Here is an 82,909-nt window from a genome sequence, read left to right as displayed (position 1 = left end):
AAGCGTTCAATTTTTTTTGACATCGTCTCTTCTACCTTCTTTTGCAACGCGATTTTGCGTAGCCATTCTGTGTTTTTTTCTTCCAACTCTTGAGCTTTAACTCTTGCTTGAGAAAGAATGTTATTATTTATATTTAATTCTTCTTGTGTTTGCTGAAGCAGATCTTCATATGATGATATCTGCGCCTTTAATGAAGATTCTTCTCGCTCGAATTCTGCCTTTAGCGCACTGACTTCGCCGTCAATTCTTGACTGAACGTTCTGTAAATGCAGTTTATAAACAGCATCATCTAAGAAGATACTTTCATCGCCTTTGATAATGTCATTCGCCCTATATTCAGGAAGTTTGATAAGTCGACGAACTGAACTCACCACCACATTGCATTCAAATGGGTTTTCATGTTTTTCACGCTCGGATTGAGGCGCTAAAGCAAGCTCGCATGAGATAAAACTCTCATCATCTATACCAAACAACTCTTCGACGCTTTTGAAAGAAATAAAAACACCTTTGACCATGGCCAAACGAACATTGATGGGGTATTCAAGGTGCAGCCCTGTTTGGAGGGATTTTATATCTAGAAGAAGTGTCGGGAGCTTTCGGTCACCAAAGTTTGTTCGATTTTTAATCTTGCCCCAAACAGCTAGTTTTCCGCTATTTGAACCCCAGCTCTCACACAGTCGTCGATAAAGCTCTTCATCAGAGAATCCTTTAACTTCTTCAGTTTCATAGATAACTTTTTCTAAAGCCATGATTGAATCGCCACTGATAACCTAGATATATCTCATTCATTGATGGTATTGGTTTTAATATTCGGTCGGTGACATCTTATCGTTTAAAGCATGCCGACACTTACTGTTACAAAGCATTTTGATGTAATCGAAAAGATCGCAGCGGCCTCCGATAAGTGTCAAGGTAGTTTACACTCCTTAGTTAATTTAAGCTGTCTGTTTTTTCCGCTACGGATTCAAAGTCACAGGACCTTCCGGTTGCCAGTTTCTTGTTCTCCCTGACTCGCATTCAGGATGCACTTTCTGCGCCCGACTATACAGTTCATCACGTTTTTTCAGTAAGTCACAGTCTTACACATGACGCCGCTCTTACCAACCCATAAACTTATCCGCAGGTATCTTCCATCGTTCTGAACCCCCATGACGGCTATCGAGGCACATATTTCAGTGTCCGGAGCAGCGACTCCGCATACTACCAACAGCCATGTTTTAACCGATTCAGTTATGCCTGAACTTAATAAGTGGCAGCAACACTCGCGGGAGAGAGTTTACTCCTCCGTCAGGCTGGATGCGATTCATAGTAAAATCCGCAAAGATGGCCGGTATCAGAGTAAGGTGGCTTTGTAGTGAAAAGGTAACGGGCGTCTGTCGAGACTGCTTTGCAATGTGCTGTCGGTTATGGCGGGGAAGGGCTTACTGGATTACAGCCTGTGGGATGAGCACAAGGCATTTTACTTCAAGGCAATACAGGCTGGTGTATCAGGGGACTACAGCCCGATGATGCAACTGGTGGACGACATCTTGCTAAACTAGCGTGCGAGGCTAACAGCTTTTGCCTGTGCTTGATTTTGTTTGAGTTGCTGCTCAATTTTTTGCACTGAAACACCTGTCTCAATAGCGGTTGAGCTGGCAACAGAACGGTATATCTGTGCTTTGGTAATCTGAGATGGTGCTGTTTCTTGTCTCATTAGCAAGTCCTCGTCATGTTTTCAGGATTTTAGTTGTACTGCAATGTGCTGGCAAGATTGATGAAAGGCTAGATAGTAAAACACGGAGACACCAGCCGCTTATTGGGCTGGTGGCGTGGTTAGCATTTAGCTGTGTTTAAATCGAAGGTTTTCTGGCAACAACAGCCTCAAAATCAGCACCACTCAAATCAGGAGTTGCACACAGCATATCCCTGGCCAATGCACGTCGACGCTGCAATAGGTCATCCAGAGTTTCTTCAAATGTGGTGATTTCAGTATCCCTTACTGTCGGGTAATAAACATAGACATCTTTAGTTTGCCCAATTCGGTAAGCGCGGTCCGTTGCCTGATCTTCTTTGGCAGGATTCCAGCAGCGAGTAAAATGAATAACATGATTGGCTTTCTGGACGTTAACGCCGAACCCGACAGCAACCGTAGAGAGAATAATCACCCCAAACCCAGACTGAGCCTGAAAATCATCAATCAGGCGCTGGCGGCTGTTTTGGCTTTGACTTTTAGTACTGGTATCACCATTGATAATGACAGGGCGGAAACCAAACTTTTGGTGGATAGCATGTTGAAGTTCGCGCTGTAAATCTCGAAGCTCCGTAAAAATAATGACCTTATCCTTCGTGGTGTGTTTTATTTCTGCGAGTATTTTCAGCAGCCAGTTAAGCTTGGGTGAGTTATCACGAAAACGTGGCTCTGGATTAACTACTGCAGGGTGTGCACAGATGAGTTTCAGTCGGTGTAACAAACCTAACATACCGGTTCCGGCCTGCTGCATCCCTTCGCTCAGTGCTTGCTGTTGTTGCCAGTTTGCAACGGATGAAAGATAGAGCTGTTTTTGCACGCCAGACAACGTCAATTGCTTGCAGCTTTCCACTTCAATTTTCTGGGGTAAATCACGCGCAACCTCTTCTTTAGTTCGGCGTAAAGTCTGAGGTTCTATCAGCGCCCGCAGACTTTCCAGCCGTTCCGTATCGCGGCCATCTTCGTTCTCGATGGGACGAACATAGTGTTTACCAAATTCATTTAGTGCCCCTAACAATCCTGGCTGGGCAAAATCAAATAAGCTCCACAGGTCGACAAGTGTGTTTTCGACAGGCGTTCCTGTGCATGCCACTTTAAACCTGGCTTGTACCGCGTTGGCCGCATGTGTGATTAACGCAGCTGGGTTTTTTATTTTTTGTGCCTCGTCGCATACCATAATGGACCACGGCTGGCGTGCCAGAGAAAACTCCTGGTCGCGAAGCGTTTCGTAGGTCGTCAGGATGATTTTCGCCTCACCTTGCCAGCCAGGTTTAAGCAGGTTTTTGATCCCCTGAGATTGCAGATGAGCAGGGATAGCCTGTTTGGGATATTTCACCGCTTTAATGGTCTCGCCATACAATTTCAATACCGGTAGTCTTGAGGTATAGAAGAAATTGTCCAGTTCACGTTCCCAGTTATCTAAAAGAGAGACAGGAGCAACAATGAGACTCGGCGGTTCTTGGGGGAATTTTTCAATGAACCATACCAGGAAGCTCAGAATTTGCAGCGTTTTCCCAAGCCCCATATCATCCGCCAGCAGGCAACCTGCGGTTTCCTCAGGTGAACGAAGAAAGAGTTGCTGGAGCCAGGCTACGCCTTCACGTTGATGGTCTTTGAGCCGGATATACTCTTTAAGGCTCAGAGGAATTTCAGGCTCGGCATGACGCGCATTGAGGAGTGAAGTGCGGCGCTGTTTGATGTAGGCCGTTTCTTCAATATTCTGTTCAATTTTGAGTACGGCTCGGGCCGTTTTATCTGCAACGTTGCCTTGATATTCATTTGCAGTGCTTTGCTGTTTTTCCCAGTTCTTACTGAAGGTTTTAGCAGCATCCAACGGTAATTGGCTGTCATTCCATGGTGCGGTGATATGCGTTTCACCTGCAGCTTCTGCCTGAGTAATTCTCTCCTGCAGTTCATCGAAATGGTGAAGATTTTCAGGTTGCCAGCCAGATAGTGTTTCGGCTGAAAACGCGGATAAATTGATGTCATCAGGAAGCCAGTTTTCACTCTGCGCTTTGGTCAGCCAGGGAGAAGAGATTTTTTCAAATTCACCGATGCCAATCACGCGATCGCCATATTTTGCAATATCCAGCACATCGCTAAATTCTTTTCCTTCAATTTCTTGCTGCCAGCGAGTTAGAAGTGCCTGGCAATCGTGCCACTGCTGTTCAGTGAACTGACTTAATTCTAGCTCGTAACCTTGCCATGAACCGGCAGGCATCTGTGCAGCGACGCTAATACCGAGTTGCTGTATGAATTTTTCCATCTCCCAGGGCGCTGAGAACACAAAAGTGATTTCTGGCTGGGGAACAGGTGAAACAGGCTCAAGTACCAGCGTAACTTCTGCGATGTTACTTTCCGCATTAAGTTGCGGTATCAACCTGAAATGATGAAAGAAAATCCTGGCATCAAACAGTGCCTGTTCATGTTCTTCAGGGGCAATAATACTGGCGGCATCCTCACCCAGGAAGGTATAAGGATTGCGAACAAAGGAAAGCGCTTCGCTTCCGGCCACTCGACGACCTGGGATCGAGTGTATTGAATTCAGGACTTCTTTAACTTCGGGAGGGATGATGACGTGGCTGAGTTCGCCATTCTCGGCAGGGATACGATAGCTATCGTGAACCTGCGAGTTCTTGTCAAAACTGCCCAGCCAATTAGCAGGCTGGTCCTCGAAATGGGGCTCAATTTCGATAACAGCAGTATCGGCAACCGTTGCTTTACGCAGACGTAATGACAATGAAGTTGGTTTGACGACATGCGTTTTTTCTAAATAATCATCAAATTTTGCGGCTGCTTGCTTCGCACATTTGCGGATAGCGGCCCATCCCAACTGGTTAGTGGTTTCACCAGGAGTCTGATTTTGCTGTGCACTGAGTTGTTCTGTTGCCTGTATGAGGGCCCAGTTTTCTCGCGAGAACAGGTATTGCTGATTTTCATGGGTTAAAATGGCCCCGGTACGACTGAAACGGAGCGGCTTACGGGCTGGAAGCGTAGCCCATTCAGCAATCCAGACGCGAAAATCGCTATCGCTTAATGCTCCTCGTGAACTCAGGCTTGCGCGTAAAGGCAGTACGTCGGGTACACCGATAAGAGGCAGGCTGCTGGCATGTTCCTCATCCTCCAGCAGGCGATACAGTGCGTCCCAACTCAACAACCACCGGTCTGTAAGTGATATCAGATAGTCTTCTTCAGCCAGTTGTTCAAGCCAGGATGCCAGTGCCCAAAGCTGCGAATCATCAATCAGTGATAGCGGAAAGCTGAGTCCGTTTTCCTCAATCTGGTACTGATTCTTTAGGTGACGTTCTATCTGCTGACGGTTTCCCGTCAGTTTACTTAACAGACGTTTCAGCATTATTTGATCCAGTAACGATGCGGTTCTTTAGCCACGGGCGCAAAGCCTAGCCGTAACAACTCTCTTTCTATGGTGTCGTCAGAAGGATTGAGTTGTACGGACAGTACGCCACCTTTTTGTCGATTATCGCTGACGATACATGAGCTACCTTCAACCAGGTGCTGTATTGCCGTATCACGCATCGGGTTGATGATTTTGATGTCGGACATAGAGGCGGGAGAGGACGCTTTCTTATCGACAAACTTGACGGGTTCTTCTGCCATCCACCGAATGCCTAACTTGCGTAGCTCATCGTCGTATTTCAACATCCAGCCGGTGACCCGAACTTTGTTATAACCTTCGGCCCGTGGCATGTGTGGGAGCCGAATAATATTACGGTATTTATCTTTCAAATGAATATTAATATCTAACGACTCTGCCTCGGGATTAAATGGAGCCTGGCCCATCCGGTAGGCATACATCGCATTTCCCGTCCCGGAAAACTCAACAAAGATATAATCGTTAATCTGCATAACCATGGCGTTATCAAAGCTACGCCCGCCTCGCAAATGGCTTAACCGCCCTCTATTTTCTTCGCGGAATTTCACAAAGTCGCTGCCACGATCTTGCCAGGCATCAGTTCCCATGACGATACGGGTAAATCCCATCTGATTGGCGAAACGTAGCCAATAGAAGAGTCTGGCGTGGTCAACATCGCCTTTTCCACGTAATAGCTCAAAGAAATGCATCAGATCTTGTTTAGCCAGCCAGCCGCGGACCATCGCAGCCACCGGCTCAGAGACATACTGATGCCATTTATTCTGCTGGCTTTTTAGTTGCGGGTTATCCCAGTACTCCAGCGCGGCCTGCTTCAAAGCTGAATGAGCCTGATCGCGATAGATAGAATGATAATAGCGAGTCAGAATTGCAGTGATGATGTCATCACGAAAACGTACCCACTGCGCAGCCAGACCTAATAACCAACTAATTTTGTCCAGAAACTGGGGGGCGTCGAGCGTGTCCAGTTGCGCTAAAAGCACCGTAAAAATACGTTTCCACAACCAACTGCTATCAGGGATTTGCGCGATTTTTTCTAATGACGAGACTGAATTGCTCTCCCCCGCAAGTAACTGTCTGGAAATCACGCCTCCCGCCTGGGGGGTAAAAATATCGTGATAAAATTCAATGGTTTTCATCCACGATTTTTCTCGTCGTATAGCCGCTTTCACCACCAGGTAACCCTGAGCTATATGACCACGCAGTACGCACCAGTGTGGATTTGTCTCAGGTGATGGGTTCTGGTAAGCAAAATAGCTTGAACAGAGTGCGGCCCAGTCTCGGCGTTTCAGGGTTTTAGTTTCAAGCCGCTTTTTGATTGCATTGTTTACTTCAGGGAAAAACGCATCATCCTCAAGCAGTATTGGCCGATCGGGATATGATGGATCATTATCGGCGAGTCCATAAAACACCATCCGCCACTCTCGCTCTGTGAGTTCTTGTGCAAGGCGAAGACGACGCAGAGCTGCCAGCCGCATTTCTTGCGGCGGTGAGGGGATTCTTTCTGCCTTATCAAACCGCTTTTCCATATCGAGAGCAGCGGAGGCCAGCGCGTGGAAATCATTATGCAGATAATGGTCATCCCCTTGGCTGGTAGAAAGCCTCGCAGCAATGCGTTGAGAAAGAGAATTTAGTGCAGGCGTCATAGTGGCATTACCAGCTGGCAAACTTCTTTATTAACCACCGAAGGGAAATCTAATTCATTGAGTCCGTCACGTTTATCCTTAAGCCCAAAGAACTGCATGCGCAACTCAACACGGCGGCTGGCTTCCTTGCTCTCTTTCGCATTATTAAACGAAACGCCGCCTGCCAGAAAAAGCTTACGAATCTGGATTTGCTGCTCTGTAGAAATGCTGCTTTGCAGAGAACTGCGACTATCAAGCAAACTGCACATAACCCACTCAGAGCGCTGAAGGGAAAGATGTAAGTTGTAAAGATACGAACCATCGGTATCGGTAAACCCTTCAATGACGATCTGCTTAAACCACTTCTTGCCTTCTTCACTATCGGCTGCATCCAGCACCAGGGGGACGACATCCTGCAACGCTTTTTGCCCTTCAGCGTTAAGGAAAAACCGGTTGTGATCGAAACGTCCTGCCTCGCCGAAGCTGATACGGTTATCGTGGCAGTCGACCACGATGGTTTTGTTCACATTTCGGGCATGAAGCTCCAGGCGTTCACACAATCTGGCGATATCTTGTCCCCTGACTTTTTCCCCTTCCTCAGCACGTTGAATACGCTGTGTGACAGAACTCAATGACGCTACCATAACCACCAAAAATAATACCATCATGGCCGTCATCAAATCGGCATAGGAGATCCAGAAGGGTTTCTCAGCTTCATCGCCGCTGCGTTTTTTAACGCCAAATGCATTTCCAAACATCAGCTGTCACCCCTTAGGCACGAACGCGTGACAGAACATCATCAAGCTCGCTGACGCTCTCTCCAATCTGTTCAACAGAACCCGCGAGCAGAGTAGAGGCCTTCGCCATTTCGACGTCCAGTTTGCCCAGCGTTTTATCCAGGCTTCGTAAAACACCTTCGGAGAAGTCTTCGAACCCTTTCCCGAGCACGTCACTGACATTTTCCATAAAAGCCTGTGCTTCACGGTTATAGCCTTGCAGACGCTCACCGTGCAGCTGAAGATCGGCGATGAATTGATTGCGCGTGGTTTGTTCAGACTGCGTATTTGCGGCGAGCAGCTCCAGCATGGCAATGGATTTGCTAACAGCTTCCCGGTTGTTACGATAATCAGCCACGATGGAAGTGAGTTCGCTGGTGGCAAGGGAGAGTGATGAACCGGCCGATTGCGCTTTATTCAGCACGTCAGCGGTAAGGTGGTTTGCTTCCGACACCCGATCACCTGCATGTTCAAAGCGTTCGGCAGCCTGGCGCATTTTGTCCGCGCCGTTTTGCATATCCTGAATCTGTCGGTTGGTTTGTTCTGCAAGCAAGCGAAGTGTTTCTGTCGTTCCTTGATGCTGGCTGGCAACAGTGTCGATCAGTTGTTTAATCTGATCGTCTACCTCACTCATCACACGTTGTGTCTGTTCGTGCAGTGACTGTTGGTTGGCTTGCTGAGTCGCTGAAATCTGTTGCTGACCCTTATCAATCTGAGCAAACATGCTGCCCAGCTGCTCACCGAGTGTCTCGACAGACGTCGCCATTTTTTCCATTGTGGCGCTTTGTCCCAGCTGCACTGAATTTTGAATGGTTTCAATAAAGGCGGTCATATGTTCTGCCTGGGCTTTTTCTCGCGCTTCACTATCGGCAAACATTTTCTCAAGCTGGCGAGCCATTCGCTCACCGGCACCTTCACCTTCCGCGCCAATTCTAGCCACCGAGGCCTGAAGGCTGGTGAGCATGTCATGCATACCAGCCTGCATAGCTTGCTGGCCAGATTTCATCTCTGATAACAGTTGCTCGATAAGCTGCGCGCTGCCCTGGCGGGAATCATCGCTCACCTGACGCATGTCCTGTAATAACGTGGCGAAACCGGTTTGCATTGTTTGAATAGCGCCAACAGTCTGCCCCATCATGTCATTCAGATTTGTAAACTGCTGTCCAAAGGTGGTATCAAGTTTCGCCATAAATGCGGTCAGCACATCCTGTAGCATATTCTGCACCATGCCGCTTTGATCGCCGCTGGCGGTCTGAACTGCACCCGCGATTTTTTCCAGCGGTGACTTTAGACTATTTTCAATTGCACCACTCACCTGGTCGGCAAACTGCGCACCCGATTCGCGATAGGTGTTACTTAATGTATTCGCCAGTCGTTCATTTTCAATTTTCTGGCTTTCGGCCAGACCCAGTAACATATCGCGTAAATCGGTAACCAGACTCTCTTTCAATTGGCGTGCCTGAGTTGCGCTTTCACTACTGGATTTCACCAGCGAGGCAAGGTACTCCTCGCCCACACCGCTGTCATAGAGAGAATCCAGGGCCGCAGTGAATTTTTCCAGATACTTGTAGCATTTAGCGATAGATAGCTTTTCCAGCCAAGTGACCAGAATGGAAGCAAAAATAGCAAATGCCGAACCCAGAAAGGCATATAGCACATCGTGCAGCAGATTATTGACGCTACTAGTGACCTGCTCAGGAGTGGTGGGATCGAAATGGTTGAGCCCAATCATTAGTCCGTAAAAGGTGCCGATAATTCCCACACCTGTCAGAATACCGGGCAGATGTTTAAAGAACTCAGTGTTTAGCGGAATATCAACCAGTTGTTGTTCTGAGAAAAAACTTGCGCTCGGTGCTGTAGCGCGAACTCGAACAATTTTTTCTTCCCCGTTCTCAAGTTCACGCTGTGGGTGCAACGATTCTTCGAACTCGTTCCACGCATGCCTGAGTTCAGGCCGCTGAAACAGGCTTTGCAGATGTGTTATCTGGGCTTCTGGCTCGCTTTTTTCAATGCTGTTGATTACTCGTGTGTATTTTTTCAGGCCACTAACAATTCTGATAGCTCTGACTAAATAAAAGAAAATAAAACATATGACGGCAAAGGTAACGAGGCCGATGACTGTGACAGGTACCTTATGGGGTTCCACAGATGTAAGTGTCACTAAAAGGGAATTAAGCCAGGACATTGTTTTACCCGTTAAAATATTATCCATAATAAGAGTAACTATCAGCAATTAAATCAATAAGTTGTTGATTTATATGCAGTAGTTTTTAGTGTGTCTCTAGGCTAGCCCTGAACAGCTCCCGTCGTTCAAAAGAGGAACGGTATAAGAGGAATAAGCAGGCGAGACGATGAGCTAGTTTCCTATTTTTTACCCTGCAAAAGCAAACTTCTTCATGCTGTGTCGTTTGTAATCGCTCACGTTCCGGGTATCATTTTGCGAACTGCATTCCACATCTGTATTTGTAATAGGGCATGTTTTCGATTTTGCTGCGAGCTGCCTTGAGGATTTTTATGAACAACGCTGAACAACTGTTTCTGTCTGAGCTGGATAACAAATTCTGGAAGGCGGCTGACAAGCTGCGCGCCAACATGGATGCCGCCAACTACAAGCATGTGGTACTGGGGCTCATCTTCCTGAAGTATGTTTCTGATGCCTTTGAGGCCCGCCAGCAAGAGCTGATCACTCTGTTCCGAGATGTCGGCAACCCTGACAACATCTACGCCATGTCGCGCGATGATTACGACTCTGATGAAGAATATGCCCAGGCTATCCGGGACGAGCTGGAAATTGAAGATTACTACACCGAGAAAAATGTTTTCTGGGTACCGAAAGCTGCCCGCTGGGAAACGCTGAAAAACAAAGCCATGCTGCCGACCGGCACGGTGCTGTGGGTGGATGAAACCACCGGGCAGGAGGTCAAGCTGCGTTCTGTTTCCTGGCTGGTGGACAATGCGCTGGATGAAATTGAAAAAACCAACTCGAAATTAAAAGGCATTCTGAACCGCATCAGTCAGTATCAATTGGGTAATGAGGTTTTGACCGGGCTGATTAACACCTTCTCTGATGCTAACTTCAGCAACCCGGAATACAACGGTGAGAAACTCAGCTTAAAAAGCAAAGATATTCTCGGTCATGTTTACGAATATTTTCTCGGGCAGTTTGCGCTGGCGGAAGGCAAACAGGGTGGTCAGTACTACACCCCTAAAAGTCTCGTGACCCTGATTGTGGAAATGCTGCAACCCTATAACGGGCGTGTGTATGACCCGGCGATGGGTTCTGGCGGGTTCTTCGTCTCCAGCGACCGCTTTATTGAAGAGCATGCTGGCGAGAAGCATTACAACGCCGCTGAGCAGAAGCGCAATATTTCCGTTTACGGCCAGGAGTCTAATCCTACCACCTGGAAGCTGGCGGCGATGAATATGGCCATTCGCGGCATTGACTTTAATTTTGGTGGCAAAAACGCTGATACCCTGCTGGACGATCAACACCCGGATCTGCGCGCCGACTTCGTGATGGCCAATCCGCCATTCAACATGAAGGAGTGGTGGAGTGCAAAGCTGGAAAATGACGTGCGCTGGAAATATGGCACTCCACCGCAGGGCAACGCCAACTTCGCCTGGATGCAGCACATGATCCATCACCTTGCGCCAAAAGGCTCAATGGCGCTGCTGCTGGCCAACGGTTCGATGAGTTCTAACACCAACAACGAAGGCGAAATCCGTCGTAACCTTATCGAAGCCGATCTGGTGGAATGTATGGTGGCACTGCCAGGACAGCTGTTTACCAATACTCAAATCCCGGCCTGTATCTGGTTCCTGACCAAAGATAAATCGGGCGGTAACGGTAAGGCACATCGTAAAGGCGAAGTGCTGTTTATCGACGCACGCCAGATTGGTTTTATGAGAGACCGCGTACTGCGTGATTTTACCCGTGAGGATATCGCCAGAATTGCCGATACCTTCCATGCCTGGCAGGCGGATAAGGACTACAAAGACGAAGCAGGCTTCTGCTTCTCTGCAACACTGGAAGATATTCAGAAAAATGACTTTGTATTAACGCCTGGGCGCTATGTTGGTGCAGCCGAGCAGGAAGAAGATGGCGAACCCTTTGCTGAGAAGATGGCCCGACTGACTGCGCAGCTTAAAGAGCAGCTGGAAGAGAGTGCGAAGCTGGAAGCGCAGATTAAAGTGAATCTGAAGGGGCTGGGTTATGAATTCTAAGTTTCGTAAAGTCAAATTAAAGGATATTACATCTTTTAAATATGGGAAAACCATTAGGAAGCAAGATATCCAATCCTACGGTGAATACCCTGTTTTTAGTGGTTATCAAGTAGTGGGGTATCTTCCTGACTATATGTATAAAGAAGAGCAGCTCATAATAGTATGCCGAGGCGCGGGGGGCACTGGTGACATAAAAATGAGCCCCAGCTTTTGCTCCATTACAAACTTGGCAATCATTATAAGCTGTGATGAAACAGTTATCGATAAAGGTTATCTATACTGGAAATTGCTTTTTTCTGATACTTACTCACTAAGAACGGGTTCTGCTCAACCTCAAATAACAATTAATAGCCTAGGATCCTTTGAGATTGAGATTGAAACTGATGTGAGTAGACAACGAAAGATAGCATCAGAATTATTTGATATAAATAATAAAATAAGAAACAATTTTGTTATAAACCAAATTTTGGAACAAATGGCGCAAGCTCTGTTCAAAAGCTGGTTTGTCGATTTTGAACCGGTAAAAGCTAAAATGGCAGTGCTGGAAGCGGGCGGTTCGCAAGAAGACGCGATGCTTGCAGCTATGATGGCGATTTCCGGGAAAGATACTGATGCGCTGGCGGTTTTTGAGCGTGAGCACCCTGAGCAATATGCCGAGTTAAAAGCCACGGCAGAAGATTTTCCATCAGCACTGCAGGATAGTGAGTTAGGGGGAATTCCTGAAGGGTGGAGTGTAGCGTCAATTAGTGAGATGGGAAAAGTTACTTGTGGCAAAACTCCGTCCAAAAAAGAACCAGCGTATTTTGGCGATGATATTCCATTCATAAAGATACCAGATATGCATGGACAACTCTTTGTGCTCAAAACCAATGAATATTTAAGTGCAGCAGGCTCAAGCTCGCAACTAAAAAAACTTGTGCCCGCAAACTCTATCTGTGTTAGTTGTATAGCTACCATTGGTGTCGTTTCTATCACTAATGAACCATCTCATACCAATCAGCAAATAAACTCTGTCTCACCTCACAAGAGTTCATTTCTCTATTACCTTTATTTTTGTATGTTAGGATTAAAAGATTATCTTCATGTTTTAGGTAGCGCAGGTAGTGCAACGTTAAATGTCAATACGTCTACTTTCTCGGGCATTAAAATTGCTAGGCCTGATGATAACATATTGAATTTATTTCATGCTAAATGTACACATTTATTCAATGAGATTAAGTCGCTCAGTGTACAAACTGAGTCACTAACCCAACTCCGTGACACCCTTCTCCCCAAGCTCCTCTCTGGCGAAATCACCCTGCCAGAAGCCGAGCAGGCAATAAGCGAGGTGGAAAATGTATAAAGTTGATACGCCCACTAACAGCCTGCATTCCCTACGGGAAGTCTCCTTCAGCAGCCTGGGTTTTACCGAGCGGGGCAATCTGCAGGAATGGCTTGCGCAAAATCCGCAAGCGTTAACACGCGATAACGATGATGAGCTGCTGATTATACAAAAAGAGTTCGCCGGGTTTGACGACACTAAAGAGCGCCTTGACCTGCTGGCTATCGACAAAAAAGGCAACCTAGTGATCATCGAGAATAAGCTTGATGATTCAGGTCGCGATGTTGTCTGGCAGGCACTTAAATATGCCGGGTATTGTGCCAATCTGCGCAAAGAACAAATTCTGCAGATCTTCCAGCTTTATCTGGATAAATATGAGCCAGAGGAAAACCGCCCGGCGGCAGAGTTGCTTGCTGAATTCCTCGAATATGAAACGCTGGATGAAGTTTTAATCAATCAGAGCCGTACCCAGCGAATAATCATGGTCGCCGCCAGTTTTCGCAAAGAGGTGACCAACACCGCCCTGTGGCTGATGCAGTTTGGTTTACGGGTACAGTGCTTTAAGGTTAAACCCTATAAATTCAACGACGATGTGTTTGTTGATATTCGCCAAGTGATCCCCACGCCGGAAGCTGAATCTTACATGATCGGCATGGCACAAAAAGAGGCGGAAGAACAATCCGTTAGCGGCGGGATAAAACCCGTTCAATTGATGCGAAAAGCCTTCTGGACAAAGATGCTGGAGCGCCTAAAAGCCAGCACCTGTAATTTATATAACAATATCAGTCCATCCACTGACCACTGGCTTAGTGCAGGTTCTGGCATTAGCGCCGTGTCGTATAATCTGATTTTCAGTAAAAAAGAGATTCGGGTTGAGCTGTGGATTGCCAAAGCCTCTGCAGAAAGCAATACCTTTGCTTTTAACTGGCTGCATGAGCGCAAAGAGGCAATTGAAAACGCGTTTGGTCATGCGCTTAAGTGGGAACCTCTGCCAGGTAAAAAATCCTGTCGGATTTCCTATGCCATCCCGGCGGTCAGCCTTGACGAAGCCAATTGGCCTGAGATGCTCGACTGGCTGCTGGTAAACCTGATGGCGTTTGAAAAAGCATTCGCTCCCTTTATTGCTCCACTGAACATGGCGCTCAAAGAGATTTCAAACGCGCCGGAAGAAATGGAAGACACTGAGACAGAGGAAGCCTGATGCTGAATGAAGACGATTTAGAACAGCAAAGCCTGCAATGGTTTGCTGAACTGGGCTGGGAAATACTGCACGGACCAGATATTGCGCCTGATGGCAGTAATCCGTTGCGTGTTTCATTCCACGATGTGTTTTTACGTCCGGTGTTACTGGAGCAATTACAAAAAATTAATCCACATCTTCCGGTTACCGTGCTGGATGAAGTAATACTGCGTATCGCTCATGCGCAAAGTCCGGATCTGGTCGTCAGTAATAAAGCCTTTCACCACTTGCTTCTCGACGGCGTCCCGGTGCAGTTCAAGCAGGATGACAAAGTTATCCACGACAAAGCACTGCTGATGGATTTTAACCAGCCGAAGAATAACCGCTTTACGGTGGTCAATCAGGTTGCTATCCAGGGAACGAAGCAGGTACGTCGCCCGGATGTCATCGGTTATATTAACGGTCTGCCAGTAGCGGTTATCGAACTAAAGAGTCCAGTTGATGCCAATGCCGATATCTGGGCAGCATTTAATCAGCTACAGACTTATAAAAACGAACTTAGCGATTTGTTTATCTGCAATGAGGCGCTGGTGGTCAGCGACGGCTATAACGCCCGTATTGGCTCTCTTACCGCGAACGAAGAGCGCTTCCTGCCGTGGAAAACGTTAACCAATGAAGACGACAAACCGCTGTTTGAATGGCAGCTTGAAACGGTTATTAAAGGGTTCTTTAACCGTGAACTACTGCTCGACTACATTCGTTATTTCATTCTGTTTGAAAGCGACGGCAAACGACTGATTAAAAAGATTGCCGCTTACCACCAGTTCCACGCAGTGCGTGAGGCGGTGGCAGCGACAATTGTGGCCGCTACTGGTAAACACGTGCCGCTACGCAGCAAAATCACGCCAGGCAGTAAAAAAGCGGGCGTAGTCTGGCATACGCAAGGTTCCGGTAAGAGCATTTCGATGTGCTGCTATGCCGGTAAGCTGCTACAACAGGCGGAAATGAACAACCCGACCATCGTGGTGGTGACCGACCGTAACGATCTCGATGGGCAACTTTATGCCACGTTCTGCCAGGCGCAGGATTTGCTAAAGCAGCAACCGCTACAGGCGAACGATCGCGACCAGCTACGCGAGATGCTTAATGCTCGCGAATCTGGCGGAATTATTTTTACCACCGTGCAAAAGTTTGCTCCGCTGGACGGCGAACAAACTCATCCGGCGCTCAATCTACGCAGCAATATCGTCGTCATTTCCGATGAAGCGCACCGCAGCCAGTATGGTCTTAACGCCACACTGAATCGGGAAACAGGCGCTTATAAGTACGGCTACGCTAAACACATGCGCGATGCGTTACCTAATGCATCGTTTATGGGCTTTACCGGAACACCGGTATCTTCCGAAGATAAAGACACCCGCGCAGTGTTTGGTGATTACGTCTCTATTTACGATATTCAGGATGCTGTGGAAGATGGCGCAACCGTGCCTATCTACTATGAATCACGTCTGGCAAAACTTGATCTCAACCATGAAGAGCTGGAAACACTTTCTAATCAGGTGGATGAGCTGGTCGAAGACGAAGAGACCGATCAGAAAGAGAAAACCAAAGGCGACTGGAGCCGCCTGGAAAAACTGGTAGGCTCTGAACCTCGCATAAATCAGGTGGCTGCCGATTTAGTTCAGCATTTTGAGGCCCGTAACGCAACGATGAATGGCAAAGCAATGATTGTTGCCATGAGCCGTGATATCTGCGTGAAGCTGTATGATGCGCTGGTGGATCTACGCCCGGAATGGCACAGCGATGATATTGAGAAGGGTGAAATCAAAATCATCATGACCGGCTCAGCTTCCGACAAAGAACATCTCCAGCCTCACATCTATAATAAGCTGACTAAAAAACGCCTTGAAGCACGGTTTAAAGATCTCAACGATCCGCTAAAGCTGGTGATTGTGCGGGATATGTGGCTTACCGGGTTTGATGCACCATGCTGCCATACCATGTATATCGACAAGCCGATGCGCGGGCATAACCTGATGCAGGCCATTGCACGCGTCAACCGCGTCTTTAAGGATAAACCAGGCGGTTTGGTGGTGGATTATATCGGTATCGCCAATGAACTTAAACAGGCATTGAAAACCTATACTGATTCTAAAGGCAAGGGACAGACGACTGTCGATGCCCGTGAAGCTTTCGCTATTCTGCTGGAAAAGCTGGATGTAATTCATGGGATGTTTGCTAAAACACCAAGCGCTGCCGGGTTTGATTACACCGGTTTTGCAGAGATGCCCCAACGATTTTTACTCAAAGCCGCAGACTACGTGCTGGGTCTCGATGACGGTAAAAAGCGCTATTTTGATGTTGTGCTGGCAATGAACAAAGCATGGTCACTATGCAGCACACTGGATGAAGCTCAATCTCTACAGAAAGAGATAGCATTTTTATCTGCGGTGAAAGTGGCAATAATAAAGCTGACAACAACCGACAAGAAATTCAGTCAGTCAGAGAAAAATACGCTACTCGGTAAAATTCTTGATAACGCTATTGTTGCGAACGGGGTGGATGATGTATTCGCACTGGCAGGTCTGGAAAAGCCAAATATCGGATTGTTGTCAGACGAGTTTCTGGAAGAAGTGCGTGAAATGCCTCAGCGCAATCTGGCAGTGGAACTGTTGGAAAAACTGCTAAATGACGGCATTCATGCCCGTACCAAAAACAACGTGGTGCAGGAGAAGAAATACTCAGATCGCCTGAAAGCCGTGCTGCTCAAATACAATAACCGCGCCATTGAAACTGCCCAAGTCATCGAAGAACTGATCCAGATGGCAAAAGAGTTTCAGGAAGCAATGGCGCGTGATGAGTCGCTGGGGCTAAACCCGGACGAAATCGCCTTCTACGATGCACTGGCGGAAAACGAGAGTGCAGTGAGAGAACTGGGTGATGATGTTCTTAAGAAACTGGCTATCGAGGTCACGTTGAAACTTCGTAAATCAACGACCGTTGACTGGCAGGTTCGGGAAAGCGTACGGGCGAGATTACGGATTCTGGTGCGTCAGACGCTGCGTAAGTACAAGTATCCGCCTGACAAAACACCCTATGCCGTTGAACTGATACTGAAACAGGCTGAAATGGTATCCAACAGTTGGACTGTTTGATGTGCAGTCCTTATATTTTTAGCGGTCACTGTTTTCACAAAAGTTGAAATGTGATTAAATAAAAAATATAGCTTTTACAGTAGATTGCAAATTATTCTCACTATTTAAATTAATTTATTTTAAAAGTGAGCATGTGAAAACATGTTTGCCCACATAAGTCTTATCATTCTAAAAGTCATTGGCGCATATAGGCTACATATGCTGATATTTGGCAGGGTAATTGGGTCGCAGTTCAGTTTAAACTTCACGGCATGGCGTCCTGTGGTTGGTCATTGGGTCAGGCGTGTTCTTCGTCTGCGGTTTGTGCGGCTACTGCTGTGCGAGCTGCTCTGTGGGTTTGTGGGCGCATTTCGCGCTTACGGTTTGTTCTTTAGTTTAAGTGTTCCAGTTCGGTGCGGGCGGCAGTTGCTACGTTGCTTTCGCGCGGTCAGGTATTACCCTATCGGCATAATTTATGCAGTCCATAGGGTTGCTCGCGCTATTGCGTCACGCACTAGCAATCGTACTGGCTGGCGACTTAATGATTACTGGAAATGGTGAAATGTTGGTTCATCGTCAGGACGAAAGGAATCGACAGGTTTTATACCTATCGAGTTGTATTCTTTTATTCGCTCTTTTGCTAGTGTTTTGCGCGTCTAATTAATTCTGGAGGCCATCCAACAACATTCTTGCCTACTTTAAACGGTTGAGGAAATCACCATTCCTAATCCAGCGCTCAAATGTTCAGCGGCTAATTCTAAGGAAATGACATACATCATTTTTGTTATGATAACGACTAAGCGATACTGGCGTTAGATCTACAAGGGTAAGCGTGTTTCTCGGTTATTATCCATTAACGCTGAGTGCACCAAAGTAACAAATCACATAGCAACCATGCGCAACTAGTGTAGCCTATCTTTTTGCGTGGGGGATATTGACAATCTCCTTCCAGATTCCATGCATGAGAGCGGGAGATAGCTGTAATTTCAAGACGTTCACTTTTTCTGACTAAGGGGGTCAGTTTCAATAACGTAAAAAGAAAGGATCTCTTGTTTCTTATAGTTGTTGATGGGCATTTTGAAATGTTCTTGATTATACGGACATGTACCCAAGGGCTGGGTAAAGCTAACCTGCTTGATATTTAACCAGTTCATGCCCTATTTAAATTTTTTACGAATTTCTCGCGTTATCAGTTCTAAAAAAGGCATATGTATTTTTTTATCACGGGCACCGAAAGTGCTTTCGTTGCCATAGGTTTTCTTGTGTTCTCTTACTTCTAAGATGAAATCGTCATGTATCTCATAACCATGTTCATTGAGATCATATTCATTTAATCTCTCGTTCATTAGCTAAAAATAGCGAAAAGAAATTTGGCTTAGGCACAGGAGGTGTCTAAAAAGTAAATGTAACAACATTAAGATGTTACCTGACCCAAATCCAAGCCATAGAAAAAGGAGTCAGACGATTTCTCATCTAACTCCTTGTTTTATTTGGTGGCCCCTGCTGGGTTTGAACCAGCGACCAAGCGATTATGAGTCGCCTGCTCTAACCACTGAGCTAAGGGGCCAGCGGAGCGGGGATTATAATGTATCTGTTTAGAGCGATCCAGCACTCATCCGCCAGATGCTGAAAAATTCTCCAGCGCATGAGTGCTTGATAAAACTGAAAATTTCCAGAAGATGCGGCCCGTTTTTATTCAGCCCTGCGAGCGAGCCAGGCAATCAAACCCGCTGTTACCCACAACCGCACCGGCAAACTGCCATCCTCAACTGCGGTAGCGCGACGCTGGCTGGCTCATCGATAAAAAGGGTACCATCGCGCCGCGCGCCCGATCATAATCCTGCCAAAGCGCGATCTCTTCCAGCGCCGGAATGGTCACCGCTTCGCCCGCCTCCAGGCCCGCCAGCGCGGCATCTACCATATCCTCAACTTCCATAATCATCTGCGGTGGAAGCTCATCGATTGACTTGCCGGAGCGGTCAAAGATCTCGGTACGCGTTGCGCCAGGCAATACCGCCTGCACCTGCACGCCGCTGTTCTCCAGCTCGCGCTGCATAGAACGGGTCAGCGTCAGCACAAAAGATTTGCTGCCGTTATAGGCGCCGTTGAACATCTCATGCATCAGCGAGAGCACCGAGGCGACGTTAATAATCATGCCGCGTCCGCGCGCGCGAAACGCATTGGCCGCCGCATGTGCCAGACGGGTTGGAGCGATAACGTTCAGCATGAGCATGCTCTGAATGCGCTCGATGTCGGCATCAATAAACTCGCCGTCTACGCTCATGCCAGCGTTATTGGCCAGCAGTGTAATCGCCGTGTTGCCTTGCAGCTCCTGCTCGACGCGTTGCAGATCCTCCGCGTTGGTCAGATCGGCGCGCAAAATACGCACCTCAGTCTTATGCTGCTGTCGCAGCGTCTGCGCCAGCGCCTCCAGCCTCGCCTGATCCCGCGCCACCAGTATCAGGTCATAATTGCGCGCCGCCAGACGTCGAGCGTAGGTAGCGCCGATACCGCTTGATGCGCCAGTGATTAAAGCAAAACCGTTTGATGCTGACATAGTAAGCCCCTTGCGTATGATGGTTGTCATATTTGTTGTTAATATGACGACCATCATATCTTCCGTCAAGGTGGAATATGATGGTCACAATAATTACTATGAATGGCAGAACGTATCAGCAGGAAAAGAGTGATGGATAAACTAAGCCATAAAGCGCGGACGCGGCAGCGTATTCTGGATGAAGCGGCGCGGATAATGCGAGAGTGCGGTACTGAGAGCATCGGCGTAGCGTCACTGATGAAGCGCGTCGGGCTGACGCACGGTGGCTTCTATGCGCACTTCGACTCGCGCGAGGCGCTGGTGCAGGCGGTAATCGCCGAGATGTTTACTGACTCAACGCAGCGCATGCAGCCGTTGTGGCAACAGTCCGATCCGGCTGAACGGCTGAACAGGCTTATCGACTACTACCTGTCAGAAACGCATCGCGACTCGCCCGCGGAAGGCTGTCCCATGCCCGCGCTGGTCAGCGAAGTGGGTCATCTGCCGGATGAGGCGAAAGCCATCTTTACCCAGGGCGTAGCGTCAATGCTGCAGCGGCTGAGTGAACTGCTCGCCGAGCTTGGGCAGCGCGACGCTGAGGCGCTGGCCAGTAGTCTGCTGGCAGAAATGGTCGGCGCGCTGGCGCTGGCGCGCGCCTGCCCTGATAAGGCGCTCTCCGCAACAATGCTGGCGCGCAGCCGACAGGCGCTGAAACGTCGTACCGGGCTGGAGCGTGCAGCATGAGCGAGCACAACATAACTGATATTATCGCGCCCGGTCTCGACGTGCTGTTCTGCGGCATCAACCCAGGCCATTCCACGGCGCATACCGGCTATCACTTCGCCCATCCCGGCAACCGGTTCTGGAAAGTGATCTTTCTTGCTGGCTTTACTCGCCAGCAGCTTAAGCCTGAAGAAGAGCAGCGACTGCTGGAGACCGGCTGCGGCATCACTATGCTGGTCGAGCGTCCCACCGTTCAGGCGAATCAGCTGGCTGCTGAGGAGCTGCGTGACGGCGGCGCGCGTCTGACCGATAAGGTACTTAACTACCAGCCGCGCGTGCTGGCTATCCTGGGCAAAGACGCTTTCAGGCGCGCCTTTAACCAGCGCAAGGTGGAGTGGGGCTTACAGGGGATCTTTATGGGCAAGACTCAGGTCTGGGTGCTGCCAAATCCCAGCGGGCTTAACCGCGCCTCGCTGGATGAGATCGTTGAGGCATACCGGCAACTTCATGATGCGTTACATAAAAGTCTCTAATAAAACGTGAGCAGGCTCGGCTTACCGCCGACTGGCAATTGTTCCCCGGCACCATCCTGGCTAAACCAGGTACTGGCTTATATAAGGGGAGTGGAATGAAAAAGTACCTGTTTATGCTGATGGCGCTGCTGTTTGCCGCGCCGGGCTGGAGCGAAACGCTGCGCGTGTTCTGCTCCGGCGGGATGTATCCCGTGGTGGAGAGCCTGAAAGCCGATTACGAAAAGCGCAGCGGCAATCAGCTGACGCTGGAAGCCGCGCCATCAATGGGCGACACGCCGCAGGCGATCCCGAATCGCCTGAAGCGGCACGACGACGCCGACGTGCTGGTCATGGTTGATTACGCCATCAAACCGCTGGCGCAGCAGGTGAAAAGCGACACGCATCAGGTGCTGGCGCACTCCTGGATTGCGATGGCGGTGAAGCAGGGCAGGCCAGCGCCCGATATTAGCAGCGTCGCGAAGTTCAAACAGGTGCTGACCGAAGCCTCAACCATCGCTGTCTCAGACAGCGCCAGCGGGCGCTATATCCGCAGCGAAATGCTGAAAAAGCTGAACCTTGGCGAGCAGACGGCGAAAAAGGTGAAGGTGATCCCCGCGACGCCGGTTGGCGAAGCTGTTGCAGAGGGCAAAGCGCCAATCGGTTTTCAGCAGAACAGCGAGCTAAAGGCGGTGAAGGGCATTACCATCGTCGGTCTTATTCCACCTGCGGTGCAGCAGGATACTCTTTACGGGGCGGTTGTAACTGCCTCCAGCAAACAGCCGCAGGCGGCGGACGACTTTGTACACTATCTGCAAAGCGATCGGGCGAAAGCAGCGATGCGTGACAAGGGGCTGACGCCGTTTTAAAGGCAATAAAAAACCCCGGCGAGCCGGGGTTTTTAACGATGGAGCGATTAGTCGTCCAGGAAGCTGCGCAGCACTTCCGAACGGCTCGGGTGGCGCAGCTTACGCAGCGCTTTCGCTTCAATCTGACGAATACGCTCACGCGTTACGTCGAACTGTTTGCCCACCTCTTCCAGCGTATGGTCGGTGTTCATATCGATGCCGAAACGCATGCGCAGCACTTTGGCTTCACGCGCGGTCAGGCCTGCCAGCACGTCGTGGGTGGCTGAACGCAGGCTCTCAGAGGTAGCAGAGTCAAGCGGCAGCTCCAGCGTGGTGTCTTCGATAAAGTCGCCCAGATGCGAATCTTCGTCGTCGCCGATCGGCGTCTCCATAGAAATCGGCTCTTTGGCGATCTTCAACACTTTGCGGATCTTGTCTTCCGGCATCAGCATACGCTCGGCCAGCTCTTCCGGCGTCGGCTCGCGGCCCATCTCCTGCAGCATCTGGCGCGAAATACGGTTGAGCTTGTTGATGGTCTCAATCATATGCACCGGAATACGGATGGTACGCGCCTGGTCGGCGATAGAGCGGGTGATCGCCTGACGGATCCACCATGTGGCATAGGTAGAGAACTTATAACCACGACGGTATTCAAATTTATCAACCGCTTTCATCAGGCCGATGTTGCCTTCCTGAATCAGGTCGAGGAACTGCAGACCGCGGTTGGTGTATTTTTTCGCAATTGAAATCACCAGACGCAGGTTCGCCTCTACCATCTCTTTCTTCGCACGACGCGCTTTCGCTTCGCCGATAGACATGCGACGGTTGATATCTTTAACCTGCTCGATGGTCAGGCCGGTCTCTTCTTCGATCTGATGCAGTTTCTGCAGGCAGCGCATCACATCTTCTTCTACTTCTTTCAGCTTCTCTGACCAGGGTTTATTCATGGCCAGCGCGGCTTTGAACCAGCTCTCGCTGGTCTCGTTGCCGGTGAACAGCGTGATGAAGTTTTTCTTCGGCATTTTGCACAGTTCAACGCACAGCTTCATGATGATGCGCTCTTGCGTACGCACGCGCTCCATCATCTCGCGCATGTTGTTGACCAGGTAGTCGAACTGCTTCGGCACCAGGCGGAACTGCTTAAAGACGTCAGAAAGGTTTTGAATCTCTTTTACTGCGTCAGCATGACTGCGACCTTTGCTCTTGATGACGGTGCGGGTCGTTTCATACTGCGTGCGCAGCTCGACGAATTTCTCGCGCGCCAGCTCCGGATCGATAGAGTTATCGTCATCGGAATTGTCGTCTTCGCTCTCTTCGTCTTCATCTTCGTCGTCGTCGCGGTCTTCTTCAGACAGCTCGGAGCCGACGTGGGTGGCGGTAGGCGCCAGATCTTCTTCAGCGTTTGGATCCACGAAGCCGGTGATCAGGTCGGAGAGGCGAGACTCGCCCGCTTCGACTTTGTCGTACTGCTCCAGCAGATAGGTAATGGCTTCCGGGTATTCCGCAACCGAACATTGTACCTGGTTGATACCGTCTTCGATGCGCTTGGCGATGTCGATTTCGCCTTCGCGCGTCAGCAGCTCAACGGTACCCATTTCACGCATATACATGCGTACAGGGTCGGTGGTGCGGCCAATTTCAGATTCTACGCTGGATAACACCTGAGCGGCGGCTTCCGCGGCATCTTCGTCAGTATCGGCGCTGTTTTCGTTCAGCATCAGATCGTCGGCGTCAGGGGCTTCTTCCACCACCTGAATACCCATATCGTTAATCATCTGGATGATGTCTTCGATCTGATCGGAGTCGACGATATCTTCCGGCAGATGGTCATTGACCTCAGCATAGGTCAGATAGCCTTGCTCCTTACCACGGGTGACAAGCAGCTTAAGCTGTGACTGCGGGTTTTGCTCCATAAGACGGTATCCACACTTCTGTTAATTAGATTGGTGTCGGTCGGCAGCGAGCCAACTATAACAGTGAAGGCGTTGTGTTATTGCCGCTGCCTTCGTCGCGGCCAGGGCTTTTGCCCATTGTATATCGGCACTTAAGCCGCTTTGAATATGTTCCGGGCCTGGCGTGTTCGCCCTTTCAGCCCTTACAGGTTAACGTCTCCGGCTTGGCTTATCGCGTCACTAAGCCTCGGCTTGCGGCGCTACGCCCCAGAAACGAATGGGTCAGACATGCGCCTTTGACTACGCGCAACAGTCTGACCCACTGTAAATTCTACTTTTTCGCCAGCGCCTGGCTTAACGTCCAGAATTCGCGGCGTTCTTCCGCGCTTAAACCCTGAGTGCGATCGCGGGCAATTAGCTCTTCCAGACGCTGCTCCAGCGCGGCGTCGTAAATGCTCGCCAGCGAGTCATGGAACACCGCTTCAACTTCCTCATCCACTATCATGTGGTTCCATGTGGCTAAGGTTTCAAGCGTCTGACTAAAATTTGTTCCGCGATATAACTCTAGTAGCTGTCCGGTAGTCAATCCAGGATTCTCATTGCAACGGCTGACTAATTCAGCAAACAGCGGTAAACCCGCCATTTTTACCTGGTCCAGTCCGTCAAGCGCCGGTACCAGCGTCGCCAGCTGCGGATTCTGCACCAGCAGCGCTACCAGCACGCGCATTGTAGTGCGCTTCAGCGGCGGTGCCGTTGGCGCAGCGCCGCCGGGTGCCAGCTTCGGCATCAGCTTCTCTAACTGGTTATCGTCAAGAATGCCGAGTTTATTACCCAGTTCCTGACGCATATAGATGCGCAGGGTCTCGCCTGGAATCTGCGTGATCAACGGCAGCGCCAGCGTACTCAGGCGCGCTTTACCGTCGCGCGTGCTCAGGTCCACCTGCGGCAACAGCGAGTCGAACAGGAAAGAGGAGAGCGGCATCGCCTGCTCCATACGCGCTTCAAACGCGTCTTTACCCTCTTTACGTACCAGCGTGTCCGGATCTTCGCCGTCAGGCAAAAACATAAAGCGTAGCTGACGTCCGTCATTCATGTAAGGCAATGCGGTTTCCAGCGCGCGCCACGCGGCTTCCCGACCCGCGCGATCGCCGTCATAACAGCAGATCACGGTATCGGTGCTGCGGAACAGCAGCTGGATATGCTCCGCCGTCGTGGAGGTGCCCAGCGAGGCTACCGCGTAATCAATGCCAAACTGCGCCAGCGCCACCACATCCATATAGCCTTCTACTACAAGCAGGCGAGCAGGCTGCGGATGATTCTTTTGCGCTTCATACAGACCGTAAAGCTGACGGCCCTTGTGAAAAATAGGCGTTTCCGGCGAGTTCAGATACTTCGGCGTATCGTTGCCCAGTACGCGGCCGCCAAAGCCAATCACGCGTCCGCGCTTATCGCGGATGGGAAACATGACGCGCTCGCGGAAGCGGTCGTAGGTGCGGCCCTTGTCGTTGGAGACCAGCATGCCGGCTTCCATCAGGGACTCGCGATCGTCCTTATTGCTGCCGAAACGTTTTAACACGTTGTCCCAGCCCGCCGGCGCGAAGCCGATGGCGAAATGCTCGATGACCTCGGTGCTTAAGCCGCGGTTGCTGAGATAGTCGCGCGCCGCTTGTGCATGAGACTGCGTCAGGCTTTGCTGATAAAAACCGTTGAGGTTCTCCATCAGCTGATACAGGCTCTGGCGCTGATGGCGTTCCATCTGGCTCGGTCCGCTGCCCGCTTCATAGGGCACTTCCAGACCGTGTTGCGTCGCCAGCTCTTCGATGCTCTCGACAAACTCCAGTCGATCGTAATTCATCAAAAAGTCGATGGCGTTGCCGTGAGCGCCGCAGCCAAAGCAGTGATAAAACTGCTTCTCGCCGTTTACGGTGAAAGAGGGGGTTTTCTCATTGTGGAAAGGACAACACGCGTGGAAGTTCTTACCCTGCTTTTTCAGCTTAACGCGGGCATCGATCAGATCCACGATATCCGTGCGGGCAAGCAGATCATTGATAAAAACGCGTGGGATTCTTCCAGCCATAAGCCCCAGATTTTCAGCTCATAAACGGCAACAAGCCGCGCTTCCTTTCGGAAAGCACGGCCTCTTACGTGACTCTGTCTGCGTTTAACACGCGGTGGAGGCGAACCTCCGGAAGAACTTAGTACAGACGAGTGCGGCGTGCGTTTTCGCGAGCCAGTTTTTTGGCGTGACGCTTAACTGCTGACGCTTTAGCGCGCTTACGTTCTGTGGTCGGTTTTTCATAGAACTCACGACGACGAACTTCAGCCAGAACGCCTGCTTTCTCGCAGGAACGCTTGAAGCGACGCAGTGCTACGTCGAATGGCTCGTTTTCACGTACTTTAATTACCGGCATGTAACTCTCACCTCGATAAAATTCGGTTTTTGCTGCTGACTGCGGCGCCAGCACTTTTCAAAATGGTGCAGCATTTTACTCCAACGTGAGTCGGTTTGTAAAGCACCATGGACAATTAAGAACCAACAGGAGCGTTTGCCGATGCGGCTGCCGGTTTTTTTCAAGGGTGCGGAGTATAGCGCACTCTTTGCGCGCCACGGAATCACTTTTTGCAGCGAAAGCGTCGACGAACGAAGGTGTTGCTATGCTACACTGCGCGCCGCAAGTAAGAGGTAAGCGCTATGCGAATTTTGGGTATTGAAACATCCTGCGATGAAACCGGCATCGCAATCTATGATGACGAAGCGGGTCTGCTCGCCAATCAGCTTTACAGCCAGGTGAAACTGCACGCCGATTATGGCGGCGTGGTGCCGGAACTGGCGTCGCGCGATCACGTGCGCAAAACCGTCCCGCTGATTCAGGCGGCGCTGAAACAGGCGAACCTGCAGCCGCAGCAGATCGACGCCGTCGCCTATACGGCGGGGCCGGGTCTGGTGGGCGCGCTACTGGTCGGCGCCACCATCGGACGCGCGCTGGCCTTTGCGTGGAAAGTGCCTGCGGTGCCGGTACATCATATGGAAGGCCATCTGCTGGCGCCGATGCTGGAAGAGAACCCGCCGCAGTTTCCGTTCGTGGCGCTGCTGGTGTCCGGCGGTCATACCCAGCTGATTAGCGTAACCGGCATCGGCGAATATGCGCTGCTGGGCGAATCCATCGACGATGCCGCAGGCGAAGCTTTTGATAAAACCGCCAAGCTGCTGGGACTGGACTATCCCGGTGGCCCGATGCTGTCGAAAATGGCGCAGCAGGGCGTCGCGGGACGCTTTACCTTTCCGCGTCCGATGACCGATCGGCCCGGACTGGACTTCAGCTTTTCTGGTCTCAAGACCTTTGCCGCCAACACCATTCGCGAAAATGCGGACGATGCGCAAACCCATGCCGACATCGCGCGCGCTTTCGAGGATGCGGTGGTCGATACCCTGATGATCAAATGCAAACGCGCGCTGGAGCAAACCGGCTTTAAGCGGCTGGTGATTGCGGGGGGCGTCAGCGCCAACCGCACGCTGCGCGATCGCATGGCGCAGATGATGCAGGGACGCGGCGGCGAAGTTTTCTATGCACGTCCGGAGTTCTGCACCGACAACGGCGCGATGATCGCCTATGCGGGCATGGTACGGCTGAAAGGCGGCACGCGCGGCGGGCTGGGAGTCAGCGTACGGCCTCGCTGGCCGCTGGCGGAGCTGCCCGCTATCTGATGTAAAGATGGGGTTTTCTAATCCCTGACAGAGCCGACAGCCTCGGCTCTGTTATTCCTCTTTGCGCGCTTTTTTGCGCTTCCAGATTTTACTCTCCTGACCACGCCACAAACGCTGAATATTGTCGTGATGACGCAGCAGAATCAGGCATGACAACATCGACACCGGAAAGGTGAACTGCGGCTTAAACCACCAGACGTAGAAGGGCGCAATCAGCGCGCTGACAATCGCCCCCAGCGACGAGTAGCCGCTCAGCAGCACCGTCAGCAGCCAGGTGCCAGTCATCAGCCCGGTCAAATCCCAGCCGATCGGCGCGATAGCGCCCAGCGCGGTCGCAACGCCTTTGCCGCCGCGAAAGCGGAAAAACACCGGATAGATATGGCCAAGACAGGCCGCAATAGCGGTAAGGCCAAGATAAAGCGGGGCGAGATGCAGCAGGTACGCCAGCCAGACCGGCACCATGCCTTTGAGGATATCGAAAACCAAAACGCAGGCCGCTGCGGCTTTGCCGCCGATGCGCAACACGTTGGTCGCGCCAGGATTACCTGAACCCTGAGTGCGCGGATCGGGCAGTCCGGCGATTTTGCAGACCAGAATGGCGCTCGAAATCGAACCGCAAAGATACGCGAAAAAAATCATACCAGGCGCGATAGCACTCATATTACCGTACCGTTTCCTTTAGGGTCGTTTTGTCTTCGTTAACCGTGGATAATACGCATTATACGCCGGAAGTGGTATCCGGCTTAGCCAAAAACAGAGAGTGTCATCATGGATATCGTTTTTATCGAACAACTTACGGTGTTCACCACCATTGGCGTTTACGACTGGGAACAGGGCATTCAGCAGAAGCTGGTGCTCGATGTCGAAATGGCGTGGGACAACCGCCAGGCGGCGCGCAGCGACGATGTGAACCACTGTTTAAGCTATGCCGAGGTCTCTGAGGCGATCCTGACGCACCTCAGCGGTACGCGCTTCGCGCTGGTGGAGCGCGTAGCGGAGGAAATCGCGGATCTGCTGATGACGCGTTTCGGTACGCCAGGCGTGCGTATCCGGGTCGCCAAACCGGGCGCGGTTGCGCAGGCAAATCAGGTCGGCGTGCGCATCGAGCGCGGGACTATTCCTAAATGAATACGTTGTGATTGCCATCACAGTGAAACCAAACCAAATTATTGTCTGCCATACGCTCTGCCGGTGCGTTGTTAAACGCTAAGGGCGCCGAAAGCCTTAAGGTTTCCCTCAGGCTGACGATGGCAGAATTTCAGGCGGAAGCAAAATCGCGACCGCCTTTTTAATGGGTTTGAAACGGACATAAGGAAAATTTGATGGCAGATATTCATCAGCTTTGGGTAGCTGCAATCCTGGGCGTCGTGGAGGGGCTAACGGAATTCCTGCCTGTCTCTTCCACGGGGCACATGATTATTGTCGGCCACCTGCTGGGCTTTGAGGGCGATAAAGCAGAAACCTTCGAAGTGGTGATCCAGCTTGGATCCATACTCGCCGTGGTGGTGATGTTCTGGCGTCGTCTCTTTGGATTAATCGGCATTCATTTTGGCGAAGTAAAGCATGAAGGCGTGGGCCGCGGGCATCTGACGCTGATCCATATCCTGCTGGGAATGGTTCCGGCGGTCGTCATCGGGCTGGTGCTGCACGACCAGATCAAAACGCTGTTCAACCCGATTAACGTCACCTACGCGCTGGTGGTCGGCGGCCTGCTGCTGCTGGCGGCGGAATACCTGAAGCCGAAACAGCCGAAAGCGGTGGGGATTGACGATATTACCTATCGCCAGGCCTTTATGATCGGCTGTTTCCAGTGCCTTGCGCTCTGGCCGGGCTTCTCTCGCTCCGGCGCCACCATTTCCGGCGGCATGCTGATGGGCGTTAGTCGTTACGCAGCGTCAGAGTTCTCTTTTATTCTCGCTGTGCCGATGATGATGGGGGCTACCGGCCTCGATCTCTATAAAAGCATCGGCTTCCTGACGATGAGCGATTTTCCGATGTTCGCCGTCGGTTTCGTGACCGCGTTTATCGTGGCGCTGATTGCGATTAAAGCCTTCCTTGAGCTGATTAAACGCATTTCGTTCGTCTCTTTCGCCATCTACCGCTTTATCGTAGCGGCAGCCGTCTACGCTATCTTTATGTAATGCCTGCGCGGCCAGCCATCAGGCTGGCCGCATCTCCGCAATTCCTTGCGCCACGGCGGCAATACGACGCCGCGTCAGCTCTTCTCTTACCTTAGCGCCCTTGAAACCCGCCTCGATGACCGCTTTGGTCGGCACCGATTGCGCCAGCGCGAACGCCTGACGCAGATAGTCGCCCTGCGGATAGGCCATGCTCTCGAGCCCGGCGCGTCCGCGCGCGTCCGCTTCGCTGGTCAGCGCTATCTGCTCTACCCGATGGGGTTTGCGCCAGGCGTCGATACGATCAAACAGCGCCACTAGGGCATCGGCGGACTGGCGTTCAATGGTATGCACCACGTCGTGATATTCCGTAACGATCAGCGCCAGATCGCGAATAGCGTTCGGCACGCGCAGACGCTGACAGAGCGCCTCGACCAGCGGCACACCCGCCGCGCCGTGTCCGTGATGGCTCGGCCACTTCTCTGGCGGCGTCAGCGCTTTGCCGACGTCGTGGAACAGCGTAGCGAAACGCACATCGACCTCATCCGACAGCGATGCCGCCAGCGTCAGCGTCATCAGCGTATGCACGCCGGTGTCGATCTCCGGATGCCACTTCGCCGGCGCGGGAATGCCGAACAGCCTGTCAAGCTCCGGGAACAGCACTTCAAGCGCGCCGCAGTCGCGCAGCACCTGAAAATAGACCTGCGGATTGCGCGAGGTCAGCGCTTTTTCCGTCTCTTTCCAGACGCGCTCGGCGGTAAGATGACTCAGCTCGCCGCTCTCCGCCATCTGGCGCATCAGCGCCTGCGTCTCTTCGGCAATACGGAAATTAAGATGCGCGAAACGCGCGGCGAAGCGCGCCACGCGCAGTACACGCAGCGGATCTTCATTAAAGGCGTCAGAAACGTGGCGCAGCAGGCGCGTCTGTAGATCGCGCAGTCCATGAAAGGGATCGATCAGCTCGCCGCTTTCCGTCTGCGCAATGGCGTTGATGGTCAGATCGCGGCGTTGCAGATCCTGTTCCAGCGTTACATCGGGCGCGGACCAGGTGACAAAACCCGTATAGCCATTGCCGCTTTTCCGTTCGGTGCGCGCCAGCGCGTATTCTTCGCGGCTTTTCGGATGGAGAAATACCGGGAAATCGCGGCCGACCTGCTGGAAACCCTGCGCCAGCATCGCTTCAGGCGTCGCGCCGACTACCACCCAGTCCCGGTCCTTGACCGGCAGTTTTAACAGCGCATCGCGAACGGCGCCGCCTACTAAATAGGTCTTCACTCAACAACTCCAGAGATAATAAATAAGGCGCGCCGCAGGGCAAATTCGCCGCTGAACATTCAGCACGCTTGTTGCTCTATTGTTGCACACAATGGCCAGATTGCAGGCATGACAGAAAGGACATCAAAGGATGCCCTTAAAATAGTGACCTTACAGCGGGCCTTGTCATCCGCGCCGACCCGGTCGCGTATGACAAGAAAGCGCGGAAGAAGGCTTAGTTCATCCAGCGATCTTTTTTCTTGCGGCGCGGCACCATATGCGGCAACACCAGCCCCAGCAGCAGGCCGACGCCCAGCACGCCGCCGCCATACATAAACCACTGCATGATGATGGTGCGCTGTTTGTCATCCAGCTGAACGTTGGCGGCGCTGACCTTTTTCTGCGCCACGATCAGCTCGTTTTTCAGCTTCTGGTTTTCTTCTTTCAGCCCGTTGATCACGCTGTCGCTGTTGGCGACTTTATTCTGCATTTCCGAGGTGCGCTGGTTCCAGCTGTTATCGATATTGCCCAGCTTAGCGGTAAGATCTTTTACCTGCTGCTCCAGCTGCGGCACGCGCGTGCGCAGGCTGGGTTCGGCGCTGAGCTGCGAAAGCGGGATCCAGACGGTACGGCCTTCCGAGTCGCGGATCTGGCCGTAATTCGTGTCGGTGTTAGTCTGCACCAGCTGCACTTCTTCACCCGCGTTCAGCTTGCCGAGCAGGCGAAACTGGTCGCCCGGTCCGCTGCGAACCCAGGTGGATAATTCGTCGGAGATGTAGCGTTTTTCGTCTGCATGGGCTGGCGTGAGCGTGCTAATAGCCAACAAGGTAAGGCCTGCGATTACAATTTTTTTCATTCGATGTCGTTTTAGCTTGGGGGTCTGTAAATTTACCGGCACAGTCTGGAACCGCCTCGCATAAATCTGAATGAGAACTATCCTGGTCTCATTTCCCTGCGAAAAGGGTAGCGAAAGCGCAAAGAAAGCAGAGACAGCACGCCTTCAGTGCATTAATCTTCGCCAGATAACCCTCGTAAGTGCCAGCAGCGTATTGAATAAAAAATTATGACCATCGAAATCGAGCTAAAGTTCATTGCCACCCCTGACGCCGCCAGCAAGCTGGCGCAAACCCTCGCCGGTTTTCCCCACCAGCACCATGCCGCGCGCGCGTTAAGCAACGTCTATTTTGAGACGGATGACAACCAGCTGCGTCGTTGGGATATGGGCCTGCGTATTCGCGGCGTTGACGGTCATCACGAGATGACGCTTAAAACCGCCGGAAAAACCCTCGGCGGCCTGCATCAGCGTGCGGAATACAATATCGACCTGCCCGAAGCGAAACTCGATATCGCGCGACTGCCCGCTGAGGTCTGGCCGCAGGGCACCGACATCGCCGCGCTGCAGCAGCGCCTGCAGCCGCTCTTCAGCACCCATTTCCAGCGTGAAACCTGGCTGGTTCAGGTGGGCGAAAGCGAAGTAGAAGTGGCGTTCGATCGCGGCGCAGTCGCCACAGAGACGCTGAGCGAAGATCTCTTTGAGGTGGAGCTGGAGCTGAAAAGCGGTCAGCGCAACGACATGATGACCTTTGCCCGACAGCTTATCGCAAACGGCGGCCTGCGTCTGGGGAGCCTGAGCAAAGCGGCGCGGGGCTACCAGCTGGCGCAGGGCAATCCGCCGCGTCCGCTGCGTCCGTTCCCGCTGTTAAAGGCCGCGCCGAAAGCGACGGTAGAAGAGGGGATGGTCACCGCCATGTCCAGCGCCCTCAGCCACTGGCAGTATCATGAAGAGGTCTGGCTGCGCGGTAATCCCGAGGCGCAGCACAGCGTCGTCGAGGCGCTGGAAGCGCTGCGTCAGGCCTTTTCTCTGTTCGGCGCGCTGGTGCCGCGCAAGGCGAGCAGCGAGCTGCGCCAGAAACTCACCACGCTGGAAGAGATCCTCGCCGAACCGGTAAAAGATGCGCAGGCGCTGAGCTTTTCAGCGCTCTCCGTCGAAACCCAGTTAGCGCTTACTCACTGGCTGGTGGAGTCGCAGTGGCAGCCCTGGATCGATGCAAAGAATCAGGCGAAGCTCAACGGCTCCTTTAAGCGCTTCAGCGACATTATGCTGAGCCGTATCGCGGCGGATCTGAAAGAGACCTTCAGCGATGTGCAGCAGGCGAACGAATATCACGACAAAGCGACGCGCCTGTCGCGCCAGCTGCTGGCGGTGCATCTGCTGGCGGGCGCCTATGCGCCGGAAGCCGTTGCCGTCTGGCTGTCGCCGTGGGAACAGCTGCAGCAGTCTATAGCGCAAAATCAGGATCGCTGGCTGAAATCGCTGGCGGCTCAGGCGATTCGCCAGCCCGCCTTCTGGCTGAACAGCAGCGCGCCACGATGATCTAATCCATCAGGGAGAGAAGATGTTGCCGCAGTTACCCGCAGAGTTACAGGCGCAGGCGGCCAGCGTGGCTGAGCGCCTCGGCCTTGCCGCTGATGTCCTGACCGACGCGCAGCGCGCCGCGCTGGCCTTCAGTGATTTCATTGCTGAAAACCTGCAGCGTCAGCCGGAATGGTGGCTGGCGCTTCAGCAGCAACCGCCACAGCCGGATGAATGGCAGCACTACGCGCGCTGGCTGGATGACGACATCGCCACGGTCGACAGCGAGGCAGCGCTGATGCGCGCGCTGCGGCTGTTCCGCCGCCGCATGCTGGTGCGCATCGCCTGGATGCAGTGCCTGCACGACGCGAGCACCGAACAGAGCCTGCAACAGCTTAGCGTGCTGGCGGAAGTGCTGATTGGCCGCGCGCGTGACTGGGTGTATCAGGCGTGCTGCCGGGATTTCGGCACGCCCTGCAACAGCGCAGGCGAGCCGCAGCCGATGCTTATCCTCGGCATGGGCAAGCTGGGCGGCGGCGAGCTTAACTTCTCTTCCGATATCGACCTTATCTTTGCCTGGCCGGAAAACGGCGCGACGCGCGGCGGCCGACGCGAGCTGGATAATGCGCAGTTTTTTACGCGCATGGGACAGCGGCTTATTAAGGTACTGGATCAGCCCACCATGGACGGCTTCGTCTACCGCGTCGATATGCGGCTGCGTCCTTTCGGCGACAGCGGCCCGCTGGTGCTGAGCTTCGCCGCGCTGGAGGATTACTATCAGGAGCAGGGCCGCGACTGGGAGCGCTATGCGATGGTTAAGGCGCGCCTGATGGGCGACGATCAGGATCGCTGGAGCCAGGAGCTGCAGCAGATGCTGCGCCCGTTTATTTATCGCCGCTATATCGACTTCAGCGTGATTCAGTCGCTGCGCAATATGAAGAGCATGATCACGCGCGAAGTGCGGCGGCGCGGTCTGACCAACAATATTAAGCTGGGCGCAGGCGGCATACGCGAAACCGAATTTATCGTGCAGGTGTTTCAGCTGATACGTGGCGGACGTGAGCGCTCGCTACAGCAGCGCTCCCTGCTGCCGACGCTCTCAGCCATTGGCGAGCTGGCGCTACTGACGGCAGAGCAGGTCGCTACGCTGCGCGAGGCTTACCTTTTCCTGCGTCGTCTGGAGAACCTGCTGCAAAGCATCGCCGACGAACAGACCCAGACGCTGCCGACCGATCCGCTCAATCGCGCGCGGCTCGCCTGGGCGATGGGCGCAGAGAGCTGGCCCGCCCTGACGGCGCAGCTTGAAACGCATATGGCGGCGGTGCGCGCTATCTTCGACGAACTGATCGGCGAAGATATCCCTGAAATCAGCGATCAGCCTGAGCTGCAGGAGTTCAGCAGCATGTGGCAGGATTCGCTGGAGGATGCGGAGCTGGTACCGCTGGTACCGCAATTAGGCGATGACCAGCGACGTTCGCTGCATCGTGCGCTGGAGGATTTTCGTCAGGACATTAGCCGTCGCACTATCGGTCCACGCGGGCGGCTGGCGATCGACCAGCTTATGCCGCGCCTGTTGAGCGAAGTGTGTCCGCGAGACGACGCCGCCGTGACCTTCAGCCGCCTTGTTCCGCTGCTGCTGGGCGTGCTGACGCGCAGCACCTATCTTGAACTCCTGACCGAATATCACGGCGCCCTGCGGCATTTAATCCGCCTCTGCGCGGCATCGCCGATGATCGCCAGCCAGCTGGCGCGCTATCCGCTGCTGCTGGATGAGCTGCTCGATCCCGCAACGCTCTATCAGCCGACCGCCACCGACGCCTACCGCGACGAGCTGCGCCAGTATCTGATGCGTATTCCCGTTGATGATGAAGAGCAGCAGCTTGAGGCGGTGCGCCAGTTTAAACAGGCGCAGCTGCTGCGCATTGCGGCGGCGGATATCGCAGGAACGCTGCCGGTGATGAAAGTGAGCGATCACTTAACATGGCTGGCGGAAGCGATTATCGAATCGGTGGTGCAACAGGCGTGGCTGATGATGGTGCAGCGCTACGGGCGGCCGGGACATCTGAAAAGCGAGAGCGAGCGCGGCTTCGCGGTGCTGGGCTACGGCAAGCTGGGCGGCTGGGAGCTGGGCTACAGCTCCGATCTCGATCTGGTATTCCTCCATGACTGTCCGGCAGAGACGGTCACGGACGGAAAACGCAGCATTGATGGCCGCCAGTTCTATCTGCGGCTGGCGCAGCGCATTATGCATCTCTTTAGCACTCGCACCGCCTCAGGCATTCTCTACGAGGTGGACGCGCGGCTGCGGCCTTCCGGCGCCGCGGGCATGCTGGTCAGCACCTTTGACGCCTTTGACGACTATCAGCGCCACGAGGCATGGACCTGGGAGCATCAGGCGCTGGTGCGCGCCCGCGTGGTATTTGGCGATGACGCGCTGGCCGGACGCTTTAATGCGATTCGCCGCGCTATTCTCTGCCTGCCGCGCGCGCCTGAAGCGCTGCAAAAAGAGGTACGGGAAATGCGCGAAAAAATGCGCGCGCACCTCAGCAACAAACATAAAGGACGCTGGGAGATTAAAACCGACCAGGGCGGCATTACCGATATTGAATTCATCGCGCAATATCTGGTCTTAGCCTGGGCCGCCGAACAGCCTGAACTGACGCGCTGGTCCGACAATGTGCGTATCTTCGAGCTGGCGGCGCGCTATAACAAAATGCCGGAAGAGGAAGCGCAGGCGCTGACGCATGCCTATGTCACGCTGCGCGACGCGCTGCATCATCTGGCGTTGCAGGAGCTGCCCGCCCATGTCGAGCCGGACGCCTTTGCCGCCGAGCGGCAAACCGTAATGGCAAGCTGGCAGCGCTGGCTGGCGTCGCCGCTAACACCTTAAGCGCCTGTTGATAGCGCGGATCGCATCTGTGCTATCATCCGCGCACTATTTTTACTGCAGTCTGGAGTGTCTGGAATGAAAGTTACTTTGCCCGCGTTCGACCGTGCTTCGGTGCTGGTCGTAGGCGATGTGATGTTGGATCGCTACTGGTATGGCCCAACCAGCCGTATCTCTCCTGAAGCGCCGGTGCCGGTGGTGAAAGTGGACGCTATCGAAGAGCGTCCCGGCGGCGCGGCAAACGTGGCGATGAACATTGCAGCGCTGGGCGCCGCTTCGCAGCTGATCGGCTTAACCGGCGAAGATGATGCGGCGCGCGTGCTGAGCGAAACGCTGAAAAACGTCAACGTGCGCTGTGACTTCGTTGCGGTCAAAACCCATCCCACCATCACCAAACTGCGCGTATTGTCACGCAATCAGCAGCTGCTCCGTCTCGATTTCGAAGAGGGTTTTGAGCAGGTCGATCCGGAACCTATCCATCAGCGGCTGCGTCAGTCGCTGGCGGCCGCCGGCGCGCTGGTGCTCTCCGACTATGCGAAAGGCGCGCTCTCCAGCGTGCAGACCATGATCCAGCTGGCGCGCGAGGCGAATGTGCCGGTGCTGATCGATCCTAAAGGCACCGACTTCGAGCGCTATCGCGGCGCGACGCTGCTTACGCCGAACCTGTCGGAGTTTGAGGCGGTGGTCGGCAAATGCAAAAGCGAAGAAGAGATTGTCAGCCGCGGCATGCAGCTGGTGGCGGATTACGAACTCTCCGCGCTGCTGGTGACGCGCTCTGAAAACGGCATGACGCTGCTCCAGCCTGGCAAGGCGCCGCTGCATCTGCCGACGCAGGCGCAGGAAGTCTTTGACGTAACCGGCGCGGGCGATACCGTTATCGGCGTGCTGGCGGCGACGCTGGCGGCGGGCGATTCCCTTGAAGAAGCGTGCTTTATGGCGAACGCGGCGGCGGGCGTCGTGGTCGGCAAGCTGGGTACCTCTACGGTTAGCCCGGTCGAGCTGGAAAACGCCATTCATGCGCGTCCGGATGAAGGCTTCGGCATCATGAACGAAGCGCAGCTTAAAATCGCGGTAGAGCAGGCACGCAAGCGCGGCGAGAAAGTGGTGATGACTAACGGCGTGTTCGATATTCTGCACGCGGGCCACGTCTCTTATCTGGCCAATGCGCGCAAGCTGGGCGATCGCCTGATCGTGGCGGTCAACAGCGATGCCTCGACGAAACGCCTGAAAGGCGACAGCCGTCCGGTGAACCCGCTGGTCAATCGTATGATTGTGCTCGGCGCGCTGGAAGCGGTGGACTGGGTAGTGGCGTTTGAAGAAGATACGCCGCAGCGTCTGATCGCAGGCGTTTTGCCCGATCTGCTGGTAAAAGGCGGTGATTACAAGCCGGAAGATATCGCGGGCAGCAAAGAGGTGTGGGCAAACGGCGGCGACGTGCGCGTGCTTAACTTCGAGGACGGCATCTCTACCACAAACATCATCAAAACCATTCGCGGCGAGTAATAATGCGGGCGGGCGCGTCGCGCCCGCCATAAATATTTACTGCGGCGTGTCGATTTTACCTGCCGGATCGGGCGTAACGACTGCCGGGGCTGGCGCGGAAGGCTGATGGCTTTCCAGCTGTGCCAGACGCTGTTCCAGCGCGGCCAGCTTTTCACGCGTGCGCAGCAGCACCTGCGTCTGCACGTCGAACTCTTCACGATTAACCAAATCCATACGTGTCAGCTGCGCCTGCAGAACCTGGCGGATTTTCTTTTCGACATCGTCGCCAAATTCACGAATCCCTTTCGGCATCGCCTCGTGCACCTGACGCGCAAGTTGTTCAATTTTTTTCGTGTCGATCATGATGATTTCCTGGTTTCGTGTTGCTGGTGACAGCAGGGGTTGGATCCTGATAAGGGTTAAGTGTAATGCCTGAAACGAAAAGGTTAAACCCGAAATCGATACGGCGGGAAGGGCAAAACACTCCCGGTGATGATTAACCTGTCTGTGCGCCAGAGAGCGTCCGATCGCAAAAGCGTAAAACCCGACCTCCTTGCCTGCTCGCCCCGCCATTTTCCTGACGCGCGGCTTGCACTCTCTTTGCCGCTGATGAGCACTCTATACAGCCTGAAATGCAAAAGCATTTGCGGTTTTGTCGATTGCCCGGCCTGTGGATTGGCGCTATAGTAATTTTGCTTATTCTCAGGGCGGGGCGAAATTCCCCACCGGCGGTAAATCAGCAGTAGCTGAAAGCCCGCGAGCGCTTTCCGGCAACGGGAAGGTCAGCAGATCCGGTGTAATTCCGGGGCCGACGGTTAAAGTCCGGATGGGAGAGGGTAACGACATCTGCCGGGCTACGCCCGCTTCGCGTTATTGCTATGTCTTAATGACATCACTCCTAAGCTCGCCCTGATTCTGGTAACTCATATATTTTATAAGGCTTTATTACCATGAATCAGACGCTTCTTTCTGAATTTGGCACGCCGGAACAGCGTGTAGAACGTGCAGTGGCTGCGCTCCGTGAGGGACGCGGCGTGATGGTGCTTGACGACGAAGACCGCGAGAACGAAGGCGATATGATCTTCGCAGCGGAAACCATGACCGTTGAGCAGATGGCGCTGACCATCCGCCACGGCAGCGGCATTGTTTGCCTCTGCCTGACCGAAGAGCGTCGTCAGCAGCTTGAGCTGCCGATGATGGTGGAGAACAACACCAGCTCTTACGGCACCGGTTTTACGGTTACCATTGAAGCTGCTGAAGGCGTAACCACCGGCGTTTCAGCTAAAGATCGCATCACGACTATTCGCGCGGCGATTGCTGATAACGCGAAGCCGAGCGACCTGAATCGTCCGGGCCATGTTTTCCCGCTGCGCGCGCGCGACGGCGGCGTTCTGGCACGCGGCGGCCATACCGAAGCGACTATCGATCTGGTGACGCTGGCGGGCTTTAAGCCAGCAGGCGTGCTGTGTGAACTGACCAACGACGACGGCACTATGGCGCACGCGCCGGAAGCTATTGTCTTCGCTAAAGCGAACAATATGCCGGTGGTCACCATTGAAGATCTGGTCGCTTACCGCCGCGCGCGCGAAACGCGCCAGGCCAGCTAAGCTGAGCCGCTAATGAAAAAGAAACGGGCCCGTTAGCGGCCCGTTTTTTTTAGCTACTGGCGCTTAGCTTAAGTCGCTTACCTGCAGCAGCGCGAGACTTGCGCCCATCACCGTCATGCCGCACAGCACGCCATAGCTCGGATTGTTATGGGGATCGATCTCGCGCGCCAGCGGCATAAGCTCATCCACCGACAGTGCCACCATAATTCCCGCGACAGCCGCCATCACCGCAGCGATAACCACTGGCGACAATACTGGACCGAGTAGCAAAAACGCCAGAAGTCCACCGAGGATCTCCGCCATTCCAGAGACGCACGCCCAGAACAGCGCTTTGCTTTTCGAGCCGGTGGCGGCGTACATAGGCCCGGCTACTGCCAGACCTTCAGGAATATTGTGTATAGCCACCGCCAGCGCGATGCCTAGTCCCAGTTCCATATCGCTGCTGGCGGTGACATAGGTCGCGACGCCTTCGGGAAAATTATGCAGGCTGATGCCCAGCGTCAACAGGATAGCTGTGCGGCGCAGTTTCGCCGGTTGACGCTGCGCCGCCATCAAATCCTGCGGATGCTGATGCGGCAGCAGGCGATCGAGCGCGAAATAACCGAGCAGGCCCAGCATAAACATGCCGTAACCGAGTATGGGCGATATGCCTTCGGTGCGCAGCGCGGTCGGCAGCATCTCCATTAGCGAAATCAGCAGCATAATCCCCGCCGCAAAGCCGAGCGCAAAGGCCAGCATACGGTTGGACGGCTTCTGTCCCAGCACGCCGAATATCGCGCCGATAAAGGTGGCGCCGCCAGCCAGCACGGTAAGCAGCAGAGGTACCGACATCGCATTCTCCTTAATGATAATCATTCGCATAAAATTAGCGATAACCCTACGAAACGTCGAGTTAATTTTGGTAAAGATGTGTCGGCCTTTTTTTATTCAAAATCACTGATGGACTTCATCACGTTTATGCGCGTTTCCGCCGCAGTTAAAGGGCGTATCGTTACCCGACAGAGAATAGGTGAGGATAAATGATGCAAACACGTATGCCCGCGCTGTTTCTGGGACACGGCAGCCCGATGAACGTGCTGGAAGAGAACCGCTATACGCAGGCCTGGCGTCAGGCGGGTGATACGTTGCCGCGTCCGCGCGCGATTGTCGCGGTATCGGCGCACTGGTACACGCGCGGCACGGCGGTCACGGCGATGAAAGATCCGCGCACGATCCATGACTTCGGTGGTTTCCCGCAGGCGCTGTTTGATACGCGCTATCCCGCGCCAGGTTCGCCTGCGCTGGCGCAGGAGATCGCAGATACGCTCGCGCCGGTAGAGGTGCGCCTTGACCATGAGTGGGGATTCGATCACGGCAGCTGGGGCGTGCTGATCAAGATGTATCCTGACGCCGATATTCCGGTAGTTCAGCTCAGCGTGGATGCGACGCAGCCGCCTGCCTGGCACTTTGAGCAGGGCAAAAAGCTGGCAGCGCTGCGCGACAGCGGCGTGATGATCGTCGCCAGCGGCAACGTGGTGCACAACCTGCGCAAGGTGCGCTGGGACGAAACGGCGGAGGCCTGGCCCTGGGCGCAGCGCTTTAATCAATTCGTGCAGAATAATCTGGCCTTTCAGGGCGACGCTGTCGCGCATCCGCTGGTGAACTTTATGCAGCATCCGGACGCAGCGCTGTCGAATCCGACGCCGGAGCACTACCTGCCGCTGCTCTATGTACTGGGTACGCGTCAGGCTGACGAGCCGGTAACTGTGCCGGTAAACGGCATTGAGATGGGTGCTATCAGCATGCTGTCGGTACAGGTGGGCTAAAAGAAAAGCGGGCCAGCGCGGCCCGCCTTGTTTACTCGATAAAGGCGTGAGGATAGAAGCGCGACAGATCCTGCGTGATCAGGTCGCGATCCTCGCGCAGACCTATGCCAGCTGGCTGATCGTCAATCAGCCAGCTGCCGATCAGCGTATAGCTGTCGCCGAACTTCGGCAGCGGGTAGAACTGCTGCACAATCATGCCTTCTTCGCCATAGGGCCCGTCGACGCGCGCAATCTCCTGACCGTTTTCCACGATGCGAATATTGGCACCTTCGCGTGAGAACAGCGGCTTAACCACATATTTATCCATGTGCGGCACGTTGTCTTCAGCGAAATAAGCGGGCAGCAGATTGGGATGGTTGGGAAACATCTGCCACAGCAGGGGCAGCAGCGCCTTGTTGGAGACGATGCTCTTCCAGGCGGGTTCCAGCCAGCGTACGCCCGCATCTGCCAGCTTGGTGGAGAAGATCTCGCGGAGCATAAACTCCCACGGATAGAGCTTGAACAGGTTGCTGATTACCTGATCCTGCACGTCGGTGAACTGCCCTTTATCACCGAGGCCGATGTCGTCAATGTAGAGAAATTCGTTCGGCAATCCAGCTTCGTTAGCGCAGTCCTGCAGATACTGCACCGTACCGCGATCCTCTTCGGTATCGCGGCAGCAGGCGAAGTGCAGCCACTGAAAGCCATGCTGCTGATGCAGCTCAGCGAAACGCTCGATAATCTTCTCCTGCAGACTGTTGAACTGATCGCTGCCCGCGGGCAGTTGCCCGGCGTTAAGCTGATCCTCCAGCCAGATCCACTGAAAAAAAGCCGCTTCATAAAGCGAGGTCGGCGTGTCCGCATTGTTCTCCAGCAGCTTTGCGTCGCCCTTGCCGTCCCAGGCGAGATCCAGACGCGAGTAGAGTGACGGCTGACGCAGCTTCCAGGAATCACGTACGAAATCCCAGGTGTGTTTCGGAATGCGGAATTTCTCCAGCAGCTGTTCGCTGCTGACCACTTTTTCCACCACCTGCAGACACATCTGGTGCAGTTCCGCCGTGGTCGCTTCCAGTTTCTCTATTTGCGCCAGGGTGAACTGGTAGTAGGCATCCTCGCACCAGTACGGCTCGCCGTGCATGGTGTGAAAATTAAAGCCATATTCCGTCGCTTTTGCGCGCCAGTCAGGACGCTCGTTAATCGCAATGCGTTGCATATCGGCCTTAGCCTCCCAGCGAGCGGCTGGAAGTGCCAGTGGCGCTGCTGCGCGCCATGCTGTTCTGCTTCGCGACCGTTTCGCCGAAGCCGCCGCGCGCAGTGGTAGTGGTGGTGGCCGGTTTCGGTGCCAGCGCAGTTTTCGGCACGTTCATGGTGCGGCCGGATGTGGCGGGGCCGTAGTTTTTACCCGACGCGTCAACAAACTGGCCGTTCGCCGGGCTGTTCGGCGTGCGCGGAGAAAAGAGCGGCTGCTGAGCGACGCCTGCGCCGCCGCCCATCAGACGGCCCATCATGTAGCCCGCCATCAGCGGCATCCAGAAACTGCCGCTCTGCTGCGCTTCGGCGTTCTGCGTCGTGCCCGTACCTGCCTGCGCTGGCGCCTGCTGGCACTGATTCTCGCCGAACTCCGCTACGCAGTCTTCGCGCGAGGCGTATTTCGGCGCGGTGCGTTCCGCTTCTTTCCGCGCGTTGTTGTAAGCCGCGGTGCACTGCGCGCTCTGGCCTGGATTGGCCTTGCTGCAGTCATCTGCGTTTTGATACATGGAGACCGTTTCATCGCTCTGCTCGCAGCCCGCCAGGGCAAATACCGCGGCAATGGCCAGTGCGACAGGCGTTAAATGTCGAGCCTGCCAGCTTTTACGAAAAGCGGCATGGCGAATATTTTTTGTCCGTTTCATATCTTTCATCCTGTGCCCAAAGGTGATGCTCAGGATAGGGGATCGCTGGTGGAAAATGAAGCTGAGGGCCTGATGAGGAAAGGATCTTTACGTTGTTATACGTTTAACGGCGAGACGGGCCGCAAAGCGGCCCGTAGAGGATTAATTGCGGAACGGATTCGCGCTGCTGCGTCTGGCGGCAGGGCGCGCCGCAGGGGTCGCAGGCTCTGCCGACGGGCCGTTATCGACGCGTGCGGTCTGCTGCGGATTTTCAGGCGCGACGCTTTCCGGCGACGTAGAGATCTCTTTGCCGAGCTGGCTGTTAAGCTGCTGCAGATCCTGCTCGTTCAGCGTACCCAGCGCATATTTGATATTCAGCTGGTTAATCAGATAGCTGTAACGCGCGTCCGAGAGCTGCTGCTTGGCGTTGTAGAGCGTCGTTGTCGCGTCCAGCACGTCAACAATGGTGCGCGTACCAACCTGATAGCCCGCTTCCATCGCATCCAGCGAGCTTTGCGCGGACACTACCGCCTGTTTGTAAGCCTCAATGCTGCTCACAGAAGCGTTCACGTTGTTATAAGAAGAACGCACTGTCTGCACGGCAGAACGATGCGCGCTCTCCAGCTGCTCGCTGGCGCTGACGTAGTTATACTGCGCCTGTTTCACCTGCGAGGTGACCGCGCCGCCGCTGTAGAGCGGCAGAGAGAAGCTCAGGCCCACCTGGTTGGTACCGCTGATAGAGTCGGTGCTGCCTGCGCTCTGGTTAGCGCGGCTGCCGCCATATTTGCTGTTCGACAGGCCGGTTGAAGCCGTCAGATCCAGCGTCGGCATATGGCCGGTTTCAGCGGAGCGGATCTGCTCGCGCGCCAGATCCTGGTTCAGACGCGCCGACAACAGGTTCAGGTTACGGCTCTCTGCCTGCTTCAGCAGCGCGCTGACCGCATCAGGTTTGGTAGTTTTAAAACGATCGATATTCAGCGACGCCAGCGAAAGGTACTCATTGCCGGTAATCTGACGCAGGGACTCGATCATATTGTCGAGGTTGTTGCGCGCGGTCACTTCGTTCGCCAGCACGCTGTCATACTGCGCGCGGGCGTTCTGGACATCGGTAATCGCCACCAGGCCGACGTTAAAACGCTGGGTGGTTTGATCCAGCTCGCGATAAATCGACTGTTTTTGCGCTTCGGTGTATGAAAGGGTGTCGATCGCCTTTAATACATTGAAGTAGGCGGTAGCGGTATTCAGGATTAAATCCTGCTGCGCGACCTGATAGGTCACGTCCTGAATGCCGGCAGCTTTTTCCTGCAGCGTCAGCGCGCGCCATTTTGACATATCAAAAATGGTCTGGGTTAATTGCAGCGATCCGCTGGTCGTGTTGGAATGAAGACCACTACTGTCGCGATAACCATTGCTGTAGGTGTAATCCGCGCCTAAACCTAACTGAGGCAACAAAGGACTGCGCGCTTCATTGATCTTTTCAAAGGCGGCGTCACGGGTGGCTGCGGAGCTACGTAAATCCGGGTTGCTCAGACGCGCTTGTTGATAGACCTGCAGCAGGTCCTCTGCCTGGCTGGCAAGGCTGAAACCGGCCAGGCTCAGCCCAATGAGAAGTGGGAGCAGTTTTTTCATTTGCATTCCTTTTGTTGCAGCAAATAACAGGGGTAGCGCTGCCGGATAAGCCAAAAAATAATCGCAGATTCTAGCAGAGTGCGACTGTGAGATAAGTTGGCTGAACGTGCCTTCTCTCCCTAATTTACGTAAATAATTCAGAAAGAACCACTCGGATGGAGCCTGTGGGTTGGCTTTTTGCCGCTCCGTCCCAATCTGCATAAGGAGTCCGACGATGAGCGGCGAAAAAAAATCCCCAGTGACTTTTACAAAAAACGATGTAGAAATTATTGCACGCGAAACCGCCTGGAAAGGTTTTTTTTCCATTGTTCGTTACCGGTTTCGCCATCGCCGTTTTAATGGCGAAATGAGCAACGAAGTGGTGCGCGAAGTTTTCGAGCGTGGACACGCCGCCGTACTGCTACCCTATGATCCCTTACGTGACGAAGTGGTGCTGATCGAACAGATCCGCATTCCTGCCTTTGACGTCAGCAAAACGCCCTGGCTGCTGGAAATGGTGGCGGGCATTATCGAGCCCAACGAAAGCGCCGAAGATGTGGTGCGACGTGAAGCCGTAGAAGAAGCGGGGCTGACCGTCGGTCGCGTTAAACCCGTGTTAAACTATCTCGCCAGCCCTGGCGGCACCAGTGAACGTTTATCGATCCTGGTGGGAGAAGTGGATGCCAGCCTGGCAAAAGGATGCCACGGCCTGGAGGAAGAGAATGAGGATATTCTTGTGCATGTGGTGAGCCGCGAACAGGCTTACCGCTGGGTGGAAGAGGGGATTATCGATAACGCGGCGTCCGTCATCGCCCTGCAATGGCTGGCGTTGCACTATGAAAAACTACGAGAAGAGTGGAAGCTAAAATGAAACAGCGCTATATCCCTGATTTCCCCGAAATGATGCGGCTCTGCGAAACCAATTTCGCCCAGCTGCGTCGTTTACTGCCGCGCAGCGACGAGGCTGGCGCGTCGGTGGTCTATCAGGTAAACGGCGCCCGCTATCAGTTGACCATAGAAGAGTCCACGCGCTATACCACGCTGGTGGAGATTCGCCAGGTGGCGCCTACCGTCAGCTACTGGAGTCTGCCGTCGATGTCGGTGCGGCTCTATCACGATGCGCTGGTCGCCGAAGTGTGTTCAACACAGCAGATCTATCGCTTTAAAGCGCGCTATGATTATCCCAATAAAAAATTGCATCAGCGCGACGAAAAACATCAGATTAACCAGTTTCTGGCAGACTGGTTGCGCTACTGCCTGGCGCAGGGCGCGATGGCGACGCCGGTCTGCTGATCGCACAGATAATGCATTATGCGGCGTGGAGACGAAGGAAACGCTTTGGATAGCCTGCTAACACTTCCTGCGGCGAATGGGGCCGGGATCAGGATTTTGCAAATCACGGACACCCACCTTTTCGCTGGAAAAAATGAATCGCTGTTGGGGGTTAATACCTGGGCGAGTTATGACGCGGTGCTGGACGCCATAGCGGCGCAGCAGCGCGACTATGATCTGATTATCGCCACCGGCGATCTCGCTCAGGATCACTCCGTCGAAGCCTATCAGCACTTCGCTGAGGGCATCACACGTCTGCCAAAACCCTGCGTCTGGCTGCCAGGCAATCACGATTTCCAGCCGGCAATGGTCGATACCCTGGCCGAGGCGAAGATCGCTGCGTATAAGCACGTGCTGCTCGGCGAACACTGGCAGCTGGTAATGCTCGACAGTCAGGTATTCGGCGTGCCACACGGCATGCTGAGCGACTACCAGCTGGAGTGGCTGGAGAAGACGCTGGCAGCCAGGCCGCAGCGTCACACGCTGGTGGTGCTGCACCATCATCCGCAGGCCAGCGGCTGCACCTGGCTCGATCAGCACAGCCTGCGCAACTCCCATCAGCTGGACGCGGTGCTGCAAAACTATCCTTTAGCGCGCACCCTGGTGTGCGGCCATATCCATCAGGAGATGGATCTTGTCTGGCGTGACCGCCGCGTGCTGGCGACGCCTTCTACCTGCGTGCAGTTCAAACCGCACTGCACCAGCTTCACCATTGATACCGTCGCGCCCGGCTGGCGCTGGTTTACGCTCTACCCCGATGGCTCTTTCGACACCGAAGTGGAGCGGCTGCAAACCGACGCTTTTCGGCCGGATCTGGATTCGGACGGATACTGACGCATGGCGGCGCTGCTCTATCTGCATGGTTTTAACAGCTCGCCGCGCTCCGCCAAGGCGACGCAGCTGCAGCAGTGGCTGGCGGCGACGCATCCGCATATCGACGTTATTGTGCCGCAGCTGCCCGCCTTTCCCGCCGACGCCGCTGCGCTGCTGGAAGAGAAAGTGATGGCGCTGAGCGGCCAGCCGCTCGGCTTAATCGGCTCTTCGCTGGGCGGCTATTTCGCCACCTGGCTATCCCAGTGCTTTATGCTGCCCGCCGTGGTGGTCAATCCCGCGGTGCGCCCCTTTGAGCTGCTGACCGATTATCTGGGAGTGAACCGGAATCCCTACACGGGCCAGCAATATGTGTTAGAGTCTCGCCACATTTACGATCTGAAAGTCATGCAGATTGACCCGCTGGAAGCGCCCGATTTACTCTGGCTGCTGCAGCAAACGGGCGACGAAGTGCTGGATTACCGCCAGGCGCTCGACTACTACAGCGCGTGCCGACAAACGGTGGAGCAGGGCGGTAATCATGCGTTTATCGGATTCGAGCGCTATTTCCCGCAGATTCTGGACTTTCTGGGTCTGAATCACGACTAACTCGCGGAAATTGCACATAATTTCACGCTTCTGATTAGAAATTTATCATGAGTCAATCAAGCTATAACGCGGATGCTATTGAGGTTCTGACCGGCCTTGAGCCTGTTCGCCGTCGTCCCGGCATGTACACCGATACGACGCGTCCTAACCATCTCGGTCAGGAAGTCATTGATAACAGCGTCGATGAGGCGCTGGCGGGCCATGCGAAACGGGTCGAAGTGATTCTGCACGCCGATCAGTCGCTGGAAGTAATCGACGACGGACGCGGCATGCCGGTGGATATCCATCCGGAAGAGGGCGTTCCCGCCGTTGAGCTGATCCTGTGTCGCCTGCATGCGGGCGGCAAGTTCTCCAGCAAAAACTACCAGTTCTCGGGCGGCCTGCACGGCGTCGGCATCTCCGTGGTCAACGCCCTGTCAAAGCGGGTGGAAGTTACGGTGCGCCGCAATGGCGAAGTGTATGACATCGCGTTCGAAAACGGCGAAAAGGTGCAGGAGCTGACCAAAACCGGCACTGTAGCGAAGCGCAACACCGGCACCAGCGTTCACTTCTGGCCTGACGAAAGCTTCTTTGATAGCCCGCGCTTCTCTGTGTCTCGCCTGACCCATCTGCTGAAGGCAAAAGCGGTGCTCTGTCCCGGCGTTGAGATTGTCTTTAAAGACAAGGTAAACAATACCGAACAGCGCTGGTGCTATGAAGATGGCCTGACCGACTACCTGTGCGAAGCGGTTAACGGTTTGCCGACGCTGCCGGAAAAACCCTTCGTCGGCAGCTTCTCTGGCGAGACGGAAGCGGTGGACTGGGCGCTGTTATGGCTGCCGGAAGGCGGCGAGCTGCTGACCGAAAGCTACGTCAACCTGATCCCGACCATGCAGGGCGGCACGCACGTCAACGGCCTGCGTCAGGGCCTGCTCGACGCCATGCGCGAGTTTTGCGAATACCGCAATATTCTGCCGCGCGGCGTGAAGCTGTCGGCGGAAGATATCTGGGATCGCTGCGCTTACGTGCTTTCGGTGAAGATGCAGGATCCGCAGTTCGCCGGACAGACCAAAGAGCGTCTGTCGTCGCGCCAGTGCGCCGCCTTCGTTTCGGCGGTGGTGAAAGACGCCTTCAGCCTGTGGCTCAATCAGAACGTGCAGGCGGCAGAACAGCTGGCGGAGCTGGCGATATCCAGCGCGCAGCGCCGTATGCGCGCGGCGAAAAAAGTGGTGCGTAAAAAGCTCACCAGCGGACCGGCGCTGCCGGGCAAGCTGGCCGACTGCACCGCGCAGGACCTGAATAAAACCGAACTCTTCCTGGTGGAAGGGGACTCCGCAGGCGGATCCGCCAAGCAGGCGCGCGATCGCGAATATCAGGCGATCATGCCGCTGAAGGGCAAGATCCTAAACACCTGGGAGGTCTCCTCCGACGAAGTGCTGGCGTCGCAGGAGGTGCATGACATCTCCGTGGCGATCGGCATCGATCCCGACAGCGAAGATCTCAGCCAGCTGCGCTACGGCAAGATCTGCATCCTCGCCGATGCGGACTCGGACGGCCTGCATATCGCCACGCTGCTGTGCGCGCTGTTTGTAAAACATTTCCGTTCGCTGGTGAAAGGCGGCCACGTTTACGTCGCGATGCCGCCGCTCTACCGTATCGATCTCGGCAAAGAGGTCTATTACGCTCTTGATGAAGATGAAAAAGAGGGCGTGCTGGAGCAGCTCAAGCGCAAGAAGGGCAAGCCGAACGTGCAGCGCTTTAAAGGGCTGGGTGAGATGAACCCGCTGCAGCTGCGCGAAACCACGCTCGACCCCAACACGCGCCGCCTGGTGCAGTTAACGGTGGATGAGAGCGACGTCGAGCAGACGCTGCGGGTAATGGATATGCTGCTGGCCAAGAAGCGCTCGGAAGATCGTCGCAACTGGCTGCAGGAAAAAGGCGATATGGCCGATATCGAAGTGTAATCATCGCGCTGCGGCGTCGCGCATCACTCAGGGCTGCGGCCCTGTTTAGCGCGTCCGCCGCGCAACGGAGTAGATGATGAAAGTCACGCTGGAAGAGCTGCGCGTGCTGGTGGCGGTGGCGGACTGCGGTTCAATCACCTCGGCGGCGGAGCTGCTGGATCAAACCAGTTCAGGCGTGAGCCGCGCCCTGAGCCGCCTCGAAGCTAAACTCAACAGCACCCTGCTGCACCGCACCACGCGGCGGCTGGCCTTAACCGAAGAGGGCCAGCTTTTCCTTACCCACGCGCGTCAGATACTGCTCTCCGTCGAGCAGGCGGAAGAGCAGATCGCCCGACGGCGAGAAACGCCGTCAGGCCGCCTGCGCATCAACGCTGCAGCCCCTTTTATGCAGCACGTTATCGTGCCGCTGATCGGCGCGTTCCGGCAGCGCTATCCACTGATCCAGCTGGAACTCAATACCGACGATATCGTTATCGATCTGCTGGAGCAGCAGACCGATATCGCCATTCGCATCGGCGAGCTGCGGGATTCGACCATGCGCGCCCGGATGCTCGGCAGCAGTAAGGTGCGGCTGCTGGCCAGCCCGGACTATCTACAGAAATATGGCGAGCCGCAGAGCGTCGAGGCGCTGGCACAACATCAGCTTATCGGCTTCAGCCAGCTGGAGATGCACAACGTCTGGCCCGTCTGGCAGCGCGAAGGCGAGCTGCTGCGCATTCAGCCGACTATCGCTGCATCCAGCGGCGAAATCATCCGTCAGCTCACCCTGGCGGGCCAGGGCATTGCACGCATATCTGACTTCGTCAGCCATCAGGATCTCGCCGAGGGCCGGTTAAAAGAGGTGCTGGTGCAGCATACGCACGACATCAGGCTGCCGGTGCATGCCGTTTACTACCGCAACGCGGAGCTGGCGTCGCGCATCACCTGCTTTCTTGACTTTCTCCATGAGGAGATCGCTTCGCAGGCGCGTTTCTGACAAAAAAAAGCCGCGGGCCCGGAGGCGCGCGGCGCGTGTCAGCGCGTTAAATCAGGCCGTAGGCTCCAGCACCAGAATCTTCACGTCCAGCACGTCATCTTTGATCTTTTCGCGATGCGCTTCCATATGCGGCATCTGCTGATGCTGCTCCAGGTGGCGCAGCGACTCCCACTGCTCCAGCATAAAAATGGAGTCGGGCGAATTATGCTTCCACGGCACCTGCGCCTGGTGATCGACCAGCGCGTCATACTGATGGCAGCCCTCTTCAGCCAGCACCATTGGGATAAGCGAAGAGATCGCCTCCAGCACCTTATTACGATGCCCTGGTTTAATACAAATCTCGGCAACTACCGTTAGCATTTACGTCTCCTGTTTACGGGCCCGCTTTCAGTTAAGCAAAGATCTCGCTGAGATGTGTCCGATAACGTGCGATATCGCGCGGCACGTCCGGCATCTTGATAACGTCATTGCAGATAAAGGTCGGCAGCGCCTCCATTCCCAGGAACTGGTTCGCTTTATGGAAGTGCAGATAGAGACCGTCGACGCCGACGCCTTCAAAGAACTGATCCGGATCGGTAAAGGCTTCCAGCGGCGCGTTCCAGGTGAGCGACAGCATATATTTTTTGCCCTGCAGCAGACCACCTGAACCATATTTTTTGCTGGCGTCGGCGCGCGAGCGACCATCGCTGGCGTAGAGCACGCCGTGGCCTTCGGTAAAGATTTCGTCGATATAGCGTTTTACCGTCCAGGGCTCGCCCATCCACCAGCCCGGCATCTGGTAAATAACCACGTCGCTGTCGCGATACTTTTGTACTTCTTCCGCGATCACGTAGTCGCTGTCGGCAACAGTGACGCTGACCTGATGCCCCAGGTCGCGCAGCTGGCTGGCCGCTACCTCGGTCAGGGTGTGGTTCAGCTCGCCTTTGGAGTGAGCGAAGGTTTTACCGCCGTCGATAATAAGAATGTTGCTCATTCGATAATCTCATCTGTGTTGCAATAGACGGCTACTTTACGCGCTCAGCGGCGGCGGAAAAATGGGATTCGGATCACAAGACTTTTGCGCTGGAAGCAATAATCGGGCGGGTTATGACACACTCTGTCCACACTCATCACGCCATACAGAAGAACAACAATGCGTAAATATCTTTTCAGCGCGCTGCTGCTGGCCAGCGGCATTGCGCAGGCGGACTCCCGTCTGGATCAAATCCTCGCCAGCAAAACCCTGAAGGTCTGCACCACCGGCGACTACAAGCCCTACACTTATCTGCGCCCGGATGGCCAGTATGAGGGGCTGGATATCGCCATGGCGCAGTCGCTGGCCGCCAGCCTTGACGCGAAAATCAGCTGGGTGCCGACCACCTGGAAAACCCTGTCGCAGGATTTCAAAGAGAAGCAGTGCGATATCGCGCTGGGCGGCGTGTCGGTGACGCTCAAGCGCCAGCAGACCGCCTGGTTTGCCCAGCCGCTCGGCGTTGATGGCAAAATCCCGCTGGTGCGCTGCGCCGATAAAGCGAAGTATCAGCGGGTTGAGCAAATCAACAAGCCGGAGGTACGGGTGATAGAACCGGCTGGCGGCACCAACGAAGCCTTTGTACACAGGCATCTGCCGCAGGCCAGCCTGCAGCTGGCGGAAAATACCACCATTTTCCAGCAGCTGGTGGATAAGAAAGCTGACGTAATGATCACCGACGCCTCCGAAGCGCTGTTCCAGCAGCAGCACTATCCGTCGCTGTGCGCCATTAATCCGCAGCAGCCGATGCAGTACGGCGAGAAGGCTTACATGATCCCGCGTGATGATATGAGCTGGAAGCTGTATGTCGATCAGTGGCTGCATCTCAGCACCGCCACCGGCGAATATGCGCAGATCGCACAGCAGTGGCTGGGCGTGATGAAGTAACAGCGCGCACGACATATCCCTACCGTAGCGGCGTGGTTTATTGCGACGCCGCTACGGATGGAGCAGCCCCTTACCTGAGCGCACCAATCAGTAAGTCCCGTAAGGGGCTTTTGGAAGGCTTAAGCTTCACGCAGTTCCTGAATGAATTCAGGCTTACGTTCTATCACTCTTAGTATTTTTAGAGCCAAACCTGACGGGCTTCTACGGCCCTGTTCCCACGCCTGAACTAACGCCGAGCTAACACCCATAACCGAAGCAAAATCATCCTGCTTCATGTGAGTGCTCGCACGTATAGCTTTAACATCAGGCAGCTCGAAGCGGGTCACACGCGCTGGCTCACGTTTACCCTGATGTATTTCTACAGCCTCTTTTGCGGAGGCCATCAGATCATCAAAAAGCTCTTTACGCATTGTCTTACTCCTCGTCGCCCTGGAAGCCAGCGATAACGGCTTTAAGCTGTGCTTTCTCAGAAGCGGTTAAACTGTCTTTCTCACTTTTCGGATAGATGAGCAACATGTAGAGCCTTCCAGCCGAATTGTAGAAGTAATATATAGCCCGGACCCCAGAACTCTTACCTGTTCCCTGTCTTGACCATCGAACTTTACGACAGCCGCCAGTGCCTACGATCAGATTCCCGGCTTCCGGGTTTTCGATGAGGAATGCCTGAAACTCTTTGTATTCATCATCTGACAGAAGAGACTTCAGCTCTCTCGTAAAGATCGACGTTTCAACGAACTCATAGTATTCCATGTCTGAACTCATCCCTTTCGCTGATGGTTGGATTTTACTCCTACGGGGTAGGACTTTCAACTGCAGCCAGACGATCGGCAATCGAGTAACTCATGGCCGCAACGATCAGCGCAATCATCGGCGAGATCCCGGTATGCAGTTGGCCTTAAATCCTCTGGCCGTACTGACTTTGTGGGCAATTTTCCGCTCCAGCGCCGCCTGGAAATAGACTCACAGATAACCCATTTCATTGTCGGCCTCCGGCGAAAGGGCAAATGTTTGTGCGGTCTACTGCGTCAGGGAAAATATCTTTTCCATCTCCTGCTTAATAGCGTCCAGCAGTAGGTTGCGAATATAAATATGGTATTTGATCCGGTTTAATAAAGGCTTTATATGTACGACTAAGACGTCAAATAATAAACGGTCGTGCGCTAATTCTTGCTGAATAGAATCGAAGGAAAGATCGATTAATTTGCAGATGACTTTAACCGGCTCAGCGGTGAAAAATGATTATGTAGCAATATCTGAACGCCACGCTCCTCCACCACAAGGTAGGAGGAAACGATAGCTCGATAAATAAGTAGTGCAAAAGCAATTTCATTAACCGGTGTTGTCGCGAAGTCAGTATTTGCATTCGGTCACCCTTTATTTTGGTAAAACGTCTCGGGATTATTCCTCGTTCTGTTTATTCTGGTGCCAGCAAGCCGTCGCTAAAAAAGTCGTCTCTTATGGAGTATCAATTTAGAAAAGGAGGGCGGCAGCAACAATACTAAATGTTGTCTCTGGAGGCGGACAGAATTAATACGCCAGGCGGAAGGGAATTAAATGCGAGTTTGCTCACACAATAATTCAGGAAATAATTGTGATGGCGCTCCCAATCCGTTTTATTTTTCCAGCCAATGTCACGTTATTTATTGCCAGACGATTCTCATCATCCCCAACGGCTTCCCTGTGACTAAATCCTGCGAATAAGGTACTATTCTCGCCAAATGACCGCCGGATGACTCGCCGTTGCGGGCCACGAAGTGAGGATGCCAGCTTAATGAGCGAAATGACACAGGATGGGGCAGAGCGTCTTGCCCTGCACAAATTTACCGAAAACGCGTATCTGAACTACTCGATGTACGTGATTATGGACCGCGCCTTGCCTTATATCGGCGACGGTCTTAAGCCGGTACAGCGCCGTATCGTTTACGCCATGTCGGAACTCGGTCTGAGCGCCAGCGCCAAATTCAAGAAATCAGCGCGTACCGTGGGCGACGTGCTGGGTAAATATCATCCACACGGCGACAGCGCCTGTTATGAAGCGATGGTGCTGATGGCGCAGCCGTTCTCCTATCGCTATCCGCTGGTGGATGGCCAGGGCAACTGGGGCGCGCCTGACGATCCGAAATCCTTCGCGGCGATGCGTTACACCGAGTCACGCCTCTCAAAATATGCGGAAGTACTGCTCGGCGAGCTGGGCCAGGGCACCGTGGATTTCGTGCCCAATTTCGACGGCACGATGCAGGAACCGAAAATGCTGCCCGCGCGGCTGCCGAATATCCTGCTGAACGGCACCACCGGCATCGCCGTCGGCATGGCGACCGACATCCCGCCGCACAACCTGCGCGAAGTGGCGCAGGCGGCGATCGCCCTGATTGATAAGCCGAACACCAGCCTCGACGCGCTGCTGGATATCGTGCAGGGGCCGGATTACCCCACCGAAGCGGAGATCATTACGCCGCGCGACGAAATCCGTAAAATTTACCAGAACGGCCGCGGCTCCATCCGCCAGCGCGCCGTCTGGAAAAAAGAGGACGGCGAAGTCGTGATCACCGCGCTGCCGCATCAGGTTTCCGGCGCGCGCGTGCTGGAGCAGATCGCTGCGCAGATGCGCAATAAAAAGCTGCCGATGGTAGAGGATCTGCGCGATGAATCGGATCACGAAAACCCGACGCGGCTGGTGATTGTGCCGCGTTCAAATCGCGTGGATCTCGATCAGGTTATGCATCACCTGTTCGCCACCACCGATCTTGAAAAGAGCTATCGCGTTAACCTCAATATGATCGGCCTCGACAACCGTCCGGCGGTAAAAAACCTGCTGGAAATCCTGTCGGAATGGCTGGTATTCCGTCGCGATACCGTCAAGCGCCGTCTTAACCACCGCCTTGAGCGCGTGCTGCGTCGTCTGCATATTCTTGAGGGCTTGCTGGTTGCTTTCCTCAATATCGACGAGGTGATCCATATCATCCGCAGCGAGGATGAGCCTAAGCCGGTGCTGATGTCGCGCTTCGGCATCAGCGAAACCCAGGCGGAAGCGATCCTTGAGCTGAAGCTGCGCCACCTGGCGAAGCTGGAAGAGATGAAGATTCGCGGCGAGCAGAGCGAGCTGGAAAAAGAGCGCGATCAGATTCAGGCGATCCTCGCCTCTGAGCGCAAGATGAATACCCTGCTGAAGAAAGAGCTGCAGACCGACGCCGCCGCCTACGGCGACGACCGCCGTTCGCCGCTGAATGAACGCGAAGAGGCCAAAGCGCTGAGCGAGAACGAGTTGGTGCCGTCCGAGCCGGTCACCATCGTGCTCTCACAGATGGGCTGGGTGCGCAGCGCCAAAGGCCATGATATCGACCCGTCAGGCCTGAGCTATAAAGCGGGTGACAGCTATCTGGCTTCGGCGCGCGGCAAGAGCAACCAGCCGGTCGCCTTTATCGACTCCACCGGACGCAGCTATACGCTCGATCCTACCTCGCTGCCGTCGGCGCGCGGGCAGGGCGAGCCGCTGACCGGCAAGCTGACGCCGCCGCCGGGCGCGGTGGTGGAGCAGGTGTTGATGGAAGCGGAAGAGCAGAAGCTGCTGATGGCGTCTGATGCGGGCTACGGCTTTATCTGCACCTTCGCCGATCTGGTCTCGCGCAATCGCGCCGGTAAAGCGCTGCTGACGCTGCCGGACAACGCGCGCGTGATGACGCCGATGGCGGTGCATCATGAAGATGACATGCTGCTGGCGATTACCCAGGCGGGACGTATGCTGATGTTCCCGGTCGGCGAGCTGCCGCAGATGTCGAAAGGCAAGGGCAACAAGATTATCTCTATTCCTGCGGCGGACGCCGCGGCGGGCAACGACAAACTGGCATGGCTGCTGATTCTGCCGCCGGGCAGCGCCGTCACGCTCTACGTGGGCAAGCGTAAGCTGGTGCTGCGCAGCGAGGAGCTGCAAAAATTCCGCGCCGACCGCGGACGCCGCGGCACGCTGCTGCCGCGCGGCCTGCAGCGTATCGACAAGGTAGAGCTGGATACCCCAGCGCGTGCCGTCAGCGAAGACGGCGAAGCCTGAGCAACGCGGCGGACGCTTTGCTCCGCCGCGCCATAATGAGGGATTTATGTTACTCGTACTGCGTACTATTTTTGTGGTGATCTACTCGATTCTGGTCTGTGTTTTCGGCTGCATCTGGTGCCTGTTTTCGCCGCGTAACCCGCGCCACGTCGCTACCTTTGGCCACCTGTTCGGTCGTCTTTCCGGCGTGTTCGGCGTTAAGGTCGAGCTGCGTAAACCCGCCGGCGCGGAAAACTACGGCAATGCCATCTATATTGCCAACCACCAGAACAACTTTGACATGATTACGGCGGCAAAGATTGTGCAGCCGACGACGGTTACGGTAGGCAAAAAAAGCCTGCTGTGGGTGCCGTTCTTCGGCCTGCTCTACTGGCTGACCGGCAACCTGCTGATCGACCGGGATAACCGCACTAAGGCGCACAGCACCATCGGCCAGCTGGTCGATCAGTTTAAAAAGAAGCGCATCTCGTTCTGGATGTTCCCAGAGGGCACGCGCAGTCGTGGCCGCGGTCTGCTACCTTTTAAAACCGGCGCGTTCCATGCGGCCGTGGCGGCAGGCGTGCCGGTGATCCCGGTGGTGGTTTCCAACACCCACGGCAAGATCAAGCTTAACCGCCTGAATAACGGCCTGGTGATCGTCGAGATGCTGCCGCCTATCGATACCAGCGGCTACACCACGCAGTCAGTGCGCAAGCTGGCCACCCATTGTCGAGAAGTGATGATGGAAAAACTGGAAGCGCTTAACGCCGAAGTCGAGGCGCGCGAAAAAAGCGGTAAACTCTGACCGGCCTGCGTCTCGCCGGCACCTGCATGGATGCACGCGGCGCGCTCTGCCCGCCGCGACGCAACACAGCAATAAATCAAGAATAACAATCGACTGGCGCGCAGGCGCCACGCGTAAAGGGTTTGACGTTCTATGTCTTTCAGCAGACGACAGTTTATCCAGCTTTCTGCTGGCGCGGCGCTTAGCGCAGGTCTCTTGCCTTCAGCGGCGCGCGCCGCCTCCGCGCCCGGCGGCGATACGCCGCTGCCGGTTCCTCCGCTTATCGAATCGCGCCGCGGTCAGCCGCTCTTTCTGACGCTGATGCGCAGCCACTGGTCCTTCCGCGGCGATAATAACAAAGTGCCGGTATGGGGCGTAAACGGCCTCTACCTCGGCCCGACGGTGCGCGTTTACAACGGCGACGACGTCAAGCTGATTTACAGCAACCGTCTTAACGAGCCGGTGGCGATGACCGTCAGCGGCCTGCAGGTGCCGGGCGCGCTAATGGGCGGCGCGCCGCGCATGATGTCCGCTGGCGTCGACTGGGCGCCGGTGCTGCCGATCCGCCAGAACGCTGCTACCTGCTGGTACCACGCCAGCACGCCGAACCGCATGGCGCCGCATATCTATAACGGGCTGGCGGGCATGTGGCTGATTGAGGATGAGGTGAGCAAGCAGCTGCCGCTGCCGCGTCACTACGGCGTGGATGACTTCCCGCTGATTATTCAGGACAAGCGCCTCGATAACTTCGGCACGCCTACCTATGATCCGCCGCATGATGGCGGCTTCCTCGGCGACGTCCTGCTGGTCAACGGCGTGCAAAACCCTTTCGTCGAGGTTTCGCGCGGCTGGGTGCGCCTGCGCCTGCTTAACGCCTCCAACTCGCGCCGCTATCAGATGGCGCTGAGCGATAACCGGCCCTTTACCGTTATTGCCAGCGATCAGGGCTTTCTGCCCGCGCCGGTGGCGGTGCAGCAGCTTTCGCTGGCGCCGGGCGAGCGTCGTGAAGTGCTGGTGGATATGTCGCAGGGCGATGAGGTATCAATTACCGCAGGCACCGCTGCAGGCATTATGGACCGGCTGCGCGGGCTGTTCGAACCTTCTTCCATTCTGACCAATACGCTGGTGCTGACGCTGCGTCCGACCGGCCTGCTGCCGCTGGTGACCGATAATCTGCCGATGCGCCTGCTGGCGGATCAGATCCTCGACGGCATGGCGACGCGCACGCGCGAATTCCGCATCGGCGACGATATGCCGGGCATCAACGGCGCGCGATGGGATATGAACCGCATTGATACCACTGTGCAGCAGGGAACCTTTGAGCGCTGGATCCTGCGCGCCGATCGGCCGCAGGCGATACATATTCAGGGCGCGATGTTCCTGATTAAGAGCGTTAACGGCGCGCAGCCGATGGGCGAAGATCGCGGCTGGAAAGATACCGTCTGGGTAGATGGCGAGGTTGAGCTGCTGGTGAGTTTCCCGCAAAGCTCGTCCGATCATTTCCCCTTTGTCTACTACAGCCAGACGCTGGAGCTGGCCGATCTCGGCACCGCGGGGCAGCTGCTGGTGCAGCCGACGGCGTAAAGCAGGGAAGGGCGCGCTGCCTGTCAGGACAGCGCGCGTAGTGGTTAGCCGTTGAAGGTTTCTGGATCTGGCCCCAGACGTTTGCCGCTGTCCAGCTTCGTGATTTCGCTCAGTTCGGTCTTCTCCAGGCGGAAATCAAATACCGCGAAGTTTTCGGCGATACGCTCAGGCGTTACCGATTTCGGGATCACTACCAGCCCGCTGTCGAGGTGCCAGCGGATCACGATCTGCGCCGGGGTTTTGCCATATTTCTTCGCCAGCTGACGAATAATGTCCTGATCGAAAACGCCTTCACCACCCTGCGCCAGCGGGCTCCATGACTCGGTCTGGATTTGATGCATGGCGTTCCAGGCGTGCAGCGTGCGCTGCTGCAGCATCGGGTGCAGCTCGATCTGGTTCACTACCGGCGAAACGCCAGTCTCGTCCAGCAGGCGTTTCAGGTGCGCTTCATGGAAGTTACAGACGCCGATGCTTTTGGTCAGCCCTTGCTGCTGCAGTTCAATCATCGCTTTCCAGGCGTCAACGTAGTGATCTTTCTCCGGACACGGCCAGTGCATCAGATAGAGATCAACCTGCTCCAGCTGCAGTTTTTTCAGGCTGGTTTCCATCGCCTGCTGCACATTCTGCTGATCGTCATTCCACAGCTTGGTGGTAACGAAAATATCCTCGCGCGGCACATCGGTATCCTGTAACGCCCGGCCGATCGCCTCTTCGTTTTTGTAGGCGGCGGCGGTGTCGATCGAGCGGTAGCCGACCTCCAGCGCCTTAAGCACAGCGCGGTGGGCGTCTTCATTGCTCGCCTGCCACACGCCAAGCCCCAGCTGCGGCATCATATTGCCGTCGTGCAGTTTGATAATCGGTTGATCTGCCATAAGTGCTCCTTTCTGTTGCAGTGAACCTGTGAGGCTTAAGTCTAGTCAACAAACCTGACCCTGTTTTTATTGTGGTCGGCAATTCCGTTTCCCGCCCTGCCTGATCCTGCGGAAGTCTTGCCTGTTTCTCCATTTCAGTGGCGAATTTCGCAGCAGCCTGGCAGACTGGTTTCTTTACCCTGCGAGAGAAATGCATGGCGCACGAAGCTCTGTGTCAGCACCTGGCAAACCAGGTTGTGACCCTAATGACCCATGGACGCAACCGCCTTTGCCCGGTGGAAAACGTTAACCTGATTTACCTAAATCATTATCAGCCGCGCACGCCGGTGATGTATCAGCCCGGTATCGTTATTCTGTTTCAGGGCAGCAAAACCGGTTATCTCGGCAGCACCGTTTTTACCTACGACGCCACCAAATATCTGATGCTGACGGTGCCGCTGCCGGTGGAATGCGAAACCTGGGCGTCGCCGGAGGAGCCTGTCGCGGGGATGTGCCTGACGGTCGATACCGCCAGCCTGCAGGATCTGCTGATTGAGATAGGCGACGATGAAGATTTTCAGCCACAGCCGCAGACCTCGGGCATTCACTCAGCCTCGCTGACCGAACCGATGCTCTGCGCGGCGGAGCGCCTGCTGGACGTGATGGCAAATCCGCGCGACGCGCGCGTGCTGGGGCCGCAAATCGTGCGCGAGATTATCTATTACGTTCTGACCGGGCCGACGGGCGGCGCGCTGCTGTCGCTGGTGAGCCGTCACACCCAGTTCAGCCAGATCGCCCGCGCGCTGCGCCGTATTGAAAACCACTATGCGGATAACCTCAGCGTCGATGCGCTGGCGGCGGAAGTGAATATGAGCGTCTCGGCGTTTCACCATAACTTCAAGGCGGTAACGCAAACCTCGCCGCTGCAGTATCTGAAGCGCTACCGGCTGCATCAGGCGCGGCTGCTGATGTTGCATGACGGGTTAAAAGCGAGCGCGGCGGCAGTACGCGTGGGCTACGAAAGCCCATCGCAATTTTCACGGGAGTTTAAGCGCTATTTCGGCGTGACGCCGGGCGAGGAAGTGAGCCGCGTGCGTCAGACAGTGGCGGAGCCGCAGGCCTGACGCAGCGCGATCACGCCTGTTTCTGTCGACGTTTTTTCCAGATCACCACAATGCTGCCTGCCAGGCCAACAAACAGCAGAACCACCGGCAGCACCATCAGGATCGCCATTACCTGATCTTCATGGCGTTTGATAAAGGGCACCTGGCTGATGCCGTAGCCAAACGTCACGACAATCGCCACCCACAGCAGCCCGCTGAGCCAGTTAAAGAGCTGAAACCGGCCGTTCTGCAGGCCGGAGATGCCCGCCATGGTAGGCAGAATGGTGCGGACGAACGCCAGAAAGCGTCCTACCAGCAGCGCCATCAGGCCGTGTCGGTTAAACAGCTGCCACGCGCGCTGATGATATTGCGCCGGCAGATGCATCAGCCAGCTTTTTACCAGGCGCGTATTGCCGAGCCAGCGTCCCTGTAAATAGCTGAGCCAGCAGCCGAGGCTGGCAGCGGTGGTCAGGATCACCATGGTCGGGAAAAAATCCATCACCCCTTTGGCAACCATCGCGCCCGCCAGCAGCAGCAAACTGTCACCCGGCAAAAAAGAGGCGGGAAGCAGGCCATTTTCCAGAAACAGCGTCAGAAACATGACGCCATAAACTACCCAAACCACATTTGGATCGGCCAGCGCGGCAAAATCCTGATGCCAGAGCGCGTGAACAATCTCGTGTAAAACACTCATCTGCTATCCCATCGAGTCACAAGGAATCTATTTTAGCGGCAATCCGGTAAAGAGATTTGATCTGCGGCCGGTCGCCATTCTGTGGTTGAGGTTATGTTTAAGTTATTACTGCGTCAGGCGGTTAAAGCCTGCCGTTAAATCATCAATCAGGTCTTCAACGTGTTCCAGACCAATATGCAGACGCACCAGGGTTCCGTCAAAGTCTACGCCGCCCGCCGGTCGGATTGCCGCCAGCTCTTCCGGCTGGTTCGCCAGAATAAGCGACTCGTAACCGCCCCATGAATAGGCCATGCTGAAATGGTGGAAGCGATCGAGGTATTGCGCCAGTTTTTCGTCGCTGAGTTTTTCATGCAGCACGAACGAAAACAGGCCGCTGCTGCCGCTGAAATCGCGTTTCCAGAAGGCGTGGCCTTTGCTCTGCGGCAGCGCCGGATGGTTGACGCGCGCCACTTCCGGACGCGTCGTCAGCCACTCCGCCACCTGCAGCGCGCTCGCCTCATGCTGACGCAGGCGCGTAGCGAGGGTGCGCAGGCCGCGGCTCGCCATATAGGCGCTGTCGGCGTCCACCGTCTGGCCCATCAGGTAGGAGTTCTCGCGCAGCTGTTCCCAGCAGCGCGCGTTCGCCACCGCGGTGCCGATCATCGCGTCGCTGTGGCCAATCAGATATTTGGTACCCGCCTGAATTGAAATATCCACGCCATGCGCCAGCGCGTTGAAGAAAAAGCCCGCCGCCCAGGTATTATCCATCATGATCACCGCGTCAGGCGCCTTTGCGCGCACCGCTGCGACAATCGCCGGAATATCCTGTACTTCCATGGTGACAGAGGCGGGTGACTCCAGGAACACCACGCGCGTCTCCGCACGCACCAGCGCGCCGATTTCGCTGCCGATAGTGTGGTCGTAGAAGGTAGTGGTAACGCCAAGTTTGCTGAGGATTTTGGTGCAGAAGTCCTGCGTCGGCTCATAGACCGCGCCGCACATCAGCACGTGATCGCCCGCGTCAACAAAAGAGAGAATGGCGTTCGCCACCGCTGCCGCGCCGCAGGGGTAGAGCACGCAGCCCGCGCCGCCTTCCAGCTCGGTCATCGCTTCCTGCAGCGAGAAGTGGGTCAGGGTGCCGCGACGGCCATAAAAGAGTTCCCCGGTAGCGCGTCCCGCCGTGGCGCGTTTCTTATCGGCGACGGTGTCAAAAACCAGGGAAGAGGCGCGCTGGATTACGCTGTTGACCGCGCCCTGAGTGTAACGTTTGCTGCGTCCCGCGCTGACTAAGGTGGTATCTATTTTTTTGGTCGTCATTCGTGTCTGCTCTGCCGCCTGCTACAAAGCCTTCACGTTACCACGAATTGCCGTTCAGGGTTGACCCCAAATCCTGATATTCAGAACCTGTCCGACAGCGGAAAGCGCGCGGCGGCGCGGCGCGTGAGAAGGCCGGGCCGCCACGCCTTTCAGCGCGTTACATCACTCCCATCAAATGTGGCAGCCACAGCGAGAGGGCGGGAATATAGGTGATCAGCATCAGCACCAGAAACAACATGACGTAGAAAGGCAGCATTGCGCCTACCACCTGCTCAATCTTCTGCTTGCTTACCGCGCTGGCGACAAACAGCACCGTCCCCACCGGCGGAGTAATCAGCCCGATGCCGAGGTTGGTCATCATGATCATGCCGAAGTGCACCGGATCGATGCCCAGCGTGGTCGCCACCGGCAGCAGCACTGGCGTCAGGATAAGGATAATCGGCGCCATATCCATCAGCGTGCCGATAACCAGCAGCAGCAGGTTGATGCACATCAGAATGACGTATTTGTTATCCGACAGGCTGGTAAAGGCGTCGGTGATAATGGTCGGCAGCTGCATAAAGGTCATCACCGCGCCGAAGCCCGCCGCAAAAGCGATCAGCACCATCACGATAGTCACCGTCTTGATGGTGCGGAACAGCAGGATATGCAGCTGGGTCCACTTAAAGTCGCGGTAAATAAACATGGTGACGAAAAAGGCCCAGAGACAGGCGATAGCGGCCGATTCCGACGCGGTAAAGATGCCGGACAGGATGCCGCCCAGGATGATCACGATGGTAAAGAGGCCCCAGAAGGCGTCAAAGAAGATCTTCACCGCCTGGCGAAACGGAATGCGTTCCCCCTTGGGGTATCCCCGCTTGCGCGCGAAAGCGAGGCACATCACCATCAGGCAGAAACCCAGCAGCAGGCCTGGAAAGATGCCGGCGACGAACAGGGAGGAGATGGTCACCACGCCGCCGGTCGCCAGCGAATAGATCACCGAGTTATGACTGGGTGGCGTCAGCACCGCCTGCACCGAGCCGCTGGCGGTGACCGCCGCGGCAAAGTCGCGCGGATACCCCTTCTGCTCCATTTGCGGAATCATCACCGAACCAATCGAGGCGGTATCCGCCACCGACGAGCCGGAAATCGCGCCGAAAAAGGTTGAGGCGACAATATTCACCAGCGACAGCCCGCCGCGAATAAAGCCGACAAAGATATAGGCGAAATTAACCAGCCGTCGCGCAATGCCGCCTTCCGCCATAATCGCGCCCGCCAGAATAAAGAAGGGAATGGTGAGCAGCGAAAACTTATTAACGCCGTTGGTGATCTGAATCACCACCGCCTCCAGCGGCAGATCGATCCACCATGCGCCGATAAAGGCGCTGAGGCCCACAGCGAAGGCGACGGGAAAGCCCAACAGCAGCAGCACAACCAGGCTGCCGATCAACATCAATGCGTCCATGGTCGCTCCTTAATGGGTGCCGCCTAAAACCACCACTGGCCGCTGGCTTTGATCGCCGTTCAGCAGCCGCTCAATCACGAACAACAGGGTAAACAGCGCGCCGATGGGGATCGGCAAATACATCTCGCCGTAGGTCACCGCTGGCAGCGAGGCGAGCGGCTGGATCCACATCGCCAGGCAGAGGTTATAGCTCGCCTGAAAGATCACCAGGCAGGTCGCGACCATCAGCAGATCGCACAGGCGCAGCATCAGCCGCTGCGCGGTGGGCGGCAGGCGATCCGTCACCATCGAGACGCAGATATGCGTACCGGCGCGGAAACCCACCGGCGCGCCGATAAAGGTAAAAATAATCATGCAGACAATGGCGACCGGCTCGGGCCACGCCAGCGCGCCGTTTAATACATAGCGGGCGAAAATGCCGATGGGGATCACCGTCACCATCACCAGCAGCGCGACGGCGGCGATGCCCATGCACAGCAGATAGAGCCCATCCATCAGACGAGAGTATCGGGTCATATGCGTTACCTGAATAACGCCGCGTCGAATGCGCGGCGGTGAGGGGTTATTTAACGTCGGCTATTTGCTTCATCAGTTCGCTGTATGCGCCGCCAAACCGATCGCGAACCGGCTGCGTGGCTTTCATAAAGTAGTCCCGGTCGGTCTCCTGAAAGGTGACGCCGCCCGCTTTCATCTTCTCGATCGACTGTTGGGTGTAGGTTGCCCACAGCTGGCGCTCCTCATCTTGCGCCTCTTTGCCAAGCTTCTTCAGCAGCGTCTGATCCTCCGGCGACAGGCGCGCCCATGAGGTTTTTGAGAAGAGGATCATCTCCGGTTGGATAAAGTGGCCGGTCAGGGTGTAGAACTTCGCTACCGGCAGGTAGTTATGCGCGACGAAGGTGGGCGGATTGTTCTCCGTACCGTCCACCACGCCGGTCTGCATGGCGCTAAATACTTCGCTGACCCCCATCGCCACCGGGTTCGCTCCCATCGCCTTCAGCGTCGCCAGCGAAATGGCGCTGTTCTGCACGCGGATCTTCATCCCTTTAAGATCCTCTGGTTTGCTGAGCGGTTTTTTGGTGATCATGTTGCGCTCGCCCGCGTCGGTCCAGCCGAGGAACACCATACGCGCGTTGGCATCGGCGTCGAACTTGTCGACGATCTGTTTGCCGACCTCGCCGTCCAGCACCTTATGCATATGCTCGACGTCGCGAAAGACGTAGGGCAGCGTCAGCACGCTGGTTTCGGGCGCGATGGTGGTGACCGGCGCCAGCGAGACGCGGATCATATCGATCGCGCCGAGCTGCACCTGCTGCAGCGTTTGATCTTCATCGCCCAGCACCCCGCCCGCATAGACTTTCATCTCCAGGCGTCCGCTGGTGGCCTGTTTCAGCTTGTCGCCCATATGCTGCAGCGCCACGACGGTGGGGTAGCCGGCGGGCTGAACCTCCGCCACTTTTAATACCTTCGCCGACGCCGACGTCGCGCTCAGAGCAAGCGCAGCGGAGACGGAAGCGGCAAGGATCCATTTATTCATTCTCATTATTTTCTCCAGGCAGGTAGAGGAGGGCACAGGTATTGCGCGGCAGAGGAGGCGGCCCGCGTGTTGCCAGAATAGGCAAAAAGAGCTGTCTGAAAATGCGGCAATGTGAATTGAATGAACAAGCTCACATTTTGAAACGATGTTTTAATAAAATTATACAGGAAATCACATTTCTGAAATTGGCCTGAAAAGCGTCATAAAAAAGCAGTAACGATCGGGTAAAACCGGGCTGAGGTTTGTAAATAGTAATGAGAACTACTATCAATTCGCTCGTTTTTTGCTATTATTCGCGCTTATCCATTATTCCTGCATATGAAGTTGGAGACGCAGCGTGGTAGCCAGTGACTTGATGCAAACGGATCTCTCTGTTTGGGGCATGTATCAACATGCTGATATCGTGGTAAAAGTGGTAATGATCGGCCTGTTGCTGGCGTCGGTCGTGACCTGGGCGATTTTTTTTGGAAAGTATGCCGAGCTTAGCGCGGCAAAACGCCGATTAAAAAGCGAGCAGCTGGCGCTGGGCGAAGCCCGTAACTTAGGCGACGCCGCCCGTGTTGCCGCGCAGTTCAAAAGCCACAGCCACAGCGCCGTCCTGCTTAATGACGCGCAAAACGAGATTGAACTCTCTGCGGGCGCTGAGGATACCGACGGTATCAAAGAGCGCACCAGCTTCCGCCTTGAGCGCCGCGTCGCCGCCTTCAGCCGCCACGCCGGACGCGGTAACGGCTTCCTCGCCACTATCGGTTCCGTCGCACCCTTTATCGGCCTGTTTGGTACGGTGTGGGGCATTATGAACAGCTTTATCGGCATTGCGCAGACGCAGACCACCAACCTGGCGGTCGTCGCTCCCGGCATTGCCGAAGCGCTGCTGGCGACCGCCATCGGTCTGGTCGCGGCGATCCCTGCGGTGGTGATCTACAACGTCTTTGCACGCATGATTGCGGGCTATAAAGCGTCGCTGGGCGACGTGGCTGCGCAGATCCTGCTGTTGCAGAGCCGTGATATCGACCTGGGCAACCTTAACGCGAAAAGCGCTGACGCCCGTCCGACCGCTCAGAAATTACGCGTAGGTTAAGTCATGGCGATGCGATTAAACGACGACCTGGAAAGCGATGGCGAAATGCATGAAATCAACGTAACGCCGTTTATCGACGTTATGCTGGTTCTGCTGATCATCTTTATGGTGGCCGCGCCGCTGGCGACCGTGGATGTTCGCGTTAATCTGCCCGCCTCGACCAGCGCGCCGCAGCCGCGGCCGGAGAAGCCGGTCTACCTGTCGATCAAGGCCGACAAGCAGCTCTTTATCGGCAACGATCAGGTTACGCCGGAAACGCTGGTCAACGCGCTGAACAGCCAGACTGAAGGCAATAAAGAGACCACCATCTTCTTCCAGGCTGACAAGTCGGTGGATTATGAAACCCTGATGAGCGTGATGGATAAGCTGCGCGCCGCGGGGTATCTCAAGATTGGCCTGATGGGCATGGAAACCGCCGCGAAATAAGCGGGCACGCGTCTAAAAATTGAAAAGGGCAGCCAGGCGGCTGCCCTTTTTGTTTGAAGCCGCGAGGGCCAGCCCGGCAGTGAGGAGAAAGGGATACCGCGGCGTTTAATGGTGAATTATGCTGTATAATTGCGAGGTTAATTATTTGTTACTTTTGGTTTCATGATTGTAAAGTGCAATGGTGAGGCAGGTCACATTATTCCCGGCTCAGGCAGGCTAAAAGGGGAAAAAAACGCAGGAAGCCACTATGAGCCACACTTCGCCTTTACAAAAGCCTCAGGGCAGCGCCCGAACCATCTTTAACGTTACCAGCGGTAACTTCCTTGAAATGTATGACTTTATGGTGTTTGGCTACTACGCCACCGCCATATCGAAAACCTTCTTCCCCGGCGACGATCCATTCGCCTCCCTGATGTTAACCCTGATGACCTTCGGCGCTGGCTTCTTAATGCGGCCGCTGGGCGCCATCGTGCTTGGCGCCTATATCGACCATCACGGGCGGCGTAAAGGGCTGCTGTTAACGCTGGGGCTGATGGCGATAGGCACGCTCACCATCGCAGTGGTGCCGGGCTACGCTACGCTGGGTGCCGCCGCGCCGATCCTCATCCTGCTGGGCCGTCTGCTACAGGGATTCTCTGCCGGGGTAGAGCTGGGCGGCGTCTCTGTCTATCTGGCGGAGGTCGCGCCGAAAGGGCGTAAGGGCTTTTTCGTTAGCTGGCAGTCAGGCAGTCAGCAGATTGCGGTGATTTTCGCCGCGCTGCTCGGCCTGCTGCTTAACCACCTGCTGGCAAAAGAGGCGGTAACGGACTGGGGCTGGCGTATTCCTTTCTTTATCGGCTGTATGATCGTGCCGTTTCTGTTCTGGATCCGCCGTATGCTGGAAGAGACCGAAGCCTTTAGCCAGCGCAAACATCATCCCAGCATGCGGGAGATTATGCGCTCGCTGGCGAGCAACTGGGCGCTGGTGCTGGCGGGGATGCTGATGGTGGTCACCACCACCGTGATGTTCTATATGATCACCGCCTTTACGCCTACCTTCGGCAAAACCGTACTGATGATGAGCGACAAAGAGAGCTTTCTGGTTACGCTGTGCGTCGGCATCTCTAATCTGTTCTGGCTGCCGGTGATGGGCGCGCTGTCGGACCGTATCGGCCGCCGACCGCTGTTGATTGCCTTTACGCTGCTGATGATCGTCACTACCTGGCCGGTGCTGCACTGGCTGGTGGGATCGCCGACCTTTGCCCATCTGATGGAAGCTGAGCTGTGGCTCTCGTTCCTCTACGCCAGCTACAACGGTGCGATGGTGGTCTATCTGGCGGAGATTATGCCTGCTGAAGTGCGTGCCTCCGGCTTCTCGCTCGCCTATAGCCTGGCGACCGCGCTGTTCGGCGGCTTTACGCCCGCTATCTCCAGCTATCTGATCCACGCCACCGGCGATAAAGCGATGCCCGGCGTATGGCTCACTTTCGCCGCCGTTTGCGGTCTGATCGGCACGCTGCTGATTGGCCGCATGGTCAAACAGTATCGCGCGCGCCGCAGCACCACTACTGCCGCTGGCGCCTCAATCTAAAACGACACATCCACCACCACGCTGTCCGTGTAGTTTCCTGCGGGCGGCGTGGTCTGCGTGGTAAGTATGCGCGCGGTATAGTTATAGCCGCGCGTCAGTCCATCCGTACTGACGCTGGTGGCGCTGGTGCTGCTGTAGCGCTCGGTGCCGCTCGGCCCCCAGCGGTTGCTGCTGGTCCCCTTGTAAATCTCATAGCTCAAACGGTTAGCGCCGCTCGCCATCTGGCGCTGCGTACCGTTGACGTAGCTGCCGTTGCTTAATCCCACCGTGTAGGTGCTGCCTTTGCTGCATACCACGTTAATCGTCTGCGAGACGGCGGAAAAACTGCCGACCAGCGGCGCGCTGCCAAAGCTGATATTGGGCGCGGTAATGGTGGTGCAGTCATTGGTGACGACCATGGTGACGGTGATAGGGATCACGCCGCTGCCGCTCTGCGGCGACAGGCAGATATTGCCGACGCCGATGCTGGTGCAGACGTTATAGGTTACTGCCACGTTAAGCGTAACGGTATAGGTGCCGGCGGCGACCGTCTGACCCGGTACGGTACGCAGATAGACTGGAATAGCGAAGTTAAGGCTGCCCAGCAGCCCGGCGAGATTCGCCAGCACCGACTGGCTGAAAACATGGGCAGCACCGCCGATAGTCAGCTCAGTTGCGCAGGTGCTGTCGACGCAGAGCTGGACGGGAATATTATCCGTACCGGTATCGCCGCTGCGCTTAAGGGTGCCGCGCGTGCCGCTGACGTTGGTGGCGCCGGTAAGCTGAAAGGTGATCTGGTTATTGCCCAGCAGAGAAAGCGACGAGCCGGCTCCGCAGTTAACGTTGGCGTTGGTTGAGGTCGCCTCTGCCGTACTGTTCACCACGAAGGTGGAGACCGAGCCAAAGCTGGCGGTCGAGCTGGGCAGAGTACAGGCGGCGCGCGACAGTATCGGGAAAAGCATCAGCAGCGTCAGCAGCAGCATTTTTTTCATGGGGTAATCCCTGAGGTGGCGTTATCGGGGCCGGGAGTCGGCGCGCCCGCCGGTCGCGGCGGCAGCGGGCAGGTGATCGGGCCATAGGTTTTCAGCGCCTGCGGCTGGCCGCTGGCGATAGTCAGCTCGGCGCTACAGGTGCGGCCGTCCGGCGTGGCGACGCGAAGCGGATTGCTGGCGCGCAGGTTTTCCAGCCAGGCGATGCCGTCCCAGCCGACATACTCGGTCGCCTGTCCCTCGCGCAGCACCTGGCTGGAGACCGGCAGCGGCTGGCCGTCCGCATCTTGCAGGATCACGCTGGCGGAGCGCAGCTTCTCTACCGGAAAATGCAGCAGGTAGCCGCTCTGTCGTTTTACCGCGAAACGCTGTTCGACCTTCGGCGTCGTCATATCGGCGGGCAGATCGAGCGTATCGATATCGTACTTCGCCGGATAATAACTGCTGACCGAAGGCACCAGCAGGTAGCCGTTGCGGTCAGTGCGCCCCATCGACTGATTTTCATAGCGCACATTGACGTCGGGATAGCTGGTTTTCACCACCACAAAGGCGTCGTTGATACCGTTGGCGGCAAATACCTGGCTGTCCATCAGCACCAGCGAGCCGGTGAGATCCGCCCACTGGGTGCTGTAGCCGTCGTCGCCATAGAAGCCTGCGGAGGTGTCAATTTTATTATTACGCCAGCGCAGGCTCGCCTGGCGATAATCGCCGCTGTCGCCGCCCTGATTAGCCCAGGAGGCGTCCCAGGCGAAGCCGCCGTCGCTTGGCATTGAGCGCGACAGGTAGAGGCGCTGATTGTTTTCGCCCTGCTGGTCGCGCTCCATGCTGACCGAGGCGCTGCCGTGTTCGCCGAACGGGATCACCAGCGACATCGCGCCGCTCCAGGCGCCCTGCTGCTGGTCACGACTGGCGGAGAGATAGAGGCTGGCGTTGCCCCACAGCGTTTTGCTCCACGAAAGGTTGAGCAGCCGCGTGTGCTGGCCGTCGCCGCCGCTGATATCGATATAGGCCGCGCCGAGGCTGCCGTACTGGCTCAGCGACACGCTGGCGTTGTACTGGGCGCTGCGACGCGCCAGGCTGTAAGTAGTATTGCTGGTGTTGCCGTTGCCGGTACGGCTGCTGAGCAGCGCCAGATTGCCGAATTCGCGACTGCGCAACGTATGCTGCGTGCCGATGCTGAACCAGCTGTTGTTGTACTGGTAGCCCCAGCTGTACTGTGTTCCGGCCGCGCCGTTCATCTGGCTCTGCGCCAGCGCGCCGTTCAGCACGCCCAGGCTGCCGATGCGAAACATCGCGCCCGCGCCGCCCATCGCCAGAGCGTCGCCGCCTTCAGCATGGGTTTCCAGCGTCAGCCAGTCGGTCGCGCCGTAGCGCAGCGAGCCGCTGGCCGCCGCATTGCCGTAATCAACGTTCTTAATGCCGTAGTTGTTGCGGAACGCGCCGGCGGAAAAAGAGTAGTCGCTCAGGCCCGCTTTCAGCAGCGAGCTGGAAACATAGAACGGCAGCGTCGTCGTTACCCGGCGTCCCACCGCGTCGGTGGTGGTAATAACCGCATCGCCTGCGCCGTTGACAAAGGGCACGTTGGTTAGCGACCAGGGGCCAGGCTGCACGTTCGCCTGGCTGGACTGATAGCCGTTGATAAAGAGATCGACGGTAGAGGGCACCGCCGCCTGGCCGGAAAACGCCGGCAGCGGATAGGTTACGAGATCGGGCCGCACGCTAAAATCGCGGCCGACCTGTATCCCGCCGAGACGCACGCTGTTGCTCCAGCTCAGCGCATCGGTAGTGAGATCGCCGACGCGCCAGCTAATCACATTGTTCTCATCCTCGTTGCTCCACCAGGTGTCGTAGCGGATATAGCCGTCCTCCTGCGCGGGAGCGCGGCCTTCCATCTGCTGCTGCCAGACGCCGTTGCTGGAAAACTGGCCTGCAGAACCGAAGAGGCGCAGTTCGTTCCAGGCTGACAGCCGCGTGCCAGCTTTGGTGGTGCGCGTGGCGTAGAGGTCGTAATTAAACAGCGCCCCGGTGGAGGTGCGGCCAGGGTAGCGCGGCCCGTTTTGCGCTTCGCCGATCACCTGGCCCGGCAGCCACGCGGGCGGCACCGTTAACAGCAGGCGCTGACGCCGATCGTCGTAGTCCGCTTTTACCTCATTCCAGCGGCTGACGTCGACCAGCTGCGGGTCCGGCAGCTTTTCGGCCGGGATGCCGGCGCGCTGCAAATCGCCCGCGCGCACCAGCAAGCGGCCCTCGCGTCGCTCTACCGGCACGATAGCGCCGTTTTCGCGCTGATTGACCACCAGTTCCAGCATATAGCGCTGCTGTTCGCCGCTGCTCTCCAGCGACGGCGGTGGCGGCAGAGACGAAAAAGTCTCCGCCAGCGCGGCGGCAGGCGTCAGGCAGGCGCAGACGCTGGCCACCGCCAGCGCGCAGGGGTGAAGAGTCCTCTGCATTTAGCGGCTGGACGCGCTGCGCCATTCACCGGCATTGGTATCCGCCGTCAGCTGGCCGCTGACTGCATTTTTCAGCGGCCAGCGGTTTTCGCTGTGCGCCAGCACGTAGCCGAACAGGCCGTCGCCCAGTTTGCGTCCGCCGAGGGTGACGTTGCTAAGGCGCGCGTGGCCACTGCCCCGGTTGGTGAGCAGCAGCCAGGACTTTCCGCCCTCGCTGACCTGCCGCCAGCTCAGCGCCGGCTTCGCCGCATCGCGCGTCAGCCCGTCGCCATAGACAAACAGCGGTACCGAGTAGCGCATCTGAAAATTAAGGCCCGCCTGGTTTTCGCCCGGCGTGCGCGGCGTCGGGATCTCGTCGAGCACTACGCGGTACGCCAGCTCCTGGCCCGCGGCAGGCGGCGTCTGTTTAATCAGGCGCACCAGCTGCTTTTGCCCAGGCTCAATGCGCACCAGCGGCGGGCTGGCAACGACGCTCTGCTGCGTGGCGTACTGCTCTTTGCCGCCGACCTGCTGCCAGCTAAAGATGCGTATCTGCATCAGCGTGGTGGCGTTGCCGCGATTCTCCAGCCACAGCTCGCTGGCTTTTTCATCCGGGTTGATGCTGGGATCGATAGGCCAAATCATCAGCGAATTCGCTGCCTGGGCGCTGGTCGCCAGCAGGGAAACAAGGAACAACAGGGCGCGCATCATCATCTTTCTCCTTTAAGCATGCGGCTACCAGCTCAGCGTCACGGTCAGCGTGTCGGTATAGACGCCAGCGCGCGTCGGGCCGGGCAGCCGCAGCAGGCCATAAATCGGCAACGTAATGTTGCTGGCGTTGCTGTAGCTCAGCGCGACGGCGCTGTTTACCGGAATGGCGGTGGTATGGCTGGCGTTGGTATAGAGGGCATAGGCCACGGTATTGGTATTGCTGGTGTGTTTCAGGTTGCGCGTCGTGGTGTAGTTGCTGCCGCCGTTAATGCTCATGCTCAGCGTTGTGCCGGGGGTACAGGCGAGCGTAATGGCAGTGCTCTGCACGAAGCTGGCGCTGACGCTGCTGCTGGCGACGCCTGACTGCGAGCCGAAATCAAGCGTGCCGAAAACGCCGGTATTCGTACCGGAGACGACGCAGCCCGCCACAATGGAAGCAGAGACTTGAAACGTGCTGGTAGGCAGGCTCCAGGCGCTAAGACTTCCTGTCAGCAGGGGCAGCGTGCAGATCAGCCTGCGCAAAGCGCGCGGCGCAGCCACCCGATTGCTCCTGAAAGCGCGATCAGTAGTTCACGGCGACGTTAATGGTATCGGTATAGGTACCTGCCGGAATAAGCGGGTTGAAGCCGCCGCCCACGACGCGACCGTAGATGGCGTAGTTGGTGCCAAGCGTAGGATCGGTGGTATCGGTGGCGGGGATATTGGTGTTGTTGGCAATAGCGGTGGTAAAGGCCGCGTCGCTGTAGAGCGTGTAGGCGATCCCTTGCGTATTGTTGGAGCCGAGGATCAGGTAGCGCGGCTGGCCGGAAACCGTCCCGAAGACAGTAGCGGGCGCGGCGTTGCTGCTGGTCACCTGCACGTTGTAGGTCTGGCCGGTGGTGCAACGCACGTAAATACCGTTGCCGGCCGCGCCGACCAGCGTGGCGTTCAGGGTATCGAAGGTCGCCGCGCTGCTGCCGAAGTTCAGGGTACCGAAGTTAACGCCGCTGGTGGCGGACTGGCCGTTCACCAGGCAGCCCGTGGTCAGCGTCAGGGTAGCGTTAATTGTCCCTGTCGTGGTGGCGGCAAAAGTAACAGAGGATAATGCCGAGGTCAGGCCCGCAGCGGCAAACAGAAAAAGCTTGAATTTCATAATTAATCCTTACCGATTATGTAGAGTCAGTGCTTTTTCGCCCGGTGATTAATTAGTAAAACAAGCAAGATCTGGCGATGGCGGCCCCGGCCAGGCCAGAAATCGCGCCCCATCCTGAGGAAAATCTTAGCTTTAAGCTAAGTGTTTTTTATAAATTTTACTTAATATAGAACAGCGCACAAGCTCCGGTGAAGCGATACCGCAACTTTTCATTAATCAATTAATTTATCCGGTCGATAAACCTGTAATACCAAGGCGTTGAGCGACCCGAAAAAAAAGCAAAGCGGGGAACATTTTGCCCTCTACCGTCGCTTCGCTAACAGTGATATGTTCATACATTAATCAGAACCAGTTACGCTTTAACAGGCTATGCCAGGAAAAACCTTAATCGCATGTCGACCTGACCGGTACAGCGTTATACGGCCCTGAAAATAATAAAACTGCACGGCTGAGCGCTATTTATCCGTCTGTTTTTTGAAATCTTTGTTGATTACAACACAGCGCCTGCTTATGGGCGGGTTGTGAGGAGTTGCACATGCTGCTGGTCACCTGGGATAGCGTTCTGGTTGGCGTATCGCTGATCGTCGCTTTTATTGCCGCGTTTACCGCGCTGGATACGGCAGGGCGCGTCGCGGTGTCCCACGGCTGGATGGCGCGCGTGTGGCTGATGGCCGGCGGCATGGCGATGGGCATCGGCATCTGGGCAATGCACTTTATTGGCATGCTGGCGATGATGATGCCGATGCGCTACGACACCGGCCTGACGGTGTTCTCCCTGCTGGCGGCCTGCGTCGCCTGCATGCTGGCGTTCGCGCAGACGCAGGGCGGGCAGTTTAGCCGTCGCCGCTGGCTGATCGGCAGCGCCATGCTCGGCAGCGGCGTGGTGGCGATGCACTATACCGGCATGCTTGCGCTGCTTATCACCCCTGCGCCGCACTGGCGTCTTTCGCTGGTTGCGCTCTCCGTCGCTATTGCTTACTGCGCCTCCGCCGCCGCGCTCTGGCTGGCTTTTCATCTGCGTCAGGGCGAAAAAAATCTGCTGACGATGCGCGCGCTCGGCGCGCTGGTGATGGGCGTTGCCATCGCCGGTATGCACTACACCGGCATGGCGGCGGCGCAGTTCGATAGCCACAGTATGATGCTGGCGCAGGGCGTCAGCGGGCAGGGGCTGGCGGTATGGGTCGCGCTGGTGACGCTCTCTATCCTCGGCTTTACGCTGCTCGCCTCTATGCTGGACGCCCAGCTGCGCGCCGCGCGTCTGGCTCAGCGCCTGAAGCAGGCGAATCAGGAGCTGCATCAGCTGGCGATGCACGACAATCTCACCGCGCTGCCCAATCGCGTGATGCTGGAACAGCGGCTGGAAGCGGCGCTTGGCCAGGCGACGGGCGGGGATAGCGGATTTACCCTGATGTATATGGATCTCGACGGCTTTAAGGCGGTCAACGACACCTGGGGTCACTACGTCGGCGATCGATTGCTGATTGCCGTCGCCGAGCGCCTGCGCAGCCAGCTCAGCGAAGACGGGATGCTGCTGGCGCGGCTCGGCGGCGATGAGTTCGTGCTGCTGAGCCAGGGCAACGACATTCGTCACGCCGTGGCGCTGGCGCAGCGGCTGGTCAGGGCGATTGATGCGTCGTTTGAGCTGGATCGCTATCTGCTGCGCGTCTCGCTCAGCGTGGGCATCGCCCTGTATCCGCAGCATGGGCGCAGCAAGCAGGAGCTGATGTTCAACGCCGACTCGGCGATGTACCACACCAAACACAGCGGGCGTAACGGCTACTGTCTGTTTGAACCGGCGATGAGCGCCAGCGCGCAGCATCAGCTGGCGCTGGCCAACGATCTGTGGCTGGCGCTGGAGCGTCAGGAGATGCGGCTGTTCTATCAGCCGAAGTTTCGCTCCAGCAGCAGCGAGCTGATCGGCTTTGAGGCCCTGCTGCGCTGGCAGCATCCGACGCGCGGCCTGCTGATGCCCGATATTTTTCTGCCGCGCGCGGAGAAAACCGGGCAGATCGTCGCGCTTGGCAACTGGGTGATCAACGAAGCCTGCCGCCAGCTTAAACAGTGGCACAGCGACGGGCATACGCGCTGGACGGTTTCCGTTAACCTGTCGGCGCTGCAGTTTCACCAGCGCGATCTGCTGGAGACGGTACGTCAGGCGCTGCTGCGCCATCAGCTGCCGGGCGGGTCGCTGACGCTGGAGATCACAGAGAGTATCGCCATGCGCGATCCGCAATTCAGCCAGCAGCGCATCAGCGAGCTGCAAAAAATTCAGGTCAGGGTGGCGATCGATAAGTTCGGTATCGGCTACGCTAACCTGCTGCATCTGAAAAACCTGGACGCCAGCGAGCTGAAGATTGACCGCAGCTTTATCAACAGCCTGCGCGCCGACAGCCAGGACGCCACCGTGGTAAGCGCAATGCTGGCGCTGGCGCAGACGCTCAACCTGCAAATGGTGGCGGAAGGGGTCGAAACCGAAGAGCAGCAGACGCTGCTGACCCGGCTCGGCTTTGACGCGCTGCAGGGCTATTTGCTGGGTAAACCGACGCCCGCCGATCGCATTGCCGACTTCGCCGCCGTTTGACGATAGATTTTAACGCTCACAGGCATCGGAAGCTTTCATCGACGTGGGCTAATTACCCTTTGCCTTTTGCCGATAACCTGAGCAAATAATTCATCCTCGTGACTTTTTCATTACAACTCCATGGCTGCGTTTTTGCGCTTTAACGGGACTTCACTATGTTAGTGACCTCATACGATTCGTTTACCGTCATCGTTTCCATACTTGTTGCGATGCTGGCGTCCTTTACCGCGCTGGATATGGCGGGCCGCGTGGCCACCTCGACAGGAAAAGTCGCGTTGATATGGCTGTTTGGCGGCGGCTTCGCCATGGGCGTCGGCATCTGGGCGATGCACTTTATCGGCATGCTCTCTATGACCATGGAGATGGTGATGAGCTACGACGCGTCGCTCACCGGCATCTCAATGGCGATCGCCGTTATCGCCTCAATCTTTGCGCTCTGGCTGGTCTGCCGGGGCGAATTGCCGATGAGAAAACTGCTGGGCGGCGCGCTGGTGCTGGGCAGCGGCGTGGTGGCGATGCACTACACCGGGATGGCGGCGCTGATGCTTTCACCCGGCATCAGCTGGAACTGGAGCTGGATTGCGCTCTCAGTGGTTATCGCGCTGGTGGCGTCAGGCGCGGCGCTGTGGCTGGCGTTTAACCTGCGCGACGGCACGACCGGCCGTACAACGCTGCTGCGTCTTGGCGCTTCGGTGGTGATGGGCCTCGCTATCGCGGGCATGCACTATACCGGCATGGCGGCGGCGAGCTTTCCGGCGCACAGCCATACGATCAAGATGGGCGTCAACAGCAACTGGCTGGCGATCCTGGTGACGGTGGTCACGCTGGCGATCCTCGGTATTACGCTGCTGGTGTCGATGCTCGACGCGCGCATGCAGGCGCGCACCGCGATTCTGGCGCGCTCGCTGGCGGAGGCAAACCGCGAACTGGCGCAGCTGGCGCTGCACGACAACCTGACGCGCCTGCCGAACCGCATTCTGCTGGAGGATCGTCTGGAGCAGGCGATCAATAAAGCCAACCGCGAGCGTACCCAGTTTGCGCTGATGTTTATGGACCTCGACGGCTTTAAGGCGGTAAACGACGCCTTCGGCCATCACGTCGGGGATAATCTGCTGATCGCCGTCACCGAGCGCATGAGCGAGCAGATGAAAGGGTACTACACGCTGGCGCGCATGGGCGGCGATGAGTTTGTGCTGCTGATTGAAATTAACGATCCCAACGACGCCGCCACGGTGGCGGATACGCTGGTCAAAGCCATCGAGCGTCCGTTTGCCATCTCCCGCTATGAACTGATGGTGTCGCTGAGCATCGGCATCGCGGTCTACCCTGGCGACGGGAAAGATGAGCGTGAACTGATGTTCAACGCCGACGCCGCGATGTACCACACCAAAAACAACGGGCGCAACGGGCATAACTTCTTCCAGCCCTCAATGAACACGCTGGCGCAGACTCAGCTGCAGCTTAATAACGACCTGTGGCACGCGCAGGAAAATGGCGAGCTGCGGCTGTTCTACCAGCCGAAATATTGCGCGCCGCGCGGCCCGATTATCGGTTTTGAAGCGCTGCTGCGCTGGCAGCATCCAACGCGTGGCCTGCTGACGCCCGATATCTTCCTGCCGCTGGCGGAAAAGACCGGCATGATCGTCAACATCGGCAGCTGGGTGATCAACGAGGCGTGCCGCCAGCTGCACGAATGGCGTCAGCAGGGGCACAGCAACTGGTCGGTGGCGGTGAATCTCTCGGCGCTGCAGTTTGAGCAGAGCAGTCTGGTGGAGACAGTGATGGCGGCGCTGGCGACGCATGATATTCCGCCCGAACTGCTGACGCTGGAGGTGACGGAAACCACCGCGATGCGCGATCCGGACGAGAGCGTGCGTATCCTGACCGAGCTGACGCGGCTGGGGGTCAAAGCCTCGATTGACGACTTCGGCACAGGCTATTCGAGCCTGCTCTATCTCAAGCGCCTGCCGGCCAGCGAACTCAAGATCGACCGGGCGTTCGTCAATGAGCTACAGCATCACTCCGAGGATGCCACCATCGTCTCTGCTATCGTCGCGCTGGCGCAGTCGCTCGATCTTAAAGTGGTGGCGGAAGGGGTAGAAACGGCTGAACAGCAGGCGTTTTTAACCGGTTTAGGCTGCAATACGCTACAGGGATATTTACTGGGTAAGCCTGTGCCGCCGGAGAAAGTCGCCGACCTGCCTGATTTCGCGCCGCTGGCAGAGCAGCAAAACAGCGTCACGTCGCCGCACACCCTTTGCGAAGCGCTGCCGGGATAAACCGGCAGCACAAAGTGACAGCATTGTTGCGTTGTTATTTGTGTTTGGTTAGCAAATACCTGCTTTTATGGTGTTTTTGCTGACGTGCGCACATTGCAACGGCCGCCAGGTTTGCCACACTTAGCTGAAAGCTAACCGGAGAACCTGTATGACTGCCCCCTCTTCCAGTCTGTTGTTACTGATGTCCTTCGCGGCGGGCACCTTTGCCGCCGGATCGTCAAATAACCCGCAGCACCTGATGCTCGCCAGCCCATCGGGCGGCGTGCCGAACAATCCGCTGCCGCTTATCATCTGGCCGCGCGTAGCGCTGAATGAGATGCAGGATGACATGCAGGATGATGCGCAAAATGAAAAGCAGGAGGAAGAACCCGACTTTGCCGGCTGGTTTGAACAGACCTTCGCGCGTAACGGCTGGCCGCCCTCATGGCGCTACGACATCTTTCCCTACACGCATTTCCATCCCAATACGCATGAGCTGCTGGGTGTGGCGCAGGGCTGGGCGGAAGTGCTGTTCGGCGGCGAAACGGGCCGTATGGTAACGCTGCGCGCGGGCGATGCGGTGCTGATCCCGGCGGGCGTCGGCCATAAGCAGGTCTATGCCAGCGAAGACTTTATGGTAGTCGGCGCGTATCCGGAGGGCTTTGCGCCGGAGACGCAGCGCGATGAGCCAGAGAAACTGCACGCGGCGCAGCAGCAGGTGAAAGAGGTGCCGCTGCCGACGCGCGATCCCTTTACCGGCAAAGAGGGCGCGATGACCGATATCTGGACACCGATCGCCGACCATTTCTGAGCCGCGCCGCGTCATAAATTTGAAAACATCTCGTCTTATTTTTGGCGTCACCATCGTCGAAAAAAGGCGCGTTATGTTCTCTGTCGATCAGGTTGTCGAACGCTTCTGGCCACAGGCTCGCCCCGCTGGCTGGCAGCGTCGGGTATTGCGCTGGGCCTTGCATGAAGAGGAGTTCCAGCGCTTCGCCGCGCGCTATCCCCATCTGAAAGGGCTGGATATGATCGAGCAGGTGCTGGAGCACCTCGACGTGCGCTGCGAGCTGAGCGAACGCGATCTGGAGCAGATCCCGCCGCGTGGGCCAGTTGTCATCGTCGCCAACCATCCTCTCGGCGCGCTTGACGGTCTGGCGCTGCTGTCAGCAGTGGCACAGGTGCGGCGCGACGTAAAAATCGTCGCCAACCGTATGCTGATGATGGTGGAGCCGCTTAATACCCTGATGCTGCCGGTAGACAATATGGGCAACCGCACCAGCCGTGACCAGCTTCAGCGCATGCAGCAGCACCTCAGCAATGATGGCGTGCTGATTATCTTCCCGGCGGGCGAAGTGTCGCGCCTCAGCAGCCGCGGCGTGCGCGACGGCCGCTGGCACCACACCTTTCTGCGTCTTGCCGCGCGCGCCCGCGCACCTTTGGTGCCGGTATTTATCGACGGGCGCAACAGTGGACTCTTCTACGCGGCGGCTAAAATCGCCCAGCCGCTGGCGCTGCTGATGCTGGTGCGCGAGATGTTTCGCCAGCGCGGCACGCGCATCAAGCTGCATATCGGCGCGCAAATTCCCTTTGCGCACTGGCACGACGGCCATACGCCGGGCAAAGCGCTGGCAAAACGGCTGCGCAAACACCTCTATCGCATCGGCCAGCAGCGCCCAGGCCTGTTCCAGACCGAAAAAGCGATCGCTCGCGCTGAGGATCGCGCCGAGCTGAAGCGGGCACTGCGCGAGAGCGAGCATCTCGGCACCACCGGCGACGGCAAGCAGATCTATCTGTGGCGGCGCAACGGCGCGACCTGGGTGCCGCTGCTGCGCGAGCTGGGGCGTCTGCGTGAAATCGCCTTTCGCGCGGTGGGTGAGGGCAGTGGCCGCCGTCGCGATCTGGATAATTACGACGACGATTACTATCACCTTATCCTGTGGGATGACGCGCAGCTGGAGATCGTGGGCGCCTACCGCTTTATTCCCGGCGACGAGCAGCTCTCCAGGCGCGGGCTGGAAGGGTTTTACAGCCACAGCCTGTTCCACTACGACGAGCGCATGATGCCGATTTTGCAGCAGAGCATCGAGCTGGGACGCAGCTTTATTCAGCCTGCCTACTGGGGTAAGCGCGGGCTCGATTACCTCTGGCTCGGCATCGGCGCTTATCTGGCGCGCTATCCCCAGACGCGCTATCTGTTTGGGCCGGTCTCTATTTCCGGCGGGATGCCGCTGGCGGCGCGCGATCTGCTGGTGGCCTTCTATCGGCTCTATTTTCCTACCGAACTGCCGCTGGCGACGTCGCGCCGGCCCTATCCCGCGTCGCTGCCGGACGTGCTGGCGCAGTTCAGCGGCGACGACTATCAGGAAGATTTGCGCAGGCTCAAGCTGCTGCTGAGCAATCTTGGCTGCGCCATTCCTACGCTCTATAAGCAGTATTCGGAGCTGTGCGAGCCTGGCGGCGTGCAGTTTATCGATTTCGGCAGCGATCCTGAGTTCAATCACTGCATCGACGGACTGGTGCTGGTGGATTTAACGCGGCTGAAGGCGTCGCGCTACGAACGGTATATTGCGGTACATCAGGTGGTGGCAGAGGCATCGGAGGGGTAAGCTCTGTGGCGCGTCACAGGTGACTGATTTTGTTATGCGCTAAGCCCAGCCGTCCAGGTCGGGCTTTTCGTGCATTTTCGCTTTTGCCTGCTTATCCTTTACCGTCTTAAACCCGCCATTACACAAGTTTATTTACAGTTGAACATTTTCTCGCCACTGCCGATAAAACACCTACTAACTTTCGTCATCCGCTTATTAGTGCTTGTCAAAACAGGGCATTTCGGATGTAGTCGGGGCCTTATTAAGACCTTTCTTAATTTCTGGGGACAACCTCAGGCAGCGCAGCAACAGGCTAATAACAATGGATAAAAATGCAGATGTTATGTATCGGTTACTGGTACAAAGCGTGATTGATTACGCCATCTATATGCTTAAACCAGACGGCACTGTCGCTAACTGGAATGCAGGGGCGCAACGGGCGAAAGGCTACACGCCGGATGAGATCGTCGGTAAGCATTTCTCACTGTTTTACAGCGAAAGCGATCGGCAAAAGGGCGTGCCGCAGCGCGGTCTGGATACTGCCGCGCGCACCGGCAGCTTCGAAACCGAAGGCTGGCGCTACCGTAAAGATGGCAGCGCATTCTGGGCGCATGTGGTTATCGACGCCATCCGCGACCCCCACGGCGAGCTGATCGGCTTCGCCAAGATTACGCGCGACTGCACCGAACAGCAGGCGCAGCAGCGCAAAGAGCGTGAACAGGAAGCGCGTTTCCGCCTGCTGGTTGAGGGCGTAACCGACTACGCCATTTATATGCTGGATCACGACGGGCTGGTCGTAAACTGGAACGCCGGGGCGCAGCGCGCCAAAGGCTATGTTGCCGAAGAGATTGTTGGCCAGCACTTCTCCCGCTTCTATAGCGCCCAGGATCGCAAGGCGCTTATTCCGCAAAAAAACCTCCAGACAGCCTATCGCACCGGTCGTTTCGAAGATGAGGGCTGGCGCTACCGCAAAGATGGCAGCGCGTTCTGGGCGCACGTCATTATCGACGCCATACGCGACGACGGCGGCAAGCTTATCGGCTACGCCAAAATCACCCGCGACTGCACCGAGCAGCAGGCGATGCTGCGCGCGCAGCGCGAGCATGAGCAGCGCTTCCGCCTGCTGGTGGAAGGCGTCACCGATTACGCCATCTATATGCTGGATATCAACGGCTGCGTAGTGAACTGGAACGCCGGGGCGCAGCGCGCCAAGGGCTATGTCGCCGAAGAGATTGTTGGCCAGCACTTTTCGGTGTTTTACAGCGCGCAGGAGCGTTTGCAGCGTGCCCCGGAGACGAATCTGGCGACCGCGCTGAAGAACGGCCGCTTCGAGGATGAGGGCTGGCGCTACCGCAAGGATGGTAGCGCCTTCTGGGCGCACGTGGTCATCGACGCCATCCATAATGACGAAGGAAAGCTGATCGGCTTCGCCAAGATCACCCGCGACATTACCGAGCGCCGCGAGCAGGAACAGCAGCTGCTGCGCGCCAAAGACCTGGCCGAAGCGCAGAGCGCTAAAATGGCGGCGCTGTCGAAATTCCTCGATAACATCATCGCCAATATTCCCTCCTGCGTGGTGGTAGAAGACGCCATTACGCGTGAGATCCTGCTGGTCAACGATCGGTCGGAAAAGCTGTTCGGCCTGTCTAAAGCGCTGCTGATCAATAAAAAGCCGCACGAGTGCATGTCGGCTGAACTCAGCGACTATTTCAACAGCCTGGCGGATA

69 protein-coding genes, 1 tRNA gene, 2 pseudogenes and 1 riboswitch (1 of these 73 cut by a window edge) are annotated in these 82,909 nt (G+C 55.9%); of the genes and pseudogenes, 36 read left to right on the top strand and 36 right to left on the bottom strand.

Translation table 11 applies throughout. The annotated features are described in order from the left end of the window. Positions 1-749, bottom strand: a pseudogene (locus tag B3797_RS01835) (restriction endonuclease); the annotation flags it as partial. Between the two features lie 399 nt (positions 750-1,148). Between B3797_RS01835 and B3797_RS19565 the strand changes: the two are divergent. Next, a complete protein-coding gene (locus B3797_RS19565) occupies positions 1,149-1,355 on the top strand; it encodes a transposase (protein ID WP_414693022.1) in 207 nt (68 codons plus the stop codon). A 3-nt stretch (positions 1,356-1,358) separates the two neighbouring features. Further along, positions 1,359-1,541, top strand: a pseudogene (locus B3797_RS01825) (cell filamentation protein Fic); the annotation flags it as partial. Here B3797_RS01825 and B3797_RS01820 read toward each other — a convergent pair. From B3797_RS01820 to zorA1, 5 genes are all read right to left on the bottom strand, one after another. Next, entirely contained in the window at positions 1,538-1,696 is a 159-nt protein-coding gene (locus tag B3797_RS01820; protein ID WP_311790224.1) for a hypothetical protein, read from the bottom strand. The pseudogene B3797_RS01825 and the gene B3797_RS01820 overlap by 4 nt on opposite strands. A gap of 136 nt (positions 1,697-1,832) precedes the next feature. Next, entirely contained in the window at positions 1,833-5,084 is a 3,252-nt protein-coding gene (gene zorD, locus B3797_RS01815) for a type I Zorya anti-phage system protein ZorD (RefSeq protein WP_311790223.1), read from the bottom strand. Then, positions 5,084-6,766 (bottom strand): type I Zorya anti-phage system protein ZorC, encoded by a 1,683-nt coding sequence (gene zorC, locus B3797_RS01810; RefSeq protein ID WP_311790222.1) that lies wholly within the window; start codon positions 6,764-6,766, stop codon positions 5,084-5,086. The genes zorD and zorC overlap by 1 nt, the downstream gene beginning before the upstream one ends. Next, positions 6,763-7,503 carry a type I Zorya anti-phage system protein ZorB1 gene (gene zorB1 / locus B3797_RS01805; RefSeq protein ID WP_311790221.1) on the bottom strand — a complete coding sequence of 247 codons (741 nt, stop codon included), beginning with the start codon at positions 7,501-7,503 and terminating at the stop codon, positions 6,763-6,765. Before zorB1 ends, zorC begins: the two co-directional genes overlap by 4 nt. A 13-nt stretch (positions 7,504-7,516) precedes the next feature. Further along, a complete protein-coding gene (gene zorA1 / locus B3797_RS01800) occupies positions 7,517-9,706 on the bottom strand; it encodes a type I Zorya anti-phage system protein ZorA1 (protein ID WP_311790272.1) in 2,190 nt (729 codons plus the stop codon). A 329-nt stretch (positions 9,707-10,035) separates the two neighbouring features. On the opposite strand from zorA1, the gene B3797_RS01795 reads away from it, so the two are divergent. From B3797_RS01795 to B3797_RS01780, 4 genes are read left to right on the top strand one after another with little or no spacing between them, the layout of a single operon-like run. Then, positions 10,036-11,745, top strand: a complete 1,710-nt coding sequence (locus B3797_RS01795) for a class I SAM-dependent DNA methyltransferase (RefSeq protein WP_311790220.1) — start codon at positions 10,036-10,038, stop codon at positions 11,743-11,745. Further along, a complete protein-coding gene (locus tag B3797_RS01790; protein WP_311790219.1) occupies positions 11,735-13,087 on the top strand; it encodes a restriction endonuclease subunit S in 1,353 nt (450 codons plus the stop codon). Before B3797_RS01795 ends, B3797_RS01790 begins: the two co-directional genes overlap by 11 nt. Then, positions 13,080-14,267, top strand: a complete 1,188-nt coding sequence (locus tag B3797_RS01785; protein ID WP_311790218.1) for a DUF4268 domain-containing protein — start codon at positions 13,080-13,082, stop codon at positions 14,265-14,267. Before B3797_RS01790 ends, B3797_RS01785 begins: the two co-directional genes overlap by 8 nt. Next, positions 14,267-17,401, top strand: coding sequence for a type I restriction endonuclease subunit R (locus B3797_RS01780; protein WP_311790217.1), 3,135 nt, complete (start codon positions 14,267-14,269; stop codon positions 17,399-17,401). The genes B3797_RS01785 and B3797_RS01780 overlap by 1 nt, the downstream gene beginning before the upstream one ends. Before the next feature lie 832 nt (positions 17,402-18,233). Here B3797_RS01780 and B3797_RS01775 read toward each other — a convergent pair. The 3 genes from B3797_RS01775 to B3797_RS01765 form a co-directional block, all read right to left on the bottom strand. Then, positions 18,234-18,407, bottom strand: a complete 174-nt coding sequence (locus B3797_RS01775; RefSeq protein WP_311790216.1) for an AlpA family phage regulatory protein — start codon at positions 18,405-18,407, stop codon at positions 18,234-18,236. A 464-nt stretch (positions 18,408-18,871) separates the two neighbouring features. Next, a tRNA-Ile gene (locus tag B3797_RS01770) sits at positions 18,872-18,947 on the bottom strand. A gap of 198 nt (positions 18,948-19,145) precedes the next feature. Continuing rightward, complete coding sequence (locus tag B3797_RS01765) at positions 19,146-19,937, bottom strand: SDR family oxidoreductase (RefSeq protein WP_311790215.1); 792 nt, start codon at positions 19,935-19,937, stop codon at positions 19,146-19,148. A 132-nt stretch (positions 19,938-20,069) separates the two neighbouring features. Between B3797_RS01765 and B3797_RS01760 the strand changes: the two genes are divergently transcribed. From B3797_RS01760 to B3797_RS01750, 3 genes are all read left to right on the top strand, one after another. After that, positions 20,070-20,660, top strand: a complete 591-nt coding sequence (locus tag B3797_RS01760; RefSeq protein WP_311790214.1) for a TetR/AcrR family transcriptional regulator — start codon at positions 20,070-20,072, stop codon at positions 20,658-20,660. Beyond that, positions 20,657-21,172, top strand: coding sequence for a G/U mismatch-specific DNA glycosylase (mug, locus tag B3797_RS01755; RefSeq protein ID WP_120454822.1), 516 nt, complete (start codon positions 20,657-20,659; stop codon positions 21,170-21,172). Before B3797_RS01760 ends, mug begins: the two co-directional genes overlap by 4 nt. Positions 21,173-21,267: 95 nt before the next feature. Further along, on the top strand, positions 21,268-22,017 hold the full coding sequence (locus tag B3797_RS01750; protein WP_311790213.1) for a substrate-binding domain-containing protein: 750 nt from the start codon (positions 21,268-21,270) through the stop codon (positions 22,015-22,017). A 47-nt stretch (positions 22,018-22,064) separates the two neighbouring features. On the opposite strand, the gene rpoD is transcribed toward B3797_RS01750, so the two are convergent. The 3 genes from rpoD to rpsU all read right to left on the bottom strand — a co-directional run bounded on the left by rpoD (position 22,065) and on the right by rpsU (position 26,299). After that, on the bottom strand, positions 22,065-23,909 hold the full coding sequence (rpoD, locus tag B3797_RS01745; RefSeq protein WP_311783774.1) for an RNA polymerase sigma factor RpoD: 1,845 nt from the start codon (positions 23,907-23,909) through the stop codon (positions 22,065-22,067). 310 nt (positions 23,910-24,219) lie between these two features. Continuing rightward, positions 24,220-25,965: a DNA primase gene (dnaG, locus tag B3797_RS01740; protein WP_311790212.1), complete on the bottom strand. Its 1,746-nt coding sequence runs from the start codon at positions 25,963-25,965 to the stop codon at positions 24,220-24,222. Between the two features lie 118 nt (positions 25,966-26,083). Further along, positions 26,084-26,299, bottom strand: coding sequence for a 30S ribosomal protein S21 (rpsU, locus tag B3797_RS01735; RefSeq protein WP_001144069.1), 216 nt, complete (start codon positions 26,297-26,299; stop codon positions 26,084-26,086). 281 nt (positions 26,300-26,580) lie between these two features. On the opposite strand from rpsU, the gene tsaD reads away from it, so the two are divergent. Beyond that, complete coding sequence (gene tsaD, locus B3797_RS01730) at positions 26,581-27,594, top strand: tRNA (adenosine(37)-N6)-threonylcarbamoyltransferase complex transferase subunit TsaD (RefSeq protein ID WP_311790211.1); 1,014 nt, start codon at positions 26,581-26,583, stop codon at positions 27,592-27,594. Between the two features lie 51 nt (positions 27,595-27,645). Here the strand turns inward: tsaD and plsY are convergent, their stop codons facing one another. Beyond that, positions 27,646-28,254 carry a glycerol-3-phosphate 1-O-acyltransferase PlsY gene (gene plsY / locus B3797_RS01725; RefSeq protein WP_120454812.1) on the bottom strand — a complete coding sequence of 203 codons (609 nt, stop codon included), beginning with the start codon at positions 28,252-28,254 and terminating at the stop codon, positions 27,646-27,648. Between the two features lie 108 nt (positions 28,255-28,362). On the opposite strand from plsY, the gene folB reads away from it, so the two are divergent. Continuing rightward, entirely contained in the window at positions 28,363-28,722 is a 360-nt protein-coding gene (gene folB / locus B3797_RS01720; RefSeq protein ID WP_311790210.1) for a bifunctional dihydroneopterin aldolase/7,8-dihydroneopterin epimerase, read from the top strand. Positions 28,723-28,916: 194 nt separating this feature from the next. Then, positions 28,917-29,735, top strand: coding sequence for an undecaprenyl-diphosphate phosphatase (gene bacA, locus B3797_RS01715; RefSeq protein ID WP_126690330.1), 819 nt, complete (start codon positions 28,917-28,919; stop codon positions 29,733-29,735). Between the two features lie 18 nt (positions 29,736-29,753). Here the strand turns inward: bacA and B3797_RS01710 are convergent, their stop codons facing one another. Continuing rightward, positions 29,754-30,986, bottom strand: coding sequence for a multifunctional CCA addition/repair protein (locus tag B3797_RS01710; RefSeq protein ID WP_311790209.1), 1,233 nt, complete (start codon positions 30,984-30,986; stop codon positions 29,754-29,756). A 214-nt stretch (positions 30,987-31,200) separates the two neighbouring features. After that, the gene (locus tag B3797_RS01705; RefSeq protein ID WP_311783779.1) at positions 31,201-31,821 is read right to left on the bottom strand and encodes a TIGR04211 family SH3 domain-containing protein; all 621 of its coding nucleotides are present in this window, start codon (positions 31,819-31,821) and stop codon (positions 31,201-31,203) included. 207 nt (positions 31,822-32,028) lie between these two features. Here B3797_RS01705 and B3797_RS01700 point away from each other — a divergent pair, with 207 nt between their 5' ends. The 3 genes from B3797_RS01700 to hldE all read left to right on the top strand — a co-directional run bounded on the left by B3797_RS01700 (position 32,029) and on the right by hldE (position 37,708). Further along, positions 32,029-33,339, top strand: coding sequence for an inorganic triphosphatase (locus tag B3797_RS01700; RefSeq protein ID WP_311790208.1), 1,311 nt, complete (start codon positions 32,029-32,031; stop codon positions 33,337-33,339). A gap of 22 nt (positions 33,340-33,361) precedes the next feature. Then, entirely contained in the window at positions 33,362-36,208 is a 2,847-nt protein-coding gene (gene glnE, locus B3797_RS01695) for a bifunctional [glutamate--ammonia ligase]-adenylyl-L-tyrosine phosphorylase/[glutamate--ammonia-ligase] adenylyltransferase (protein WP_311790207.1), read from the top strand. A 75-nt stretch (positions 36,209-36,283) separates the two neighbouring features. Then, positions 36,284-37,708 carry a bifunctional D-glycero-beta-D-manno-heptose-7-phosphate kinase/D-glycero-beta-D-manno-heptose 1-phosphate adenylyltransferase HldE gene (gene hldE / locus B3797_RS01690; protein ID WP_311783782.1) on the top strand — a complete coding sequence of 475 codons (1,425 nt, stop codon included), beginning with the start codon at positions 36,284-36,286 and terminating at the stop codon, positions 37,706-37,708. Between the two features lie 36 nt (positions 37,709-37,744). Here hldE and ubiK read toward each other — a convergent pair whose 3' ends face one another. Further along, the gene (ubiK, locus tag B3797_RS01685) at positions 37,745-38,050 is read right to left on the bottom strand and encodes a ubiquinone biosynthesis accessory factor UbiK (protein WP_033752486.1); all 306 of its coding nucleotides are present in this window, start codon (positions 38,048-38,050) and stop codon (positions 37,745-37,747) included. A gap of 331 nt (positions 38,051-38,381) precedes the next feature. Continuing rightward, a riboswitch (FMN riboswitch) is annotated at positions 38,382-38,529 on the top strand. 108 nt (positions 38,530-38,637) lie between these two features. Between ubiK and ribB the strand changes: the two genes are divergently transcribed. Then, complete coding sequence (ribB, locus tag B3797_RS01680) at positions 38,638-39,294, top strand: 3,4-dihydroxy-2-butanone-4-phosphate synthase (RefSeq protein WP_311783783.1); 657 nt, start codon at positions 38,638-38,640, stop codon at positions 39,292-39,294. A gap of 63 nt (positions 39,295-39,357) precedes the next feature. Here the strand turns inward: ribB and zupT are convergent, their stop codons facing one another. Next, entirely contained in the window at positions 39,358-40,125 is a 768-nt protein-coding gene (zupT, locus tag B3797_RS01675) for a zinc transporter ZupT (RefSeq protein WP_311783784.1), read from the bottom strand. A gap of 188 nt (positions 40,126-40,313) precedes the next feature. Between zupT and ygiD the strand changes: the two genes are divergently transcribed. Then, positions 40,314-41,099, top strand: a complete 786-nt coding sequence (ygiD, locus tag B3797_RS01670; protein WP_311790206.1) for a 4,5-DOPA dioxygenase extradiol — start codon at positions 40,314-40,316, stop codon at positions 41,097-41,099. A 31-nt stretch (positions 41,100-41,130) separates the two neighbouring features. Here ygiD and B3797_RS01665 read toward each other — a convergent pair whose 3' ends face one another. From B3797_RS01665 to tolC, 3 genes are all read right to left on the bottom strand, one after another. Continuing rightward, on the bottom strand, positions 41,131-42,291 hold the full coding sequence (locus B3797_RS01665; RefSeq protein ID WP_311790205.1) for a glutathionylspermidine synthase family protein: 1,161 nt from the start codon (positions 42,289-42,291) through the stop codon (positions 41,131-41,133). 7 nt (positions 42,292-42,298) lie between these two features. Continuing rightward, positions 42,299-42,970: a DUF1190 family protein gene (locus B3797_RS01660; protein ID WP_311783787.1), complete on the bottom strand. Its 672-nt coding sequence runs from the start codon at positions 42,968-42,970 to the stop codon at positions 42,299-42,301. Between the two features lie 141 nt (positions 42,971-43,111). Then, on the bottom strand, positions 43,112-44,578 hold the full coding sequence (gene tolC, locus B3797_RS01655) for an outer membrane channel protein TolC (RefSeq protein WP_311783788.1): 1,467 nt from the start codon (positions 44,576-44,578) through the stop codon (positions 43,112-43,114). 214 nt (positions 44,579-44,792) lie between these two features. Between tolC and nudF the strand changes: the two genes are divergently transcribed. From nudF to B3797_RS01625, 6 genes are all read left to right on the top strand, one after another. Next, positions 44,793-45,428 (top strand): ADP-ribose diphosphatase, encoded by a 636-nt coding sequence (nudF, locus tag B3797_RS01650; RefSeq protein ID WP_120454785.1) that lies wholly within the window; start codon positions 44,793-44,795, stop codon positions 45,426-45,428. Then, entirely contained in the window at positions 45,425-45,850 is a 426-nt protein-coding gene (locus B3797_RS01645) for a DUF1249 family protein (RefSeq protein WP_311783790.1), read from the top strand. Before nudF ends, B3797_RS01645 begins: the two co-directional genes overlap by 4 nt. A 45-nt stretch (positions 45,851-45,895) precedes the next feature. Next, complete coding sequence (cpdA, locus tag B3797_RS01640) at positions 45,896-46,723, top strand: 3',5'-cyclic-AMP phosphodiesterase (protein WP_311783791.1); 828 nt, start codon at positions 45,896-45,898, stop codon at positions 46,721-46,723. A gap of 3 nt (positions 46,724-46,726) precedes the next feature. Then, entirely contained in the window at positions 46,727-47,308 is a 582-nt protein-coding gene (gene yqiA / locus B3797_RS01635) for an esterase YqiA (protein WP_311783792.1), read from the top strand. 47 nt (positions 47,309-47,355) lie between these two features. Further along, positions 47,356-49,251 (top strand): DNA topoisomerase IV subunit B, encoded by a 1,896-nt coding sequence (gene parE / locus B3797_RS01630; protein ID WP_311783793.1) that lies wholly within the window; start codon positions 47,356-47,358, stop codon positions 49,249-49,251. 76 nt (positions 49,252-49,327) lie between these two features. After that, positions 49,328-50,227: a LysR substrate-binding domain-containing protein gene (locus tag B3797_RS01625; RefSeq protein WP_311783958.1), complete on the top strand. Its 900-nt coding sequence runs from the start codon at positions 49,328-49,330 to the stop codon at positions 50,225-50,227. Between the two features lie 51 nt (positions 50,228-50,278). Here B3797_RS01625 and B3797_RS01620 read toward each other — a convergent pair whose 3' ends face one another. Both B3797_RS01620 and B3797_RS01615 read right to left on the bottom strand, forming a co-directional pair. Continuing rightward, entirely contained in the window at positions 50,279-50,587 is a 309-nt protein-coding gene (locus B3797_RS01620) for a putative quinol monooxygenase (RefSeq protein WP_120454774.1), read from the bottom strand. Between the two features lie 31 nt (positions 50,588-50,618). Continuing rightward, positions 50,619-51,200 carry an NAD(P)H-dependent oxidoreductase gene (locus B3797_RS01615; RefSeq protein WP_120454772.1) on the bottom strand — a complete coding sequence of 194 codons (582 nt, stop codon included), beginning with the start codon at positions 51,198-51,200 and terminating at the stop codon, positions 50,619-50,621. Positions 51,201-51,359: 159 nt separating this feature from the next. Between B3797_RS01615 and B3797_RS01610 the strand changes: the two genes are divergently transcribed. Next, complete coding sequence (locus B3797_RS01610; protein ID WP_311783794.1) at positions 51,360-52,124, top strand: transporter substrate-binding domain-containing protein; 765 nt, start codon at positions 51,360-51,362, stop codon at positions 52,122-52,124. A 119-nt stretch (positions 52,125-52,243) separates the two neighbouring features. Here B3797_RS01610 and nadS read toward each other — a convergent pair whose 3' ends face one another. From nadS to B3797_RS01595, 3 genes are all read right to left on the bottom strand, one after another. Then, the gene (nadS, locus tag B3797_RS01605; protein WP_311783795.1) at positions 52,244-52,534 is read right to left on the bottom strand and encodes a NadS family protein; all 291 of its coding nucleotides are present in this window, start codon (positions 52,532-52,534) and stop codon (positions 52,244-52,246) included. Between the two features lie 4 nt (positions 52,535-52,538). Then, entirely contained in the window at positions 52,539-52,874 is a 336-nt protein-coding gene (locus tag B3797_RS01600; RefSeq protein WP_311783796.1) for a type II toxin-antitoxin system RelE/ParE family toxin, read from the bottom strand. A gap of 267 nt (positions 52,875-53,141) precedes the next feature. Beyond that, positions 53,142-53,300 carry a PRD domain-containing protein gene (locus B3797_RS01595; RefSeq protein WP_311790271.1) on the bottom strand — a complete coding sequence of 53 codons (159 nt, stop codon included), beginning with the start codon at positions 53,298-53,300 and terminating at the stop codon, positions 53,142-53,144. Positions 53,301-53,895: 595 nt separating this feature from the next. Between B3797_RS01595 and parC the strand changes: the two genes are divergently transcribed. The 3 genes from parC to ftsP all read left to right on the top strand — a co-directional run bounded on the left by parC (position 53,896) and on the right by ftsP (position 58,516). Continuing rightward, the gene (parC, locus tag B3797_RS01590; protein ID WP_311783797.1) at positions 53,896-56,169 is read left to right on the top strand and encodes a DNA topoisomerase IV subunit A; all 2,274 of its coding nucleotides are present in this window, start codon (positions 53,896-53,898) and stop codon (positions 56,167-56,169) included. Between the two features lie 46 nt (positions 56,170-56,215). After that, the gene (locus B3797_RS01585) at positions 56,216-56,953 is read left to right on the top strand and encodes a 1-acylglycerol-3-phosphate O-acyltransferase (RefSeq protein WP_120454763.1); all 738 of its coding nucleotides are present in this window, start codon (positions 56,216-56,218) and stop codon (positions 56,951-56,953) included. A gap of 132 nt (positions 56,954-57,085) precedes the next feature. Then, positions 57,086-58,516 (top strand): cell division protein FtsP, encoded by a 1,431-nt coding sequence (gene ftsP / locus B3797_RS01580; RefSeq protein ID WP_311790204.1) that lies wholly within the window; start codon positions 57,086-57,088, stop codon positions 58,514-58,516. A gap of 44 nt (positions 58,517-58,560) precedes the next feature. Here ftsP and dkgA read toward each other — a convergent pair whose 3' ends face one another. Beyond that, the gene (gene dkgA / locus B3797_RS01575; RefSeq protein WP_311783799.1) at positions 58,561-59,388 is read right to left on the bottom strand and encodes a 2,5-didehydrogluconate reductase DkgA; all 828 of its coding nucleotides are present in this window, start codon (positions 59,386-59,388) and stop codon (positions 58,561-58,563) included. Positions 59,389-59,582: 194 nt separating this feature from the next. Between dkgA and B3797_RS01570 the strand changes: the two genes are divergently transcribed. Continuing rightward, positions 59,583-60,491 carry an AraC family transcriptional regulator gene (locus B3797_RS01570; protein WP_311790203.1) on the top strand — a complete coding sequence of 303 codons (909 nt, stop codon included), beginning with the start codon at positions 59,583-59,585 and terminating at the stop codon, positions 60,489-60,491. A 10-nt stretch (positions 60,492-60,501) separates the two neighbouring features. On the opposite strand, the gene B3797_RS01565 is transcribed toward B3797_RS01570, so the two are convergent. The 5 genes from B3797_RS01565 to B3797_RS01545 form a co-directional block, all read right to left on the bottom strand. Then, positions 60,502-61,164, bottom strand: a complete 663-nt coding sequence (locus B3797_RS01565; RefSeq protein WP_311783800.1) for a DedA family protein — start codon at positions 61,162-61,164, stop codon at positions 60,502-60,504. A 105-nt stretch (positions 61,165-61,269) separates the two neighbouring features. Further along, on the bottom strand, positions 61,270-62,460 hold the full coding sequence (gene metC, locus B3797_RS01560) for a cystathionine beta-lyase (protein WP_311790202.1): 1,191 nt from the start codon (positions 62,458-62,460) through the stop codon (positions 61,270-61,272). A 157-nt stretch (positions 62,461-62,617) separates the two neighbouring features. Beyond that, the gene (locus B3797_RS01555) at positions 62,618-63,904 is read right to left on the bottom strand and encodes a TRAP transporter large permease (protein WP_311790201.1); all 1,287 of its coding nucleotides are present in this window, start codon (positions 63,902-63,904) and stop codon (positions 62,618-62,620) included. 9 nt (positions 63,905-63,913) lie between these two features. Then, positions 63,914-64,420, bottom strand: coding sequence for a TRAP transporter small permease (locus B3797_RS01550; RefSeq protein ID WP_126690317.1), 507 nt, complete (start codon positions 64,418-64,420; stop codon positions 63,914-63,916). A 46-nt stretch (positions 64,421-64,466) separates the two neighbouring features. Beyond that, positions 64,467-65,444 carry a TRAP transporter substrate-binding protein gene (locus B3797_RS01545; protein ID WP_311783804.1) on the bottom strand — a complete coding sequence of 326 codons (978 nt, stop codon included), beginning with the start codon at positions 65,442-65,444 and terminating at the stop codon, positions 64,467-64,469. A gap of 349 nt (positions 65,445-65,793) precedes the next feature. On the opposite strand from B3797_RS01545, the gene exbB reads away from it, so the two are divergent. The 3 genes from exbB (at position 65,794) to B3797_RS01530 (ending at position 68,515) form a co-directional block, all read left to right on the top strand. Next, positions 65,794-66,519, top strand: coding sequence for a tol-pal system-associated acyl-CoA thioesterase (gene exbB, locus B3797_RS01540; RefSeq protein ID WP_311783960.1), 726 nt, complete (start codon positions 65,794-65,796; stop codon positions 66,517-66,519). 3 nt (positions 66,520-66,522) lie between these two features. Further along, positions 66,523-66,945 (top strand): TonB system transport protein ExbD, encoded by a 423-nt coding sequence (gene exbD / locus B3797_RS01535; RefSeq protein WP_311783805.1) that lies wholly within the window; start codon positions 66,523-66,525, stop codon positions 66,943-66,945. Positions 66,946-67,192: 247 nt separating this feature from the next. Continuing rightward, positions 67,193-68,515 (top strand): MFS transporter, encoded by a 1,323-nt coding sequence (locus B3797_RS01530; protein WP_311783806.1) that lies wholly within the window; start codon positions 67,193-67,195, stop codon positions 68,513-68,515. Here the strand turns inward: B3797_RS01530 and B3797_RS01525 are convergent. The 5 genes from B3797_RS01525 to B3797_RS01505 are packed head-to-tail and all read right to left on the bottom strand — an operon-like array spanning position 68,512 to position 73,755. Further along, positions 68,512-69,486, bottom strand: a complete 975-nt coding sequence (locus tag B3797_RS01525) for a spore coat U domain-containing protein (protein ID WP_311790200.1) — start codon at positions 69,484-69,486, stop codon at positions 68,512-68,514. The two genes, B3797_RS01530 and B3797_RS01525, sit on opposite strands and share 4 nt — an antisense overlap. Continuing rightward, positions 69,483-71,933, bottom strand: coding sequence for a fimbria/pilus outer membrane usher protein (locus tag B3797_RS01520; RefSeq protein WP_311790199.1), 2,451 nt, complete (start codon positions 71,931-71,933; stop codon positions 69,483-69,485). Before B3797_RS01520 ends, B3797_RS01525 begins: the two co-directional genes overlap by 4 nt. After that, the gene (locus B3797_RS01515) at positions 71,934-72,626 is read right to left on the bottom strand and encodes a molecular chaperone (protein WP_311790198.1); all 693 of its coding nucleotides are present in this window, start codon (positions 72,624-72,626) and stop codon (positions 71,934-71,936) included. 21 nt (positions 72,627-72,647) lie between these two features. After that, positions 72,648-73,136, bottom strand: coding sequence for a Csu type fimbrial protein (locus B3797_RS01510; RefSeq protein ID WP_240629459.1), 489 nt, complete (start codon positions 73,134-73,136; stop codon positions 72,648-72,650). A gap of 49 nt (positions 73,137-73,185) precedes the next feature. Beyond that, entirely contained in the window at positions 73,186-73,755 is a 570-nt protein-coding gene (locus tag B3797_RS01505) for a spore coat protein U domain-containing protein (protein WP_120454733.1), read from the bottom strand. Between the two features lie 535 nt (positions 73,756-74,290). On the opposite strand from B3797_RS01505, the gene B3797_RS01500 reads away from it, so the two are divergent. The 5 genes from B3797_RS01500 to B3797_RS01480 all read left to right on the top strand — a co-directional run. Then, positions 74,291-76,336, top strand: a complete 2,046-nt coding sequence (locus B3797_RS01500; protein ID WP_311790197.1) for a bifunctional diguanylate cyclase/phosphodiesterase — start codon at positions 74,291-74,293, stop codon at positions 76,334-76,336. 155 nt (positions 76,337-76,491) lie between these two features. After that, positions 76,492-78,615 (top strand): putative bifunctional diguanylate cyclase/phosphodiesterase, encoded by a 2,124-nt coding sequence (locus B3797_RS01495; RefSeq protein WP_311790196.1) that lies wholly within the window; start codon positions 76,492-76,494, stop codon positions 78,613-78,615. A gap of 148 nt (positions 78,616-78,763) precedes the next feature. Continuing rightward, positions 78,764-79,405, top strand: a complete 642-nt coding sequence (locus B3797_RS01490; RefSeq protein WP_311790195.1) for a cupin domain-containing protein — start codon at positions 78,764-78,766, stop codon at positions 79,403-79,405. Positions 79,406-79,478: 73 nt separating this feature from the next. Beyond that, entirely contained in the window at positions 79,479-81,203 is a 1,725-nt protein-coding gene (locus B3797_RS01485; RefSeq protein WP_311790194.1) for a lysophospholipid acyltransferase family protein, read from the top strand. Between the two features lie 301 nt (positions 81,204-81,504). Then, positions 81,505-82,909, top strand: partial view of an EAL domain-containing protein gene (locus B3797_RS01480; RefSeq protein ID WP_311790193.1) — the 5' portion only. It continues 1,457 nt past the right edge of the window; the window shows 1,405 of its 2,862 coding nt (coding positions 1-1,405); it begins with the start codon at positions 81,505-81,507; the stop codon falls past the right edge of the window.

This window comes from Pantoea sp. UBA5923, from assembly GCF_002431095.1.
Classification (GTDB): Bacteria; Pseudomonadota; Gammaproteobacteria; order Enterobacterales; family Enterobacteriaceae; genus Pantoea; species Pantoea piersonii.
Note: the sequence above shows the minus strand (reverse complement) of the source record. Positions and strands in the feature narration are given on the sequence as shown.

Excerpts from the sequence above, each read along its gene's own strand:
- B3797_RS19565 (WP_414693022.1), top strand. The coding sequence starts at position 1,149 with ATGACGGCTATCGAGGCACATATTTCAGTGTCCGGAGCAGCGACTCCG.
- B3797_RS01820 (WP_311790224.1), bottom strand. The coding sequence starts at position 1,696 with ATGAGACAAGAAACAGCACCATCTCAGATTACCAAAGCACAGATATAC.
- zorD (WP_311790223.1), bottom strand. The coding sequence starts at position 5,084 with ATGCTGAAACGTCTGTTAAGTAAACTGACGGGAAACCGTCAGCAGATA.
- zorC (WP_311790222.1), bottom strand. The coding sequence starts at position 6,766 with ATGACGCCTGCACTAAATTCTCTTTCTCAACGCATTGCTGCGAGGCTT.
- zorB1 (WP_311790221.1), bottom strand. The coding sequence starts at position 7,503 with ATGTTTGGAAATGCATTTGGCGTTAAAAAACGCAGCGGCGATGAAGCT.
- zorA1 (WP_311790272.1), bottom strand. The coding sequence starts at position 9,706 with ATGTCCTGGCTTAATTCCCTTTTAGTGACACTTACATCTGTGGAACCC.
- B3797_RS01795 (WP_311790220.1), top strand. The coding sequence starts at position 10,036 with ATGAACAACGCTGAACAACTGTTTCTGTCTGAGCTGGATAACAAATTC.
- B3797_RS01790 (WP_311790219.1), top strand. The coding sequence starts at position 11,735 with ATGAATTCTAAGTTTCGTAAAGTCAAATTAAAGGATATTACATCTTTT.
- B3797_RS01785 (WP_311790218.1), top strand. The coding sequence starts at position 13,080 with ATGTATAAAGTTGATACGCCCACTAACAGCCTGCATTCCCTACGGGAA.
- B3797_RS01780 (WP_311790217.1), top strand. The coding sequence starts at position 14,267 with ATGCTGAATGAAGACGATTTAGAACAGCAAAGCCTGCAATGGTTTGCT.
- B3797_RS01765 (WP_311790215.1), bottom strand. The coding sequence starts at position 19,937 with ATGTCAGCATCAAACGGTTTTGCTTTAATCACTGGCGCATCAAGCGGT.
- B3797_RS01760 (WP_311790214.1), top strand. The coding sequence starts at position 20,070 with ATGGATAAACTAAGCCATAAAGCGCGGACGCGGCAGCGTATTCTGGAT.
- mug (WP_120454822.1), top strand. The coding sequence starts at position 20,657 with ATGAGCGAGCACAACATAACTGATATTATCGCGCCCGGTCTCGACGTG.
- B3797_RS01750 (WP_311790213.1), top strand. The coding sequence starts at position 21,268 with ATGAAAAAGTACCTGTTTATGCTGATGGCGCTGCTGTTTGCCGCGCCG.
- rpoD (WP_311783774.1), bottom strand. The coding sequence starts at position 23,909 with ATGGAGCAAAACCCGCAGTCACAGCTTAAGCTGCTTGTCACCCGTGGT.
- dnaG (WP_311790212.1), bottom strand. The coding sequence starts at position 25,965 with ATGGCTGGAAGAATCCCACGCGTTTTTATCAATGATCTGCTTGCCCGC.
- rpsU (WP_001144069.1), bottom strand. The coding sequence starts at position 26,299 with ATGCCGGTAATTAAAGTACGTGAAAACGAGCCATTCGACGTAGCACTG.
- tsaD (WP_311790211.1), top strand. The coding sequence starts at position 26,581 with ATGCGAATTTTGGGTATTGAAACATCCTGCGATGAAACCGGCATCGCA.
- plsY (WP_120454812.1), bottom strand. The coding sequence starts at position 28,254 with ATGAGTGCTATCGCGCCTGGTATGATTTTTTTCGCGTATCTTTGCGGT.
- folB (WP_311790210.1), top strand. The coding sequence starts at position 28,363 with ATGGATATCGTTTTTATCGAACAACTTACGGTGTTCACCACCATTGGC.
- bacA (WP_126690330.1), top strand. The coding sequence starts at position 28,917 with ATGGCAGATATTCATCAGCTTTGGGTAGCTGCAATCCTGGGCGTCGTG.
- B3797_RS01705 (WP_311783779.1), bottom strand. The coding sequence starts at position 31,821 with ATGAAAAAAATTGTAATCGCAGGCCTTACCTTGTTGGCTATTAGCACG.
- B3797_RS01700 (WP_311790208.1), top strand. The coding sequence starts at position 32,029 with ATGACCATCGAAATCGAGCTAAAGTTCATTGCCACCCCTGACGCCGCC.
- glnE (WP_311790207.1), top strand. The coding sequence starts at position 33,362 with ATGTTGCCGCAGTTACCCGCAGAGTTACAGGCGCAGGCGGCCAGCGTG.
- hldE (WP_311783782.1), top strand. The coding sequence starts at position 36,284 with ATGAAAGTTACTTTGCCCGCGTTCGACCGTGCTTCGGTGCTGGTCGTA.
- ubiK (WP_033752486.1), bottom strand. The coding sequence starts at position 38,050 with ATGATCGACACGAAAAAAATTGAACAACTTGCGCGTCAGGTGCACGAG.
- ribB (WP_311783783.1), top strand. The coding sequence starts at position 38,638 with ATGAATCAGACGCTTCTTTCTGAATTTGGCACGCCGGAACAGCGTGTA.
- zupT (WP_311783784.1), bottom strand. The coding sequence starts at position 40,125 with ATGTCGGTACCTCTGCTGCTTACCGTGCTGGCTGGCGGCGCCACCTTT.
- ygiD (WP_311790206.1), top strand. The coding sequence starts at position 40,314 with ATGATGCAAACACGTATGCCCGCGCTGTTTCTGGGACACGGCAGCCCG.
- B3797_RS01665 (WP_311790205.1), bottom strand. The coding sequence starts at position 42,291 with ATGCAACGCATTGCGATTAACGAGCGTCCTGACTGGCGCGCAAAAGCG.
- B3797_RS01660 (WP_311783787.1), bottom strand. The coding sequence starts at position 42,970 with ATGAAACGGACAAAAAATATTCGCCATGCCGCTTTTCGTAAAAGCTGG.
- tolC (WP_311783788.1), bottom strand. The coding sequence starts at position 44,578 with ATGAAAAAACTGCTCCCACTTCTCATTGGGCTGAGCCTGGCCGGTTTC.
- nudF (WP_120454785.1), top strand. The coding sequence starts at position 44,793 with ATGAGCGGCGAAAAAAAATCCCCAGTGACTTTTACAAAAAACGATGTA.
- B3797_RS01645 (WP_311783790.1), top strand. The coding sequence starts at position 45,425 with ATGAAACAGCGCTATATCCCTGATTTCCCCGAAATGATGCGGCTCTGC.
- yqiA (WP_311783792.1), top strand. The coding sequence starts at position 46,727 with ATGGCGGCGCTGCTCTATCTGCATGGTTTTAACAGCTCGCCGCGCTCC.
- parE (WP_311783793.1), top strand. The coding sequence starts at position 47,356 with ATGAGTCAATCAAGCTATAACGCGGATGCTATTGAGGTTCTGACCGGC.
- B3797_RS01625 (WP_311783958.1), top strand. The coding sequence starts at position 49,328 with ATGAAAGTCACGCTGGAAGAGCTGCGCGTGCTGGTGGCGGTGGCGGAC.
- B3797_RS01620 (WP_120454774.1), bottom strand. The coding sequence starts at position 50,587 with ATGCTAACGGTAGTTGCCGAGATTTGTATTAAACCAGGGCATCGTAAT.
- B3797_RS01615 (WP_120454772.1), bottom strand. The coding sequence starts at position 51,200 with ATGAGCAACATTCTTATTATCGACGGCGGTAAAACCTTCGCTCACTCC.
- B3797_RS01610 (WP_311783794.1), top strand. The coding sequence starts at position 51,360 with ATGCGTAAATATCTTTTCAGCGCGCTGCTGCTGGCCAGCGGCATTGCG.
- nadS (WP_311783795.1), bottom strand. The coding sequence starts at position 52,534 with ATGCGTAAAGAGCTTTTTGATGATCTGATGGCCTCCGCAAAAGAGGCT.
- B3797_RS01600 (WP_311783796.1), bottom strand. The coding sequence starts at position 52,874 with ATGGAATACTATGAGTTCGTTGAAACGTCGATCTTTACGAGAGAGCTG.
- parC (WP_311783797.1), top strand. The coding sequence starts at position 53,896 with ATGAGCGAAATGACACAGGATGGGGCAGAGCGTCTTGCCCTGCACAAA.
- B3797_RS01585 (WP_120454763.1), top strand. The coding sequence starts at position 56,216 with ATGTTACTCGTACTGCGTACTATTTTTGTGGTGATCTACTCGATTCTG.
- ftsP (WP_311790204.1), top strand. The coding sequence starts at position 57,086 with ATGTCTTTCAGCAGACGACAGTTTATCCAGCTTTCTGCTGGCGCGGCG.
- dkgA (WP_311783799.1), bottom strand. The coding sequence starts at position 59,388 with ATGGCAGATCAACCGATTATCAAACTGCACGACGGCAATATGATGCCG.
- B3797_RS01570 (WP_311790203.1), top strand. The coding sequence starts at position 59,583 with ATGGCGCACGAAGCTCTGTGTCAGCACCTGGCAAACCAGGTTGTGACC.
- B3797_RS01565 (WP_311783800.1), bottom strand. The coding sequence starts at position 61,164 with ATGAGTGTTTTACACGAGATTGTTCACGCGCTCTGGCATCAGGATTTT.
- metC (WP_311790202.1), bottom strand. The coding sequence starts at position 62,460 with ATGACGACCAAAAAAATAGATACCACCTTAGTCAGCGCGGGACGCAGC.
- B3797_RS01555 (WP_311790201.1), bottom strand. The coding sequence starts at position 63,904 with ATGGACGCATTGATGTTGATCGGCAGCCTGGTTGTGCTGCTGCTGTTG.
- B3797_RS01550 (WP_126690317.1), bottom strand. The coding sequence starts at position 64,420 with ATGACCCGATACTCTCGTCTGATGGATGGGCTCTATCTGCTGTGCATG.
- B3797_RS01545 (WP_311783804.1), bottom strand. The coding sequence starts at position 65,444 with ATGAGAATGAATAAATGGATCCTTGCCGCTTCCGTCTCCGCTGCGCTT.
- exbB (WP_311783960.1), top strand. The coding sequence starts at position 65,794 with ATGCAAACGGATCTCTCTGTTTGGGGCATGTATCAACATGCTGATATC.
- exbD (WP_311783805.1), top strand. The coding sequence starts at position 66,523 with ATGGCGATGCGATTAAACGACGACCTGGAAAGCGATGGCGAAATGCAT.
- B3797_RS01530 (WP_311783806.1), top strand. The coding sequence starts at position 67,193 with ATGAGCCACACTTCGCCTTTACAAAAGCCTCAGGGCAGCGCCCGAACC.
- B3797_RS01525 (WP_311790200.1), bottom strand. The coding sequence starts at position 69,486 with ATGAAAAAAATGCTGCTGCTGACGCTGCTGATGCTTTTCCCGATACTG.
- B3797_RS01520 (WP_311790199.1), bottom strand. The coding sequence starts at position 71,933 with ATGCAGAGGACTCTTCACCCCTGCGCGCTGGCGGTGGCCAGCGTCTGC.
- B3797_RS01515 (WP_311790198.1), bottom strand. The coding sequence starts at position 72,626 with ATGATGATGCGCGCCCTGTTGTTCCTTGTTTCCCTGCTGGCGACCAGC.
- B3797_RS01505 (WP_120454733.1), bottom strand. The coding sequence starts at position 73,755 with ATGAAATTCAAGCTTTTTCTGTTTGCCGCTGCGGGCCTGACCTCGGCA.
- B3797_RS01500 (WP_311790197.1), top strand. The coding sequence starts at position 74,291 with ATGCTGCTGGTCACCTGGGATAGCGTTCTGGTTGGCGTATCGCTGATC.
- B3797_RS01495 (WP_311790196.1), top strand. The coding sequence starts at position 76,492 with ATGTTAGTGACCTCATACGATTCGTTTACCGTCATCGTTTCCATACTT.
- B3797_RS01490 (WP_311790195.1), top strand. The coding sequence starts at position 78,764 with ATGACTGCCCCCTCTTCCAGTCTGTTGTTACTGATGTCCTTCGCGGCG.
- B3797_RS01485 (WP_311790194.1), top strand. The coding sequence starts at position 79,479 with ATGTTCTCTGTCGATCAGGTTGTCGAACGCTTCTGGCCACAGGCTCGC.